At 58.4% G+C, this 112,980-nt stretch carries 106 protein-coding genes, 1 tRNA gene and 1 pseudogene (2 of these 108 cut by a window edge); 50 read left to right on the top strand and 58 right to left on the bottom strand.

Annotated elements, in window-relative coordinates; genetic code table 11:
• From CLV87_RS15075 to CLV87_RS15065, 3 genes are all read right to left on the bottom strand, one after another.
• Positions 1-342 carry the 5' portion of a cell wall hydrolase gene (locus tag CLV87_RS15075; protein ID WP_099246671.1) on the bottom strand. The gene continues 306 nt to the left of window position 1, outside the view, so only the first 342 of its 648 coding nucleotides appear in the window; it begins with the start codon at positions 340-342; the stop codon falls past the left edge of the window.
• Between the two features lie 126 nt (positions 343-468).
• Complete coding sequence (locus CLV87_RS15070) at positions 469-2,961, bottom strand: putative PEP-binding protein (RefSeq protein ID WP_099246669.1); 2,493 nt, start codon at positions 2,959-2,961, stop codon at positions 469-471.
• Positions 2,962-3,573: 612 nt separating this feature from the next.
• The gene (locus tag CLV87_RS15065) at positions 3,574-5,385 is read right to left on the bottom strand and encodes a serine protease (protein ID WP_099246665.1); all 1,812 of its coding nucleotides are present in this window, start codon (positions 5,383-5,385) and stop codon (positions 3,574-3,576) included.
• 176 nt (positions 5,386-5,561) lie between these two features.
• Here CLV87_RS15065 and CLV87_RS15060 point away from each other — a divergent pair, with 176 nt between their 5' ends.
• Genes CLV87_RS15060 through glyS form a run of 3 tightly spaced genes read left to right on the top strand, consistent with a single transcriptional unit; the run spans position 5,562 to position 9,239 of the window.
• The gene (locus CLV87_RS15060; RefSeq protein ID WP_099247824.1) at positions 5,562-6,491 is read left to right on the top strand and encodes a glycine--tRNA ligase subunit alpha; all 930 of its coding nucleotides are present in this window, start codon (positions 5,562-5,564) and stop codon (positions 6,489-6,491) included.
• A gap of 32 nt (positions 6,492-6,523) precedes the next feature.
• Positions 6,524-7,015 carry a DUF6446 family protein gene (locus tag CLV87_RS15055; protein ID WP_099246663.1) on the top strand — a complete coding sequence of 164 codons (492 nt, stop codon included), beginning with the start codon at positions 6,524-6,526 and terminating at the stop codon, positions 7,013-7,015.
• A gap of 4 nt (positions 7,016-7,019) precedes the next feature.
• Positions 7,020-9,239 (top strand): glycine--tRNA ligase subunit beta, encoded by a 2,220-nt coding sequence (gene glyS / locus CLV87_RS15050; RefSeq protein WP_099246661.1) that lies wholly within the window; start codon positions 7,020-7,022, stop codon positions 9,237-9,239.
• 82 nt (positions 9,240-9,321) lie between these two features.
• Here glyS and CLV87_RS15045 read toward each other — a convergent pair whose 3' ends face one another.
• The 3 genes from CLV87_RS15045 to ilvC all read right to left on the bottom strand — a co-directional run bounded on the left by CLV87_RS15045 (position 9,322) and on the right by ilvC (position 11,980).
• Entirely contained in the window at positions 9,322-9,888 is a 567-nt protein-coding gene (locus CLV87_RS15045; protein ID WP_099246659.1) for a hemerythrin domain-containing protein, read from the bottom strand.
• Positions 9,889-9,957: 69 nt separating this feature from the next.
• Positions 9,958-10,860 (bottom strand): DMT family transporter, encoded by a 903-nt coding sequence (locus CLV87_RS15040; protein WP_099246657.1) that lies wholly within the window; start codon positions 10,858-10,860, stop codon positions 9,958-9,960.
• A gap of 97 nt (positions 10,861-10,957) precedes the next feature.
• A complete protein-coding gene (gene ilvC, locus CLV87_RS15035) occupies positions 10,958-11,980 on the bottom strand; it encodes a ketol-acid reductoisomerase (RefSeq protein ID WP_099246655.1) in 1,023 nt (340 codons plus the stop codon).
• A 139-nt stretch (positions 11,981-12,119) separates the two neighbouring features.
• Here ilvC and CLV87_RS15030 point away from each other — a divergent pair, with 139 nt between their 5' ends.
• The 3 genes from CLV87_RS15030 (at position 12,120) to CLV87_RS15020 (ending at position 14,308) form a co-directional block, all read left to right on the top strand.
• Positions 12,120-12,575 carry an Lrp/AsnC family transcriptional regulator gene (locus tag CLV87_RS15030; RefSeq protein WP_099246653.1) on the top strand — a complete coding sequence of 152 codons (456 nt, stop codon included), beginning with the start codon at positions 12,120-12,122 and terminating at the stop codon, positions 12,573-12,575.
• Entirely contained in the window at positions 12,572-13,027 is a 456-nt protein-coding gene (locus CLV87_RS15025; RefSeq protein ID WP_099246651.1) for an Lrp/AsnC family transcriptional regulator, read from the top strand. The genes CLV87_RS15030 and CLV87_RS15025 overlap by 4 nt, the downstream gene beginning before the upstream one ends.
• 156 nt (positions 13,028-13,183) lie before the next feature.
• Positions 13,184-14,308, top strand: a complete 1,125-nt coding sequence (locus CLV87_RS15020; RefSeq protein ID WP_099246649.1) for an aminotransferase class V-fold PLP-dependent enzyme — start codon at positions 13,184-13,186, stop codon at positions 14,306-14,308.
• Between the two features lie 99 nt (positions 14,309-14,407).
• Here CLV87_RS15020 and CLV87_RS15015 read toward each other — a convergent pair whose 3' ends face one another.
• The 3 genes from CLV87_RS15015 to CLV87_RS15005 form a co-directional block, all read right to left on the bottom strand.
• The gene (locus CLV87_RS15015) at positions 14,408-15,598 is read right to left on the bottom strand and encodes a UbiH/UbiF family hydroxylase (RefSeq protein WP_099246647.1); all 1,191 of its coding nucleotides are present in this window, start codon (positions 15,596-15,598) and stop codon (positions 14,408-14,410) included.
• A 127-nt stretch (positions 15,599-15,725) separates the two neighbouring features.
• The gene (locus CLV87_RS15010) at positions 15,726-15,932 is read right to left on the bottom strand and encodes a hypothetical protein (RefSeq protein ID WP_099246645.1); all 207 of its coding nucleotides are present in this window, start codon (positions 15,930-15,932) and stop codon (positions 15,726-15,728) included.
• 99 nt (positions 15,933-16,031) lie between these two features.
• Positions 16,032-16,676 (bottom strand): pyrimidine 5'-nucleotidase, encoded by a 645-nt coding sequence (locus CLV87_RS15005; RefSeq protein ID WP_099246643.1) that lies wholly within the window; start codon positions 16,674-16,676, stop codon positions 16,032-16,034.
• 97 nt (positions 16,677-16,773) lie between these two features.
• On the opposite strand from CLV87_RS15005, the gene CLV87_RS15000 reads away from it, so the two are divergent.
• On the top strand, positions 16,774-17,409 hold the full coding sequence (locus tag CLV87_RS15000; RefSeq protein WP_099246641.1) for a GntR family transcriptional regulator: 636 nt from the start codon (positions 16,774-16,776) through the stop codon (positions 17,407-17,409).
• Between the two features lie 6 nt (positions 17,410-17,415).
• On the opposite strand, the gene CLV87_RS14995 is transcribed toward CLV87_RS15000, so the two are convergent.
• Entirely contained in the window at positions 17,416-19,299 is a 1,884-nt protein-coding gene (locus CLV87_RS14995) for a glycosyltransferase (protein WP_235871944.1), read from the bottom strand.
• A gap of 75 nt (positions 19,300-19,374) precedes the next feature.
• The gene (carA, locus tag CLV87_RS14990) at positions 19,375-20,520 is read right to left on the bottom strand and encodes a glutamine-hydrolyzing carbamoyl-phosphate synthase small subunit (RefSeq protein WP_099246639.1); all 1,146 of its coding nucleotides are present in this window, start codon (positions 20,518-20,520) and stop codon (positions 19,375-19,377) included.
• A gap of 222 nt (positions 20,521-20,742) precedes the next feature.
• Here carA and CLV87_RS14985 point away from each other — a divergent pair, with 222 nt between their 5' ends.
• On the top strand, positions 20,743-21,207 hold the full coding sequence (locus CLV87_RS14985; protein ID WP_099246637.1) for a GatB/YqeY domain-containing protein: 465 nt from the start codon (positions 20,743-20,745) through the stop codon (positions 21,205-21,207).
• A gap of 13 nt (positions 21,208-21,220) precedes the next feature.
• On the opposite strand, the gene CLV87_RS14980 is transcribed toward CLV87_RS14985, so the two are convergent.
• From CLV87_RS14980 to CLV87_RS14950, 7 genes are all read right to left on the bottom strand, one after another.
• Complete coding sequence (locus CLV87_RS14980) at positions 21,221-22,129, bottom strand: hypothetical protein (protein ID WP_099246635.1); 909 nt, start codon at positions 22,127-22,129, stop codon at positions 21,221-21,223.
• Positions 22,130-22,137: 8 nt separating this feature from the next.
• The gene (locus CLV87_RS14975) at positions 22,138-22,641 is read right to left on the bottom strand and encodes a DUF2244 domain-containing protein (RefSeq protein WP_099246633.1); all 504 of its coding nucleotides are present in this window, start codon (positions 22,639-22,641) and stop codon (positions 22,138-22,140) included.
• A 252-nt stretch (positions 22,642-22,893) separates the two neighbouring features.
• On the bottom strand, positions 22,894-23,349 hold the full coding sequence (locus tag CLV87_RS14970; RefSeq protein WP_166652761.1) for an SRPBCC domain-containing protein: 456 nt from the start codon (positions 23,347-23,349) through the stop codon (positions 22,894-22,896).
• Positions 23,350-23,359: 10 nt separating this feature from the next.
• Complete coding sequence (locus CLV87_RS14965) at positions 23,360-23,665, bottom strand: ArsR/SmtB family transcription factor (protein WP_328591543.1); 306 nt, start codon at positions 23,663-23,665, stop codon at positions 23,360-23,362.
• Positions 23,666-23,841: 176 nt separating this feature from the next.
• On the bottom strand, positions 23,842-24,408 hold the full coding sequence (locus CLV87_RS14960; RefSeq protein WP_133840798.1) for a hypothetical protein: 567 nt from the start codon (positions 24,406-24,408) through the stop codon (positions 23,842-23,844).
• Positions 24,409-24,539: 131 nt separating this feature from the next.
• On the bottom strand, positions 24,540-26,213 hold the full coding sequence (ctaD, locus tag CLV87_RS14955; protein WP_099246625.1) for a cytochrome c oxidase subunit I: 1,674 nt from the start codon (positions 26,211-26,213) through the stop codon (positions 24,540-24,542).
• 335 nt (positions 26,214-26,548) lie between these two features.
• Positions 26,549-27,601: a Leu/Phe/Val dehydrogenase gene (locus CLV87_RS14950; RefSeq protein WP_176556037.1), complete on the bottom strand. Its 1,053-nt coding sequence runs from the start codon at positions 27,599-27,601 to the stop codon at positions 26,549-26,551.
• Positions 27,602-27,726: 125 nt separating this feature from the next.
• Between CLV87_RS14950 and CLV87_RS14945 the strand changes: the two genes are divergently transcribed.
• Positions 27,727-28,191, top strand: coding sequence for an Lrp/AsnC family transcriptional regulator (locus CLV87_RS14945; RefSeq protein WP_099246623.1), 465 nt, complete (start codon positions 27,727-27,729; stop codon positions 28,189-28,191).
• Between the two features lie 6 nt (positions 28,192-28,197).
• On the opposite strand, the gene CLV87_RS14940 is transcribed toward CLV87_RS14945, so the two are convergent.
• Positions 28,198-28,962, bottom strand: a complete 765-nt coding sequence (locus tag CLV87_RS14940) for an SDR family oxidoreductase (protein WP_099247818.1) — start codon at positions 28,960-28,962, stop codon at positions 28,198-28,200.
• 328 nt (positions 28,963-29,290) lie between these two features.
• Positions 29,291-29,377, bottom strand: a tRNA-Leu gene (locus CLV87_RS14935).
• Positions 29,378-29,439: 62 nt separating this feature from the next.
• Between CLV87_RS14935 and lipB the strand changes: the two genes are divergently transcribed.
• Positions 29,440-30,225, top strand: a complete 786-nt coding sequence (gene lipB / locus CLV87_RS14930) for a lipoyl(octanoyl) transferase LipB (protein ID WP_255301727.1) — start codon at positions 29,440-29,442, stop codon at positions 30,223-30,225.
• A gap of 30 nt (positions 30,226-30,255) precedes the next feature.
• Here the strand turns inward: lipB and CLV87_RS14925 are convergent, their stop codons facing one another.
• Positions 30,256-30,471 carry a hypothetical protein gene (locus CLV87_RS14925; protein ID WP_099246619.1) on the bottom strand — a complete coding sequence of 72 codons (216 nt, stop codon included), beginning with the start codon at positions 30,469-30,471 and terminating at the stop codon, positions 30,256-30,258.
• A gap of 207 nt (positions 30,472-30,678) precedes the next feature.
• Here CLV87_RS14925 and CLV87_RS14920 point away from each other — a divergent pair, with 207 nt between their 5' ends.
• The 3 genes from CLV87_RS14920 to CLV87_RS14910 all read left to right on the top strand — a co-directional run bounded on the left by CLV87_RS14920 (position 30,679) and on the right by CLV87_RS14910 (position 32,781).
• Positions 30,679-31,479, top strand: a complete 801-nt coding sequence (locus CLV87_RS14920) for an SDR family NAD(P)-dependent oxidoreductase (RefSeq protein ID WP_099247816.1) — start codon at positions 30,679-30,681, stop codon at positions 31,477-31,479.
• A 90-nt stretch (positions 31,480-31,569) separates the two neighbouring features.
• Positions 31,570-32,082, top strand: a complete 513-nt coding sequence (locus CLV87_RS14915) for a DUF4442 domain-containing protein (protein WP_099246617.1) — start codon at positions 31,570-31,572, stop codon at positions 32,080-32,082.
• 138 nt (positions 32,083-32,220) lie between these two features.
• Positions 32,221-32,781, top strand: coding sequence for a helix-turn-helix domain-containing protein (locus CLV87_RS14910; RefSeq protein WP_099246615.1), 561 nt, complete (start codon positions 32,221-32,223; stop codon positions 32,779-32,781).
• Between the two features lie 214 nt (positions 32,782-32,995).
• Here CLV87_RS14910 and CLV87_RS14905 read toward each other — a convergent pair whose 3' ends face one another.
• A complete protein-coding gene (locus tag CLV87_RS14905; RefSeq protein WP_099247814.1) occupies positions 32,996-34,369 on the bottom strand; it encodes an L-serine ammonia-lyase in 1,374 nt (457 codons plus the stop codon).
• 150 nt (positions 34,370-34,519) lie between these two features.
• Positions 34,520-35,221 carry a glutathione S-transferase family protein gene (locus CLV87_RS14900; protein ID WP_099246613.1) on the bottom strand — a complete coding sequence of 234 codons (702 nt, stop codon included), beginning with the start codon at positions 35,219-35,221 and terminating at the stop codon, positions 34,520-34,522.
• 173 nt (positions 35,222-35,394) lie between these two features.
• Between CLV87_RS14900 and msrB the strand changes: the two genes are divergently transcribed.
• Together msrB and CLV87_RS14890 are read left to right on the top strand one after the other, a co-directional pair.
• A complete protein-coding gene (gene msrB / locus CLV87_RS14895) occupies positions 35,395-35,847 on the top strand; it encodes a peptide-methionine (R)-S-oxide reductase MsrB (protein ID WP_099246611.1) in 453 nt (150 codons plus the stop codon).
• A gap of 415 nt (positions 35,848-36,262) precedes the next feature.
• Entirely contained in the window at positions 36,263-37,411 is a 1,149-nt protein-coding gene (locus CLV87_RS14890; protein WP_099246609.1) for a flavin monoamine oxidase family protein, read from the top strand.
• A gap of 141 nt (positions 37,412-37,552) precedes the next feature.
• Here the strand turns inward: CLV87_RS14890 and CLV87_RS14885 are convergent, their stop codons facing one another.
• Positions 37,553-38,176 carry a J domain-containing protein gene (locus tag CLV87_RS14885; protein WP_099247812.1) on the bottom strand — a complete coding sequence of 208 codons (624 nt, stop codon included), beginning with the start codon at positions 38,174-38,176 and terminating at the stop codon, positions 37,553-37,555.
• Between the two features lie 117 nt (positions 38,177-38,293).
• Here CLV87_RS14885 and CLV87_RS14880 point away from each other — a divergent pair, with 117 nt between their 5' ends.
• On the top strand, positions 38,294-38,509 hold the full coding sequence (locus tag CLV87_RS14880) for a BolA family protein (RefSeq protein WP_306438015.1): 216 nt from the start codon (positions 38,294-38,296) through the stop codon (positions 38,507-38,509).
• Positions 38,510-38,817: 308 nt separating this feature from the next.
• Here the strand turns inward: CLV87_RS14880 and CLV87_RS14875 are convergent, their stop codons facing one another.
• The 6 genes from CLV87_RS14875 to CLV87_RS14850 form a co-directional block, all read right to left on the bottom strand.
• Complete coding sequence (locus tag CLV87_RS14875; protein WP_099247810.1) at positions 38,818-40,146, bottom strand: DUF3179 domain-containing (seleno)protein; 1,329 nt, start codon at positions 40,144-40,146, stop codon at positions 38,818-38,820.
• 528 nt (positions 40,147-40,674) lie between these two features.
• Positions 40,675-42,018 carry a dimethylsulfonioproprionate lyase DddP gene (gene dddP, locus CLV87_RS14870; RefSeq protein WP_099246605.1) on the bottom strand — a complete coding sequence of 448 codons (1,344 nt, stop codon included), beginning with the start codon at positions 42,016-42,018 and terminating at the stop codon, positions 40,675-40,677.
• A 224-nt stretch (positions 42,019-42,242) separates the two neighbouring features.
• On the bottom strand, positions 42,243-42,908 hold the full coding sequence (locus tag CLV87_RS14865) for a hypothetical protein (protein ID WP_133840797.1): 666 nt from the start codon (positions 42,906-42,908) through the stop codon (positions 42,243-42,245).
• Between the two features lie 1,177 nt (positions 42,909-44,085).
• On the bottom strand, positions 44,086-44,343 hold the full coding sequence (locus CLV87_RS14860) for a 50S ribosomal protein L20 (protein WP_133840796.1): 258 nt from the start codon (positions 44,341-44,343) through the stop codon (positions 44,086-44,088).
• A gap of 106 nt (positions 44,344-44,449) precedes the next feature.
• Positions 44,450-45,964 carry an Asp-tRNA(Asn)/Glu-tRNA(Gln) amidotransferase subunit GatB gene (gene gatB, locus CLV87_RS14855; protein WP_099246600.1) on the bottom strand — a complete coding sequence of 505 codons (1,515 nt, stop codon included), beginning with the start codon at positions 45,962-45,964 and terminating at the stop codon, positions 44,450-44,452.
• Between the two features lie 74 nt (positions 45,965-46,038).
• The gene (locus CLV87_RS14850) at positions 46,039-47,292 is read right to left on the bottom strand and encodes a hypothetical protein (protein ID WP_133840795.1); all 1,254 of its coding nucleotides are present in this window, start codon (positions 47,290-47,292) and stop codon (positions 46,039-46,041) included.
• A gap of 199 nt (positions 47,293-47,491) precedes the next feature.
• On the opposite strand from CLV87_RS14850, the gene CLV87_RS14845 reads away from it, so the two are divergent.
• On the top strand, positions 47,492-48,313 hold the full coding sequence (locus CLV87_RS14845) for a transglycosylase SLT domain-containing protein (protein ID WP_099246596.1): 822 nt from the start codon (positions 47,492-47,494) through the stop codon (positions 48,311-48,313).
• A gap of 87 nt (positions 48,314-48,400) precedes the next feature.
• Here CLV87_RS14845 and CLV87_RS14840 read toward each other — a convergent pair whose 3' ends face one another.
• The 7 genes from CLV87_RS14840 to CLV87_RS14810 form a co-directional block, all read right to left on the bottom strand.
• The gene (locus tag CLV87_RS14840; RefSeq protein ID WP_099246594.1) at positions 48,401-49,258 is read right to left on the bottom strand and encodes a lysophospholipid acyltransferase family protein; all 858 of its coding nucleotides are present in this window, start codon (positions 49,256-49,258) and stop codon (positions 48,401-48,403) included.
• Between the two features lie 69 nt (positions 49,259-49,327).
• A complete protein-coding gene (locus tag CLV87_RS14835) occupies positions 49,328-49,774 on the bottom strand; it encodes a hypothetical protein (RefSeq protein WP_099246592.1) in 447 nt (148 codons plus the stop codon).
• Positions 49,775-49,785: 11 nt separating this feature from the next.
• Positions 49,786-50,529: an SDR family oxidoreductase gene (locus CLV87_RS14830; RefSeq protein ID WP_099246590.1), complete on the bottom strand. Its 744-nt coding sequence runs from the start codon at positions 50,527-50,529 to the stop codon at positions 49,786-49,788.
• Positions 50,526-51,056: a hypothetical protein gene (locus CLV87_RS14825; RefSeq protein WP_099246588.1), complete on the bottom strand. Its 531-nt coding sequence runs from the start codon at positions 51,054-51,056 to the stop codon at positions 50,526-50,528. Before CLV87_RS14825 ends, CLV87_RS14830 begins: the two co-directional genes overlap by 4 nt.
• Positions 51,057-51,128: 72 nt before the next feature.
• Entirely contained in the window at positions 51,129-53,684 is a 2,556-nt protein-coding gene (gene pepN, locus CLV87_RS14820; protein WP_099247808.1) for an aminopeptidase N, read from the bottom strand.
• 143 nt (positions 53,685-53,827) lie between these two features.
• Positions 53,828-57,529 carry an efflux RND transporter permease subunit gene (locus tag CLV87_RS14815; RefSeq protein ID WP_099246586.1) on the bottom strand — a complete coding sequence of 1,234 codons (3,702 nt, stop codon included), beginning with the start codon at positions 57,527-57,529 and terminating at the stop codon, positions 53,828-53,830.
• Positions 57,526-59,361: an efflux RND transporter periplasmic adaptor subunit gene (locus CLV87_RS14810; protein ID WP_235871943.1), complete on the bottom strand. Its 1,836-nt coding sequence runs from the start codon at positions 59,359-59,361 to the stop codon at positions 57,526-57,528. Before CLV87_RS14810 ends, CLV87_RS14815 begins: the two co-directional genes overlap by 4 nt.
• A gap of 311 nt (positions 59,362-59,672) precedes the next feature.
• Here CLV87_RS14810 and CLV87_RS14805 point away from each other — a divergent pair, with 311 nt between their 5' ends.
• The 3 genes from CLV87_RS14805 to der all read left to right on the top strand — a co-directional run bounded on the left by CLV87_RS14805 (position 59,673) and on the right by der (position 63,325).
• A complete protein-coding gene (locus CLV87_RS14805; protein WP_099246584.1) occupies positions 59,673-60,329 on the top strand; it encodes a tetratricopeptide repeat protein in 657 nt (218 codons plus the stop codon).
• Between the two features lie 47 nt (positions 60,330-60,376).
• A complete protein-coding gene (locus tag CLV87_RS14800) occupies positions 60,377-61,714 on the top strand; it encodes an outer membrane protein assembly factor BamB family protein (protein ID WP_235871942.1) in 1,338 nt (445 codons plus the stop codon).
• Between the two features lie 150 nt (positions 61,715-61,864).
• Complete coding sequence (der, locus tag CLV87_RS14795) at positions 61,865-63,325, top strand: ribosome biogenesis GTPase Der (RefSeq protein WP_099246582.1); 1,461 nt, start codon at positions 61,865-61,867, stop codon at positions 63,323-63,325.
• A 93-nt stretch (positions 63,326-63,418) separates the two neighbouring features.
• Here the strand turns inward: der and CLV87_RS14790 are convergent, their stop codons facing one another.
• Positions 63,419-64,168, bottom strand: coding sequence for an SDR family oxidoreductase (locus tag CLV87_RS14790; protein WP_099246580.1), 750 nt, complete (start codon positions 64,166-64,168; stop codon positions 63,419-63,421).
• A gap of 101 nt (positions 64,169-64,269) precedes the next feature.
• Here CLV87_RS14790 and CLV87_RS14785 point away from each other — a divergent pair, with 101 nt between their 5' ends.
• Complete coding sequence (locus tag CLV87_RS14785) at positions 64,270-64,878, top strand: TetR/AcrR family transcriptional regulator (protein WP_099246578.1); 609 nt, start codon at positions 64,270-64,272, stop codon at positions 64,876-64,878.
• 36 nt (positions 64,879-64,914) lie between these two features.
• Here the strand turns inward: CLV87_RS14785 and serS are convergent, their stop codons facing one another.
• Together serS and CLV87_RS14775 are read right to left on the bottom strand one after the other, a co-directional pair.
• Positions 64,915-66,207 carry a serine--tRNA ligase gene (gene serS, locus CLV87_RS14780; protein ID WP_099246576.1) on the bottom strand — a complete coding sequence of 431 codons (1,293 nt, stop codon included), beginning with the start codon at positions 66,205-66,207 and terminating at the stop codon, positions 64,915-64,917.
• A 76-nt stretch (positions 66,208-66,283) separates the two neighbouring features.
• The gene (locus tag CLV87_RS14775) at positions 66,284-67,765 is read right to left on the bottom strand and encodes a pentapeptide repeat-containing protein (RefSeq protein ID WP_099246574.1); all 1,482 of its coding nucleotides are present in this window, start codon (positions 67,763-67,765) and stop codon (positions 66,284-66,286) included.
• Positions 67,766-67,999: 234 nt separating this feature from the next.
• Between CLV87_RS14775 and CLV87_RS14770 the strand changes: the two genes are divergently transcribed.
• The 11 genes from CLV87_RS14770 (at position 68,000) to CLV87_RS14720 (ending at position 76,547) form a co-directional block, all read left to right on the top strand.
• The gene (locus CLV87_RS14770; RefSeq protein ID WP_099246572.1) at positions 68,000-69,220 is read left to right on the top strand and encodes a flagellin N-terminal helical domain-containing protein; all 1,221 of its coding nucleotides are present in this window, start codon (positions 68,000-68,002) and stop codon (positions 69,218-69,220) included.
• Between the two features lie 214 nt (positions 69,221-69,434).
• Entirely contained in the window at positions 69,435-69,722 is a 288-nt protein-coding gene (yajC, locus tag CLV87_RS14765) for a preprotein translocase subunit YajC (protein WP_099246570.1), read from the top strand.
• Positions 69,723-69,728: 6 nt separating this feature from the next.
• Positions 69,729-71,396: a protein translocase subunit SecD gene (gene secD / locus CLV87_RS14760; RefSeq protein WP_099246568.1), complete on the top strand. Its 1,668-nt coding sequence runs from the start codon at positions 69,729-69,731 to the stop codon at positions 71,394-71,396.
• A gap of 1 nt (position 71,397) precedes the next feature.
• The gene (secF, locus tag CLV87_RS14755) at positions 71,398-72,366 is read left to right on the top strand and encodes a protein translocase subunit SecF (RefSeq protein WP_099246566.1); all 969 of its coding nucleotides are present in this window, start codon (positions 71,398-71,400) and stop codon (positions 72,364-72,366) included.
• Positions 72,359-73,111 (top strand): sulfite exporter TauE/SafE family protein, encoded by a 753-nt coding sequence (locus CLV87_RS14750; protein WP_099246564.1) that lies wholly within the window; start codon positions 72,359-72,361, stop codon positions 73,109-73,111. Before secF ends, CLV87_RS14750 begins: the two co-directional genes overlap by 8 nt.
• A gap of 10 nt (positions 73,112-73,121) precedes the next feature.
• Complete coding sequence (locus CLV87_RS14745; RefSeq protein ID WP_099246562.1) at positions 73,122-73,475, top strand: Mth938-like domain-containing protein; 354 nt, start codon at positions 73,122-73,124, stop codon at positions 73,473-73,475.
• A gap of 168 nt (positions 73,476-73,643) precedes the next feature.
• On the top strand, positions 73,644-74,258 hold the full coding sequence (gene ccmA, locus CLV87_RS14740; RefSeq protein WP_099246560.1) for a heme ABC exporter ATP-binding protein CcmA: 615 nt from the start codon (positions 73,644-73,646) through the stop codon (positions 74,256-74,258).
• Positions 74,255-74,911, top strand: coding sequence for a heme exporter protein CcmB (ccmB, locus tag CLV87_RS14735; protein WP_099246559.1), 657 nt, complete (start codon positions 74,255-74,257; stop codon positions 74,909-74,911). Before ccmA ends, ccmB begins: the two co-directional genes overlap by 4 nt.
• Before the next feature lie 193 nt (positions 74,912-75,104).
• Entirely contained in the window at positions 75,105-75,833 is a 729-nt protein-coding gene (locus tag CLV87_RS14730; RefSeq protein ID WP_099246556.1) for a heme ABC transporter permease, read from the top strand.
• Entirely contained in the window at positions 75,830-75,985 is a 156-nt protein-coding gene (ccmD, locus tag CLV87_RS14725) for a heme exporter protein CcmD (RefSeq protein ID WP_099246554.1), read from the top strand. The genes CLV87_RS14730 and ccmD overlap by 4 nt, the downstream gene beginning before the upstream one ends.
• Positions 75,978-76,547, top strand: a complete 570-nt coding sequence (locus tag CLV87_RS14720) for a DsbE family thiol:disulfide interchange protein (protein ID WP_235871941.1) — start codon at positions 75,978-75,980, stop codon at positions 76,545-76,547. The genes ccmD and CLV87_RS14720 overlap by 8 nt, the downstream gene beginning before the upstream one ends.
• Before the next feature lie 6 nt (positions 76,548-76,553).
• Here the strand turns inward: CLV87_RS14720 and CLV87_RS24275 are convergent, their stop codons facing one another.
• Positions 76,554-76,682 carry a hypothetical protein gene (locus CLV87_RS24275; protein WP_255301726.1) on the bottom strand — a complete coding sequence of 43 codons (129 nt, stop codon included), beginning with the start codon at positions 76,680-76,682 and terminating at the stop codon, positions 76,554-76,556.
• A 314-nt stretch (positions 76,683-76,996) separates the two neighbouring features.
• On the opposite strand from CLV87_RS24275, the gene CLV87_RS14715 reads away from it, so the two are divergent.
• Positions 76,997-77,692, top strand: a complete 696-nt coding sequence (locus tag CLV87_RS14715) for a DUF1223 domain-containing protein (protein ID WP_099246552.1) — start codon at positions 76,997-76,999, stop codon at positions 77,690-77,692.
• Here CLV87_RS14715 and CLV87_RS14710 read toward each other — a convergent pair.
• From CLV87_RS14710 to CLV87_RS23905, 7 genes are all read right to left on the bottom strand, one after another.
• Positions 77,656-78,594, bottom strand: a complete 939-nt coding sequence (locus tag CLV87_RS14710) for a lysophospholipid acyltransferase family protein (protein WP_099246550.1) — start codon at positions 78,592-78,594, stop codon at positions 77,656-77,658. The genes CLV87_RS14715 and CLV87_RS14710 overlap by 37 nt on opposite strands.
• A 78-nt stretch (positions 78,595-78,672) precedes the next feature.
• Positions 78,673-79,722 carry a flagellar motor switch protein FliG gene (locus CLV87_RS14705; protein ID WP_235871940.1) on the bottom strand — a complete coding sequence of 350 codons (1,050 nt, stop codon included), beginning with the start codon at positions 79,720-79,722 and terminating at the stop codon, positions 78,673-78,675.
• An 86-nt stretch (positions 79,723-79,808) separates the two neighbouring features.
• Complete coding sequence (locus CLV87_RS14700; protein ID WP_099246546.1) at positions 79,809-80,327, bottom strand: tetratricopeptide repeat protein; 519 nt, start codon at positions 80,325-80,327, stop codon at positions 79,809-79,811.
• A gap of 82 nt (positions 80,328-80,409) precedes the next feature.
• The gene (locus tag CLV87_RS23910; RefSeq protein WP_166652760.1) at positions 80,410-80,553 is read right to left on the bottom strand and encodes a hypothetical protein; all 144 of its coding nucleotides are present in this window, start codon (positions 80,551-80,553) and stop codon (positions 80,410-80,412) included.
• Between the two features lie 119 nt (positions 80,554-80,672).
• Positions 80,673-81,980 carry an adenylosuccinate lyase gene (gene purB / locus CLV87_RS14695; protein WP_099246544.1) on the bottom strand — a complete coding sequence of 436 codons (1,308 nt, stop codon included), beginning with the start codon at positions 81,978-81,980 and terminating at the stop codon, positions 80,673-80,675.
• Between the two features lie 120 nt (positions 81,981-82,100).
• Positions 82,101-82,430, bottom strand: a complete 330-nt coding sequence (locus CLV87_RS14690) for a hypothetical protein (RefSeq protein ID WP_099246542.1) — start codon at positions 82,428-82,430, stop codon at positions 82,101-82,103.
• 109 nt (positions 82,431-82,539) lie between these two features.
• The gene (locus CLV87_RS23905) at positions 82,540-82,704 is read right to left on the bottom strand and encodes a hypothetical protein (protein WP_176556036.1); all 165 of its coding nucleotides are present in this window, start codon (positions 82,702-82,704) and stop codon (positions 82,540-82,542) included.
• Positions 82,705-82,868: 164 nt separating this feature from the next.
• Between CLV87_RS23905 and CLV87_RS14685 the strand changes: the two genes are divergently transcribed.
• Together CLV87_RS14685 and CLV87_RS14680 are read left to right on the top strand one after the other, a co-directional pair.
• Positions 82,869-83,273 (top strand): DUF6314 family protein, encoded by a 405-nt coding sequence (locus CLV87_RS14685; RefSeq protein ID WP_099246538.1) that lies wholly within the window; start codon positions 82,869-82,871, stop codon positions 83,271-83,273.
• Between the two features lie 162 nt (positions 83,274-83,435).
• Positions 83,436-84,734, top strand: a complete 1,299-nt coding sequence (locus CLV87_RS14680) for a DUF3422 family protein (RefSeq protein WP_099246536.1) — start codon at positions 83,436-83,438, stop codon at positions 84,732-84,734.
• 126 nt (positions 84,735-84,860) lie between these two features.
• Here CLV87_RS14680 and CLV87_RS14675 read toward each other — a convergent pair whose 3' ends face one another.
• The 5 genes and pseudogenes from CLV87_RS14675 to CLV87_RS14655 form a co-directional block, all read right to left on the bottom strand.
• Positions 84,861-85,910: a YeeE/YedE family protein gene (locus CLV87_RS14675; RefSeq protein ID WP_099247800.1), complete on the bottom strand. Its 1,050-nt coding sequence runs from the start codon at positions 85,908-85,910 to the stop codon at positions 84,861-84,863.
• Positions 85,911-86,165: 255 nt separating this feature from the next.
• Positions 86,166-86,666, bottom strand: a complete 501-nt coding sequence (locus CLV87_RS14670; protein WP_099246534.1) for a DUF1697 domain-containing protein — start codon at positions 86,664-86,666, stop codon at positions 86,166-86,168.
• Between the two features lie 67 nt (positions 86,667-86,733).
• Entirely contained in the window at positions 86,734-87,702 is a 969-nt protein-coding gene (locus tag CLV87_RS14665) for an ABC transporter permease (RefSeq protein WP_176556035.1), read from the bottom strand.
• A pseudogene (locus tag CLV87_RS14660) lies at positions 87,695-88,757 on the bottom strand (ABC transporter permease). The gene CLV87_RS14665 and the pseudogene CLV87_RS14660 overlap by 8 nt, the downstream one beginning before the upstream one ends.
• Positions 88,758-88,876: 119 nt before the next feature.
• Positions 88,877-90,574, bottom strand: coding sequence for a peptide ABC transporter substrate-binding protein (locus CLV87_RS14655; RefSeq protein ID WP_099246531.1), 1,698 nt, complete (start codon positions 90,572-90,574; stop codon positions 88,877-88,879).
• 281 nt (positions 90,575-90,855) lie between these two features.
• Here CLV87_RS14655 and CLV87_RS14650 point away from each other — a divergent pair, with 281 nt between their 5' ends.
• The 3 genes from CLV87_RS14650 (at position 90,856) to CLV87_RS14640 (ending at position 95,305) form a co-directional block, all read left to right on the top strand.
• Positions 90,856-92,688 carry an ABC transporter ATP-binding protein gene (locus tag CLV87_RS14650; protein WP_099246529.1) on the top strand — a complete coding sequence of 611 codons (1,833 nt, stop codon included), beginning with the start codon at positions 90,856-90,858 and terminating at the stop codon, positions 92,686-92,688.
• Between the two features lie 119 nt (positions 92,689-92,807).
• Positions 92,808-93,962, top strand: a complete 1,155-nt coding sequence (argE, locus tag CLV87_RS14645) for an acetylornithine deacetylase (protein ID WP_099246527.1) — start codon at positions 92,808-92,810, stop codon at positions 93,960-93,962.
• Between the two features lie 179 nt (positions 93,963-94,141).
• Positions 94,142-95,305 (top strand): M20 aminoacylase family protein, encoded by a 1,164-nt coding sequence (locus tag CLV87_RS14640; protein ID WP_099247798.1) that lies wholly within the window; start codon positions 94,142-94,144, stop codon positions 95,303-95,305.
• A gap of 65 nt (positions 95,306-95,370) precedes the next feature.
• On the opposite strand, the gene rsgA is transcribed toward CLV87_RS14640, so the two are convergent.
• Positions 95,371-96,402, bottom strand: a complete 1,032-nt coding sequence (gene rsgA / locus CLV87_RS14635; protein ID WP_235871939.1) for a ribosome small subunit-dependent GTPase A — start codon at positions 96,400-96,402, stop codon at positions 95,371-95,373.
• A 239-nt stretch (positions 96,403-96,641) separates the two neighbouring features.
• On the opposite strand from rsgA, the gene CLV87_RS14630 reads away from it, so the two are divergent.
• From CLV87_RS14630 to mltG, 3 genes are all read left to right on the top strand, one after another.
• Positions 96,642-97,442 (top strand): glycosyl transferase, encoded by an 801-nt coding sequence (locus CLV87_RS14630; RefSeq protein ID WP_099246523.1) that lies wholly within the window; start codon positions 96,642-96,644, stop codon positions 97,440-97,442.
• Between the two features lie 290 nt (positions 97,443-97,732).
• On the top strand, positions 97,733-98,995 hold the full coding sequence (gene fabF, locus CLV87_RS14625; protein ID WP_099246521.1) for a beta-ketoacyl-ACP synthase II: 1,263 nt from the start codon (positions 97,733-97,735) through the stop codon (positions 98,993-98,995).
• A gap of 6 nt (positions 98,996-99,001) precedes the next feature.
• Positions 99,002-100,156: an endolytic transglycosylase MltG gene (mltG, locus tag CLV87_RS14620; protein WP_099246519.1), complete on the top strand. Its 1,155-nt coding sequence runs from the start codon at positions 99,002-99,004 to the stop codon at positions 100,154-100,156.
• Positions 100,157-100,259: 103 nt separating this feature from the next.
• Here the strand turns inward: mltG and CLV87_RS14615 are convergent, their stop codons facing one another.
• The 3 genes from CLV87_RS14615 to soxR are packed head-to-tail and all read right to left on the bottom strand — an operon-like array spanning position 100,260 to position 101,764.
• Complete coding sequence (locus tag CLV87_RS14615) at positions 100,260-100,946, bottom strand: alpha/beta hydrolase (protein ID WP_099246517.1); 687 nt, start codon at positions 100,944-100,946, stop codon at positions 100,260-100,262.
• Positions 100,943-101,287 (bottom strand): MmcQ/YjbR family DNA-binding protein, encoded by a 345-nt coding sequence (locus tag CLV87_RS14610; RefSeq protein ID WP_099246515.1) that lies wholly within the window; start codon positions 101,285-101,287, stop codon positions 100,943-100,945. The genes CLV87_RS14615 and CLV87_RS14610 overlap by 4 nt, the downstream gene beginning before the upstream one ends.
• Before the next feature lie 18 nt (positions 101,288-101,305).
• Entirely contained in the window at positions 101,306-101,764 is a 459-nt protein-coding gene (gene soxR / locus CLV87_RS14605) for a redox-sensitive transcriptional activator SoxR (RefSeq protein WP_099246513.1), read from the bottom strand.
• 85 nt (positions 101,765-101,849) lie between these two features.
• Here soxR and CLV87_RS14600 point away from each other — a divergent pair, with 85 nt between their 5' ends.
• From CLV87_RS14600 to CLV87_RS14580, 5 genes are all read left to right on the top strand, one after another.
• Positions 101,850-102,230, top strand: coding sequence for a VOC family protein (locus CLV87_RS14600; protein ID WP_099246511.1), 381 nt, complete (start codon positions 101,850-101,852; stop codon positions 102,228-102,230).
• Positions 102,231-102,305: 75 nt separating this feature from the next.
• A complete protein-coding gene (locus CLV87_RS14595) occupies positions 102,306-103,205 on the top strand; it encodes a DMT family transporter (RefSeq protein WP_235871938.1) in 900 nt (299 codons plus the stop codon).
• 169 nt (positions 103,206-103,374) lie between these two features.
• Positions 103,375-104,793 carry a cysteine--tRNA ligase gene (gene cysS / locus CLV87_RS14590; RefSeq protein ID WP_099246507.1) on the top strand — a complete coding sequence of 473 codons (1,419 nt, stop codon included), beginning with the start codon at positions 103,375-103,377 and terminating at the stop codon, positions 104,791-104,793.
• Positions 104,790-106,406 carry a citramalate synthase gene (gene cimA / locus CLV87_RS14585; RefSeq protein ID WP_099246505.1) on the top strand — a complete coding sequence of 539 codons (1,617 nt, stop codon included), beginning with the start codon at positions 104,790-104,792 and terminating at the stop codon, positions 106,404-106,406. Before cysS ends, cimA begins: the two co-directional genes overlap by 4 nt.
• A gap of 12 nt (positions 106,407-106,418) precedes the next feature.
• Positions 106,419-107,207, top strand: a complete 789-nt coding sequence (locus tag CLV87_RS14580) for a squalene/phytoene synthase family protein (protein ID WP_235871937.1) — start codon at positions 106,419-106,421, stop codon at positions 107,205-107,207.
• A 13-nt stretch (positions 107,208-107,220) separates the two neighbouring features.
• On the opposite strand, the gene CLV87_RS14575 is transcribed toward CLV87_RS14580, so the two are convergent.
• Positions 107,221-108,513, bottom strand: a complete 1,293-nt coding sequence (locus CLV87_RS14575) for an MFS transporter (RefSeq protein WP_099246503.1) — start codon at positions 108,511-108,513, stop codon at positions 107,221-107,223.
• Between the two features lie 137 nt (positions 108,514-108,650).
• Here CLV87_RS14575 and CLV87_RS14570 point away from each other — a divergent pair, with 137 nt between their 5' ends.
• The 4 genes from CLV87_RS14570 to CLV87_RS14555 form a co-directional block, all read left to right on the top strand.
• Positions 108,651-109,340, top strand: coding sequence for a precorrin-6A/cobalt-precorrin-6A reductase (locus CLV87_RS14570; RefSeq protein ID WP_099246501.1), 690 nt, complete (start codon positions 108,651-108,653; stop codon positions 109,338-109,340).
• Positions 109,322-109,963 carry a DNA-3-methyladenine glycosylase family protein gene (locus CLV87_RS14565; RefSeq protein ID WP_099246499.1) on the top strand — a complete coding sequence of 214 codons (642 nt, stop codon included), beginning with the start codon at positions 109,322-109,324 and terminating at the stop codon, positions 109,961-109,963. Before CLV87_RS14570 ends, CLV87_RS14565 begins: the two co-directional genes overlap by 19 nt.
• A complete protein-coding gene (locus CLV87_RS14560; protein ID WP_099246497.1) occupies positions 109,960-110,625 on the top strand; it encodes an alpha/beta hydrolase in 666 nt (221 codons plus the stop codon). Before CLV87_RS14565 ends, CLV87_RS14560 begins: the two co-directional genes overlap by 4 nt.
• Positions 110,626-110,699: 74 nt before the next feature.
• Positions 110,700-112,980, top strand: partial view of a trypsin-like peptidase domain-containing protein gene (locus tag CLV87_RS14555; protein WP_099246495.1) — the 5' portion only. Its footprint extends 344 nt past the window's final position; only the first 2,281 of its 2,625 coding nucleotides appear in the window; it begins with the start codon at positions 110,700-110,702; its stop codon lies off the right edge, out of view.

The following is a 112,980-nucleotide window of genomic DNA, read 5'->3' as shown; positions in this document are numbered from 1 at the left end:
GGCCACGGCAAACTGGCCCTTGATCGTTTCGCCGCGCGCCTCGAAATATAGCGCCTCGGCCAGACACCGCCATTCGGACCCGCCGCTGGCTTTGGGCTGCGCATTCAGCCAATTGGCGTCGTATTTCACCTGCACGCCACTGCGCGAAACCGAGGCCGGAATGGCCTGGGGGATCACAGTGACCAATTTCTTGAGATGACCGGCCGAAGCCTGTTCCAGGGCGCGCTGTTCCATGGTCAAAAGGCGTTTGGCCTTAACATGGGTGCTATCCGCCAAGCTTGGCCCGGCAAGAACAAGGCAGGCAGTGGCACTGGCAATAACAAAACGCAAAGCTTTGATCATCGGTCGACTCAATCATTGTCTCAACAGGCGAAAACCGGGACGGATCCCGGTTTCAAACATCTGTTACATACAAAATTATGCAAATTGCGTAAACCCGGCCACATCTTGGGGCTGGGTACGCCAGACTCAGCTGATCTTGTCGGCTATCGCTAATTGTGCCGCTGCCAAACGGGCCACGGGGACCCGGAAAGGCGAACAGCTTACGTAATTCATACCGACGGCGCGACAAAATGCGATAGAGGCCGGATTGCCGCCATGTTCTCCGCAGATCGACAAGGTGACATCACGCTGGATCATTCGGGCGCGCTCTGCCCCGATGGCCAGCAATTCGCCGACGCCTTCGATGTCCAAAACATGGAACGGATCTTCGCCAAAGACGCCCTGACGGACGTAATCGGACATGAAACGTCCGGCATCGTCGCGCGACAGTCCATAGGTCATCTGGGTCAAGTCGTTGGTCCCAAATGACAAAAATTGCGCATGTGGTGCGATATCCCCGGCGCGCAGACAGGCGCGGGGCGTTTCGACCATGACCCCAAGACGATAGGTGAATTCCTCGCCGCGTTCGGCACGCACGGCAGCAGCCACCGCGTCAATCCGCGAACGGATCAGCTCAACTTCGCGCTTGGCTGACACCAGCGGCAGCATGATCTCCGGCTCCACCGGGTCGCCATCCTCGAGGGCATCCAAGGTCGCCTCAAAAATCGCGCGGGCCTGCATGTCATAGATTTCTGGCAGGGTGATTCCCAAACGCACTCCGCGCAGGCCGAGCATCGGGTTATATTCGCCCAAGGCCTCAACCCGGCGCGTCACATCAGAGACCGGCAGGTCCAGCGCCTCGGCCAAGTCGCGCAAACCGGGGCGGTCGCTGGGTAGAAATTCATGCAAGGGCGGATCGAACAGGCGGATCACCACCGGCAACCCTTCCATGATGCGAAACAGCTCGGAAAAATCCGCGCGCTGCATGGGTAAGAGGATTGCCAAAGCCGCCTGGCGATCTTCGGGCGTATCGGCAAAGATCATCTCGCGCATGGGCGTGATGCGATCCGCTTCAAAGAACATATGTTCCGTACGGCACAGCCCGATCCCCTCGGCGGCAAAGTTGCGCGCTGTGGCAGCATCGGCAGGGGTGTCGGCATTGGCGCGGATTTCGATGTCACGCGCTTCATCAGCCCAGGCCATGAGCGTCTGAAACGCATCATCAAGGGCGGCTTCGATTGTATCGGGTTCACCGGCCAGGATCTGCCCTAACGTGCCGTCCAGAGTGATGACATCGCCCGCGCGAAACACCTTGCCTGTGGCCGAGGTGATGGTCTTGCGCTTCAGGTTCAGCTTCATCTTGGCCGCGCCAACCACACAAGGTTTGCCCAAGCCACGACCGATTACCGCGGCGTGGCTGGTCATGCCGCCGCGTTCCGTCAAAACGCCCGCCGCTGCATGCATGCCGCGAATATCCTCGGGCGAGGTTTCACGCCGCACCAGAATGCAGGCTTCGTTTCGGGCAAGCGAGGCCTGCGCCTCGGTCGCTGAAAACACAATTTTGCCGGTCGCCGCACCGGGAGAGGCAGCAATGCCCGCGCCGATCACATCGCGTGGTGCATCCGGAGCGACCTGACGATGCAGCAACTCAGAAATGGCACGCGGTTCGATCCGCATCACCGCCTCTTGTCGCGAGATAATCCCGTCTTCGGCCAGACGCACAGCAATCCGAACCCCGGCGCGGGCCGAGCGCTGCACGCGCACACCGTCCAGAATATGCACTTCGCCGCCCACCAAGGTGAATTCGATCTGCATCTCTTCGCGCAACTTACGCCGCATCAGCTCGGCATGGACTTGCAGGCGGGAAAAAATCTCGGGTTCAGCCTCTTCCAGCGAAGGGCCGCGCGGGTCTTTGACCAGATAGAGGCTTTCGCTCTCCTGTTGCAGGGCCTCGCGCCCTTGGCTTTGGCTCAGGTAACGCCCCGTGACCTGCGGCAGACCGGTGTCCGAGTTGACCAGTTGCAAAACGCCCGAGCCGCATTCGCCCTGACCAAGCCCCAGCGCCATTTCCTGCACCACAAGGCCCAGCCCTGCATCCATTGGGGCTCCTTTGGCCTGACGTAGCAGACGCGCAGTTGTGCCTTCCCAAGCGCGCGCCATTGACCGCAACACCTCGCTCAGCTGCACGGCGGGATCCTGCGGGAATTCCTCTTCGGCCTCGTCCTCATAGGCGCGCAGGGCCTCAGCCAGCCCTTCGGCACCAGTGGCTTCGATCTCTTCGAACAGGTCGGGGTCCAGCCGCGCGACGTGAATGGCAAAGCTTTGAACAAATCGCAGATAGAGCTCCGCCGCCGCCTCTGCGCCCAGCGTTTCTGTCAGATCCCGCAAACGGTCATCATTCATGCCGATATTCAGGATCGCCCCCGGTCCGCCCCAATCCGGATCCTCGCTAGAGGGGCGCACGCAAAGCAGCGCGCCCTGGCCAAAGGCTGCGACCAGCGCCTGCATGTCCGGCATATCGCCCCCGGCGATTTTGTGCACCATGTCAAAGGATAGGGCGACGGTCTGAGGCACGGGCAAGTCCAGACGCACCAAACGCTGCAAGCATTTCGCCCGTCCGCCATGGGTTGGCGTCGCCATGGGCGAAGAGGGCGTGATCAATGTCACATCCGGGTTTTGCTCGTCTGGTTTCTGCACTGCGGCACCTCTTTCCTGACCGGCAGCATAAGCGCCTTCCGTCTTGTGACAACCCGGATTAACGAAACGTTAACGCGTTTCCAGCGCCTCAAGACGGAATGGGCCTGGTTTCCGCTCTTGAGCCACAAGCGAAAGGCCGTGAAATCATGGGCTTCCTTCATTGGAAACGCTGATGAGTCACAGGCCTGTCATTCCGGATGGCTTGGGGCAAATTATCGCAGGTGAGTTAGGGCCTGTTAACTCGATGAAAAGCGCACTGGCGCGTGTCGGATTTTGCCACCGATGAGGTGATTTGACCGTGGCGATCTGGGTAATCGGAAGGGCAAATCAGCGATGTCGGGGGCAAAATCCGCCGCGTCCCTTCGGGATTTCGCCAAAATCCGCTGCTCCTTCGTTGTTTTCGCTTGAAAGGGGGCCACCCTGTCGGCGCGAAAACGCCTTGTATCAGCGGATTTTGGACAGAAACCAGTGCGTTTTTCATCATGTTAACAGGCCCTAAAAAAGGGCGGCCTTTACAGGGCCGCCCAATCCGCTGCTTTAAAGCCTTTGGCCGGGTTATTCCCAGCAGCTGACCAAAACGGTTGTATCCGCAGCCAGCGCCGTCAGATCCTCGGGGGCCATGACGCCAGCGCCGCCGCGGGCGACGGGGCGAATGCCGTTGGATTGCAGAAAGCTCAGCAACTCCCCGGTTTTGGCGGCAAAGCTCACATCTTCGGGCAGGCGGCGCGATCCGCCATCGGCTTTGGTCTGCATCATGCCAACAACCATGCCGCCGCCATCAAAGACAGGCCCACCGGCGTCACCGGGCAGGGCGGACAGGCCAAGACGGGCGATCTGCGTTTCGCCACCCAACCCCTGCAGATCTTCCAATGTGCCGAAAGTCAGGGTTGGCGCGCTCAGACGGCCGCCAAAGCTGTAGCCTGCGACAGCAATTTCGGATTGCAGGCGCGGGCTATCGGTGCGGAAGGCCGCGACGCGACGTGGGGCCAGCGCATTGGTGGGGCGCAGGGCGGCCACGCCCAGCCCGTCATCGCTGGCGATCAGCTTGGCGTCAAACACGCCGTCCAAAGTCACCCGTGAACAACCCGCAACCGTCGCGGCGCTGGTCAACACCGTGCCGGAGTTGTCGACGAAAAAGCCCGAGGCGTTTTCACGTGGCGTGCGCACCTTTAGGCCCGAGACCAGATCAACCGCCTGACCAGCATCGGTCACCGCCGCCGGGTCCAGTACGCCATCGGTGCGCTGCCAGCTTTTCTGCATCAGCCCCAGAACTCGGGTCCGGCGATCTTCGTCACCGGTTGGCCAGATCAGGGTAAAGCCTTTGATCTCGCCATTGCGCAGGCCCACCTCGGTATGGCTGGTGATACGGGCATTGTTGCCGGTCAGCAAAAACCCGTTCTTTTCGCGCTTGCGCTCACCATCCAAGGGAACGATTTCGAGGGTTTGCATGATCTCATAGAGACCATTCATAGTCTTTCGGTCACCGGGTTGGCTGATCAGCAAGAGCTGCGCGCCCTCAACAACACCGGTCCCGTCAAACAAAGCAAACGGGGCCTCGTAGCGGTCAAATTTCACTGCGCCCATAGGCAGTTGCACCGAGATACCGGCGCGTGGATCGGTGTAGACGGCCATGTCCATACCATCCAGTATGGAGTTATACTGACGCAGCAATTCTGCCCGTTGCAGGGTGGTCAGAATGCCAGTTTCCTCAAACCCGTTCTGTTCCTGCCAGGCGGCCATGGCCCGGCGTGTGCCACGGCCAAAGGCACCATCAATGCCCGAGGTGTATACACCGGCCCATTTCAGCGCGATCTGCAGCTCTTCGCGCTGCTCACGGTTCAATGCGCGTTCGCTGGCACGGGCCTGACGTGGGGTTTCCTCGACCACTTCTGGCTCTGCAGGGACAGGCGTTGCCTCGGCCACGGGTTCCACAGTTGGCTCCGGTGTAGGTGCGACTTCGGCAACGGGGGCCTCGGCGGGCTCCGGCGCTGGGTCTGCGACTTCGGGTGCCGGGACCGGTGCCAGCCCGTCCAGCACCTGCGCGCCAACCGGCCAGAATTGGCGACCATAGGCGCGCGGCACTTCGATATAAGCATCTGCGGGGATCAGCCCGCGATTTTGCAGGTTCAGCAAGACTTGCTGTGCTTCGGTCCGGCTATAGGGGCCAAGCGCCACACCATACCAGCCGCCGCCCAGCGAAAACCCGTTCACATCCTGCAAGCTCCCGGTGTATTTGTTCACGCTTTGCTGCGCACCATTCAAAGAGGTCCGTGCCTCGATCTGAATGAACACCGTATCTTCCTGTGCAAAGGCAACATTTGCCGTGAGCATCAGGGCTGCCAGCCCGCCAATCAAACTTTTCTTCATTCGCAATTTCGACCTCTGGGTCACACTTCAATCCTGTCCTTCGGCCTAGTCTTAGCAGATGCAGAACCGGTTGCACGTCAAAAGTGGCTTATACATGGGCGCTGCGGTTGACCCCGCCCATCAGCCCGCCTAATCAGGCGCAACGTATGATGCGACGCGAGACCGGGAAGACAGACATGGCCGAGACATTGCCCAAACCAAGAAGTTTTCAGGAAATCATCCTGCGCCTTCAAACCTACTGGGCGTCAAAAGGTTGTGCGATTCTACAGCCTTACGACATGGAGGTCGGGGCAGGGACGTTCCACCCGGCCACCACCTTGCGCTCGCTTGGCTCCAAGCCCTGGACAGCCGCCTATGTGCAGCCTTCGCGCCGCCCGACCGATGGTCGTTATGGTGAGAATCCCAACCGGCTACAGCATTATTACCAGTATCAGGTGATCATCAAACCATCGCCGCCCGACCTTCAGGCACTTTACCTGGGCTCTCTGGAGGCGATTGGCATTGATATGGCGCTGCATGATGTGCGCTTTGTCGAGGATGATTGGGAATCTCCGACACTGGGGGCCTGGGGCCTGGGTTGGGAGGTCTGGTGCGACGGGATGGAAGTCAGCCAGTTCACCTATTTCCAACAGGTGGGCGGCCATGATTGCCACCCGGTGTCTGGTGAGCTGACTTATGGTCTGGAACGTCTGGCCATGTATGTGCTGGGTGTGGATCACGTGATGGATATGCCGTTCAACGATCCGCAATCGCCCAGCCCGTTGACCTATGGCGATGTGTTCAAGCAAACCGAACAGGAATATTCGCGCTGGAACTTTGACGTGGCCGACACCGACACGCTGCTGCGCCACTTTGAAGAGGCCGAGGCCGAATGTGCCCGTATCATCGACGCTCCGGCTGAGGATCCAAAGACTGGCAAGCGCATCATCATGGCGCACCCGGCCTATGATCAGGCGATCAAGGCCAGCCATATCTTCAACCTGCTGGATGCGCGCGGCGTGATCTCGGTCACCGAACGTCAGGCCTATATCGGCCGTGTGCGGGCGCTGACCAAGCTTTGCGCGGATGCGTTCGTTCAGACAGAAGCCGGGGGATATGTCGCGTGAGCGCAGGCAAACTCATCGGTGGGGGAATTGTTATGAGCGCTTTGGTTTTTGGTGCTGTCGTCTACTACATGCAGATTTATCACTTCTATAACGAGGTCCCGGTCAACGGGACCACGGATGTGGAACTGACCCTGTTCGCCAGTGGTGAACCCGAGCCGATCCTTTACGAGGATTTCACGGCCATCGACGCCGAAAGCTCGCCGATCCGCTATCGCGCCTGTTTCAAGACCTCGATGTCTTTCCCGATGTTGACCGAAACTTACGAACCCTACGAGGGCGCATCGCCGAAAAACGCCCCCGATTGGTTCGACTGCTTTGATGCGGCCGCGATTGGCCAAGAGATCGAGGCAGGCACCGCCCTGGTCTTTACCGGCCAGCGCAATTTTGAATGGGGCATCGACCGCGTGGTGGCCATCACCGATGATGGGCGCGGCTATGTCTGGCACGAGATTAATGACTGTGGTGACAAGGCCTACGACGGCTCACCACTGGGCAGAGATTGCCCGCCCCGAGATGAGGACTGACCCGATGCCTGATTTGCTGATCGAACTGTTTTCCGAAGAAATCCCCGCCCGTATGCAAGGCAAAGCGGCGGCGGATCTGCAAAAGCTGGTCACCGATGGTCTGGTCGAGGCGGGGCTGACTTATGCTGGCGCGCGCGCCTTTTCCACGCCGCGCCGGTTGACCCTGGCGCTGGACGGGCTGCTGGCGCAATCGCCCACCCTGCGCGAAGAACGTCGCGGCCCCAAGGTCGGCGCGCCTGACAAAGCGCTTGAGGGGTTCATGCGCGGCGCAGGTGTCACCCGCGATCAGCTTGAAGAACGCGAAGACAAAAAAGGCAGCTTTTACTACGCCACCGTTGTGACCGAGGGCCGCCCGGCGGCTGAGATTGTCGCTGAGGTACTGGAAAAGACCATCCGGAACTTCCCTTGGCCGAAATCCATGCGCTGGGGCGCTGGGTCTTTGCGCTGGGTGCGCCCGCTGCACCGCATCACCTGTATCCTGAGCGATGAAGCCGGGGCTTCGGTTGTGTCGCTGGATATTGACGGGATTGTTGCGGGACAGCAAACAGAAGGCCATCGCTTTATGGGCGGCGGCGCGTTCACTGTGACCTCGTTCGAGGATTATGAAGCGCAGCTGAAACGCAACTTTGTTGTGCTGTCCTCGGAAGAGCGGCAAGAGGCGATCTGGAACGACGCCACCAATGCCGCCTTTGCGCTGGGCTTGGAAGTTGTTGAAGACAAGGGGCTTTTGCGCGAGGTCGCCGGGTTGGTGGAATGGCCGGTCGTGCTGATGGGCGACATCGAAGAGGATTTCCTTGGCCTGCCGCCAGAGGTGTTGCAGACCTCGATGAAAGAGCACCAGAAGTTCTTTTCCGTGCGCAACCCCAAGACGGGCCGGATTGAGAAATGGATCACCGTTTCCAATATCGAAACAGCAGATCATGGCGCGACGATCCTTGCGGGCAACCAAAAGGTGCTGGCGGCGCGTCTGGCGGATGCGAAATTCTTTTGGGAAAACGACCTGCGCGTGGCGCAACGTCAAGGGCTGTCTGCCTGGACAGACCGATTGTCCAACGTGACCTTCCACCGTGAGTTGGGCTCTCAGGCTGAGCGGATTGATCGCATCGCTGCCTTGGCGCGCGAGATTGCGCCCGCTGTCGGGGCCGATGCCGATTTGGCCGAGCAAGCAGCGCGCGTGGCCAAAGCCGATCTCAGCTCGGAAATGGTCTATGAATTCCCGGAACTTCAGGGGCTTATGGGGCGGTATTATGCGCAGGCCGCGGGGCTGGACGCATCGGTCGCCGCCGCCTGCGAAGAACACTATTCGCCGCTTGGCCCCTCAGATGATGTGCCTACCGCGCCGGTCTCAGTCGCCGTGGCGCTTGCCGATAAGCTCGACACCCTGACCGGGTTCTGGGCCATCGACGAGAAACCCACCGGGTCGAAAGACCCCTACGCCCTGCGCCGCGCGGCGCTCGGTGTGATCCGTCTTGTTCTGGCCAATAGTGCCCGCATGAAGCTGGATCGTTTCATCGACGCCCAATTGGTGCGCCACAAGGTCAAGATCATTGAAGATCTGCGCCAGGATGAAGCCACTGCTTTGATTGCGGAAATCGCCGAGCACGGTGTTTTTGGCGCGGCGTTCCGCACTGTTCTAGAAGCAGGCGAAGAGCGCACCAATGGTTTCTCCTCTTTGGAGCAAGTCGTGCCGGACACGTCGACCGATCTGCTCTCCTTCTTCCATGACCGCCTTAAGGTCCACTTGCGCGACGAGGGCATTCGTCACGACGTGATCGATGCCTGCCTTGCCATGGAAGGCTCTGACGACATTCGTCTGCTTGTCACCCGCGCCGAGGCCTTGGCGGCGTTTATGAAAACCGATGATGGGGAAAACCTTGTCCAGGGGTTCAAACGCGCCAATAATATCCTGTCTCAGGCCGAGGAAAAGGATGGGGTGGAATATTCCTATGGTGCGGATGTGAAATTCGCCGAGGAGGACAGCGAAAAGGCGCTCTTTGCGGCGCTGGACGCGGCCGAGGCCAAGATCACCCCGGCGATGCAGGGCGAGGATTTTGCCGCTGCGATGGAGGCCATGGCCTCTTTGCGCGCGCCGATTGATGCGTTTTTCGAGGCGGTGCAGGTGAATTCAGAGAATTCCATCATCCGCCGCAACCGCTTGAACCTATTGTCACGTATTCGCACGATCTGTTCTCAGGTGGCGGATTTGAGCAAGCTTGAGGGTTAAGGTGGGGTAAAACCCCACCCTACATCGCCCCAAACAGGGGACGGACATAGAAAAGGGCGGGGATCTCCCCGCCCCTCCGTTTTTACCCACGCAGCGCGTGATGCAACAGGATCGGCACGGCCAGATCCTCTTCATCGGTCAGATGCCGTTCCAGAAACCCGTCAATGGTGGTGACGGTGTCCAGCATCTGCCCGGCCTCATCCTTCATCTGCGTCGGGTCCAGCGTGGCGAGCTGCACAAGCCGATTGCCGGTGCGCCGAAACTGATCCAGATGCCCATCCAGCGCCTCATGGTCGCTTTCGAGCATCTCCAAACCCCGGGCAAAGCGTGGATCGGCGGCCTCCAGCTCTGGGAAAAAGCTGCGATCCTCCCAGCTGTGATGGCCATGCAGGTTGTTGAACAGCAGCATGCCAAAATGTGCCAGACGCGCCGCATAGGTTTGATCCTCTTGCTTTTGCTCAAGAAAATCCTCGCTATCCTGCCGGATCTGCCCGGTCAGGCCGCGAAACATCTGGTGCGCGCCCATCCAGTTCTGGATCGAGCGGGCAAAGTTGGGATGATCCCGCCAGCCATCGCGTGGCAAGACCGTCAGCAGGGCCTGCATCTCCTGTGGCAGGCCCTTACGGGTTTGGATGTCATATTGGGTCATGCGCCCGATATGGGGATGCGTTATATTGTAACAACTGCATGTTCGCGCAGGGTGATGGTGCGTGCGTGTTCAGTTTCGGCGTAGCAGCCCCTTGAGCGCGCGCCATTGTCCAAGCGCGAGGCCGCACAGGATGAGCACCAGCGCGAGGTAAAAGCGCCAAGGCAGATCTTCACCCAGCAAAAGCGTGCCATAGATCATCGCCCAGATTGGCACCTGGTAATTCACCAGTGTCATGAAAACTGACCCGGCGCTGCGGATCACCTGGATGCGCAGCAGGTTCATCGCCGCGGTTTGCATCAGGCCCAGCATCAGGATCGCGCCGCCCGGGCGCAGACCTTGCCACGTGGGCACGCCCTCGAACCACAGCATCAGCGGGATCAAAACAATCGACCCGATGGCCAAAGGCACGGCTGCCAAGGTCAAAGGCTCCACCGGCGGGCAACGGCGGGTCAGGATCGACGAGACGGAATAGCAAAACGCCGCCGCAAGGCAGGCAAGCTGCGCCAAGGGGGCGGTGGATTGGCCAAGCTCAAACAGCCCAGGCCCGATCAGGATCAGCGCCCCGGCAAACCCAATCGCCACCCCGGCAGCGCGGCGGGCAAAGATCCTCTCATCGCCCCAGACATGCGCCAGAACCAGTACCATCAGCGGAATGGTCGACATGGCCAGGCCACCAAAGGAGGAGGGCACATATTGCAGCCCCCAGCTGAGCAGCACAAAGGGAATGGCGGTGGTCAGCAAGCCGGTCACGACAATATAGCCCCAAAGCACCGGGTCCTTGCCCGGCAGCTTTTGCCCGACCATGGGCATGATTGAGAGCAAAACCAGCGCTGCCAACGTCGTGCGCGCCGTGGCCACCGTGATCGGCCCATAGCCTTCGAGCGCCACCGACATAAACATAAAGGCACTGCCCCAAACGAGGGCGAGGATGACGATAGAGAGCCAATCGGCGCGGGTGGCGGTGTCGGTCATTTGCTGTCTCCAAACACTCTCCAAAGAGTAAGGGCACCCGAAATTCGGATGCCCCTCGCATGCCAAATGGCATGTTTCTGGTCAGATGACCGAACGCTTAGTTGCGCTCTTTGTCAACCATCTTGCCAGCAGAGATCCAAGGCATCATGCCGCGCAGTTTTGCGCCGGTGGCTTCGATCTGGTGCTCGTCATTGTGACGACGCGCCGCTTTGATGGTCGGCTGACCCACGGCGTTTTCCAGCATGAAGTCACGCACGAATTTGCCGGTCTGGATGTCTTCCAGCACTGCTTTCATGCGGGCTTTGGTTTCGTCGTAGTTCAGGATACGTGGGCCGGTAACATACTGGCCGTATTCCGCAGTGTTGGAGATCGAGTAATCCATGTTGGCGATGCCGCCTTCATAGATCAGGTCAACGATCAGCTTCACTTCGTGCAGGCACTCAAAGTAAGCCATTTCAGGCGCATAGCCAGCTTCGACCAGGGTCTCAAAGCCACAGCGGATCAGCTCAACCAGGCCACCGCAGAGAACGGCCTGTTCACCGAACAGGTCGGTTTCACATTCTTCGCGGAAGTTGGTTTCGATGATGCCGGAACGGCCGCCACCGATGGCAGAGCAGTAGGACAGGCCGGTTTCCAGCGCTTTGCCGGTGGCGTCGGTGTGAACCGCAACCAGGCAAGGCACGCCGCCGCCTTTGGTGTATTCGCCGCGCACGGTGTGGCCTGGGCCTTTGGGGGCCATCATGATCACGTCAACGCCTTCTTTTGGCTCGATCAGGCCGAAGTGAACGTTCAGACCGTGGGCAAAGGCGATGGCTGCGCCGGGCTTGATGTTGTCATGCACGTACTTCTTGTAGGTTTCGGCCTGCAGCTCATCGGGCATGGTGAACATGATCACGTCACACCAGGCGGCGGCTTCGGCGATACCCATGACGGTCAGGCCTTCGCCTTCGGCTTTCTTGGCAGAAGGAGAGCCTTCGCGCAGGGCAACAACCAGGTTCTTGGCACCGGAATCGCGCAGGTTCAGCGCGTGGGCGTGGCCCTGGGAGCCGTAGCCGAGGATGGCGACTTTTTTCTCTTTGATGATGTTCACGTCGCAATCGCGGTCGTAGTAAACGCGCATGGTTTTCTTCCTTATTTGGCGTGTGCGTTATGATTGCGGTCAAAATACCCGGGCTGGCGCGAGTGTGTTTGCGTTTTTTGAGTATTTTTGCCAAGAAGAAGCATAAGTATTCGCAAAAAGTGGGGTTGGCGGAATTTTCATGCTTGATGACACGGATCGGCGCATTCTGCGTTACTATCAATCTGACCCGGATATGTCGGCCTCGATTCTGGCTGAGCAGGCGGGGGTGACGGCAACAACCCTGTCGCGTCGTCTGGAGCGCATGCGGGATATCGGCGTGTTGAAAGGCGTGCGCAGTGTCATCAATTGGCCAGCCTTGGGGTATGAGGTCGAAGTGTCCCTGCGCGTGACCCTGGACAAAACCCAGCCCCGCGCCTTTGACGAATTTATTGCGGCAGCGCGGCAGGTGGCTGAGGTGATCGAGATTCAGACCTTTCTGGGGCAGGTCGATGTGCGTTTGTCCGTGATTGCCCGGGATATGGCGCATTATCAGCAGCTCTATCGCGACCAATTGCTGGTGCTGCCCCATATCAACGATATCGAGGCCCTGATGCAGGTGGCCCGTGTCAAAGGTCAGGAAAGCCTGCCGCTATGATCGAATTGGATGACAAGGACCGCGCGCTGGTCCGAGCGCTGGCCAAAGACGCAACGCAATCCGCCGGGGCATTAGGGAGAGAGCTCGGCCTGTCGCAACCTGCCTGTTGGCGCCGCATCAAACGCCTGCGCGAGGCGGGGATCTTTCGCGAAACCCGGCTTGAGGTTGATGCTGCCGCGCTTGGGTTTGGGGTGACGGTGTTTCTGGGTGTGAAATTGGCGACCAAAGGCCGGGTGTCGCTCGAAGATTTCGAACGCGCGGTTGGGGCCATTCCCGAAGTGCAGACGGTCGAGCACGTGCTGGGCCTATATGACTACCGCCTGCGCGTCGTGGCGCGGGACATTTCTGACTTTGAGCGCGTGCTGCGGCGGCGGATCATGACACTGCCGGGGCTGGGCAATGTTGAGGCCAATGTTTTGCTCAGTGAAGAGCGCCGCCCGGGGCCGATTTAGCGTCAAGTCATGATTAACGAATGGCGCACGTGGCGTGACTTCTGTCGGAATTGGCGTTCACTTTCACCTTTGGCCCCGTTACGCCTAGGTAAGCTTTGCGCCTCCGCTCCGGATGCCCAAGATCAATTGAAACCGCTCAGCGAATAGGGGGCCGCCATGGCTTTGCTCGATAATGTTGACCCGAATGGGTTTGATGAATTTTCTGTCGTTTTCACCGATCGCTCGCTCAATCATATGTCGGCGAAATTCCAGCAGGTGATGCGCGACATCTCTGAGGGGCTGCGCGAGGTTTACAAGGCGGATGCCGTGGCGCTGGTGCCGGGTGGTGGCACCTTTGGCATGGAGGCAGTGGCCCGTCAGTTTGGACGGGATGCCAATGTTCTGGTGGTGCGCAATGGCTGGTTTTCCTTTCGCTGGAGCCAGATCTTTGACGCAGGCGCGTTCAACGACCAGACCGATGTGATGATGGCCCGCCGGGTTGGGAATGGGGCCGATGCGCCATTTGCCCCGGCCCCGATTGAAGAGGTTGAAGCGCGGATTGCCGAGACCAAGCCGGATATCGTCTTTGCTCCGCATGTGGAGACCTCTTCGGGTATGATCCTGCCGGATGGTTATGTGACCCGATTGGCCACAGCGGCGCATCAGGTCGGTGCGTTGATGGTGCTGGATTGCATCGCCTCGGGCTGTGCCTGGGTTGATATGAAAGCCACCGGCGTAGATGTGCTGATCTCAGCCCCGCAAAAGGGCTGGTCCTCGACCCCTTGTGCGGGTCTGGTCATGCTCTCGGAACGCGCGGTTGCCCGGATGGAAGAGACCACGTCAGACAGCTTTGCCGCCGATCTGAAGAAATGGCGCGCGATCATGGCCGCCTATGAGGGTGGCGGGCATGCCTATCACGCCACGATGCCGACCGAGGGCCTGGCGATGTTCCGCGACGCAATGATCGAGACGCGCGATTATGGCTATGAAAAGCTGCGCGAGGCGCAGTTTGAACTGGGCAATAAGGTCCGCGCGCTTTTGGCTGAAAAGGGCATCACTTCGGTGGCTGCCGATGGGTTTGGCGCGCCGGGTGTGGTGGTGAGCTATACGTCTGATCCCGAAATCCAGACCGGTAAGGCCTTTGCTGCGCGCGGTATGCAGATCGCTGCCGGCGTGCCATTGCAATGTGACGAGGGCGAAGGGTTTTCGACCTTCCGACTTGGCCTGTTTGGCCTGGACAAGCTCTATGATGTCGATGGCACGGTTGCGCGGTTGCGCGCGGTGTTGGACGAGGTTCTGTGAGGTGAACCGGGGCGGGGGGCGCTGCCCCCCGTCGCCAAGGCGACTCCCCCCGGGATATTTTTGGCCCAAAGAAACCCAGGATGCCTCTATCGGGGGCGTTTATTTGGTGCCGAGGCCGAGCTGCATCAGGGTTTTTCGGATTGGTGCGGCGCTGTAAAGTGTGTTGAGCGCGGCGGCGCGGGTGTCGCGCAGCAGCGGGTTGGACAGCATCGAGGTTTTGTTAAGCAAAGTGATCCCGGCGACGCGGGCGCGAATATCAGCGATGCGGGCGCGATGATAGGCCTCGAGCATGGCGCTGTCGCCTAAGGTCGCGGGTGAAGCTTTGGCCAGGTCCAACAGGGCGGTGATATCCTTGAGGCTCATGTTCAAGCCTTGCGCACCGATGGGGGGCACCACATGGGCAGCCTCGGCGACAAGGGCTAGGCGTTGACCAGTCAGGCGCTCGGCCTCCTGCGCAATGATCGGCCAGATCGTGCGCTGCGAGGCCAGTTTCAACGGGCCGAATAGGTGGCAACTGCGCTCGGTCATGGCGGCTTCGAGATCGGCGTCGGGCAACGCCATCAACGCGTCGGCTGTGGGGCCTTCTTCCATCCAGACCAGCGCCGATGACGGGCGGCCGTCAAAATCGGGCAGAGGGACCAGGGTGAAGGGGCCGCCTGTGCGATGGATCTCGGTCGAGACATTGTCATGCGGGATTGGATGGGTGGTGGCAAAGGCCAGTGCCTTTTGGCCAAAGCGCGTGGTCTTGACGTCGATCCCGGCGGCCTTGCGCATGGGCGAGTTGCGCCCATCGGAGGCAATCACCAGATGGCAACGCACCCGCGAGCCATCGGACAGGCCAACACGGGCCTCGGCGTCGCGGGTGAACAGGGTTTTGGTCGCGGTGCCAGGGCGGAAATCCACATTAGGCAGCGCCGCGAGCTGGGCGGCCATTTCCCGGCGCAGCAACCAATTGGGCAGGTTCCAGCCAAAGGGGCGATCCGAGATGTCGGAGGCTTCAAAATCCTTGCTAACTCGCGCCACTGGTTCGGGCCCGCCCGCATCGACGATCCGCATGGTCTGCAGCGGCATGGCGTGATCCGCAAGACGGTCCCACAGGCCAATTTCCTCTAGAAACCCTTGTGCCGGTTGCAAAAATGCTGTGGTGCGCAGATCGGCCCCGGCGCTGTCGCGGTCGGTGATCGGCGGGGTTGGATCGACGCAGAGCACGTCAAACCCGGCCTGAGCAAAGGCGGCGCTGGCGGTGAGCCCGGCAATTCCGCCGCCCGAAATGACGATATCATAATCCATAACCGACCTCCCAAGGCGCGACGTGTCTTGTCGGTTATCTAGGGCAAAGAGGCCGCAAGGACCATGCGGCCAATCGTGTTATTCCGCATCCGGGGCCGCCAGTGTGGCCGGCCCGTAGAGGGGCGGCTTAGCGCCCGACGGTGATGGTCAGCAGGGTGATGAACATGACCGGGACCAGCGCCAAAGCGGTCATGGACAGGCCGACCAGACCAAAGAGCGCCGTGTTCGTCGCCAAAACAGCCACAAGAACCAAAGCCAGCAGATAGGCCCATTTTTCGGTCGAGCTGCCAGCGGTTTCGGTGGTCAACGGGGCGGTGAGTGTTACGTCGCTCATATGCGTCTCCTGAAGTTGCCCGGTTGATATAGGGTGAATTGCTGCGCTGCGGCATTGGCAAAAAGTCGCAGATCAGAACGTGCAGCAGAGGTACAGGTTTCAGACCAGGCGGCCCAGGAAATCATTCAGGTCATCGGTGTGATGATGTATATGATCGGCGGCTTCGGGTTCCGGGGCGACATGGACCGTGCGCAGCCCCATCGCATGCGGCGCGGCCAGGTTGCGCGGGTCGTCCTCGAACATGGCGGCCTGGGTCGGATCCAACCCATCCATCGCGAAAACCCGTTCAAAAGCAGCGCTTTGCGGTTTGGGCACATAGCCCGCATGTTCGACACCATAGATCGCATCAAACGCCGCCTCAAGCCCTCGCGCCTTGAGCACCTGCGCCGCGTAAGGGGCGCTGCCATTGGTGTAGACAATCCGGCGGCCCGGCAATTGCGCAAGCAAATCAGCAAGGTAGGGATCAGGTTCAAGCACGTCAAAGCGGATGTCATGCACCTCGTCCAGATAGGCATCTGCATCGATGTCATGGTTGGCCATCAACCCGGCCAGGGTCGTGCCATGTTCGGCCCAATAGGTGCGGCGTAGATGATCGGCCTGTGCGCGGCCTACGTCCAGTGTACGCATGACAAAATCGGTCATCTTTTCCTCGATCTGAGGGAAAAGCTGCTGGCTTGGCGGGTAAAGCGTGTGATCCAGGTCAAAGACCCATGTGCGGACATGATCAAAGTGGCGTTTTGGCATGCTCCTGATGTAGCGCGGCGGGTCGTAACTGGCAATGTCGCTTGAAACTTGGCTTGTGGGGCGTTTAACGTGGCGCGACGCGAAAGGGAGAGGTCGCATGTCCCAGGTGAAAAACAACAAAGACGCCTATGCCTTGATCCTGGAGGCCATTGATGGCGGGCTGTATCGCCCGGGCGACCGTCTGGTGGAAAGCGAGCTGGCCGAACGGTTTGGCGTCTCACGCACCCCGATCCGTGAGGCCCTGCAACGGCTTGAAACGCAATCGCTTTTGACGCGGGATGGGCGGTCTTTGATTGTGGCCTCGCTGGATCACAACCAGATGTCCGAACTCTATGCGGTGCGTACTGAGTTGGAAGGATTGGCGGCCCGGCTGGCGGCGCGCCATGCGACCGAGGAAGAAGTGCAGGTGTTGCGCGACATGGTTGTCGAGGATCGCGCCTTGCTCGCGGATCCTTCGGCTTTGTCGCGGGCAAATCGCCGGTTCCACACCATGATCCACAAGGCCTCGCATAATAGGTTTCTGGTGCAGCAGCTGGACCTTGTGCATCGCTCCATGGCGCTGATGGCCACCACCTCTTTGGCGGCTGAGGGGCGGGGCGAAGATGCGTTGGCGGAACACCAGGCCATTGTCGATGCGATTGCCCGCCGGGACGAGGACGCGGCCTATAAGGCGCTGCGCGATCATATCTCGGTCGCCTTTGTGACGCGCCTTAAACTGGATGCGGGAAATTAAGCGCTGCTAATGGTGCGTCAGATCGGCACCGGGGTCATCCGGGTGGGAATGGCCATGTTCGGTCTTGTCCCAGTAAAACGGTTTGGTCACCGTTTCTGAAATCGCCTTGTAAGCGGCAATGGTTCCCAGCGGGAAATAGGCAAACATCGTCGGCACCCAGGGGATGAGGCTGCGATGGGGGCTGCGCGACAGGGCGGCAAACCCGATCAAAACCGTGATCCCCTCGGCGCTGAGGAAAATCGCTGTCAGCGCCAAAGCCTGCTGGTAAGTCATCATACCCTCTAATGGATGCGGCAAGCCAAAGAGTATCAGCCAGAATGTCCACAGCACCGGGGCAAAGGTGAATTGGATCAGGGTGCAGAGAAACATCAGCTGCACGCCAAAAAACTTCCAGGCCCCCATATCCTGCAACAATTTCCGGGGGTTGCGCGTATGCACCCACCAGGTGATCCCATAGCCCTTTAGCCAGCGCGACCGTTGTCGAATCCAGGGCCAAAACCGGTTATTCGCCTCTTCGCGCGTGACGGTCTGGATCAACTCGGTGCGATAGCCATGGCGAGCCAGGCGCAAGCCCAGATCGGCGTCTTCGGTGACGTTATGGGCGTCCCAGCCGCAGACCTCCTCCAGAACCGGCCTCCGGAAAAACACTGTCGTCCCGCCCAGCGGTACGGCAAAGCCCAAGCGCGCGACGCCCGGCAAAAGAATGCGAAACCAGCTGGCATATTCCACGGCGAAACAGCGCGACAGCCAATTGGCACGCGGGTTGTAGAAATCCAAAATCCCCTGCACGCAGCCCACCTTGGGGCTGGCGCGGGCAAAATGATCGACCACTTTGTCGATCTGATCCGGGGCAGGGGCGTCCTCGGCATCATAGATCCCGATGATATCGCCACTGGTAAAGCGAAAGGCATAGTTCAGCGCGCGCGGTTTTGTCGTTACCTCACCCGGAGGCACCGAGATCACCCTGATCCAGGGCGGCAACCGTGTTTGCGCCAGCGTGGCCTGGGTGGTTTCATCATCCTCTTCAAGCACGAGCACGATGTCGAGCAGCGATTTGGGATAGGTCAGCCGCGACAGGCGCGTCACCAAGCTGCGCGCAATCTCCTGTTCCTTGAACAAGGGCACCAGTATCGACACGGTCGGCGGGTCCTTGGGCAGTTTCGCCTCTGGTGCCGGGCGGTGTTTGGGCAGGGCGAAAAATGCCGCGACCTTAAGCGCCTGGGACAAGCTCAGCGAGATGACCGCGAGGATCAGCGCACCGGCAAAGAAAAGCACCGGTTGCCAGGCCAGCAAGGTCAAGCAAATCGCCGCCGCAATAAAGGAAAACAGCCGCGTTTGCCCGGTGCTGCGGCTGAGGTCACGACAGCTGGCCTCGGCTGGCACCCAGGTTTCCGCCTGTCTTGCCAAGGCTGCGCCATGCTGCGCGGCAATCTCCGCATGAATATCTGCCTCGAGCGTCAAGGCCATCATCACCGGGCCCAGCCCCGGTGGCAGTTCATTCAAGGTTTCAGCAAAGCTGTCTGGTCGCGAGGTCGCCAGGACCAGCGTGTCGCCCAGTCGCATCCAGGGATAGACGCCCTTTTCCAAACAAAAACTGGCGGAAAGAAGCGTCGCCATCTCGGCGCTTGGCGGGTGCACATCGCGTCTGAGCGCCAGGGCCCCAAAATGCTGTGCCTGCGCCTCAAGCACCGATTCCCGCGACACAATCGCCTCGGCGGCAATCACATGGTCCAGCGGTTTTTTCAGACGCTCCGCCTCGGCCAAAGCGCCGAGCATGACACGGGACGAAACCTGCCCGCTTTCCATCAGGATATGGCTGACAGGCAGGCCGCGTTTGCTGCCAGCCTGCTGCGCCAATAAGTCTGTCTTGGTCAGCCGATGCGTGTTCATGTCCCTACCGTCCGAAAACCGTAGGGAAAATGGCATGTGAAGCCTTAACGAGCGGTTAATTTAACCTTTTCAATGTCATGCCATTGAGGCTGCAAATCGCTCAAAAAGGTAAAAACTGTCTTGAGGGCCGGGCGATGCCTCGGGGTGGTGTTGCACCGAGAACACCGGACGGCCTTCGATCTTGATACCGCAATTTGAGCCGTCAAACAGAGAAACATGTGTTTCTACAACACCTTGCGGCAGGCTTTGCGCATCCACAGCAAAGCCGTGGTTCATCGAGGTGATCTCAACCTTGCCGGTGTCATGTTCCTTGACCGGGTGGTTCGCGCCATGGTGACCGTGGTTCATTTTAACAGTTTTTCCCCCCAGAGCGAGGGCCAGCATCTGGTGACCCAGACAAATGCCAAAGACCGGCAACTCGGTCTTGTCGAGTAGGCTTTTGATCATCGGCACGGCATATTCGCCGGTCGCAGCCGGATCACCGGGACCATTGGACAGGAACACACCATCGGGATTATGCGCCATGACGTCGTCATAGGTCGCGGTTGCTGGCAGAACTGTCACGTCGCATCCCGCCGAGGCCAGGCAACGCAGGATGTTGCGCTTGGCACCGAAATCAACGGCGACAACCTTGTGCTTGGGCGCGGTCTGGCGTGGGTAGCCGTCTGGCCAGGCCCACCGCATCTCGTCCCAGCGATAGCTTTGCGCGCAGGTGACATCCTTGGCCAGATCCAGACCTTCGAGCCCGCTAAAGCTGCGCGCCTCGGCCACCAGGGCCTCAATGTCGAAATTCCCGTCAGGATCATGGGCCAGAGCCACATGAGGCGCACCTTGTTGACGGATGGCGCGGGTCAGGCGCCGTGTGTCAACGCCGCCAATGGCGATCCGGCCGCGGGCCGCCAGCCAATCTGACAATTCCTGCGCCGCGCGCCAGTTGCTGCTTTGGGTTGGCTGCCATTTCACCACCATGCCCTCGGCCACAGGATCCCCGGTTTCGTCATCCTCGGGGGTGACGCCGGTATTGCCGATATGAGGGAAGGTAAAGGTCACGATTTGCCCGGCATAAGAGGGGTCAGTCATGATTTCCTGATAGCCGGTCATCGCTGTGTTAAAGCACAGTTCGGCCACGGTTCGCCCGGTCGCGCCAAACCCCTGTCCCATGAAAATGGTTCCATCAGCAAGCGCAAGGCATGCGGTTGGCTTGGTCTGGGCAGCAGACATGTCGACTCTCCGGGCTTTTGGCAAATTGCGCGGAAACTACGGGCTAGGGGCCACAGGGTCAAGAGGGGTTTTGAAAGTAAATATCGTTGCAAATCAATGGCTTGAATTGTCGGTCGCGGCTGTTGCCATGTGAGGTGGCTTGGGGTAGGTTTCATTCTTGGGTTCGACGAAAGAGCGATAACAGGCCAAAATATCGGCCGTTAACTGGGGATAGGAAAACTCATGGAACTGCGTGCACGTCTCACGGCTGCGGTGAAACAGGCGATGAAGGACAAGGCGACGATGCGCCTCTCCACGCTCCGCCTGATCAACGCAGCGATCAAGGATCGCGATATTGCCGCGCGGGCCGAGGGCAATGATGACGGGGTGGGCGAGGCAGAAGTGCTTGCCATCCTTGATAAATTGGCCAAACAACGCCGCGAAAGCGCCAAGACCTATGAAGAGGGCGGGCGTCTGGATCTGGCCGAGCGTGAGCTGGCCGAGATCGAGGTGATCGCGGAATTCCTGCCCAAGGCGCTGTCTGAGGATGAGATCAACGAGGCCGTTGCCGCCGCCGTGGATGAGGTTGGGGCCGACTCGATCCGCGACATGGGCCGCGTCATGGGCGCGCTCAAGGCCAAGTATACAGGTCAGATGGATTTTGGAGCCGTCGGCCCCAAGGTCAAGGAACGCCTTTCGGCCTCTTAACTGGGTCTACGCCCTAGGGCTGCGGAAATCCTTCGGCGATTTCCGCCAGCGCGTCGGGGTCCTCGATCTGGAACCGTTCGACAAAACGGGTCTTGAAACTGACCCGACCACGCCGCGCGCCAAAATTCTCACCATGATTCAGCACGTATAGGACCGCAGGCTTGCCCAGCGGGGCCAGGCGATGCCCGGCCAAATCCGCCAGATAGGGGAACATGCGGTGCTCATGCGCTGTCATCGCGCGCAAAAACGCGTCATTGCCGGGCAAGGCCGGGTCATAGGCCACAGCCGCACAGGACCCGCACAGCTTCCAGAACGGTTTGCGCAGCGGTTCGGACAGGGTCGGGCGGTCTGCCAGCGCAATCACCCCGGTGCCCGCATCCATGACATAGCCCGCCTCAACCAGATAGCCGCCCGGTGCCTGCCGGGTCAGCATCTCGCCCACGACGCCCTGGCGAAGCAGGTCATCTGCGTCAAAGCTCATGACATAGCCGGGCAGTTGCGCCACTTTGGGCAAGGCATCACATAGCGCTGCCAGTTTGCGCCATTTGTCATTGCCCGGCTCTGGATCGTCAAAGGGCAGATAGTGAATGCGCGGATCATCGGGCAGGGCAGGGCGCTCTTGGCAACAGATCACCGCCTGCCAATTGGGATTATCCTGCGCCAACAAGCATTGCAGCGTGGCGTTCAACCGCTCAACAACCCCCTCCCAATCGCCCACATGATGAGGCCCGACCAGCGGGATCAGAAAGGTTACTTGCTTGCGCGCGCTCGGCAAAACATGCGCCGCCTCAGCCCGCAGCTCAAGCGCGGCAATCTCGCTTTCGACCGGTTGCAGACGCAGAATCAGATTGGTCAGCCCCAAATGGGCGGCCAGTCGCATCGCGAAACGATGCGGTTTCGAAGTAGCCGGGGCTTGCGCCATACGTCACCCTATTCTTTGCCATGCGCCATCTGGCGCAATCTGTCGCTTACTTCGGCGTAAAGCGATTTGCGTTCCTCTTCGCTCAGAAACGCGCCAAGCTCAACCTCGCGACCGCTGCCCGACAGGGTTACATAATTTGGCACTGGCCCACCAGAGGGATGCATTGCCACCTTGACCCAATAGGTCTGCGCCTCCCAGCTTTGTTCCTCGGCGCGGGCCGGTCTGTGGATCAGCCGGGTCTTTTCCGGGGTCAGTGTCAGAACTTCCAGAATTTGGCGATCACGCCCATTGCGGCGCAGCGCATAATAAAGCGCGGCGGTGGCGGCCAACATAAAGGGCAACAGCCCCCAGAACAGCTTGGTCCCCAACACCGCAATAAGGGGTAGCGAGGCAAAGGTGAAAAAGCCCAGAACCATCGCCGCGAACCCTTCGGGTTTCAGGGCGTTATAGGGCCACAGGTGCAGCTCGGTGCTGTTATTGTCTGGGGTTGGATCAATCCACGCATAGGGCATGGCGCAAAATTAATGCATTCCACATGGATGTTAAGAGACAAGGTGCCGCGCCTTTGTACTCGTCAAAAAAACTTAGGTTCGCGCCCGGCCCGAGGGGGTGCGGTTTTACTGGTTGACCGCTTTAGTAATCCAAAACCTGCAGGTTGTTTGCCGTGGAGGTTTCATTCGCGCCCGCCCTGGGGGGCGGGTCGGGCGCGAACCGGATTGCAGGCAATCCGGAAAGGTCACGAGAGCGTTCTTAGTTTAATTGGCTTACTCGCCGCAGGCCGCACCAAAATGCTCGACAAACAGCAGATCCCAGCTGCCGCCATAGCCCTGATACATCATTTCGGCCATATCCTCGTAGCCTTCCCAATTGTGATGGGTCAGCTCGACCTGGGTCTCTGTCGCCGAGATCGGGGTAAAGCGCACATCCACTAGGCCGGTCTTGTCCTCGGGCAGGCCCATATGAAAGGTCATCTGCAAGAAGGCATGCGGGTCAAATTGTACAAAGGTTCCCCAATGCCATTCCGCGTCATCCAGGGCAGTTTCAACAATCTTGCCACCTTCGCGCGCATCAACCGTCAGGCTTTTGGCCGGGCCGCCGGCCCGCATCAGCGACATGGAGCGTTTTTCCAGCGGCCACCAGCTTGGCATATCGAGAAAGATCTCAAAGGCTTTGTCCTGCGCGCAGGGAACGGTGATGGTCTTGACGATTGGCTCTAACATGGAAAGTCCTTCAATTGGGTTTGGTGCGACGGCGGACTTCGGCGGCATAAGCCCCCAAAGCATCCGTCCAGAATTGATCGAGATAGTCACGCAAAGCGGCGAGTCCCGCAGTGTCGAGGTGATAGATCCGCCGCGTGCCCTGGGCTTCGGCGCGCACCAGATTGGCCTCGCTCAACACCTTGAGATGTTGGCTGACCGCCGGGCGGCTGATGGGCTGGGTCTTGGCCAGCTCAGTCACGCTACGCGGCTGTGCTGCCACGGCTTCGAACACCGCGCGCCGTGTGGGATCACTCAGCGCGGAGAGGGAGCGTTGCATCGGTGAATCTTCGTAAGTCATAGCTTACGGTAAGTTGTGACTTACATATCTGTCAAGAACTCATGTGTTCGATTGGAGCGTTTCGGTTTAAACTTGAGACACGAATACCCTGCCATGCCTGCGGCACTCTCGGGACATTCGTGCCTCATGAGGATTCAGGTTAAAGCCGAAACGCTTTAACTCGGAGGAACCCGCCAATCATTGCCCGCAGCCAGCCAGGCGCGAAACTGCATACGATATTGTTCGATATCGGCGCGGGGCAGGGGTTGTCTCGGGTCGCCGCTCAGCTCATAGGCCATGCCCTCAACATACCATTTCGGCAATCTATGCGCGACGTGTGCGGTACCAAAAGTTTCGCTCTGCCAATGATGGATCATCTCATGACGCAGGATATATTCCTGCCAGCCATCCGGGTGGATCAGAATACCGTGGGTACCAACTGCATAGGCCTTGGTCCCCGACATGCCGAAATTTTGCGAACAGGTCTCGGTCGAACAAAACAGCACACGCGGGGCTTTCTTGAGCGGTCCGATTTCCGACTGCACAAAGCGCAATGCCTGTGAGCGCAACGCTTTCGCCTCAGCCAAACGCGCCGGATCTTCGAGGCATAGGCCCGCTTCGGGGCAAGTCATGCCAAAATGTTCTGGTGCAAAGACCCGTCCAGGTTTGATTGCCTCACAGGACTGTAACCCAAGTAAAGCGAGCAGCAGTATCGCCAAAGTTCCCAAAAGGTATCGTCGCATCACGCCCCCCTTAACTGCACCTTTGCAAATTGGGGGCGGAAGGCACGTGTCACAAGGGGAAGGCGACACAAGCCGACGAAAAAGAAAAGGCCCCGCAAATTGCGAGGCCTTTCCTAGATTTCAGAGCCGGATCAGTGCGACGGGGCTTTGTCCCAGTCTTCCTGCTTTGGCAGCTGCTCGAACGTGTGCTCGGGCGGCGGGCTTGGCAGGGTCCATTCCAGCGTATCCGCATATTCGTTCCAAGGGTTGTTCTCGGTCGATTTCGCGCCTTTCAGCAGGGCGTGGATCACGATGTAGAAGAACAGCAGGAACGAGGCAAAGGACAGGAACGCACCCAGCGACGACCAGTAGTTCCATGTGGCGAATGCCTCAGGATAGTCGATATAGCGGCGCGGCATGCCCTGACGGCCCAGGAAGTGCTGCGGGAAGAAGGTCAGGTTGGCCCCGATGAAGAACATCCAGAAGTGGATGTGACCCAGGGTTTCCGAATACATCTTGCCGGACATTTTCGGGAAGTAGAAGTATACCCCCGCAAAGATCGCAAACACGGCACCCAGGCTCATCACATAGTGGAAATGCGCAACCACGTAGTAGGTGTCGTGATAGGCACGGTCCACACCAGCCTGCGACAGAACAACACCGGTCACACCACCGATGGTGAACAGCATCAGGAAGCCCAGAGCGAACATCATCGGTGTCTTGAACTCAACCGAGCCGCCCCACATGGTGGCAATCCAGCTGAACACTTTCACACCGGTCGGAACCGCGATGACCATGGTGGCCAGCATGAAGTAAGACTGCTGACGCAGGCTCATGCCGACGGTGTACATGTGGTGCGCCCACACGACAAAGCCCAGAGCGCCAATCGCGATGATCGCCCAGACCATTGGCAGATAGCCAAAGACCGGCTTGCGCGAGAAGGTCGCGATGACGTGGGAGATGATACCAAAGCCCGGCAGGATCACGATGTAAACTTCGGGGTGACCAAAGAACCACAGGATGTGCTGATACAGGATCGGATCACCGCCGCCTGACGGATCAAAGAAGGTGGTGCCAAAGTTACGGTCGGTCAGCAGCATGGTGATCGCGCCCGCCAGAACCGGCAGGGACAGCAGAATCAGCCAGGAGGTGACAAAGATCGACCAGCTGAACAGCGGAACCTTGAACAGGGTCATGCCCGGGGCACGCATGTTCAGAAAGGTGGTGATCATGTTGATCGCGCCCAGGATCGAGCTTGCCCCCGATACGTGAACCGCAAAGATCGCCAGATCCATCGAGAAACCTTGCTCATTGGTCGAGAGCGGCGGGTAAAGAACCCAGCCCACGCCAGACCCAAGCTGACCGTTACCGCCTGGGCTAAAGACCGAGCACACCGCCAGAGTGGTGCCGGCAACATAAAGCCAGAAGGACAGGTTGTTCATGCGAGGGAAGGCCATGTCCGGTGCACCGATCTGCAACGGCATGAAATAGTTGCCAAAACCGCCGAACAGGGCCGGGATGACGACGAAGAACATCATCAGGATACCGTGGCCCGTGATCAACACGTTCCAGAGGTGGCCATTCGGGGTACATTGCTCAACTGTTGTGGCAATCAGGCGCGCGCCTTCCTGACACATATATTGCACACCGGGCTCCATGAGCTCCATGCGCATATAAACGGTGAAGATCACCGATACCAAACCTGCAAGCGCCGAAACGATCAGGTAGAGGATACCGATATCCTTGTGGTTTGTGGACATGAACCAGCGGGTAAAGAACCCCCGGTTGTCCTCGTGCTCGTGGCCATGAATGGCGGCGTCTGCCATCTCGTGCCTCCCTTTTGTCCTACTAATGCGGGCGCGAAAGAGAATCCCATCGCGCCCGTCAATTCCATTCATGTTTTAAAAGGTGATCTTTAGGTCGGCAACGGTGGTATTTGACGCAGATCAAACAAAAGTGTCGCAGGTCAGATGGGCTGGTGAGATCAGACTGGCGAAATCCGCCATAAAACACGGGCCCACACCCGGCGACATCGCTTGTGCCTAGCATCCACCGCAACGCGCGCCACCAAATTCCGTCGACGGAATTTGCAAAACTTTTGTGAAAAGTTTTGGAGCGCCTGCCGCACGTCAAGCGCACCATTTGTTGCTTTCGACAAGGATCACGCGGCCAGCGACACTTTCGCCTCGACCATGTGCTCGGCCACCTCATGCGGCGGCAAACCGCTGCGCAGGGATTCGCTCAGAATGGCATCCATATTGTTGCTCAAAGCTTGCAGCTTGCCTTCCAGCCAGGCCGCATCCTGCGTCTGTCCGATGATTTCAGGCGTGGCATTGATGATCCCGCCGCCATTGGCGACAAAATCCGGCGCATAAAGAATGCCGCGCTCTACGAGGCGCTGACCATCCTCAGGCGTGGCCAGCAGGTTGTTGGCGGCACCACACACCACCTCACAGGTGAGCATCGGGATCGTCTTGGCGTTCAACACCGCCCCAATGGCGCAGGGGGCAAAGATTTCGACATCTTGCCCATAGATCTCATCCAGCCCGACAACCTTGGCGTTGAAAGACACCACCGCCTCGTCCAAAGCGTCTTCGTTCACATCGGTCACGATCAACTCCGCCCCGGCCTCGTGCAGCATATCCGCCAGATGCCAGCCCACATGGCCCAGGCCCTGCATCGCCACGCGCTTGCCATTCAGATCGTCACTGCCGAACTTATGTTTGGCTGCCACCTTCATCGACAGGAACACACCGCGGGCCGTGATCGGCGAGGGATCTCCGGATTTCCCCGGCAGGCCGGCGACAAATTTGGTCTGGCGCGAGATGATCGCCATATCCTCGGGCGTCATGCCCATATCCTCGGCGGTGCGATAATCGCCGCCCAACTGATCCACAGCCATGCCAAAGGCCTCCATCAGCTCGGGTGTTTTCTGCGTCGCGACATCGCCCATGATCACCGCCTTGCCCCCGCCCAGCGGCAGATCGGCGGCGGCGTTTTTCAGGGTCATGCCATGGGACAGGCGCAGCACATCCTCAACCGCGGCGTCAAAGCTGTCATAGCTGCGCATCCGCAAACCGCCCGCTGCAGGCCCGCGTGCCGTGGAGTGAATGGCGATCAAAGCGCTCAGCCCTCCGGGCAGCCCTTCGACATGAACCACGCGTTCATGGGTGGCAACGGCGAGATCGGTCAGGGTGGGGGCGGTCAGTGTCATATGGGTTTCCTCCTCAGTTCCATAACAGGATAGTCGCGTGTGCCTGAGGATTTTCCCTATTCTTGGACGTGGATTTGGGTATTCTTAGTGAAAACCTTCACGCTTTAGCGCAAAGGCGCGATAAAATGGATGATCTCGACCACAAGATACTCAAAATCCTGCAACAGGATGGGCGCATTCGCATGGGCGATCTGGCCGAACAGGTCGGGCTGTCAGCCACACCTTGCGCGCGTCGCGTCGCCCGGATGGAAGAGGCGGGGATCATCACCGGCTATGGTGCGCGTGTGGATCAGCGCAAGATTGGGCAGGCGGTCACCGTCTTTGTGACGCTTGAGCTTGATCGGCAAAGCGTCGAGGCGGTGTCAGACTTTACCAAGCGCATTGCGACTTTTGAGGAAATCGTCGAATGCCAGCTCATGACCGGCAGCCCGGACATTCTGATGAAGGTCGTGGTGCCGGATCTCGAGGCGTTTGATCATTTCCTCGAAACCCGGCTGATGACGGTGCCCAATGTGCGCAATATGCGGTCAAGCTTTACCCTGCGCACTCTCAGCCGCCGCGCCGCATTGCCCATGCGGCGCGTGGTGTGATCTGATCTATTCCACAGGCCCTTGACCCAGCTGCACCGACACGCCGCCATCGGCAAGCATCGCGGTTCCGGTGACAAAGCTGGCGCGGTCTGACAGCAGGAACAGCGCGGCCTGCGCGATCTCCTCTGGCTCGGCCATGCGCCGCATCGGATGCAAGGACCGCACAAAAGCATGACCCGCAGGATCATCCCCCGCCATGGCCGTCATCGTACCCCCGGGCAGCAGGGCGTTCACCCGTATGCCGTGTTGCGCATGATCATTGGCCAGGGATTGCACCAAACCGTTCAACCCGGCCTTGGCCGCTGCATAAGCCGCCATGCCCGGCAGCCCGGCATTGGAGGACCCGACAAAGGAGGAGGTGAACACCAAAGCCCCGCCCTTGGTCATCGCTGGGATCTGCGCCTTGGCGCAAAGGAACGCACTGGTCAGGTTGGTCTCCAGAACGTTTTGCCAATTGGACAGGGCCATGTCAGCGACCGGCATCATGTCTCCGACCATGCCCGCATTGTTGAACGCCCCATCTAATTGGCCGTACATGTCCGAGGCGCAGTCCACCAGCGCCTTTGCGTAATCCGGATCGGTGACATCTCCGGCCAAAGCGACGGCCTTGCCATTGCTCTGGGTGATTTGCCCGGCCACCTGACGCAACTCCGCCTCGCGCCGCGCCCCCAGGACCAGCTGCGCACCTTCTCTGGCAAACAACAATGCAGCAGCAGCCCCAATCCCGCTGCTCGCCCCGGTGATGACAATCGTTTTGCCTTTTAACTCCATGATCTCATGTCCTTTCGCGTTACAGATCATGGCCGTAATGACGCTTTCCCAAGCCACAACGCGACCCGGATCCTGCGCTCTTGCGGCAGGCATAAGGCAATGCGCAAGATCCGGGTCAAAAAGCAAAACGCGCGACGCAAATCGCGATCCACGCAGAACGCGCATCGTCCGTGCTTACGATTTACAGGAAAGGACAGGTTCACATCTCTTTGTGAAATGGTGCCGCTGAAGGGACGAACCTGGAATTCCATGCTCTCATTGCTCCATTGGAGCAACTGCCGCATTCCAATGTATCGAATGTTTCGGTATCTTCCTTCGGAAGAGCCATTGGTGCGGTCGAGAGGACTCGAACCTCCACGGGTGTTACCCCACAGCGACCTCAACGCTGCGCGTCTACCAATTCCGCCACGACCGCACTGTACCTGGCTTGGTAGAGCGCTACCTAACGAAGGGCGGGGCGGATGTGAAGAGGAAAAAATGCCAATTCGGCATTTTTCGGTCAAGAGACCCAAGGCGCGGCCTCTGGCCATTTTCCCCACGGCAATGTTAAGGAAATCGCGCAAGGAAACAGAGGCTGCGATCATGGTGGAATGGAAGATCAGTGACGGGTTGACCCCCTATGAGGACGCGCTGGATTTCATGGAGGCCCGCGCCACGGCAATTGCCGACGGAGAGGCCGAGGAATGTATCTGGCTGCTGGAACACCCGCCGCTTTACACCGCCGGCACCAGCGCGCAGGCCCAAGACCTCAAGGATCCGGATCGCTTTCCGGTCTATCCCAGCAAACGCGGTGGGCAATATACCTATCACGGTCCCGGACAGCGGGTGGCTTATGTGATGCTGGATGTGTCCAAACGCGGCAAGGATGTGCGCTGTTTCGTGCGTGATCTCGAGGCCTGGGTGATCGACGCCCTGGCCGAGTTTGGACTCAGCGGTCATATCCGCGATGGCCGTGTCGGGGTCTGGATCGAACGCCCCGACAAACCGCGCACCGTCACCGGGGCCATGGCCGAAGACAAGGTCGCCGCCATCGGCATTCGCATGCGCAAATGGGTGAGCTTTCACGGCATCTCGGTCAATGTCGAACCGGATCTGAGCCATTTTGACGGTATCGTCCCCTGCGGCATCACCGAATATGGCGTGACCTCGCTGGTCGATTTGGGGTTGCCGGTTGGCATGGACGATCTCGATGTGGCACTGAAAACCAGCTTTGAGAAAATCTTTGGCGAAGAACGGCAGCGCATCACCTGCGAGGCGCGCTGACAAATTCCGTCGACGGAATTTGGTTGCGCTTTACGCGCCGCCTCCGAACACATGAAACAGGATGTCCTGTCGCTGCAAACCACGCGCAGCCAGTTCGGCATCGGACAGGGCGCGCAGATCGGCCACCCGCGCGGCCAACCGGCGCTGGCGGGCATCAAACGGGGTTTCAAACAGGCGGGTCGCCATGCGCCCCAAAGTGTTACGCAACCCGGTCGAGCGTTCAAAGCTTGGATCAAAATAGGCCATGTCGGCTCTCCTATGTCTTGCCCCCAGGTTTGTGCAGAGCGGAGGCTGTTGCGGTGTTGGGTTCAATCTAGGTGAATTGCGCCTTTGGCATCAGTCCGGAAAACCTCCGTCAGGAATTCCTGACCCTTGGCCTTGCAGGATGCGCCGCGCGAGGCGATTGCAGATCCGCCGCGCGCCAAGGTAATAAAAGTCATGACAAAGCAGAGCATGACAAAACGGGTTTTCATCACCGGCGGGGCAGGGGGGCTGGGCCAGGCCCTTGCCACCCAACTGGCCAAGCAGGGCGCGCAGGTTCTGATTGGTGATCGTGACGCCGAGGCCGCGCAACACACCGCTGCCGAGATCGGGGTGGATTGGATCACCTGTGATGTGACCTCCGAGGCGGACCTTCGCAAAACCGCCGACTGGCTGCACGCCCATTGGGGTGGTCTCGATCTCTTGATCAACAATGCCGGCGTCGCCCAGATGGGCCCCTTTGATCAGACCGAGATCGAGGATTGGCGCTGGATCTTCGACATCAACACCCTCGGTCCCGTGCGCACGGCCCAGGCGCTGGGCCCGCTCTTGCCCCATGGCGGGCAGATGCTGAACATCGCCTCGATGGCGGCTGTGCTCTATCTGTCCAATTCCGCCGCCTATAACGCCTCCAAAGCCGCGCTTTTGGCGATTTCCGAAACCCTGATGCTGGAATGGCAGGATCGTGGCATTTCCGTCCATGTCGCTTGTCCCAGCTTCTTTCGCACCGATCTGGCCCGCAATATGCGCGCCACCGATGATCAGACCCGCGCCGCTACCACGCGCATGGTGGAACGCGCCCGCATCAGCGCTGATGAGGTCGCGGCGATCATTCTTGACGGCCTCGCCAAGGGGCAGGCCCATATCCTCACCCATCCCGCCGCGCGCAAAAGCTGGCGGCTCAAACGTTACCTGCCGTTTCCCTGTTACATGGCCCGCATGCGCCGTGACATGGCCCGCCTAAAGGCCCGGCTGGCGCGCCAGAACAACTGACCCCACGGCAACCACCAAACTGGCGCAGCGTCGCATTTGGCACATGGCTCCCCATGCCCTAAAGCCTGACTTAGACGTGCAGGAGGCCCCATGCAAAACACCGCTCTTGAACTGCCCCGGAACCATTTGAACGGCGTTTTGGATCGCATTGCCTTTCTGCCGGAAAAATGGCGGCTGCGCGCCTTTGATCTGTTCCTGGGCCGTTTGATCCGCGCCTATGCCACGGTGGGCATCCGCACCGAAGTCCTGCAGCCAACCCGCGTGGAAATGAGCCTCAGGAACCGGCGCAAGTTCCGCAACCATGTAGGCGGCATTCATGGTGTCGTCTGCCAGATGCCCGGCGAATTCGCCGCCGGTATTCTGCTGGCCCATTGGGTGCCCAAAGGCGCGGTTGTGGTGGTACGTCGCATGCAGGCCGAGCTGCACAAACCCATTCGCGGCGACATCCGCGCCGTTGCCACGCTAACCGAAGACCAGTTGCGCCCGGCCATGGAACAGGACAAGGGCGAAGTGACCGTCTCCATCCAACTCACCGATAGCAGCGGCAACCAACCAATTGCCGCCGATATCACCATGGCGTGGTTCCCAAAGATCGCAACCTGACGCCTTCGTCACCTCAACCCCGTTTCCAAACCTCACCAAGTCCCTACCAAGTTCCGGCCAAATCCCCGGCTTTGCTTGCCTTTCTCCAACATTTGCGCTCTAGTCTCTTAGACGGGATAGATTCCCGGGGGGATAGTAATGAAGAGCGACCTCACGGTCAGGCTCGCAGACCGGCTGTCACGGTTGCGCGCCGATAAGGGATGGACCCTCGATCAATTGGCCGGGGCCAGCGGTGTCAGCCGCGCGGCCCTGTCACGGCTTGAAAATGCCGAAGTCAGCCCGTCAGCCGATGTGCTGGACAAGCTCGCCAGTGCCCATAGCATGAGCCTGTCGCGCCTGCTGGCCATGACCGAGGCCGCCTTTCCGGCCCATATTCAGCGCGATGATCAGGCAATCTGGCGCGACAGTGAAACCGGCTTTGCCCGGCGCATCATGTCACCCGGCGCAGCGGCTCTGGCTGGAGAAGTCGAAGAATGCCGCCTGCCTCCAGGCAGCGAAGTCGTCCAGGACGGCGCCGATATCGAAGGGCAAGAGGTCCATATCCTCATCCTCTCCGGCTATATGCACGCGGATCAAGGCGGCCAGGCCTACAGCCTCGCCCCCGGCGACGCCCTGCGCTTTCGCCAATCCGGCGCTTTGCGTCTGGTCACCGCCAAAGGCCAGGGCTGCAAGTTCATGATCTGTCGCCTCTCCGGGTAACCGCTTTCTAACCTCTGAGAGATTGAGAACGGGCCGCGTGCGCGCCTGAGATCTGACCGGCAGGGCCATACCTAAGCTTTACCTAATGACCCAATCCCCCTTGTCTTCTCTGGGCCATAAATATCCCGGGGGTGAATGGAGCCCTTGGGCTCCAGAGGGGGCTGGCCCCCTCAACCCGCCCGCGGCACGCGCTGATCGTCAGATCATCCCCGGATCAGCAATTGGGCACATTCACCGCCAACCCGCCCAGCGAGGTCTCTTTATATTTTTCATGCATGTCATGCCCGGTTTGGCGCATGGTCTCGATCACCGCATCCAGCGGCACCAGATGCTCACCATCCCCGCGCATCGCCAGGGACGCCGCCGAGACCGCCTTGATCGCGCCCAGCCCGTTGCGCTCGATGCAGGGCACCTGCACCAGACCCTTTACCGGGTCACATGTCATGCCCAGATGATGCTCCAACGCAATTTCAGCGGCGTTTTCCACCTGTTTCGGGCTACCACCCATCACCGCACATAGCCCCGCCGCGGCCATGGCGCTGGCGCTGCCAACCTCGGCCTGACAGCCCGCCTCGGCCCCCGAGATCGAGGCATTATACTTCACCAAGCCACCAATCGCCGCTGCGGTCAGCAGGAATTCCGGCACCTTGGAGGCGCTCGCCCCCGGCACAAAATCCAGCCAATAGCGAATGACCGCCGGCACAACCCCCGCCGCGCCATTGGTTGGGGCGGTGACCACCTGACCTCCGGCTGCATTCTCTTCGTTGACCGCCATAGCATAGGTGCTCATCCAGTCATTGATCACATGCGGCGCGGTCAGGTTCGTGCCGCGCTCGGCCTCCAACTGTTCATGAATGCCACGGGCGCGGCGTTTCACATTCAACCCACCGGGCAGAATGCCATCGCGTTCCAACCCGCGATTGATACAGGCATCCATGACCTCCCAGATCCGCGCCACACCTTTCTCCAGACTGTCCGAACAGCCGCGCGAAATCTCATTGGCGCGTTTCATCTCGGCAATGCTCTTGCCGGAACGCTCCGCCATCTCCAGCATGTCCGCGCCGCTGTGAAAGGGGAACGGCACCGGGTCGCCGTGATCCACATCTTCGCCCGCATTCAGCTCGTCTTCGGTCAGGACAAAGCCGCCACCAATGGAATAATAAGTCTCTTGCAGGATCACATCGCCCTGCGCATCAGTGGCCATCAGGATCATGCCATTGGCATGGCCGGGCAGGGCGGGGCCAAAGTCAAAGGCCAGGTCACCCTTGGGATCAAAGCTGAGCGGCCCCAGGCCTTCGGGCACCACCTGTTTGGTCTTGATGATTTCGGCCAATGCCGCCTCGGCCTTGTCAAAATCGTAATCCGCGGGGTTGAATCCGGCCAATCCCAGGATCGTTGCGCGATCTGTTGCATGACCGACGCCGGTATAAGCCAGCGAGCCATGCAGGCTGGCGCGCAGCCCATGCACCTGGAACGGCGCAGCCCGCAGCGTGTCGAGGAATTTGGCCCCCGCCACCATCGGCCCCATTGTGTGGCTCGAAGAGGGGCCAACCCCGATTTTGAACATGTCAAAGACAGAAAGAAACATGCGCGCGCCCTCAGGTGGTTTCGCCGCCAGCATAGGGCAGGGCCCCGGGCGGCAATGGTCAAAAAACGACAGTTTATCCGGTAAAGTTTCCTATAGTGAACTTTTCTCTGATAGGAAACACCCGTGGTGATGCCCGCATTCGTACCGGCGCTAAAGCGCGCTGCCCTCGGGCGGATTGGCCAGACTAGGCGCGGTAAACGGCGTTTCGCCCAACCCTTCGGCCCGTTGCGCAGCCCTGACCGCCGGGCGGTCCTGCAACCGGCTCAGCAAGGCCTGCAAACCGGGATAGGCAGACAGATCAAACCACCCGGCATTCAACTCAGGATACAGCGCGCACCAGCGCAGGCAACAGGCGAGATAGTAGTCAAAGACCGATACCTCATCGCCGCCAAACCAGTCATGCCCGGCCTGCGCCTCATGCTCCAATAGCTGCAAATGCCCGGCCAAGACCCCTTGCATATGGCTGCGCAACTGCGCCTGAGCCTCGGCTGCTCCGCCAATATATTTGTCCGGGTAAAAGGTCAGGCGCAGGCCCGCCTGCAAGGTATTGGACAGGAAAAACAGCCATTTAAGAAAAGTCCCGCGCGCCGGATCGCCCACTTGCGGCCCCATCCGCCCCTCACGATCCACCAGCCACAGCAAGATCGCCGCCGTTTCCGACAGCGGCCCGTCTGGCGTTTCCAGGGCTGGGATATGCCCGGCCGGGTTCAACCGGCGATAGGCCGCGCTGTCCTGCGCCTTGGCGCTTCGGTCAACAAGGCGAGTCTCATAGGGCAGGCCCAACTCTTCCAGCGCCAATCGCACGATCAAAGAGGCATTGTCGGGCGCGTAATGCAAAACCAGATGTTCCATGGCGCAAGACTAGGGCTTTGTGCGTAAAACATCTGCCCATCCGCGGCAAAATACACGACATTTCAGACATCCCCATGTTGCGCCCAGGCCGTCCATGCCTCGCGCGAACGTGATAACCTTGGGCTTGAGCCATCCCCATGCCGAGTTGCATCGTCATCCCAGGAGGATCCGCCATGAAACGCCGCCATTTTCTCTTTGCGTCCATCGCCGCCCTTGCGGCCAAACCCGCCAGCGCCGGGTTTGAGGTCACCCGCAGCGATGCCGAATGGCGCGCCATGCTGAGCGCGCTGGAATACAAGGTCATGCGCCGCGAAGGCACAGAACGCGCCTTTTCCTCACCATTGGATCGCGAAAAGCGCGCGGGCACCTTCCTGTGCAAAGGCTGCGACCTGCCGCTCTACGCCTCCAAGGACAAATTCGACAGCGGCACCGGCTGGCCCTCCTTTACCCGGTCGCTGCCAGGGGCCATCGGCACCAAGAAAGACCGCAAGCTCCTCGTCACCCGCACCGAATGTCACTGCCGCCGCTGCGGCTCACATCTTGGTCACATCTTCAACGACGGCCCGGCCCCCACAGGCAAACGCCATTGCATCAATGGGGTAAGCTTGCGCTTCACGCCTGCCTGACCCAACATCGCTAGGACAAAGCTGTGATACAACGGATAACGGGTCCCTACCACTGGCAGAGACCCGTTTCCGTGAGTGTCGAGTTGTGTCTCGAGGGGGGGACCCTACGGTTAGCTTTGCACAACCAAAGCGTGTATGTCTAGTAAAAAATACAAATTGAAATATTTAAAAGTGTATCAACTTACCTCCCTAAGATCTTAGGGTCAGGATGCATTGCGAATTGATGCTACGACCTTTGGTATTGGTGTCGCAATTCATTGGCGCATTGAGGGGGAGAGCCTTGGCACACGCGCAGTGCCCGGTATGGTCAAAGGAATTTGGGTGCTTGATACTCTCGCTTTGCAAAGTGGCGAAACCGCCTTTGCTTCCTGTTTTGAGAATGCCAGGATTCACCAGAACATAGACGAGGTGACCTATGGATCGACGAACATTTACTTTTGCAGCCGCATCTCTGATGTGCGCGCCGCATGTCGTGTCAGCAAAACCGTCTCAGCACGTCACGATCATTGGTGCCGGTAGCGCCGGTCTGACCGCTGCCTACCACCTCACAAAATCTGGCGTTCGGGTTCAAATACTCGAAGCATCACAGTCTTGGGGCGGGCGTTTGAAACGTCTTTCGGGCTTTGCCGATGTGCCCCTCGATCTTGGGGCAGAGTGGATTCACGATGAACCCGAAGTTCTTGGGCGTATTCTTGGCCATGGCGAGACTGATCTTGGTGTCGCGACCATCAACTACCAACCACAAACCTATCAGTTCTGGCACAATGGCCAACTCAACGACTTTAATTTGCTTCGACACGGCTACGGAGAGGTCAAGTTTTTCGACATCACGTGGTACGGCTTCTTTGAGAGATTTGTACTGCCATCGATCCGTGAGAAAGTTATCTTTGGCGCGGTGGTTTCTCAGGTCTCCAAACAAGGGGCGCAAACTGCCATTAGGCTTAGCGACGGTCGCACCCTGACAACGGACAAAGTCTTGGTCACAGTGCCGCTTTCCGTGCTGCAAAGCGCCCAGATCGCGTTTCAGGATGGGCTTGCCCCGCCTGACATGCCTGCGCTTCAAGACATAGATTTTGGGTCCGGGTTCAAACTGTTCCTCAAATTCAGGGAACGTTTCTATCCTGACATGCTTTTTGAGGGATCGCGTGCCAGTGTGCTGGCCGATACATGGGCCGAAAAGATCTATTACGACGCTGCCTTCGGAAAGCCGACTCAACAGAATATTCTTGGGCTGTTCACCGTATCGGACCAACGGCTAAGACGCGCAAAATTGAACAACGCGGCGCTTTTGGCGGATGTTTTGGAGGAACTGACCAAGATCTTCGGCCCCGTTGTTCGCGAGGCCTTCATTGACGGCGTGGTCCAAAACTGGAGCCTGGAACGCTTTATTATGGGAAGCTATTCGATGGACAATCACGGCCAGAAAGACATCTCGGACATTTTGAAACCAGTTGAGGGGCGGGTCTTTTTTGCCGGAGAAGCGCTGGGGGAGGATGACCAATCAACAGTTCAGGGCGCAGCGTTTTCAGCGACACGGGCTGTTGAGCAGATTGTCGCGTCTTAAACGCGCAGCGTGCCGCCTTTGCAACTCTTTAAAACGGCAGGGTTCAAGCATAGGGTCGCGTCGGCCAATTGGGCCCGAATTTGATAGCCTCCCAATTGAAAAGCCCCGCAATTTGCGGGGCTTTTTATGTTTTCGCAGCGCTTACTTAAAGCTTCGGCTGTCCTTGATCTGATCCCAGGCCCAGACCACCTCTTGCAGCTGATCCTCCTGGCTGCGATCGCCGCCATTCATATCCGGGTGCAACACCTTGATCAGTTTCTTATAGGCCTTGCGAATCTCGGCCTTGGTCATGGTGTCCTTGGCCTCAAGGATCTCAATCGCCTTACGCTCGGTCGGAGGCAGCTTGCGCCCGCCGCCACCAGCCTTGCCCGGATTGCGCGTGGCATTGTCACCCAGCACCTGATGCGGGTCCTCAATGCCCAAACGTTCCCAGGCTTTGGCCTCTGGGTCGCGCCATTCCTTGGTCTTGCGCTCCCACACCTTGTCCGAACTTTGCTGCGCGTTCATTTCCGCTTCGGTCTTGCCTTCGAAAAAGCTCCACTTGGCGTTGTATTCGCGCACATGGTCCTTACAGAACCAGTAAAATTCATCCAGCACATCCGGGGCCTTGGGCGCGCGATATTTGCCCGGCTCATTACAGCCCTCATGATCACATATACGTGTCGATGTGCTTTGTTCTCCCGTCATGCCCTTTCTGCCGCGCGGATTTTTCTTCTTTGCGGACTTAATGGACATGTCAAACCCAAAAGGATCGTCTCTGCTCATCATGCACCTCTTCTCGACTCGGACGCCAGAGTTTAGACTAATCTGCGTAAACTTACAGGGGGCGATTTGCCAAAAATGACCAGGTCGGCGGAAATTTACAAACGGTTGAGTGAATCTTTGGCGCCTACATCTCTGGATGTAAGAAATGACAGCGCCCGCCATAGTGGCCATGCCGGGGATGATGGCTCGGGCGAGAGCCATTTTCACGTCACCCTGCGCAATCCGGCCTTTGAAGGCAAGGCCCGCATCGCCCGCCACCGTATGGTGCATCAGGCCTTGGGAAAGGATCTGGTGGCAGAGATTCATGCCCTGTCTCTGGATCTGGATGTGTAGAGCTTTGCCGTACTATGAAGGAAAATACTTGACGCGGAATCAAGGCCAAAGGCCGCCGCGTCATCGTCATGCCAAAGGTATGCCTTCCGCATGACCCGCCCGTCGCACCAGAGGTGCGCCGATAGAGTTGGCCCGCCTTTGGCGGGACGGGATGGCGATTTTTCTGTCGTCTAGGTGAACATGGAAGTTGGAGTGAGCTTGGCTAAGATCAAGTGGCAGAAACCCAAGTTGCATCGCCAACCCGCGGGACGGCGATGACGCGTCTCTTTTCTCCAACGAGAGGGGGCGCGCCAACGGTCAGCGCGTTCTCACCCCGTCCACAACTCCGTGGTCGGATGAAACTGCGACCAGGCAAACCAGAAGGCCTGGTGACTGCCCAGATCGCGCCCCTCCGCATCCACGGCCCGCACCCCACCAGCATCCAGCACCAGATGCACATTCTCGACCTTGATCTCCTGACCGCGTTTCAACGCCAGAAAGGCCTTGCTGCGTTGAAACGCCACCGGCTGGCCCGAGGCGGTGATCACCCCGATCACGTCCTCATGCACCGGCAGCCTTGGATCAACATCGCCGACCGGAAAGATCGGCCCATTGGCATCGCGCGTGTTGCGAAAATCCGGGTCCCGTCCCAAGGCCAGCGCCTCCACCAGAACCGTGGTCTCCGGATGTGCCTCTTTCCAGGTGCCCCAATCAGTCGTCACCACACTGGCCTGCTGCAACTCTACCCCGCGCTTGGCCAAAGGCCCGGTCACCGCCTCGCCGGTAAAGGTGTCGAACACCGACTTGCTGCGCAGATCATACATCACCTTGTTGGACCGGATCAGCAGACCCGAGGTGCGCAAAATCGGTCGACGAACGCCAAGCCCATCGGTGAAATAGGCCTGCGCCGCCCCACACAGCGTGCAATAAGGAATGCCCAGCTTGCGCCCGCCAAGCGTGTCATTGACCATCTCGCGCACTTCCATGATGCGGCGCGGATAGGCGCGGAATGCGCCATTCACTTCGACGCCAAAGACGATATCGCTGTCCTTCAGCCAGGTGGCCTCGTCGGCGCTGCTGACCTCGGGATTATCCGCTGCGGGAATGCAGTTACAGGCGGTGTTCTTGCTGTTGAAACGGCGATCATCAATCAACACGCCGCCCCAGGAGACATGCCGCCAGTCAATCTCCCCCTCGACAAAAAGTGGCTGCCATTCCGGGGCCATAGCGGTGAAAATGCCGCTCTTGAACTCCAGATAGCCGGGCGGGGCAGGGATATCCCAGGCAATGAGATGATCGGTGATCACCCCCCAGCTGTTGCTGCGCGGCGCCTTGATCTGCAACAGCTCCGCTGCCGCCTCAGTCAAGACCGCGTTCAACTCGGCCCAGGCGACAAAGCGCATCATGTCACTGATCACCCAGGCCAGACGCGGGTCCTTGCTGGCGGTTATGGTCTGCAAGGCCTCGGCCTGCGCCGGCCCCCATTCGGTGTTGCGCAGACTGTCAACCAGCCCGACCTGAATGGCAGTCCTGACATCTGCACTCAGCGCGCTTGTCGGGCTGACGGGCGGCTGCCCAAACTGAGCAATGGTATAGGCAGGTAGGGGGTCTTGCTGCGCTTGGGCGGGCAAGGTCAGCTCAAGAGTCAAAGCCAGCATAACCACCACGCGAGCACATCGGAAACCGAGCAAACCTTTTCGCGCGCCAGTTTGGGCATCAGGGGCATCAAACATCATCAAAGTCTCACAATAGCGATTTGCCCCAGCCTAAGCTGCCTCGGCGCTCGCGTACCAATCACGATGGCTTTAGGTACCCGCGACCGCTCCAATCGACTTCCCATGGTTTCTTTGGGCCAAAAATATCCCGGGGTGAATTGGCGCTTGCGCCAAGAGGGGCAGCGCCCCGCCATCGCCCTCATGCCGCTAATCCCAAATAATAAGGGCGCAGCTTCACAGCCACGCCCCCGATTTGATGATAAAAACTGATCAAATCCCCTTGCGGGGTTGCATCGCAACAATCACTCGTCTCACACCGTCCCGCTCTATACCGGGACACCGGTGAGATAGTCTCGTCCGGTAACACTTTCTTAACACTTTTGCCTGACCCTGCGTCAGTCAGGGATTCCTGACTTCCTGGGTTTCGCCTGGTCCCGCCAAGGGATTCGCTCACGAAACCGAGTCCCCTTTCTAGTCTTCCCCCATCAGCACCGCATCAAAGGGATAAGTCGTCAGGTTCTCATAGCCATCCTCGGTGATCAAAACCTGATCCTCCAACTTGATGGTGAAATCCGCGCCCACCGCGCCCACGGCCGCCTCGACGCAGAGCACCATCCCCGGCTCCAGCGCATAATCAAACGCACCCTTCACCTCCTGATCCGGATAGACAACGCTCGGCCATTCATCACACAGCCCTACCCCATGCATCAGGCAGCCATATTTCTGCGCCTGAAACTGCTCATCCAGCACATGGGCATTGGCGGTCAGCTCGGGGATGGTCACGCCAGGTTTCAGCATCTCCATATTGGTCATGATATGCTCATGAGCATGGCGCATGGCATAGATCATATCCGCCCTCGGCTTGGCATCGCCAATCCACCAACTGCGCGAAATATCGATACAAATCCCATAACTGCCAATCAGATCCGTATCAAAGCTGATGATTTCATCGCGCTGACAGATCCGCGGACCGCATTCCTGGAACCAAGGGTTCGTCCGCGGCCCCGAGGCCAGCAGCCGCGTTTCAATCCACTCCCCGCCGCGCTTGATATTCTCGGCGTGCAGCACCGCCCAGATATCATCTTCGGTGGTGCGCCCATCGCCAACATTGGCGCGCGCAAAACCCTCCATCGCCCGCACCGAAGCCTCGCAAGCATGCGACGCACAGCGCATCGCTTTGATCTCATCCGGGCCTTTGATCGCGCGCGACTTCTCCGTCACCTCCTCGCCATCAAACAGCTCGATCCCGACCGCCTCCAGCGCCTTGGCCCCGTGCAGCATGATCTTGTCCACCGCCAGCCGGGTATTACCGCCGCCATGTTCGCGCAGCAGATCCAGCACCTCGCCGCTGAACTTGTCCGCCGTCTGCCCAATCCGATCCCCACCCGAGAAATAGAACATCGAGGCACCCGACCGCTGCTCGCGCACCAGCGGGTTGAACGTGCTCAAAAACGGCGAATTCTTGTAATCCCAGATCACCAAATAACCATCCGCACACAGCAGCACCGCGCGAAACGGGTTATGGGTGTTCCACAACTGCATATTGGTGCTGTCGGTGGCATAGCGAATGTTGAGCGGATCAAACATCAACAACCCGCCATAGCCCCGCGCCACCACATGCTGGGTCAAACGCTCCCAACGAAAGCGCCGCATCGCCTCAAGATCCGGCAGCTCCAACCCCGCCGCGCGCCATTCGGCAAAGGCCAGCTCTGTCGGCCCGATCTCCATCCGATCGCCCCGATTGGCGCTGCCATCCCCAAGTCTCTCTCCAAGCGTCGGGTCAATCTTGCGACTGTCTCTGTAATGCTGATCCATTGGCTCTCCTCCCTAAGGCGTTTCGAGCAAAGGAAAAAACAGATGCCCCGTCATGTCCCGCAGGCCGCTAAGCGTAGCAAGACCCGTGCGAGTCACCGTTTTCCCGAAACGCGATAGGCAAAGCGTCTCAGGCCAGACCGGGCCGGAAATGCCAAATAGCGACGGATTCGCTTCGCTTTTTTACAATCGCTCAGAGGGGGCAGAAATTTCCGGGCCCAAAGCCGTCAGATCACCACAGGCATCACAGGCGACCCGATCCAATCCAGCAGCACATGCAACCACCCCACATAGCCCGAGACGATCACCGCCCCAAGCTGCCAAAGCGCCCAAAGCACCGCGCCGCCCAACAGCAAGAACCCACCATAAACGCCGACAAGAGCCCCGGATAGCCGCGCCGCCGCCCACCAGCCGCCCATCGTATCCTCTTGATCAAGCAAGCGATCCACGCCCCCTTGCCAAAACGGCACTGGCACCCAGGTGATCAGGCTGAACAGCGCCAGCCCCAGATGCACCAGCGTCGGCACAAGGGTCGAGGCAATCATGGCAATCACCCAAAGATGCTCCCCCGGCTGATCCAGAATAGCCCTGACATCCACCAGAATATCGCCGCGCCACAGGTTGATCTGCGCCAAAATGGCCACAAGGCTCGCCGCCAAAGCCGCAAAAATCACCCCCGCCGCAACCACATCCGCCACACCACAGAGAAACGGCCAGACCCCACGCTTGGCTTGGCCTTTCTGCAGCAGAAAGATGGTCATGCCGTAGCTCAGCCAGTCAAAGAAAGCGTTGAGGCAGGGCAACAGGCCAAGCGTCAACAAGACGGTTAAACCGTCCTGGCTTTTCTCTGTCGCCAATCGAATGATGATCAAAGCCCCAAAGCCAAAGAGCATGCTCAGATGAGATGCGACACCGATCCCTTTTCGCGCGCCAGTTGACACCAATGCTGCGACTGAGACTGTGATCGCGAGCGTAATTGGGAATGCGAATGGGGCTGGGAGGGCACCTGCGACTGCGAATGCGAATGCGATTGCGACTGCGAATGCGAGTCCGATTGCGACTGCGCCACGGGTTGCAACTACACCTAAGACTACGAGTGCTAATGCGACTACGCCTGCGACAACAACTGCGCCTGCGAATGCGAATACGAATGCGAGTAACAGCCCTAGCTGAAGCTTTTCGAAGACACCTTCAGCTAGGGCTAAAGCCATTATTCGAAAGATTACACTGATAGCCAAAACAAGGAGAATCGGCCATCGAATACCCCAATGCACATCATCGGGGAATAGCGGGTGTCCTCCGAAACCTAAAGCGTCACCAGACACCCCCCATTGTACCGTCGCGAACATGACCGGATAGGCCACGGATAAGAGAATGGCAGCAGATAGAATTGGCCAGGACCAAAGCTTGCGGCGCAATCTCTCAACATCCTGTGGATCCTTGGCCAAAGGGGCTAGCCACCAATAGATGCGATTGACCAGACGTTTTGGCCGCGGAAACTCTTCCACAGTTCTCGGCATCAACACTCGTTCCAGCCCAACCATCACCCGGTTCATCAGTGCTTTGTACGGACGGTGCATGCGGCTGGCCCAGTTGCGGAACCGGGCTTGGTCTTTGCTGGTTTTTGCGGTCTGTAAGAGCGCCCAGGCGACGACCACCCAGACCACAAAAATCAACGCGGCGTATGACCCGAACCATTCTTTGATCAGCGTAAAAAATTCAGCAAATCCCATGGCGCAACTTTAGGGTGAGGGGTGGGCGGGCTTCAATCACCCGGCACCGGGTCGAGAGGCAAATTAACCTTTTGTTGCGCGAAAACAGCGTTCTTTCCGACCGCGCCGAGGGGGGCGACCTCTGGCAGGGGCCAATCCCCCCTAATTTCAGGCAGAATCAGACAGATTGCCCAAAATGCCCGATCCGGGGCCCCATTTGCACCGGGGGGCAATCCCCCCAAAACGCGCCGGGTTTTGTACCAATTGCCCCGTTGCATATAAAACGCCCGGTCCGTTACCGGCACCGGGCGTTCCATTAAGATGTAGGGTGGGGTTTCACCCCACCGCTGCGCTGGGATCAAAGACCAAGACAAGCTTTGAAGGCATCCACTTGTTCCTGAGACATCGATCCGGAGGGGCGCAAACCGACGGCTTCCTCTGGTGTCAAGAATTTGTAGATATCGCCTTTGAAGCCAACCTGCTTCCAGCAGATCTCCACCTGTTCCTTGGTCACTTTAACCTTCTGGCCGTCCGTTCGGCTAACGACCATGTTTCCATCGTTTTTACAGGCACTTAGCGCAATAAATGCCACGCTTGAGAGAATGAGATTTTTCATGAATGGTACCTTTTACAGCAGTCTTGAAGTGAGCTCCCCACGGCAATTCTTGCGGGGGGCTTGGTTTTTTCATTGGATTATTTTGGAGAGCGGGTGGAAATCCTGCTTACAGACCCAGCTTTTGCGCGACGATCTGGTTGACCGCCTTTGGATTGGCCTTGCCACCGGTGGCTTTCATGACCTGACCCACAAACCAGCCTGCAAGCTTTGGATTTTGCTTGGCTTTTTCCACCTGCGCCGGGTTGGCCGCGATGATCTCGTCCACGGCCGTTTCAATCGCGCCGGTATCGGTCACCTGTTTCATGCCGCGCTCTTCAACGATGGCTTCAGGGTCACCACCTTCGGAATAAACGATCTCAAACAGGTCTTTCGCAATCTTTCCAGAGATCGCATCCGACTTGATTAGTTTAATGATTCCAGCCAGTTGGTCCGGGTTGACCGGGCTGTCCGAGATGTCGTGATCTTCTTTTTTCAACCGACCGAACAGCTCGTTAATAACCCAGTTGGCCGACAATTTGCCGTCACCCGAGCCCGCAACAACCTTTTCAAAGAAATCCGCGCTCTCGGTTTCGGCGGTCAACACCGACGCATCATATTCCGAAAGCCCGAACGCATTGACAAAGCGCGCTTTTTTCTCATCCGGAAGCTCGGGCAAGGACTTGGCGATATCGTCCACCCAATCCTGTTCGATCTCCAAAGGCAGCAAATCGGGGCAGGGGAAATAGCGATAATCATGCGCCTCTTCCTTCGAGCGCATCGACCGCGTCTCCCCCTTGTCAGGATCATACAAACGCGTCTCTTGATCGACTTCGCCACCGGCCTCAACGATCTTGATCTGACGTTCGGCCTCGACCATGATCGCCTGCTGGATAAAGCGCATGGAGTTCATGTTCTTGATCTCGCAACGGGTGCCAAGATGCGAGAAATCCTGCGTTTCCATATACTTCTCGTACTGGCCCGGCTGGCAGATCGAGACGTTCACATCCGCGCGCAGGTTGCCGTTTTGCATATTGCCGTCACAGGTCCCAAGGTAGCGCAGGATCTGGCGCAGCTTGGCGATATAGGCCGCCGCTTCCTCAGGTCCACGAATGTCCGGACGCGAGACGATCTCCATCAGCGCCACACCGGTGCGGTTCAGGTCCACGAAAGACATATGCGGGTCCATGTCATGGATCGACTTGCCCGCATCCTGCTCAATGTGAATCCGCTCAATCCGCACCTTGCGCGCAATGCCCGGCTCCATATCAACGATCACTTCGCCTTCGCCCACAATCGGGTGATAGAGCTGCGAAATCTGGTAGCCCTGCGGCAGATCTGGATAGAAATAGTTCTTGCGGTCAAAGGCCGATTTCAGGTTGATCTCAGCCTTAAGACCCAGCCCCGTGCGCACCGCCTGTTCCACGCAGAACTCATTGATAACCGGCAACATTCCCGGCATGGCCGAGTCAACAAAAGCCACGTTTGAATTCGGCTCTGCCCCGAATTTTGTCGAAGCGCCCGAGAACAGTTTGGCCTGACTGGAGACCTGCGCGTGCACCTCCATCCCGATGACCAGTTCCCAGTCATGCTTGGCCCCGGCAATCACCTTGGGCTTGGGCGTGTCAAATGTCAGATCCAGCATTGCAATCCTCGGCTTTCATGGAACAAAGCAGGGAATACGCCAAGGCAGGATTGGGGGCAAGGGCAAGCCGCGGCTCAAATGGATTTGCGCAACTGCAACCCGTCCGGGGTAAAGACCAGGCGACGCCCGGATTCCAAAGCCGGAGCAAAATGCTGGGCGATAGAGCCGATGGCGCGGGTGCGGCCGAGGTTGATCAGATCAACATCATCGCCCAAATGCATATCCGGCTTTCCGGGCACCGGGGCCAAGGCCCAGACCTGAGGGTGCAACTCGCGCAGGTGGTCCTGCAAAATCCAGCGAAAACAATCCATAACCCGCGCGCGGGCGCTGTTATTCTCGCTTGGCGCAGCAATGGTCAGGCCGGTAAAGGCAGCCATGACATTGGCCATATGTTGTGACGGGTGGCGGTCCAGGATCTCATGCATGCCCTCGACAAACAATTCCGGATCCAGGCGGCGAAAGGCGGCCGGATCTTGTTGCAAGGCCCCCATGAACACCCAAGTATAGGCACCAGCCCCCCAGACATCAGACAATTGCGCCACTTTACGCCGCGCCTGCCGGTCCAGCATTTCAAGCGTGCCCAGACGTCGTGGCAACAGGTGTTGGCCAAGTGCAACCAAGTGAAACGGGTTTTGCGGGTCAAGATCAATCAGATCTTCGAAGTCATCTGCTACACGTTGGGCTGCGCAAGGATCGCTGTCGATCACCGCGCAGCGCACCTGCGCCCAAAGCGGTGAATCCTGTTCAAAGGGGTCAAACCGGTCCGCCAAAGCAGCCGCTGCGTGCATGTGATAATCATGAGCCTGACGGCGTTGCGGTGCCAAATCCTGAACCCGGCTGGCCCCGCGCCAAATCAGCGCCACATCCACATGCGACATAGCCAATACATAAGACAAAGCTGGGTCGTCCGGCTCTTCCTCAAGATTGATTGCAAAGGCTGTCAGGATCGCGCCGGCCCCTTGAATGTTTGATTTTTCAATGGCTTGCCCAACAGCATAAATCGCGTCAGATCGACAACCTTTGGCGATAACCTGGGCTATAGAGGCCAGCCCCGGTGTCAGACTGCGCTGCTCTTCGGCATCGCGGATCTCGCGCGAGACATCCTCCCAGGCATCCTGGCGCGCCAGGAACTGACCACGGCCAAAGCTTTTGGCCAACGCATGGGCCTCAGTACCGGGATCGCAAATCGGGATTTCAACACGGGGCCGCAGCGGCGGAATCTCATCCTGCAGATAGGCAGACTCGGAGTCGCCCGGGTCCGTGGATGATATCGGCAGCAGGCTCTGGCTGTCGCGCAGGGCGGCAAATTTTTGAGTTAGAATACGCATGGTGGCAGCATGTCGCTCCTTGTTATGACGGTCATACTGCTGGGCCTTTGCGGCCAAATCGGGGCGGCAAAGAGGTCATGCGCAGGCTTTGTTTCGCGGTTTCGCGGGCGTTGATCACGGCTTTAGAACGCAGTGTTGCCAAGGGCGAAACGACCACAAGCCTTGCGCGAATCTCCTGGCTGGTGCACCTATTGGGCCCATGTTGCGTGCTGCCATTCTTTTCACGCTTCTCGCGGCGCAAGCCAATGCCAATCCCGGTCCTGTCCCTCTGGAAGCTGCCCAGGTGGACAAGGCCGCTATTGCGCTTGAACCGACCGAGCAAGCCGTTTCCGTTTCGCTACGACCTGTGGCGCGGCGGGCGATCCGTCCTCTGCCCAATGCCCGTTGGGGGGCAAAAGGGGGCAAAGCCAATTGGACACGGGCCATCCTGACTGGCCTGCAATCCCATGCCTCTGTGCTGCCGGAAATCGTTCCGCGTGACATTGCTGCCTATTGCCCGGCCTATCCCAGCGCCAGCCGCGAACAGCGTGAGGCGTTCTGGGTTGGCCTGATCTCCTCGCTGGCCTGGCATGAAAGCACCCATCGCCCCCATGCGGTGGGCGGCGGCGGTTTGTGGTATGGGCTGGTGCAGATCCTGCCCGACACAGCGCGGCGTTACAAATGTAAAGCCCGCAGCGGTCAGGCACTTAAAGATCCCGAGGATAACCTGTCCTGCGCGCTGCGTATCATGGCGGTTACGGTGAAACGTGATCGGGTGATCAGTGAAAACTGGCGCGGTGTCGCGGCTGATTGGGGCCCGTTTCATTCTCAGCGCAAGCGCAATGACATGAAGGCCTGGACCCGCAAACAGGACTATTGCATCGGCATGGCCAGCTCCCTGCGCCCGGTGGCCCGCCCTGATGGGATCGGCCCGGACCCGATCCGCCCTATGGCGCGCCCCTTTGTGATGGAGCCCGCGCCAAGCGCAGAACCCGCGCTTGAGGCCATCAATCTCGTCGATGAACCGGTGAGCGAAGGCTAAGGCTACGGCCATCGCCCTGGTTTCTCTGGGCCAAAAATATCCCGGGGAGTCCTGAGCTTGCTCAGGACGGGGCAGAGCCCCGAAACCCTACAGCCAGCTCGGGCGCTTAGTGGCATCGACAAGGGACACCGCCGGAGCCTTGTTTCCCCCCAAAGCAAGCGTCGCCTTGCGCAACATGGCGATGCCGTCTTCGGACTTGGCGGGCAAGGCCGCGGCTGAAATCGGTTCTCCGACCGTGACGCGGAAGGGCTGGCGCGATTTGTTCAGGGTCTCGTGAAACAGGGTGATATCCCGCAGGGTCGGGTGGATCAGGTCAAAGAGATAGAACAAGGCCGAATTGCGCGCGCGAATGTTCACCGGGATCACCGGCAGATCAAACTTGCGCGCGATCATCGCCGCCGAGGCCATCCAGGGCCGCTCATGCAGGCTTAGCTTGCGCCGTTTCGCCAGACGTCCTGAAGGAAAGATCACGCCCAGCCGCCCATCCTCGACCGCCTTACGAGTAAATCCCATGGTTTCGCGGGTCTTGCCATGGCTGCGCTTTTCCTTGCGCCATTCCACCGGGGCAATCATGTCTGACATCTGCGGAAGCACGCGCAGGATGTCGTGATTGGCAAAGTAATAGGCATCCGGGCGGATACGGCGCAGGATGTGATGCAGGATGATCCCGTCCGCAATCCCCGTCGGGTGATTGGCCACAACCAGCGCAGGCCCATAGACCGGCAGGTGGTGCAGGCCGCTGGTTTCCACGTCACGTGCCAGCAGATCCCCCATAGCCAGCATCAGCTGGTCCGAGCTCATATCCTGCAGGGTTTCGGCAATGGCTATCGTGCGCTCATAGCCCAGCATGGCGTTAAGCAGATGGCGGGCGGGCGCAGTCTCTGGCCGGTTGTTGAACAGCCAGGGCGCGCGTTCCTGAATCAATGGGTCGATACGGTCCTTCATCCGCATAGATGTCGTAGGATTCGGTGACAGGCATATGACAGAACAACCGCCAAGCGGGAGACGGCAGTCTCAAATCCCGAAATGGTGGCGAGAAACCGCAACCCCGCGCTGTTCAAGCGCGGATTCCAGCGCTCGGTGCGGGGGCACACAGTCCTGGGGCAGGGTGATCCGCTGCCCATCTGCCAGAATACGCACCCGCACAGACAGATCCCAGCGTGTTTCCAGCCGTATCTGAGTGATCTTTGCCAAAGCCACGGTGCCGCTCACCCGGCCCGAGTGCCATTCCATTATCTTATCATCCAATCTAAAACGCGCCACCTTGCCCCGCGCAAATTCCAAAGCGGCGGGCAAGGTGGCAGCCAGCAAGAGCGCGATGATCCATTCTGCCAGATCAATCGCCCACCAGAGCAACAGCAGGCCAAGCCAGATGGCCGCGATGGTTCCGCCAGCCTTTCGGGATCGCCCGTCATAGACATGGGTCAGCGGTGCAAAATTGAGGCGTGCTTCGTCTTCCATGAACCCTGACCCTAGCGTCCGCCCGTGACATCCAGAATGGTGCGGGTGACATAGCTGGCGCGCTCGGAAAGCAGCCACAGGATTGCCTCGGCGCATTCCTCGGCTGTACCGGGGCGGCCCATCGGGGGCGTGGTGCCGATCTTGTCCAGCCGATCCGGCGCGCCACCTTTGGCATGGATGGCGGTTTCAATCAGGCCGGGGCGGATGGCGTTGACGCGAATGCCTTCGGCGGCCAGTTCTTCGGCCAGACCAAGGGTCATGGTTTCAATCGCGCCTTTGGTGGCGGCGTAATCGACATACATATTGGCCGATCCCAAGCGCGCCGCGGCGGAGGATATATTGACCATCGCGCCGCCTTTTTCCCAATCACGCATAAGCAGCAAGCATTGCCGCGCGACCTCAAACGCACCGAAAACGTTGATCTCGAACACTTTCTTGACCAGCTCAGGTGTGCGGTCGGCAAAGGTGCCGGTTGGGGAAACAACACCGGCATTGTTCACCAACCCAATCCGGCCCGGCTTCAGCTCGGCAATCTTGGCGAACATCTTTTCGATGGCTTTGGGTTTGGAGACATCAGCCTGAAACAGATAGGCCTGCGCGCCCATGCTTTCGACCATGGCGGCGGTCTCTTCGGCCCCGGTTTTGTCGCTGCCGTAATGGACGACAACGCGGCTCCAGCCGTTAAAGCCCGCCATGCGAGCCGTGGCCGCGCCGATCCCGGCGCTGGCCCCTGTTACGATCAAGAGATCACTCATGAGATGCGAAAGGCACGCGAGATATCCTCAAGCGCTTCTTTTTGCTTCACGCTCAGCTGGCCCGAGCCTGCCTCTGATACCATCTTGATCACCTCCATGGCCGGGCCGAACCCGTCGGCCCCCCGCATTTTATAGAGTTTGCGCGCCAACCGCGTTACCGCTTGGTCTGGCGTGCCGCATTCCGTCACCATCCACCGGCCCAGAACAGCCAATTCCTCGGCATCATTCAAGCCCTTTTCAGTGACACGCGCCATGGCCCGGTTCAACGCCTCGCGCTGTTCCTGCGTTGGCAGTTTGTCCAGCTCCACAAAGGCGACGCCCAGGCTGGCCAAAGCGATGTCAGGGTCTTCGATGGCTTCGACCGGGTGGATATTGGTGCGGCGGGTAAAGCCAAAGCGCCGCGCGGCCAGGCGCACATCATTGGCGGCGTCCAGTACTTCGCTGGCCATATCCGCAGCCCCGCGCGCCCGAATGACAAAGAAATAAATGGCGGCCAATGCGCCCAAAGCAGCGATAATAAAAGGCATAAACTCTCACTCCATAAAACCTTCGCCGCCACTGTGTCGCAGCGGCGAAGCAGGAGCAAGTAGGTCCTGACCTTAGCTGGCCAAGATACGGCTGACCATTTCGCTGGTGTCGCGGCTGAGGTTATCCTTGGCCATGATCCGTTCCAGCTGCACCTGGATCAGTGCCTGACGACCCGCGTCATAGCGTTTCCAGGTCTGGAAAGCGCTGCACATCCGGGCGGTGGTTTGCGGGTTCTTGTCATCCAATTTGATCAGCCAATCGGTCAACAAGGCATAGCCGCGCCCCGATTTGTGATGAAAGGCTGCGTGATGCATGGCCAGCGCGCCAAAGACCGCGCGGAAACGATTGGGATTGGTCCAGTCGAAATCGGGATGCTGGGTCAGGGCCTCTGCACGATCCAGCGCTGCTTCGGGTTCCGAGGCCCCAATTTGCAGACCAAACCATTTATCCATTACCAGCCGATCATCTTTCCACTGTTCATAGAACTTGGCCAGCGCGGCGTCGCCCTGTCCAACCCGGATCAGGTTGCCAAGGGCCGAGAGCTGCAAAGTCATGTTATCCGCGCTGTCAAAACGCGCCTGTGCGGCCTTGCCCCCATCCAAGCGGCTGATCAGCGTGGCGGCGCTGGCCCCAAGCGCACGTTTGCCCGATTGCTCGGCATCGGGTTTGTAGGGGGCGGTAACTTCGGCCTCTTTGGCCAGCTCTGGCAGCAAATCCTTCCAACGTTCCGCGCGGGCTTTGACCAGTCGATCCCCTGCGGCCCAAATTGCTTCGGGATCCGGGGTCACGCCCTGATCGGCCAACACTTGTGCCAGTTCCGAGGCGCTGGGCAGGTCCAGCATCAAGGATCTGTAAGCAGGGTCAAGCGTTTGATCACGCAGCACATGTTCCAGCCCATCAAGCCAAATCGCATCCGGCTCAGCCCCAGTCGTGATCATCGCCAGCAGACATTCCTTGGCCAGGCCCTGGCTGGCATCCCAGCGGTTGAACGGGTCGGTGTCATGGGCCAAAAGGAATGCGCGGTCCACATCATGGCTTAGAACGACAGGCGCTGAAAAGCCGCGATTGACCGAGGCCACAGGCCGCGCCGCCAACCCCTCGAATGAGAAGCTTTGTTCAGCCTCGGTCAGCTCAAGGATTTGTGTCTCCAGCACCTCATCCCCATTTGGCCCCAGCAAGCCGACCGCAATGGGGATCACATAGGGCGCTTTGCTCTCCTGACCGGGCGAGGGTGGTGTGTGCTGTTTCAGCGTCAGGGTAAATGTGCCATCCTCCCAAGCCTCCGACACCTCTACAAAGGGCGTGCCAGCCTGCGAATACCAACGTTTGAACTGGGTCAGATCACGACCTGTGGAGTCCTCAAAAACCTTGATCCAATCCTCAATCGTGGCCGCATCGCCATCATGACGCTCAAAATAGAGATCGAGCGCTTTTGAATAGGCCTCATCCCCGACCAGCGTCTTGAGCATGCCGATAACCTCGGCGCCTTTTTCATAGACCGTGGCAGTGTAGAAGTTGTTGATTTCCTGAAAGCTTTCCGGGCGAACGGGATGGGCCAAAGGCCCCTGATCCTCGGGGAATTGCCGGGCGCGCAGGGTGATGACATCGTCAATCCGCTTGACCGGCGCGCTGCGCAGATCGCTGGTGAATTGCCCGTCACGGAACACCGTCAACCCTTCTTTCAGACAGAGCTGAAACCAATCACGGCAGGTGATGCGATTACCCGTCCAATTGTGGAAATACTCATGGGCGATGATCGCTTCGATACGTTCGAAATTCCCATCGGTCGAGGTTTCGGGGCTGGCCAACACACAAGAGGAGTTGAAGATATTCAGCCCCTTATTCTCCATCGCCCCCATGTTGAAATCATCCACCGCAACAATGTTGAAGGTATCCAGGTCATATTCGCGCCCATAGACCTCCTCATCCCATTTCATCGAGGCAATCAGCGCCTCCATGCCAAAGGCACATTTGCCCTCATCGCCGGGGCGCACCCAGATGTTCAGCTCAATATCCTTGCCAGACATGGTCTTGAACGCGCCCGGGTGATTGACCAACTCGCCGCCGACCAGCGCAAAGAGATAGGCCGGCTTCGGCCAGGGGTCATGCCATTCGGCCCAACCATCACCCTTGCCCTTGAGATTGCCATTCGAAAGCAACACCGGCATCTCGCCCTCAACCCGCACCGTAAACACCGCCATCACATCGGGGCGGTCTGGGTAATAGGTGATCTTGCGAAACCCTTCGGCCTCGCATTGCGTGCAATACATGCCGCCCGACATATAAAGCCCCTCGAGCGCCGTGTTGCTCTCGGGCGCGATCTCAACCTCGCATTCCCACAGGAACGGCCCGCTCGGCACCTTGCAGCGCAAGCCGCGCGCATCGGTCTCCGGCGTGACCGCCTCGCCATCAATGCGCGCCCTGATCAGGTTAAGCTCTTCGCCATGCAAAAAGAACTCTTGCTCAGGCGCATCAGGGTTGGGGGCAAAGTGGATTTTCGACACGACCCGCGTGGCATCGGGGCTGAGCTTAAAGGTCAGATGCACATCTTCGATTTGCCAGCCAAAGGCTTTGTAATCTTTTAGATAAATCGTTTCGGGGGTGGTTTGTGCGCTTGCGTCTTTCACGGCATCCTCGCGTGTCAAAACTCTTTGACAGGAAACCTACGCCGCGCCCAAGACACCCGCAACCGAAACAGGCCTTCTTTGGGCCTAAAATATCCCGGGGAGCGCGAGGGGCTGGCCCCTCGCACCCGTCGCTCAAGATCAGGTTACTCCGCCGCGCGCAGATCCAAGGGCTGAACCTCACTCGGCTCTTCATCCCAATAGATCTCGGGCAGTTTGGCGCGCTTGGCCTGACGGGCCAGGGCCCAGTCCCGCGCCGCCCGGCTGCCACGCCCCGAACCCAGCCGCGCGAGCAGGCGGGCAAACCAGGTGACATAGGTCCAGAACCAGACACGAATGGCCAGCATGGAAGGGGTAAAGACCAGCGTCAGAACGGTCGAAACGCCCAAACCAAAGACCACGGCGGTGGCGAGGTTGATCCACCACAGCGCCGTCGGCGAATTCACCGAATAACCACCGGCAAAGAAGTCCAGCGACAGGCCGAACATCATCGGGGCGAGGCCCGCCATTGTGGTGATCGTGGTCAGAAGAACCGGGCGAATGCGGTCTTCGGCGGTGCGAATGATCGCCTCGATCCGCGGCATGATCCGGGCATATTCCTGATAGGTGTCAATCAGAACAATATTGTTGTTCACCACAATCCCGGCCAAGGCCACGATCCCGGTGCCGGTCATGATGACGCTGAAATACTGATCCATCACCAACATGCCGATCAACACACCTGTGGTCGACAGAACCACCGCCAGCAGAACCAGCGTCGCATTGTAGAAAGAGTTGAACTGCGCCAGTAGAATAATGAACATCAGCCCCAAAGCCGCCCCAAAGGCTGAGCTTAGAAAGGCCTGGCTTTCTGCCTGATCCTCCTGGTCACCAGTCCATTCAAACTCGATGCCGGTAGGGAAAGGCTTGGTCTCCAACCATTTCGAGATGAATTCGATGCGCTCGTTTGCGTTGATTGGAACAAATGTTCCTTCGCCATTTTCGATCCGATCAGCGACATTAGAGGCGTTAGATGAAACGATCTGATATTTGGTCCCATCTGCTGCGGTCGCGTCGACGGTTTCCCCATCTGGTGCCGTGCGCAGAACTGCAAAATTCTCATCATCGATCAACATCTGAACGAGGCCAGCTTCCACATCCGCCTTCACATCGAAATACCGTTTCTGGTCGATCCGGTTGATCTCGGCCAGTTTTTCAACCGGTTTGCGGGTGATGAAATTGGAGAGCGGGATCAGGCCATTGGGCGTGCGCACCTTAAGCGAATCCAGCGTGCTCAGCACCCGGTCTTCTTCGGGCAGGCGCACGCGGATTTCGATCTCTTCATCCGAGCCTTCGGGCGTGTAGGTGTCCAGCATGATGCCGCGAGTCACCAGCTGAACCATGCCGCCAACCGTGGCCACATCCGCGCCGTAGCGACCGGCTTTCTCCACATCCACCTCGATCTGCCAGTCAATGCCGGGCAGGGGGCGGGTGTCTTCGATCAGGGTCAGGCCGGGGGTCGCGTCATATTGTTTGCGCGCCAAGGTGGTTGCTGTCAGCAGGTCCTGCCAGTCATCCCCTTTCAGGCGTAAATGCACCGGCTTGCCCGAGGCCGGGCCACGGGCTTGTGCCAGGATCTCGATCTTGATGCCTGGGATTTTCTCCAGCTTGGCCGTCAGATCGTCGATGATGACATCGCCATCCAGCTTGGCCAGATCATGTCCGGTTTCGCGCGCATAGGCGGCGCGATCTTCCCAAGGAATGGTTTCCAATTGCACCTGACCAATGGTGTCCTTGGGCGGCTGTGCCCCACCGGTGTTGTTGTTGAGCCCGCCATCACCGGCAAAGGCAAAGGCATTCAAAATACCGGGATGGCCCAGCACGATCTTTTCGGCGCGTTCGACCAGCGCGTCCTTTTCCGCCAGGGACAGGTTGCCACGGGCACGAACATAGACAATCGCCTGTTCCGGTTCGCTTTCAACAAAGAACTCCACGCCATTGTTGTTTTCGCCGAAATAGGCAAAGACGCTCATCACCACAAAGATCACCGCGCCAACCGAGGCCAAAGGCATGATCGGGTTACCCGCGATGAACTTGATGAAATGACCAAAGGGTGAGCGGCGATAGGCACTGTCGATATGGGTTCGTTTGCGGCGATATTCTGCGCTGTCCATAAAGATCGACGCGGCCACCGAGGAAATCAGGAACAGCACAACACCGGGCAGACGGGCCCCGAAACCGGTGGCTTCGGTCTCAAACAGGTAGGATGGGTTCAGAACCATCATCGCCCCAACAAAGACGCCGAACAGCCCAACCAGAACCAAGGCCGCCCGTGCAACCCAAGGCAGGCGGGCGCGCAAAGCGTCGCCCATCACGTGGACCTGACGCGAGAATCGGCCAGACACACCGCCCATAACCGGCAGATAAACAAGCGCAACGATCAGCGAGGCCGACAGAACAAAGATCAGCGTGACCGGCAACATGCCCATGAACTGACCGGGCACACCGGGCCAGAACAGCATCGGCAGGAAGGCGCATAGTGTGGTCGCGGTCGAGCTGACAACCGGCCAGAACATGCGTTTGGCGGCCTCGACATAGGCATGCATGGGGCCGGTGCCTTCGGCAATGCGCTTATCTGCATATTCGACCACAACAATAGCGCCATCGACCAGCATACCCACCGCAAGGATCAGGCCAAACATGACGATGTTCGAGATGGTCACGCCCATCAGCGCAAGTGTCAGGAAACACAGCAGGAAGGATGTCGGAATTGCAAAGCCAACCAAAAGGGCAGGGCGCAGGCCAAGCGAGGCCAGAACCACCATCATCACCAGCGCAATTGCCGTCAGAACCGAGCCTTCGAGCTGGCTGACCATCGAATCCACCTGACGCGATTGGTCGTTAGAGGCACCGACCTCAAGCACCGCGTTCAACTCATCGGGCCAGGCCTGGCGGGCCTCCTCGATGACGGTGCGCACCTCGTTCGAAGTGTCGATGATGTTGAACCCTTTGCGCTTGACCACTTGTAGGGCGACGGTGGTTTCACCGTTAAAGCGTGCCGTGCCTTCTCGATCCTCAAAGGTGGGGTTGATCTGCGCAAGATCCCAAAGCGTGACCGAGCGGTTGCCGTTGGTTTTCACCGGCAGGTCAAAGACATCCTGCGCCTCATCAAAGCTGGACGGGATCTTTACGGCAAAGCTGCCCTGATCGGTGCGCACTTCACCGGCTGCAATCAGTTGGTTGTTGTTTTGCACAACGCTGATCAATTCACCCGCGGTGACATTGTAGCTTTCCAGTTTGAGCGGGTCGATGATGACCTCGAGCATCTCGTCACGATTGCCCGCAATCCCGGCCTCGAGCACGCTGTCCAACGCCTCGACCCGATCCTGCAAATCCTTGGCGATTTCGTTCAACGTACGCTCAGGTATGGGCCCGGTGAGGTTGACGATCAGGATCGGAAATTCGGAAAAGTTGATTTCGTTGATCGAATATTGTTCCGCGCCATCGGGGAAATCCGCTTCGGCATTGGACATGCCGTCGCGCACATCGGCCATGATCTTGGTTTTGTCCCAGCCGAATTCGAATTCCAGCGCCAGACCGGCATAACCTTCGGCGGCGGTGGCGGTCATGCTTTTCAGACCGTCCAGATCCGCCAATTCGGTTTCCATTGGCTTGACCAACAGGCTTTCCGCGTCAGCCGCGGAAATGCCGGGGAAGGGGACCGATACAAAGAGAGCCGGAATTTCAATATCCGGCTCGCCTTCTTTGGGCAGGGAAACATAGGCGTATCCGCCAACCACAAGAGACAGAACGATAAATGCGATGACCATACGGGCGCGTTCGGAGGCCCAATCGATGATCCCGGTCATTGGATCACCTCCTCAAAGCTGGGGGCGACGGGAACGCCGTCGGTGACATATTCCTGCCCCACGGTGATGATGTCGACCGTATCAGGCAGCCCGGCGACCCAGACGCCCTGAACCGTATCGCGCAACATGCGCACCGGCAGGAACTCCGCTGTGCCTGCCTCGGTCACTTGGCGAATGCCAAGCGAGCCGTCATTGTCCAGGGTCAGCGCCGATTGCGGGATCAGGTGCGCCTTTGCCCCCTCGGCCTCGATGGCGAGATCGGCGGTTTGGCCGTCACGGATGCTGAGATCGGGGTTGGGCAGGGTCAGTTCCACGCGGAAAGTGCGGGTCAGCGGGTCAGCGCTGCGGGCAACAAAGGTGACCTGACCAAAGACCTCGCGATCATCGACCAAACGCGCGGCGGCGTTTGCGCCCAGTTTAACGCGCGCAACCTGTGCCTCGGGGACAAAGCCGACGATCTTGACCGGATCAAGTTGAATAATGGTGGCGCAGGCGGCACCGGGCTGCAGCAATGCGCCCAATTCCGCCGTGTCGGTTTCCAAAAGCCCTGCGAACGGCGCGTGAATGCCCAAGCGATCGATATTCATTTCAGCACCGGCAATGGCAGCTTCGGCAGACTGAATGGCGCTGCGTGCGCTTTCTTCGCCGGTCATGGCGGCCTTGACGCCAGCCTCAGAGCTTTCGAGTTGCGACTTTGCCAGGATCACGGCGGCCTTGGCCCCCTCAACCGCGCTCAGTGCGGTTTCCACGGCAGCTTTGGCACCTTCGACCTGGCTTTGGGCGTTTTGGACGCCGGCTTTGGCGTTCTGGATCTGGGTTTGCGCCGATTGCACACCGACACGGGCTGCTTCGACCTGGCTTTTGGCAGATTGCACACCCGCCAGCGCCCCCTGAAGGCGGCTCTTGGCCCCTTCGATACCGCTGGAGGCAGCTTTTAGTCCGGCCAGAGCGCTTTGCACGCCTGCTTTGGCAGCCTCATAGGCCGCTTCGGCACCGGCAAGGCGGGTTTTGGCGGCAAAGCCACCCTTTTGCAGTTTTTGTGCGGCATTCAGATTGATTTCAGCCTCGGCCACACGGGCCTTGGCTTCGACAAGGCGCGCTTCGGCTTCCGGCAAACGGGTCTCAGCCTCGGCAAGCGCGGCTTTGGCGGCTGGAACAGCGGCCTCGGCTTCGGCAAGGCGTGCCTCCGCTTCGGGGATGCGAGAGGTGGCTTCCTCCAATCCTGCTTCGGCTTCTGGAACGCGGGCCTGGGCCTCGGCCAAGCGTGCGGCGGCTGCGGGGATGCCTGCGCGTGCTTCTAAAAGGCGTGCTTCGGCAGCAGGGACTGCCGCCTCAGCCTCAAGAATGCGGGCCTTGGAGGCGGGGATCTGGGCTTTGGCTTCGCTCAGCCGCGCGGCGGCTTCGGGCAGGCGAGCTTTGGCTTCCAGCAAACGGGCCATGGTTTCGCGCAGCGAGATGTCGCTGGTGCCCGGGTCCACGGCGCAAAGCAACTGGTCCGCGGCCACCTGCGCACCTTTGCGCAAAGGTTCCGAGATAATCTTGCCACTTGTTTCGGCTCGCACCTCAACCTGACGCAAGGCGGCGGTTTCACCGCGCAAAAAGACAGCGCTGTCAATTTCCTGAACAGTGGAGCGTAAAGCGATAACCCGAACCGTGCCTTCGGGAATCTCTGGTTTTGCGGTTTCAGCCTGGGCCACATCCTCAAGAACCGGAGTTTCCGGTTCCGCGTCGCCTGTCACGCCCGCAAAGCCGAGCAACCGGTCACGTTCCAGCACCAACCCATAGAGCACTGCAGCAACCACTAATGCGGTTATAAGAGAAAAAATACGCATCCGATTTCCACTGTCTTTATGTTAATTGGCGTAACATACGCGTTGACTATATAGGTCGTGTTCTTCAACAAACAAAGACCTGAGACTCATTTAACGCGAAATTCTAAACCAACCAGTTCATTTTTAAGGTGCCCCAGAGTCATCTTCAAGGACATGTGAGCCATTTTTTGCTGCTTTACAGGCAGATCTGGCGTTTTTGCGGCCTGATGGTGCCAAAAATGGGCAGTTGAGATACCTTGGCACCGGCACAGAGCCGGGGTATGAGAGGCAAAAGCAGAAAGTGACGCCATGTGTCGCGCAGGGAGACGGTAGTGAGCAATCCGGACAGTTTCATCGAAGAAGTCAGCGAAGAGGTGCGCCGCGACCGTTTGTACGGCTATTTGCGCCGCTATGGCTGGATCGCGATTGTGGTGGTTTTCGGTATCGTGGGCGGCACCGCCTGGCGGGAATACCAGATCGCCACACAGAGCGCGTCGGCGCAGGCCTTTGGCGACGGGATCCTGACGGCGCTTGAGAATGAAGATGTTGGTGAACGTGTTAAGGCCCTGGATGCCTTGACGGTCGAATCGCCTGATAGCAAAGCGATTCTGGACATGCTGATTGCAGCAGAGCAGGGCGAAGAGGGCGACGATGCAGCGGCGATTGCCCGCCTTCAGGCCGTGTCCAATAATGCCGATCTGCCCAGCATCTACCGCCAGATTGCCAGCTACAAAGCGCTGGCAAGCGGCGCTGAAACCTTGTCAGTGGATGAGCGCCGTTCCGGGTTTGAGGCTCTGGCCATTGCCGGGCAGCCTTTGCGCCTGTTGGCCGAGGAACAACTGGCTTTGATCGAGATTGAAACCGGCGAAAAATTGGCGGCTTTGGAACGTCTTCAGGCGATCCTTGTGGATTCCGAAGTGACCTCGGGCTTGCGTCGGCGCGCAAGTCAGTTGATTGTGGCGCTGGGCGGTACAGTAGACCAGAGCTGATACTAAGATTGCAGAGCAGTCATTATTGCGGTGGGAAGGGGCATCACATGCACAAAGCAAACATGTTCGGATTTGTCGGACTGGTTGTCGGGGCGTTGACCCTTGCTGGCTGTGCGGAACGCGAGGAAATTCTGACCGGTGAAAGGTTGGGGGTCCGCGAGGTTCTGAAAGGCGATTACCAGTCGGATGCGCCACTAAGCACCGATGGATCGCGCGCCTTGTCACTGCTGGCCTCGCAATCCAACAGTTCCTGGACCCAAAGCATGGTATCGCCGCATGCGCGGATTTCTCATCCCGCGCTTGGTAAATCCCTGGGTCAAATCTGGGCCGCAAAAATTGGCGAAGGCGACAGCCGCAAGGTGCGCCTGAACGTTGATCCGGTTGTGGCCGATGGGCGTGTCTTTGTGATGGATGCGGCCTTTGTTGTGCGCGCGGTGTCCACCTCGGGCGAAACCCTGTGGAACCGTGATCTGACGCCATTGCAAGACAATGCCAAAGAGGCACGTGGCGGTGGCTTGGCCGTGGTCGGTGGCGTGCTCTATGTGGCCTCGGGCTTTGGCACGGTCTCCGCGCTGGATGCCAGCAATGGCAAGGAGCTGTGGGTGCAGCGCCTGGGCGGCACAGCCACAGGCGCACCAACGGTTCGAGATGGCGTTTTGTATATCGTATCCGGTGACAAGGTCGCCTGGGCGCTTGAGGCTGATAGCGGCCGGATCCGTTGGCAGATCGAAGGGGCAGGAGACGCGCATAATGTCGCTGGAACGCCAGCCCCGGCTGTCAGCGACAAACATGTGGTTTTCTCTTTTGGCGAATCCAACGTGCAGGCCGCCTTCCGTCAGGGCGGGTTGCAATTGTGGAGCGCCGATATCCTTGGCCGTCGCAACGGTATTTCCGTTGCCAATGTCGATGATGTGACCGGCGATCCAGTGATCTCGGGTGACACGGTTTACGTTGGCACGCATTCTGGGCGGGTTGTGGCGCTGTCGCTGTTCAATGGCGATCGTCTTTGGACAACCAAGCAAGGGGCCTTGGGGCCGGTTTGGCCAGCAGGCGATTCCGTGTTCTTTGTGTCGGATCGTAATGAACTGGTTCGGTTGGATGCAGCCACAGGTGAACAGATCTGGGCCAAGGATCTGCCTGGATGGGTCTCGCGCAAAAAGCCGAACAAGCGACGCGACAGCAGCTATGCGCATTACGGGCCAATTCTGGCGGGCGGTCGCCTGATCGTTGCAGGAAGCGACGGAAAGGTGCGCAGCTTTGCGCCGGAAGACGGGGCGTTGCTCTCGGCCTTTGACATCAAGGGCGGTGCGACCGCACGGCCCGTGGTTGCAGGTAATACGCTTTATGTTGTGTCCGGTGATGGGGTTCTGCACGCCTATCGGTAAGCGCGTCGTGACTGGCTGGCGCTCAAAACTTTTGTGAAAAGTTTTGCAAATTCCGTACACGGAATTTGGGCGTTGCGTTTGCCTGAAACACAGGGCTTCCCTGTCTGGAAAAAATAGTCTAAGCGGGCTGCTTGACCCGGAGTATCACCCATGTCTTTCACCCTCGCCATTGTTGGCCGCCCCAATGTGGGCAAGTCGACCCTGTTCAACCGCCTTGTGGGCAAACGTCTGGCCTTGGTCGATGACCAGCCTGGGGTGACGCGTGATTTGCGCGAGGGAGAGGCCAAGCTCGGCGACATCCGCTTTACGGTGATCGACACGGCGGGACTGGAAAACGAAACCGACGATTCCCTGCCAGCGCGGATGCGCCGCCTGACGGAACGCGCTGTGGATATGGCCGATGTTTGTCTGTTCCTAATTGATGCGCGGGCCGGGATTTTGCCGGATGACGAAGTGTTTACCGAAATCCTGCGCAAACGCGCCGATAAGGTGATTTTGGCGGCCAACAAGGCCGAAGGCGTGGCGGCAGATGCCGGTGTGATGGAAGCCTATGCGCTTGGGCTCGGCGAACCCTTGCGCATTTCTGCCGAACATGGCGAGGGCATGAACGAGCTCTATTCGGCCCTGCTGCCCATTGACGAAGAGTTCAAGGAACGCGCCGAGGCTGATGCGCCCGAGATCGAGGTTGAGGTCGACGACGATGACCCAGACGCGCCACGCCCGATCACCGCGGATAAGCCGTTGCAGATCGCTGTGGTGGGCCGCCCGAATGCGGGTAAATCGACCCTGATCAACCAGATCATCGGCGAAGATCGCCTATTGACGGGCCCCGAGGCCGGGATCACCCGCGATGCGATTTCTGTTCAAAAAGAATGGAATGGCACCCATATGCGGATCTTTGACACGGCCGGGATGCGCAAACGCGCCAAAGTGCAGGAAAAGGTAGAGAAACTCTCGGTCTCCGACGGCATTCGTGCGGTGAAATTTGCCGAGGTGGTCGTGGTGCTGTTGGATGCGGCCATTCCCTTTGAGACACAGGACCTCAAGATCGCCGACCTTGCAGAACGCGAAGGTCGCGCGGTCGTCGTGGCGGTCAACAAATGGGATGTCGAGGACGAAAAGCAGGAAAAGCTGAAAGAGCTGAAAGAAGCTTTTGAGCGGTTGTTGCCCCAGCTGCGCGGCGCGCCCTTGGTGACCGTCTCCGCCCGCACCGGGCGGGGTATGGAGCGGTTGCACGCCGCCATCATGAAGGCCCATGACGTTTGGAATCGTCGCGTCCCGACCGCGCAATTGAACCGCTGGCTGCAGACCATGATCGAACGCCATCCGCCGCCCGCCCCACAGGGGCGGCGGATCAAACTGCGCTACATGACACAGGCCAAGACCCGACCACCTGGGTTCGTCGTCATGTGCTCCCATCCCGACAAACTACCCGAGAGCTATTCGCGCTATCTGGTCAATGGCATGCGCGAGGATTTCGACATGCCGGGAACGCCCATCCGTCTGACCATGCGCGGGCAGGGGGACAAGAACCCCTATAAGGGCCGTAAGAAAAAGAATGCCGGGGCGTTGAAGAAACACCTGGGCAAGTTGCCCAAGCAAAAAGACTGACGCCGTTTGCGAGAACCGGGGAGGGGGCGCTGCCCCCGTCACAAGCAAGCTTGTGACTCCCCCGGGATATTTCGGCCAAGAAGAAACCAGGCCCTAGGCTTGCGCCGCTGGTAGGAAGCTGCCTGTCATTGCTTCGAGTTCGTGACGGTCCTTGTCATGAACGGCGATCATGCCCTGCGAGGCCGCGTCAGGGAAAATCTCGGCTTGCTTTGCTGCGATCCCGTCAAGGATGGCCTGCGCGACATCAGCCGCCGGGGTTTTTTCGGACTCCAGACCAGCGGCCATATCCGTGTCGACCGGGCCGGGATAGACGGTGCCAACATAAGTGCCCTGCGCAGCCAGCTCGGCCCGAAACGCTTGCATCAGCGAATGTACCGCCGCCTTGGACGCCGAATAGGTGCCCAAAACCGGAAAGTTGGACAGGGCTGCGATGGAGCTGACAGAAACGACGCCGCCGCCGCCATTTGCCTTGAGGACCGGTGCAAAGGCCTGAGTGAGAGCCAGCGGCGCGATGTAATTCACATCAATTTCAAACCGCGCCTTTTCCACAGCATTTTCGGACATGGAACTGGTAAAGCCCGCCACCCCGGCATTGTTGATCAAAAGCGTGGTGTCCTTGGCCGCAGCGACGGCCTGCGCGATGTCGGCTGCTTTGGTCACGTCCAAGGTGACGGGAATAACCCGGTCCGGATGGGCGGCGGTAAGGTCGGCGATGGCAGCGGTATCGCGCGCCGCCGCATAGAGTTTGAGAACGCCTGCGCGCAGAAGCGCCTCGGCCAGAGCGCGCCCGATTCCACGATTGGAGCCGGTGAGGAAAACGGTGCTGTCGGTGAGATTGGTCATTGGGTCATCCTTTAAAATACCAAGTGGTATTTAAATTGAGCCTTTGCAGAATGAAGTCAAGATGATTAAATACCAATTGGTACAAAAAAGTGAGAGCATTGATGCCACGTGGACGCCCCAGAAAAATGGATCCCGAAGACGCCTTGTCCAAGGCCTTGGTTTTGTTTTGGAAACAGGGTTACGCTGGGACGTCGATGAACGATATTTCCGCAGCGACCGGGATGGCAAAACCCGGGCTCTATGCCAATTTTGGCGACAAGGATGCTTTGTTTATCAAAAGCTTGGAACGCTATGTGGCCAAATATGGGGAACCCGTTCACACGGCCTTTCAGCTGGGGACAGGGACGTTCGAAGAAGATCTGACAACCTATTTAAACACATTGGCCAATGGCATGACTCTCAACGATCATCCGCATGGTTGTATGTGTGTCATGGCCAGCTTTGATTTCGGCGAAACCTCGGACCCTGTCGGGGTGAGATTGGCGGAATTGACCGCCAAGGGCAGGGAGGCACTGGCGGATCGGCTGCAAAAAGCGGTGGCAGATGGGGAGCTGCGGGGGGAAGCGGATCTTGATCGGTTGCAGCTGTTTTTGAATGGTCAGATCGTCGCCATTGCCTCGCTTGCGCGCACCGGGGCGGAGCGTGGGCAATTACAGGTCATCATTGATATGGCCATTGATAGCCTGCCTTGGTCGCAGCAACAGCATTAAAGGAAAGGCCCGGAAGAACCGGGCCTTTTCTATGGGTTAGCTCAGTGTGCCATCCACATTCAGGGTCAGCTTGCCGCCAAGATAAGGGCCGAGCGCCTCGGGCAGTTTTACCGAACCATCCGCTTGTTGTCCGTTTTCCAGAACCGCAATCAGGCAACGCCCCACGGCAAGGCCGGAGCCGTTCAGCGTGTGCAGGAATTCCGGCTTGCCGCCATCTGCCGGGCGGAAACGCGCATTCATGCGGCGCGCCTGGAAATCGCCGGTGGTGGAAACCGAAGAAATCTCGCGATAGGCATTCTGACCAGGCAGCCAAGCCTCGATGTCATAGGTACGACGCGCGCCAAAACCCATATCACCGGTGCACAAAGTGACGGTGCGATAGGGAATGCCCAGGGTCTCAAGGATCCCTTGCGCACAATCCAACATGCGTTGCTGTTCCGCATCCGATTGCGTCGGATGGGTGATCGAGACCATTTCGACCTTTTCGAACTGGTGCTGACGCAGCATTCCGGATGTATCCTTGCCTGCGCTGCCTGCCTCCGAGCGGAAACACAGTGTATGCGCGGTCATGCGGATCGGCAGGGCGCTTTCCTCTACAATGTCTCCGGCCACGGTATAGGTCAGCGGCACTTCGGAGGTGGGCACCAGCCACCAGCCATTGGTGGTCTGATAGCTGTCCTCACCAAATTTCGGCAGCTTATCAGTGCCATACATGGCGTCATCGCGCACCAAAACCGGCGAATTCACCTCTTGCAGCCCGTTCTGATCCACATGGGTGTCGATCATGAACTGCGCCAGCGCGCGGTGGATGCGGGCCACGGCCCCCTTGAGCATCACGAAACGCGACCCAGACGTCTTGGCCGCGGTTTCAAAATCCATACTTGCGGCAACCGAGGTCAGTTCAAAATGCTCTTTGGCATCGAAATCCAACGTGGGCGGCGTGCCCCATTTGCGGATCTCGACATTGTCATCCTCATCGGCCCCCAAAGGCACATCGTCGTAAGGCAGGTTCGGGATGACGGCGAGCTCATATTGCAGCTTTTCGTCCAGATCCTTGGCCTTGGTCTGCATATCGGCCACTTCGGCCTTTTTCTCGCCGACCAGGGCGCGCAGACGTTCAAATTCGGCCTCGTCCCCTTTGGCCTTGGCGGCGCCCACCTCTTTGGCGGCTTTCTTTTGCTCGCTCTGCGCGGTTTCCGCGGCAAGGATCGCGGCGCGGCGCTCTTCATCCAGTTTCAAGAGAGAGGATGAGGCATTTTCGATCCCACGACGCGAGAGAGCCGCATCAAATGCAGCGGGGTTTTCACGAATGGCGCGGATGTCATGCATCGCCTTGGCTCCTGATTAGGTTGAGTCGTGCTGGGCTTATGCCTCAGATTATGCGGGGAGGGTAGGGCAGAGATGGTTAATGAGGAATGTCGACGCCCTTGGTCTTGGCCCAGACGCGCCATTGGGTGTTGAAGTCGCTATCACTGAGATCTGACTTTACCCAGTGCGTTGGGCGTTCTATTTCTTCTGGGAGCGTTACCGAACCATCTCCGAACAATTCGTTCGCGGTCTTCGCCAAATGTGAAAGGCACTCATATCTCACCCGTTGTTTCTCACCTTCGGTGAAGGGTGTAGACAATAAGAAAGGGCTTGCTCCAAAGCTCAATTGCCGGTTTTCTTGCACATCGAAGTTTGAATATTTGACGGAGGCACCTGTGGTAAGCATTTGGCTTAGTTGATGCCATTGTATCTCGATGTTCTCGAAATACGCACCGGTTGCGTCACAGCTGTGAATCTGAACAAAGTGTAGGGAAGTGTCGTCGAACCTTGCTCCCGAACAATTTGTTTTAAAGAAGAAACAATTTCCGAAATTAACTTCACAAAGGTCAGCTTCAACGAAACTGGTTTCAATAAGTCTACAGCCGTGAAACGTGGCGCTTCTTAAATGGGCTCGAGAAAAAGAGGTCATGAAAAGCCGTACACCATCAAAGTTTACATTTTTTAATGAAGCATACGCGAAATTTAGTTTTGAAAGGTCCATCCCTTGCAAGTTTGCGCCGAACAGGTTGATGGATAATTCGTTCTGAGAGACATCAACTATAGCAGAAAGCTGACCAAGTGTTTGGACCGCATGTTCTAAATCAGATCTGGCTGGCTTCAAGTTTTTTGCCCAACTCTGCACCTTTCCTGAAGTCGGTGGTTTCTGCGCTGGAAAGTTTTTTGACAACTCGCGCACATAGACACTAAGTAAACGAGAGACACGGCCAGCTTCCCCTGGCTCTTCACGCACCAGTCCTTCTAAGCGATCTATGGCTGCGTTTCGCCTCACGACATCGTCTTCCCAAACCGTCTCCCACTTCCCGTCCACCTCTTTCGACACCTGCCGCATGGCGTGCAGGTCGGCGGCGGCTTCGGTGATTTTGGTGTTGAACAGGGCGGCTTGGGCGGTTTGGGATTGTTTTTGGCTCAGACGCAAGCGGATCACGGTAAAGGGCAGGGCCACAACAGCCCCAAGAACGGCCGTGAGCCCGGCGATTTGGGCGAGCAGAAAGCGGAAATCGCCGGGCTTCACCTCGCTTGGCCTGAGATCGGGGACCGTGACCAAGAGGCTGAACAACCCGGTGACCAACACCAGAAGCAAGGCCAACCACAAGCCCGCGCCGATCAAACAGAGCGCTGCAACCGCAAGAAACAGGCCGGAGTTCATCTCTTCGGCCCGCAACCAGACCTGTAGACGGTTTAGCCAGACAGGCCGGTCTTCGCGGTCCCGAAACAGCACGCCGCAAACCAACAGCACCACAAAGAGAGTAAACGCCAGCGCCGCAAGACCGACCCAGACATCATCGACAGTAACCAAGAGGCGGAACAGCACATCATCGGGATTGGAAAAATCGCTCATCAAATCACTCTAAAACTCATGCGATGTCACCTTAGTCTTATGGCGAAAACCCGTCCAGCTTTGGTGATCCTTTGCAATGCATTGAAAATTTTACGCGCTTTTCGGCGGTTTTTTCTGACGCGGGCAGGGCGGTGTTAACCCTAATAGGATCACAAAGAAGCCAGCCGGTCAGAACGGGCCGCTTTGACGTGTAAAATACAGGAGCCAAGGTGCCAAAAGGCATCACAGATACATATGTCCAGCATTCTTACAAATAATGGTGCCATGGTGGCGCTGCAGACGCTCAAATCGGTCAATGCAAATATGGCCGAGGTGCAAAACCAGATCTCGACCGGTAAGGCGGTTGCCAATGCCAAGGATAATTCGGCCATCTGGGCGATCTCCGCGGTGATGAGCTCGGATGTGGTCAGCTTTAAGGGCATTTCCGACAGTCTGAACCTCGCGCAATCCACAGTTGCCGTGGCACGTCAGGCCTCGGAAACAGTGACTGACCTGCTGACCGAGATCAAAGGCAAGATCGTTGCCAGCCAGGAAGAGAACGTTGATCGTGAAAAGATCCAGACAGATATCACGGCGCTGCGTGAACAGATCAGTGCTGTGGTTGGGGCTGCCCAGTTCAACGGGTTGAACCTATTGCAAAATAGCGGTTTGACCGATCAGGATGTCAGCGTACTTGCCTCGCTTGACCGTTCTGGTTCCGGTGTAACCGCGTCCAACATTGATGTTGCGCGCCAAGACCTTGGTAATGGCACCGCGGTGGCGGGGACCATGGGCACCGATATCGGCAGCAACTCGGCCATTGCGGATGGCAACACAGCGGCTGCCTTTACGCTGACGGGGACACCCGAGGCTGGCATGTCCTATCAGATCGACTCGGGCGGTACTTTGGGATTGTCTGCCAATGTGGTCTATGTGGCGCGCAACGGTGATACCCTTTCGGATGTGCGTAACGCGCTGATTGCCAAGGCGAACTTCCAGGCGATCACCGATGGCGTCGATGTCAGCTTTTCCGCGAATGCGACAGCGGGCCAAGTTGATTTGACCAACAATTCCGGGGCTTCGATCACCATCGCGACAGCTGGCGCGTCTCAGGCGGCGAGCAATGCGGAAAATGACGGCACGATTGGCGGCAGTCTGGAGATGTTGGAGCAATTCGACGTCACCACTGGTGCGGGGGCAGATGCGGCCTTGGAAGCGGTTGAATCCATGTTGCAAGTCTCTATCGAGGCCGCTGCGAATTTTGGTTCTGCTCAGGGGCGCATTGAAACTCAGAACGACTTTATCGCGAGCCTGACAGATGCGTTGAAATCCGGCATCGGGTCACTGGTTGACGCCGATATGGAAGAGGCGTCGGCGCGCTTGCAGGCGGTTCAGGTGCAACAACAGTTGGGTGTTCAGGCGCTGTCGATCGCGAACCAGGCTCCGCAGCAGCTTCTGTCGCTGTTCCAAGGCTAAGGCAGCTCAAAAATTTCATACAGGTAGTTCGGGCAGGGCCAGTGGCCTTGCCCTTTCTTTTGTCTCCTCCATTTCTGCGAATACGCAAAGCTAGGTGAAATGCCTGAAAACCAGCGTGCAAAGGGTCCCGGTCCCTTGCATCTACCCCCTTTAATCCATAGGTTCCGCCCGACTGTCGCGGGGGATGCCCCGCCCATAACACTAGGAGCATTCCATGGATTCTCAGACCATGTCGTCATTCGTCATGATGGGCTTGATTTTCGCCATCATGTATTTCCTTCTCATCCGCCCTCAGCAAAAGAAGATGAAGGAACACAAGGCCATGGTCGAAGCCCTGCGCCGCGGTGATCAGGTTGTCACCCAGGGTGGGCTGATCGGTAAGGTCGTAAAGGTCAAGGAAAACAACGAGATCGACGTTGAGATTGCCGAAGGCGTGAAGGTGCGCGTCGTGCAATCCACCATCGTTCAGGTCATGTCCAAAACCGAACCTGCCGAAGGTTAAACAAACATGCTGCAGATTGATCTCTGGAAGCGGGTTCTGATTTGGGCTGTGATTGTGCTGGGCTTGCTTTTGGCAATGCCCAACGCGTTCTACACCCGGGTTGAGACCGCAAATGATGCCTCCGCGGCGATTGAGCTTGGGGCGGATACCACGGAAAACCGTGATGCGGCGGCGGAATGGCCGTCCTTTTTGCCTTCTGGATTGGTCAATCTGGGGCTTGATCTGCGCGGCGGTGCGCATCTTTTGGCCGAGGTTCTGGTCAAAGACGTATACGAGGCCCGCATGGAAGCCTTCTGGCCCGATGTGCGGGATGCCCTGCGCGGGGAGCGCGACAAGATCGGCACCATTCGCTGGAACTCCGAAGCGGTGAAAAACGGCGAGCTGCGGGTGCGTATTTCCAAGCCTGAGGGCATGGAACACGCGCTTGAGATCGTGCGCGGTCTGGCCCGCCCTGTTGTGTCTTTGACCGGGGCCGGTGCGACCGACCTTGAGGTGCGGGGCGAAGGTACGGAAATCGTGGTGACCCTGTCCGAAGCGGAACAGCAGGCCACGGATGAGCGCACGTTGCGCCAGTCGCTGGAAATCATCCGCCGCCGGATCGACGAGGTCGGCACCCGCGAACCGACCATCCAACGCCAAGGCTTTGACCGTATCCTGATTCAGGTACCGGGTTTGGGCTCGGCTCAGGAGCTCAAGGATATCATCGGCACCACCGCCCAGCTGACCTTTCAGCCGGTTGTGTCCCGCGCCAGTTCGGCCGATCAGGCCCCAGGTGTCGGCAATGAAATCCTACCGTCCTTGGACGAAGAGGGCGTGTTTTACATTCTCGAACAAACCCCGGTTGTCACGGGCGAAGAGCTGACCAACGCGCAGCCTAGCTTTGACCAGAATGGGCGACCCGCGGTGAGCTTTACCTTCAACGCTGCCGGGGCGCGCAAGTTTGGTGATTACACCGCTGAAAATATCGGCTCGCCATTCGCGATTGTGCTGGATGGCGAGGTGATCAGCGCGCCGGTCATCCAATCCCATATTCCGGGCGGTTCCGGTATCATCACCGGCAATTTCACCGTCGAAGAAAGCACCAATCTGGCGGTTCTGCTGCGTGCTGGTGCCCTGCCAGCGGGTCTCGAATTCCTCGAAGAACGCACCATCGGCCCGGAACTGGGGCAGGACAGCATTGATGCGGGCAAGATCGCGACCATCGTCGCCTTTGTCGCTGTGCTGGTCTTTATGGCGGCCAGCTATGGGTTGTTCGGGATCTTTGCTAATATCGCCCTGATTATCAATATCGGGCTGATTTTTGGCATGTTGTCCATGTTCGGCGCGACGCTGACCTTGCCCGGTATTGCCGGGATCGTTTTGACCGTCGGGATGGCGGTGGACGCCAATGTGCTGGTGTTTGAACGGATCCGCGAAGAGCTGAAAACCGCTAAGGGCCCGGCCCGGGCGATTGAGCTGGGCTATGAAAAGGCCCTTTCGGCGATTGTCGATGCCAATATCACCACTTTCATCACGGCGGTGATCCTCTTTGTCATGGGCTCTGGCCCGGTGCGCGGCTTTGCGATCACGCTGGGTCTGGGCATTCTGACTTCCGTCTTTACAGCGATCTTTGTCACGCGGCTCTTGATCGTCATGTGGTTTGAACGTCGCCGCCCCAAAAAGATCGAGGTGTAAGATGCGTCTGAGACTTGTTCCCGAAAACACCTCCTGGGATTTCTTTAGCCGCGCGCGTATGTGGCTGGGGATTTCTGCGGTTCTTGTGGTTGTTGCGCTTGGCTCCTTCTTTCTTCAGGGCTTGAATTACGGGATCGATTTCCGTGGTGGCACGACGATCCGAACCGAAAGCACGCAGGCCATTGATGTGGGTGCTTATCGCGATGCACTGGCCGCGCTCGATTTGGGTGACATCACAATTGTCGAGGTCAACGACCCCACTTTCCGTGCCGATCAGAACGTAGCGATGATCCGCATTCAGGCGCAAGACGGGCAAGAATCCGTGACGTCTGAGGTGATCGATAGCGCCCGCGTGGCCCTGCAAGCTGTGTCCGATGACATTAAGTTTGTTTCGGTGGAATCGGTTGGCCCGAAAGTCTCGGGCGAGTTGATCCAGACAGCGGCCATTGCGGTGGTTTTGGCCATCGGCGCGGTGCTGTTCTATATCTGGCTGCGCTTTGAATGGCAGTTTGCCCTGGGGGCCGTGGCGGCCCTGGTGCATGACGTGGTTCTGACAATCGGCGTCTTTTCCGAGCTTCAGATCCGCTTTGACCTTGCCATTATCGCGGCGCTTCTGACCATTGTTGGTTATTCGCTAAACGATACCGTGGTTGTGTTTGACCGGGTGCGCGAAAACCTGATCAAGTATAAATCCAAGGATCTCAAAGAGGTGTTGAACCTCTCGATCAACGAGACCCTCAGCCGGACCTTCATGACCTCGGTCACCACTTTGCTGGCGCTGATTGCTCTGTTTGTGCTGGGCGGCGATGTGATCCGCGGCTTTGTGTTTGCGATGATCTGGGGCGTTGTGGTTGGGACCTATAGCTCGATCTTTGTTGCCTCGGCCATTCTGCTGCGCCTTGGGGTCAAGCGTGACTGGTCCAAGCCGGTTGACACGACCGGCAATCAGTTCGGCGACGTTGATGCCTGAGTTATTATCCAGCCTGATCTCGCTTCCGGGATTGGGCTGGATCATTTTTGCGGCCTTTATCGCTGGGCTTGTGCGCGGTTTCACCGGGTTCGGGACTGCGCTGATCTTTTTGCCGATTGCCGCACAATTCCTCCCGCCATTTGCGACCATTCTGGTCCTGACCTTTATGGACCTGCTCAGCCCCTTGCCTGTGCTGCGCAGTGCTTGGCAGGATGCGCATCGGCCTGATTTGCGGCGTTTGCTGATCGGGACAGCGGTGATGTTGCCGGTTGGGTTGTGGTGTCTGACCTTGCTGCCCCAGGTCGTGTTTCGCTTTGGGGTCAGCGGGATTGCCCTGGGCATGCTTGCGGCATTGGTGCTGGGCCTGCGCTATCGCGGCGAGATTCGTCGGTCCATGGTTTACGCCATCGGCGGCGTGGCCGGGTTCCTTGGCGGGGTTGCGGGCCTGCCTGGACCGCCGGTTATCCTGTTTTACATGGCGCGCCCTTTGGCGGCGGCGGTGATCCGCGCCAATACGCTGATCTTTCTCTTTGGATACGAGTTCTTCGTCGTTGCCGGGATTGCCGCCTATGGGCGGTTGGAAGTGATCTGGGTGGTGCTGGGCTTGGCCTTGGGCCTGCCGGGCATGGCAGGAAATTGGCTGGGCGGTCGGCTCTTTCGTCCGGGGCTTGAGACGGTGTATAGGAGCGCAGCCTATATCGTGATTGCCCTATCGGCCCTGTCTGGCCTGCCGATTTGGGGCTGAGGAGAGCGCAATGCAGCTAAACGAGATGACTTTCCGCGATGCGGTTCCGGTTGATGGTTATGGGCCGGGGTTTTTCCGGGTGGCTGACCAGGTGATCAAGGGACCGCTGTTGATGACATCCTCGGCGGTTCTGGCCTGGCAAGGCTTTGACGATGTCGCGCCGCTGTTGAGCCTGAAGGATGAGATTGACGTTTTGTTTGTCGGGACGGGGGCAGAGATCGCCCATATCCCGGCTGATTTGCGCGCCAAATTGGAGGAGGCCGGGATGGGTGTGGAAAGCATGAGCTCGCCGTCGGCCTGTCGTACCTTCAATGTCTTGCTTAGCGAAGGGCGGCGTGTGGCGCTGGCGGCACTGCCGGTCTGAGGGCGGTTCTGGCTGCGCGGGCGGGCAGGGGGCTGTCTGCCCCCTACGTCGCCAAGGCGACGACCCCCGAGAATATTTGGGCCAAGAAGAAACAGGCGCGCAGGCTTGATTAGGGTCAAGGTGCTTTGGAGCTTTCTTCTTTAGGTCGCCATGCGGTAAGGGGGACCTATGGATTTGCAAGTCTTTGATCTGGCTGTGGCGCGGGGCGGGGTTCCGGTGCTTGAGGGCCTCAACTTTTCCCTCGCTGAAGGGCGGGCGCTGGTGTTGCGTGGGCCGAACGGGTCGGGCAAGACGACACTGCTGCGCACGATCGCCGGGCTGCAGCCTGCGCTTGAGGGGCGCGTCGAAGGGGCGGGCGAGCGCATTGCCTATGCGGCCCATGCGGATGGGTTGAAAACGGCCCTGAGCGTGACAGAAAACCTGAGCTTTTGGGCACAAGTCTTTGGCAAGGAAGATATTTCGGCGGCATTGCAAGGGTTTGACCTGGTGGATCTGGCCCATCGTCCGGCCGGATCCCTGTCAGCTGGGCAAAAGCGACGGTTGGGATTGGCACGCCTGATGGTGACTGGCCGGCCGGTTTGGGTTCTGGACGAGCCAACCGTGTCACTGGATGCCGCTTCGGTGGCGCTGTTTGCCGAGGCCGTGCGTGGCCATCTGGCGGCAGGAGGGGCGGCCCTGATGGCGACCCATATTGACCTTGGTTTGGATGAGGCCGAGCTGTTTGACGTTGGCCCATACAAGGCAAAACCGCGCGTATCGGCGCAGGATGAGGCGTTTCTATGATTTCTCTCTTGATGCGAGATCTGCGTCTGGCTGTGCGCGCAGGGGGCGGCTTTGGCCTGGGGCTGGCGTTTTTCCTGATTGTGACCGTACTGGTGCCTTTGGGCGTGGGACCCGAAACCGGGTTATTGGCGAAAATCGCACCGGGGATCTTGTGGATCGGGGCGTTGTTGGCCTGTCTTTTGTCATTGGATCGGATCTTTGCCCTGGATTGGGAGGATGGCAGTCTGGATCTGTTGGCGACGGCACCGCTGCCAATGGAAGGGATCGTGTCGATCAAAGCCTTGGCGCATTGGCTGACCACTGGCTTGCCACTGGTGATCGTCGCGCCGGGCTTGGGCGTGCTGCTCAGCCTGCCACAGGGCGGGTATTTTTGGATCGTCGTTTCCTTGCTGCTGGGCTCGCCTGCCTTGTCGGTGATCGGCACCTTCGGGGCGGCATTGACCGTGGGCCTCAAACGCGGGGGGCTGTTACTGTCTTTGCTGGTGCTGCCGCTTTACGTGCCAACGCTGGTCTTTGGGGCCGAAGTGGCGCGACGCGGGGCCGAAGGGTTTGCGGTTCAGACGCCGCTCTTGATGCTGGCGGGGATCAGCTTTGGCGCTGTGGCGCTCTTGCCTTTTGCCAGCGCTGCGGTTTTGCGGATCAATTTGCGGTAAGGACCCGGGAAGCGCGACAAAACGGGCCAAAAGGATTGCTTTAAATCAAGGACCGGAAGGTTACATTTGCTCAAAACACGGGCAAGGACAGCCGCCAACCCATGCGGCAAGACGACAGAGACCCGCGCCAGAACTTGCGCCTCGTCCCGTTTTGGGGTGTAAAACTGGCGCGCAACAAGGACAAAGCACACCCATGTCGATCTGGGAATACGCCAATCCGGTGAAATTCATCAAAACCACGGACCGTCTGATGCCCTATATGGCAGTCGGTGCCGTGGTCTGCCTCGTCTCTGGTTTGATCTGGGGGTTCTTTTTCACCCCGGATGATTACCGGCAGGGCTCAACCGTCAAAATCATCTATTTGCATGTACCGGCAGCCTTGATGGCCATCAATGCATGGCTGATGATGCTTGTGGCCTCATTGGTCTGGATCGTGCGGCGACACCATGTTTCGGCTCTGGCCGCGCGTGCAGCCGCCCCGATTGGCGCAGTGATGACAATTATCGCGCTGGCAACTGGTGCGATCTGGGGACAGCCCATGTGGGGCACGTGGTGGGTTTGGGATCCGCGTCTGACCTCGTTCCTGATCCTGTTCCTGTTCTATCTGGGGTATATGGCGCTTTGGGAGGCGATTGAAAACGACGACACGGCGGCGGATCTCACCTCGATCCTGTGTCTGGTCGGATCGGTCTTTGCCGTGCTCAGCCGCTATGCGGTGTTGTTTTGGAATCAAGGCCTGCATCAGGGCGCGTCGCTGTCTCTGGACAAAGAAGAGCATGTGCATGACGTCTATTCCAATCCGCTCTACGTGTGCATTGCCGGGTTCATCCTTTTGTTTATCGCGCTGGTGTTTCTGCGCACGCAGACCGAAATCCGGGCGCGCCGTGCGCGTGCCCTTATCGCGAGGGAGCGTTTGGCATGATGCCTGATCTGGGAAAATACGCCGACGCGGTGCTGTCATCTTATGCGGTGTCGATTGTGTTGATCGTGGCGCTTGTCGCCCTGTCGATCCGCCGCGCCCGCAAGGTCAAAGCCTATCTGGCCGAAATCGAGGAGCGGCAGAAGAATGTCTGAGCAAGAGGGGAAAAAGGGCGGGGTCCCTTTGTTGATGATCCTGCCTCCGCTGGTCTTTATGGGATTCGCGGCGCTTGTGTATTTTGGCATGCAGCGCGGGAATACGCGTGAACTGCCCTCGGCCTTTATCAACCAGCCTGCGCCTGCTGTGACCGAGGTGGCCCTGGATGGCTATGACCCCGTGACCAAAGAGATGCTAAGCTCGGGCGAAGTGACCCTGGTGAATTTCTGGGCCAGTTGGTGCCCGCCATGCCGGGTGGAACATCCCAACCTGATGAAAATGCAGGCGGATGGGCTGCGCATTGCCGGGGTGAATTTCAAAGATAAAACAGCCCAGGCCCAACGGTTTCTGGGCGAGGGCGGAAATCCGTTTATGGCGGTGGCTTTTGATCCGCCGGGCCGCACTGCGATTGATTGGGGGGTAACCGCGCCTCCCGAGACCTTTATCGTGGACGGGCAGGGCAAGGTTTTGTTCCGCTTTACAGGACCGCTGGTCGGGTCCGATTATGAACAGCGGTTTCTACCGGCTTTGGAAAAAGCGCTGGCAAGCCAGAGCAAGTAAGTCGCCTTACAGTTCACAATAGGCGGTTGGCTCGGGGCCCGGGCAGCCGCCTTTGGCCTCTTCGGACCCGGCATAGGCACCCATGACAGCAAGAACCAGCAATGCGGCTGCTTGGATCAATGTGATGATTTTCATGGGCTCGGGCCTTTCCTTGTCTTGATGACAACATGGGGGATGCGGCGCGAATTGGTAGGGGGGAATTCCTGACCCTTTGCTTCAAACCTTATGAATTGGTTCACAAATGCGCGGTTTCCCGCGAGATGGATCAAATCCTGTGCGGTTTGTTGCCCAAGGTTTCCGAGCGCTCCACCCGTTCGAAACGGCAGAAAACCCTGTGATGAAACTCTGGGCACCTGGCAAAAATTTCACAGGCCCATCGCAAATGAGTGATTGGAATCTTTTACCACTCTCTTTTAAACCAAAGAGACAGAGATAGAAAAAGGTCCGACATGCGCAAGCTCCTCTCTCTTTCAGTGGCGGTTTTCACCGCGTTTTCCGGCGCCTCATGGGCGCAGGACAATCCTGTTTTGGTTGAGCTGTTCACGTCGCAAGGGTGTTCGTCCTGCCCGCCTGCCGATGCTTTGCTGCATGAATTGGCGGGGCGCGACGATGTGATTCCGCTGGCGCTACATGTGGATTATTGGGACTATATCGGTTGGAAAGACAGCTTTGCCCAAGCGAAATTCACCAAGCGGCAAAAGGGCTATGCCCGTGCCGGTGGCTGGCGCACGATCTACACGCCGCAAATGGTGATCAATGGGGCCGAGGATGTCGTTGGATCCAAACCAATGAAAGTCACGGACCTGATCCGCAAACATGCAGCGCGGGCCCCAAAGGTGGATCTGGATGTGACGCGCCAGGGCAATACTTTGGTGCTGTCAGCGAAATCTTTGGGCCAGGGCGACCCCTGTGACATTCACATCATTCGTTACAAACCCAGCGAAGAAGTCGCAATCGGGCGTGGCGAAAACGCCGGTCGCTCGCTGGTCTACAGCCATATCGTCAAGGATTGGCAAAAGGTTGATCAATGGGATGGGCAGGGCACGTATCAGCATGAGGTTGCGCTGAAAGGCAGTGAGCCAGTCGTCGTGATCCTGCAGGAACCCAATTACGGTGCGGTTGTCGCTGCTGCGCGTTTGCGCTGACGCCGGGCCTGGCGCTCGGGCTTCCAGCGCCGGTGAATCCACATCCATTGTCCGGGATTTTCTTCGATCCGCGCCTCAAGGCGGCGGGTCGCCTCGCGCATCATGTCCAGCGGATCGCCATGCTCGATTGGGGTTTCCAGTATGGTATCGAAGCCAAAAAAATCATCATGGCGCACACCGAAAAACGGGACAAGCAGCGCATTGGTACGCAAGGCGATATCAGCAGCCGATGTGAGCGTGGGCGCAGGTTGTCCCAGAAAATCAATGGTTTCGCCCGCGCTGCTAAACAGATCGAACAGCAAAACCGCCATACCGCCGCTTTTGACATGTTTGATCAAGCCCATAGTTCCCCGGCGCCCTTGTTCAAAAACAGGGTCGCAAATCTGGTGCATGTTCTTGGCGTAATGCGCGTTTGAGAACGGGTTGCTGAGAGGCCGATAAAGCCCGCCAACCTGAAAATCGCGCGCCACCATTGCGCAACGAGCGCCTTCGACAGCCCCCAAATGCCCGGTGATAAACAGAACGGGGCGCCCTTCGGCCCGGGCCTTTTCGACATGCGCCAAACCGGGGCCGCCAAATCCAGCCGTAGCCCCGCGCTTCAGCAATTCGGGCACATCATAGTTTTCAATGAAAACGCGGGCGACATTGTCGATGGCCTGATCCGCAATCACGCGCCGCTTGTCTGCGGGGCAGTCCGGCCAAACATGGTCGAGATTCGCGTAAACCCGTTTGTGCCACCCCAAAAGTGGAGAGAGCAGCCGACGCACAACCCACCCAACAAGCTTGAGACGGGTTTTGACCGGGAGCCGCAGGGCCGTCCAGATTATCCCACGAAGGACATAATCCGCCAGCCGATCCTGCCAGCCGCCATGGCTGCGTTTCTGCTTGTTCGATTTTGCCAAAACGGGCCCCTCGTGAGATTGAAGCCCTATGTAAGCCTTGGCCGAACTATCAGCAAGAATAAGCGTCGCAGCGTAACGCTATTCGTCCTCATCCGGATTGAGCAGCTCAATCTCACCGACCGAGACAAGGTCGCGGATGGCCCCGACCACCTCATTCATGGCTTTCTCACCCACTTTGGGTTTCACGCTGCCTTTGGCATCAGCCTCTTCGCGGATATTGTCGGCCATGCGTTTGGACATGTTTTCCAGCAGGAAGTCAGCAGCGCGCTGTTCCTCTTCCGACCCACCAGAGGCTGCGGCAATCGCGGTGGCAAGGGATTCGGGTTTGACGTCGCGCGTGATCTTGGGCACGTCGATGGCGTTCAAACGCTCTGGCACATTGGCAAAGGTAAAGATGGCCTTGCGCACCGCGTTGGCAAATTCCTCATCCTCTTTTTCCAGATCGCCCAGCAGTTCCTCGCGGACAGCGGAGTTTGAATAGTTGAGGATCGAGCCAAGCCGTTCCTCTGGTTTGGCCTGAAAGGCTTTGGGCGGTTCGGCGTCCAATTGCGCAGCCAATGCCAGGCCGATTCGATCCACGGCATCCGGCGTCACACCGGTGGTCATCGAAACCGCGTACGAAATGCGCCGCGCCTTGTCACCGGGCAGTTTTGCCAAAACTTGCGCCGCTTTGCCAACATCGATCTTGGACATCATGACAGCGGCGACTTCGGTGGCCTCGGACATGACCAGCTGTTCGATTCGTTCGATTTCCAGGGCATTGATGCGTTGCCAGGGATCACCCGTTTGGCGCACCCCAGCCTCTTTCCTGAGGCGCATAGCAGTGCGTGGGCTAATCTTGCCATCCAGCGCCGTCAAAGCCCCGGCCATATCGCCGGGAAAGGACAGCCCGACCTGTTCCAGCTCATTTGAAAACTCTTCAATAACCATGTTGAGCGTTTCGCGATCCACATAGCGCATATTGCCCATAAGCAGGGTGAGTTCCGCCTGCTGTTCCTCGGGCAGGTCAGAGAGAGGAATATCCGCCTCTTCGTTCAGCAGCAGCTGAACGACAATCGCAGCCTTGGTTTTGCGTGACAATCCAGCAGGGACAAGGTCAACGGGGCCGGGAAGGGCAAGTGCTGTCATTGCGGTCCTCATAAACACGGGTGTTGCGTTCAAGAGTTACCGCGCATTGGTTTCCGGCCCGTTAAGCTTGTTTGCCAAAGCGGCGCTCAGTAGGAAAAAGTTTCCCCTGTCGCCAAAGATTTGCTCAGCGAGGTTTCCGCCCAGGTTCCGGTGCCACCGCGGGCGATAATTTCGTTGAGCTGTTCCTCGGCCTCAAGCGGTTTTCCCAATAGAACAAGGGTTTGCCCCATATAAGATCGCGCCAAAAGATTGTCGGGATTGGTTTCAAGCGCCTGTTCGTACCATGTCATGGCCGCGGGCAGATCACCGGTTTTGCGCGCGATATAGCCGCGATAGGTCAGAACGCCATCAGCCTTTTGGTCTTGCATGGCGTCCAACACGGTCAGCGCGTCGTCAAAGGCCTCGTCATAGGCATATTCACGCACGGCCTCATAGCGTTCCTGATCCCCCAACCGGCTGTCCTGAGCATCGACGCAACTATTGCTGTCGGTCTCAAGAACCTGACCACCGGTGCAATCCGGGGGCGGAGGCGGGGCTGTCGCATCGCTGCCTGCAGCAAAAACAGAAACCGAAGAGCAAAGTAAAAACGTAGCCGCCAAGCGCATGAACTATCTCCTATCCGCGTGGATTGGATATCACGCTAACATGACAGTTGGGCAGGTCCAGAGATCACATTTCTGCCAGAACCTAGCTTGAGACGGCTTTGCAGCTATTGGTGGTTTCATCATAAACCATGCCTTCGGCGCAGCTCATGGCATGTTGGCTGGAACATTGGGCATAGCCCAGTGCCGGAACCAATGTCAGGGCGGCGCTGATCAGAATTGCTTTCATGTCTTTCCCTCCTGTTTGGTCAGGAGGGTACCACAGCCGGGCGATTTCCCAAAATTCGCGTGTTCAAAACGCAAAAGGCCGGGTTTGCCCCGGCCTTTCCAACTTCATTTTTCGCAAGATCACTCTTCGTTGAACACGCGGGCAAAGATCGTGTCCACATGTTTGGTGTGGTAATCCATGTTGAATTTCTCGTTGATGCCGTCTTCGCCCAGGGCTTTGACAACATCGGCATCCTGCAGCAGCAATTCGCGGAAATCGACACGCTCTTCCCAGACCTTCAAGGCGTTGCGCTGCACCATGACATAGGCGTCTTCGCGGCTGACGCCGGCTTGGGTCAGGGCCAGAAGCACGCGTTGAGACATGACCAACCCCGGGAATTTGTTCATGTTATCCAACATGTTCTCAGGGAAGATCAGCATCTTCTCGATCACACCGGTCAGACGGGCGAGGGCAAAGTCCAGCGTCACACAAGCATCGGGGCCAATGGCGCGCTCAACGGAAGAATGCGAAATGTCGCGCTCGTGCCATAGCGCCACGTTTTCCATCGCCGGGATCACCGACATGCGCACCAGACGCGCCAGACCAGTCAGGTTCTCCGTCAGAACCGGGTTCTTTTTATGCGGCATCGCCGAGGAGCCTTTTTGACCCATCGAGAAGAATTCCGCTCCCTCAAGCACTTCGGTACGCTGCATGTGGCGGATTTCAACGGCGACGTTTTCGATGCTGGAAGCAATAACACCCAGAGTGGCAAAGAACATCGCGTGGCGGTCGCGTGGAATAACTTGCGTGCTGATCGGCTCTGGCACCAGCCCCATTTGCTCGCAAACATGCTCTTCGACGGCGGGGTCGATGTTGGCGAATGTGCCAACCGCGCCGGAAATAGCGCCGGTGGCGATTTCGGCACGCGCATCGCGCAGGCGCGATAGGTTGCGGTCCATCTCGGCATAGAAACGCGCGAAGGTCAGGCCCATGGTGGTGGGTTCAGCGTGAATGCCGTGGCTGCGGCCAACGCGCACGGTGTTCTTATGCTCCATCGCGCGGGTTTTCAGTGCGGCGAGCAGCTTGTGCATGTCCTCGATCAGGATATCGGCGGCGCGTACCAGCTGTACGTTCAGGCAGGTGTCCAGCACGTCCGAGCTGGTCATGCCCTGATGGACAAAACGCGCCTCTTCGGAACCGACATGTTCTGCCAGATGGGTCAGAAAGGCGATAACGTCATGTTTGGTGACGGCCTCGATCTCGTCAATGCGGGACACGTCGAATTCGACATCTTTGGCTTTCCACACCGCATCGGCGTTTTCCTGCGGGATCACCCCCAACTTGGCCTGAGCGTCACAGGCATGCGCCTCGATCTCGTACCAGATGCGGAATTTGGTTTCAGGCGACCAAATGGCAACCATATCGGGGCGGGAATAGCGGGGGATCATCAGCGAACCTTTTTCATGAGTTGTGAGCAGCCAGCGCAGGCGTCATAAACGGACATCCCAAATGTCTCAAGGGGCGTGGCATGAGACCGATTGCCCTTGTGGCTGGTTTTAGGGCTGACCCTAGTTGGAACGGTTAAGCGCCGCACGGACCAACATGACGATACTGGCCAGGATCCAAAGCGCGGCAGAGATCGCCATGCTGAACAGGCCCAGGGCGGCCAACACATTCCCCAACCCTTTGGGCATGGCCACGCAATTGTTGAGCCCATAAAGAAGGTTGCCATCGCACAAAAGGTTCATCGCGATCACTTCGATGGTACCAAGAAACCAAAAGGCGAACAGCGCATTGGAAACCTTGCGATAAAAGGCCCATTCGGACTGCCGTGTCAGACGCCAAAGACCCAGAGGCAACAAAACCAAAAGAGCAAGGGTATTAAACGCAGCAAGCATAAACGGCCTCGGGTCCTGATTGGGTTTCGACGGCGTTTAACAGGTGTGGGGGAAAACCAAAAGGGCCACCCAGCAGCTGGCGGCCCGTTTCGTGGAGAGGCGAGATTGGTCAGAGACGTCGGAGAGAGACGGAGAACAGCGCGTCATTCAAGGTCCAACTCGCGAAACTACGGGTTTCGCCAAAGGGAGGTTCGACAATTGGGGATGGCTGAACCGAGGCGGTCAGCATCCAGACAGACAGCAGGAACAAGCTGCGGGCAAATATGGAAAACATCGGGGTATCCCCTTTCATGACTGCTCGTTTTGTGGCCAATTCTGTGTGGCTCCTCCCTTTGATGCAGTCTCAGATGGGCGCAAATAAGGAGGATTTGAGGTAATTGTGTCGCAAATGTAAACAAAGCCCTAACCGGCAGAGGCGGATAAGCAGAGGCAGATGACATGCGCGATTTGACAGATTTCCTTGGCACCTGGGGTTTGCAGCGTGACATCCAGCATCAGGGCGGTGGAAGCGCAGCTTTTGTTGGGCAGGCGGAATGGATCGCGCAGGACGATGGGGCGCTTTATATAGAACGGGGTGAGTTGCAGATTCCGGGACAAGGGGCGTTTCAATCGGAACGCCAATACCGTTGGGGCGCTGATCTGCGGGTCTATTTTTCAGATGGGCGGTATTTTCACAGGGTCCCATCTGAGGGCGGCGAAAGCGCACATTGGTGCGATCCAGACCAGTATGACGCCTCGTATGACTTTGAAAACTGGCCACAATGGAGCTGTCGCTGGCAGGTCAAAGGGCCACGCAAAGACTATGTGATGATCAGCCGCTACCAACCGCAAACTACCGCCTAAATAATGGAAATGTCGCAGCATTTTGCGCCAGTATACCTATGTATTCATCTAACTTATTGAAAATCAACAAATTTAGTCTTTACAAAACCTATCTATCCCTCGCATGTTCCAGCTATCTGACAAGACTGGCGCGATAAGTCGCGCCACTGCAAGGACTGACCTATGCCTCCGATCCAGGATCACCCGCTGCGATACAAATTGGCGAATGAGCTGCATGCGCGGCCATTTCCGTCGCTGAGCGCGCCTTGCCGTGCGGTGTTTCTGGCGGTCAAGCGTCCAAAGGATGCCGCTTCGCGCGATCGTGCGTTGGATCTGGATCATCTGAAGGCCTTGCTGGACCGCTATGGGGCTGCGCATCCTCAGCCGGGGGCAACGCATTATTCCGGCCAAATTGGCCAGCATACCCTGAAATGGGAACAGCATACCGAATTCGTGACATACACGGTCTTTATGCCTGGGCTGGGGGACAAACCCTTTGATCCCTCGGATTTCAACGTGTTTCCAACCGATTGGCTGATGGACGCTCCAGGTGTCCGGGTGACTTCGGCCATGTTGCGGATCGAACTTCGGCCAGAAGAAAGCGAGATCGACGCGCATCTGTCCGATTGGTTTGTGCCCGAAAGCCTGGCTGTCAGTCAGGTGCTAGGAGATGATGCGGTCATCGCTGGCGACTTTCGGATCGACCAGTCGGGGCATCAGCGCTTTGCCATTTTTGCACGTGAACGTGTTGGGGAACGCCGGGCCGGACGTATTGCGCAACGGGTGTGCGAGATCGAAACGTATAAGGCGATGTCGATGCTGGGCTTTACCCGCGTGCGCGAGATTTCTCCGCGTTTGGGGGAGATGGATGCCGAGCTGATGCGCTTGATGGAATTGATGGCCAATGATGATGGCCATGAGGAATCGACCTTGCGCGCCTTGTTGCAAGTGTCGACAGAGCTGGAAAGCCTGTCGGCCCGGACGTCTTTTCGCATGGGGGCAACCGGGGCTTATGAGGCCATTGTCAATCAGCGCATCGCCGTGCTGCGCGAAGAGCACTATAAGGGCCGCCAGACCTTTGCTGAATTTATGATGCGCCGTTATGACCCGGCCATGCGCACGGTCAAAAGCGCCGGTGTGCGGCTGGACAATATGGTGGCGCGGGCGACCCGTGCTGCGGACCTGTTGCGCACCCAGGTTGAGGTGGGGCGGTCAGCGCAGAACCAACAGCTTTTGCACAGTATGAACCAACGCGCCGAGCTGCAATTACGGTTGCAGGAGACGGTTGAGGGCCTGTCCGTGGTGGCGATCAGCTATTATGCCGTGTCGCTGGTTGGCTATCTTTTGTATCCGCTGGCGGGGGCGATTGGCTTGTCCAAAGGCATGTTGACGGCCTTGACGGTTTTACCGGTGGTGGCCGTCGTCTGGTGGATGATCCGGAGGATCAAGCACAAGGTCGAAAAGGGCGGGCCGGATTTGTAAATCCGGCTGCGCGTGCCGCGGGCGGGGGGCGATTTTTCCTGTGGAAAAATCGCGGGAAGGGGCCTGCCCCTTCTTGGTCGCAGGCGACCAATTCATCCCCGGGATATTTAGGGCCCGAAGAAACGCTTATTCCGCTGGGACCGGAGCCGCAGCGGCGCGGCTAGACAGTTGTGCATTGGTCAGTAGCGCACCGAGGGTGATGGAGACCAATGTCAGCAGAGCGGCGACGGACAGGGTTGGAATGCCCGAGAGGCCCGCACCGATGGTACATCCCCCGGCCAGAACGCCACCTGCGCCCATGAGCACGGCACCGGCGATGTAGCGCAGAGTTTCCTGCGGGGTGCTGAAGCTTTGCCATTCCAGACGACGGGCGACCAGAGCCGAGAGAAACGCGCCCGCCAGGGTGCCGCCGATCAGCCCGAGGCCAAAATTGGCAGGGATCGAAGAGGCGGCAACCGTCCAGAAGATTGTGTCGGTCCAGGGCGAGGTGAAGGCGAGGCTTTCCATCGCGACCGGATCAAAATCGTCATAAAGGATGAAGCCGGTGCCAATCCAGCCAAGTGGGACAAGCGCGCCAATCAGCCCCCCTTGCAGCAAAAGCGATGGCCGGTTGCCTGAGCGCAAGGCGATGGCAAGCGCGAGGAGGGCCAACAGACCAGCATAGAGCCAGGTTCCGCCCGGCAGGTTGGCCAGGCTGATGGCGTCGCCCATGTCTACGGTGACGCCGTTCAAGCCGCTGCGCAGCGGGGCCAAAGCACCTTTGAGCACCGAATGGGCGGTGACGGCAAAGACCAGCAACACGGTCAGGGCACGCAGGTTGCCGGTTGCTGACAAGATGGTCAGGCGCGAGGCGCAGCCCCGTGTCAGGACCATGCCTGCGCCAAACATGACGCCCCCCAAAATAATGGCAGCGATGGGCAGGTCCGAGGTCATGAAGCGATGATCGTCAAAGCTGATCAATTCGGCGGCCACGCCGGCTTGGGTGCCGATGATGGCAACGGCCAAGGCTGCCATCCAGACGCCCAAAGCCTGTTTGCGATCATCTCCGACCAGGCCACGGCGGAAACAGAATTTCGTGCGTTCTGCCAGAATCCCGAATAATGCGCCCAGGATGAGCGCGAAATAGACCGCAGCTTGTGGCGCGGTGAGCTCTTCAAAACCAAAGGATTCGTACATGGGATTCTCCGGCGTTTTGGAACAGGGTTCCGTTTGGCGCATCAATTCGTCCGGAGCAAGCATTAGTTATGCACTTATTCTAATGTGTGGTGGGAAAATGTTCTGGTTTCTCGCTTGAGGGGAGAAAGGGGTCTTGGGAGGTCCGAAAAAAGGTGTTCGAACGTTCCGTGGCGCGGAATTTGCCCCCGAACCCAGTCCTTTTCTGCACAATACGGCATATGCCCACCCCAAGCGGTGATAAAGAACCTATGGCAGTCAGATTTTGGTCAGAAGGGTTTGCATCTTGACCAGCGTATTGAGGTTGCGTGCTGTGCCGAGCGCGTGTTCAGGCAACGCTAAGCGCGAGCGGGACATGCCGTTTGGGTAGTGGATGAACACGCAATCTGGACCGATCTGCAGGGCTTCGTCGGTTTGGTTTTTGGGGGTCAATGTGGTCGGCGTGTGATCCAGCAAAAGGCACAGGATCTGATTGCCTGCACCTTCAAAAGGCTGGGCGGTGATCAGTGTGTCCAGCTCAGGCTGGGTCAAAACAAAGCATCCCACAGGCTTGCCTGCATAGGATTTAAGCGCGGTCTCGAGCTTGCTGCGCAGAGCCTCGCCACTGCCGTCAAAGTGACAGACCGCATTGCCGCTGGCGATATAGGTGGTGATATGCGTGCAGCCGATGTCTGAGAGCATCTGGCGCAGGTCCGCCATGGGCAGCTTGCCGGTGCCGCCGACATTCACGGCGCGTAGAAAGAGTGCATAGGCTGGCATGGTTGCTCCTGAACAAGGCCCCTCGTGAAAAAGAAACGGGCCCGAAGGCCCGTTTCATGTGTCTTGGTTAGCGCCCGCGAATGCGCGGGTCCAGCGCGTCGCGCAAACCATCTCCGAGATAGTTCACCGACAATACTGTCAGTGAGATTGCAAAGCCAGGGAGCAGCACGCGTTCTGGATATTCTTCCATCCGGACCACCGCATCCGCCAGCATCTTGCCCCAGGTGGGGAAGTCAGAGGGGAAGCCGACGCCGAGGAAGCTCAGCGCACTTTCGGTGATGATGGCCGTGGCAAGACCCAGAGCCGCAGACACCAAAATAGGCGAGAGCACGTTAGGCAGCAGATGCCGTCGGATGATCTTGCCCGGCATGGTGCCGATAGAGCGTGCTGCGAGCACAAATTCCCGCTCTTTGATCGCCAGAACGTCACCACGCACAATCCGTGCCGTTGGCATCCAGGAGGTTAGGGCGATGACCGAGACAATGAGGATGAACATGCCCCCCTCAGGCCCGAAATTCTCGCGCAAGGGTTGGCGGAACAGGGTGACCGCCAGCAAGAGTAGGGGCAGAACCGGCAGGGCCAAGAAGAGGTCGGTGGTGCGCATCAGCAGACCGTCGATCTTTTTATAAAAGCCCGCAGCAACACCAATCCCGGTACCGATCAACAGCGACAGGATCATGGCCGCCCAACCAACGGCCATCGAGGCGCGCCCACCAGCCAGCAATTGTGCCAGTTGGTCGCGGCCCAGTTGGTCAGACCCCAGTGGCTTGTTCCACCCCACCTTGGCATCACCATCCCAGATCGCGGTGTAGATCGGGCGCATGTTCTTGTTACGAATGTCGATCTTTTGCGGATCTGCGTCCCACAGAAGCGGGCCAATCAGCACCGCCAAAGTGATCAACACCAGGAAGAACAGCCCGAACATCGCGCCCTTGTGTTTGGTGAACTGGTCCCAAACATCCTTCCAGCGTGAACGCGGTGGTTTCTCTGGCCCTTTGTCCTTGAGGGCCTCAATCGGAGCAACGGTCTCAGTCATAGCGGATCCTCGGGTCAAGCAGGCCATAGAGGATGTCTGCCACCAGGTTGAACAGCACGATCAGCACCGCAAAGATAAAGGTCAGGGTCATCACGCCCGGCAAGTCATTGGCAAAGAGCCAGGTCAGCAGGAGCTGCCCGATGCCGTTCACCTTGAACACGTTTTCGGTGATGATCGCGCCGCCAAAGATGCTTGGGATACCAAGGGCAATCACGGTCACAACCGGGATCATCGAGTTGCGCAACACGTGCTGCAGGACCACGACGCTTTCGCTCATGCCTTTGGCGCGGGCGGTGCGGACGTAATCCTGTCCCAGATTGTCCAGCATCGAGGCGCGCATATAGCGGCTGAGCTGGGCTGTGATCTGTAGCGCAAGCACCATGACCGGCATGATCATCTGTTGCAGCTGCACTTTGAAACTGGCCCAACTGTACGGAGAAGATCACGATCAACAGCGGCCCGGTAAAGAAGGGCGGGATCGAAAAGCCGATCATCGTCACAAATGTCCCGGCCTGATCAAAGACCGAATATTGACGATAGGCGGAATAGATACCGATGGGCAGCGCAATCAGGATCGCGACAACATAGGCCACACCGACAACCCAAAGGGTTTGCGGGATCCGTTGCACCACGATATCCATCACCGGAGAGCGGGTCTGCCAAGAGATAACGCGTTGGTCCTGCACTAGGATTTCGACCTGACCGGCGACTTCGCGGAACCGGCCGGCTTCTTTCAGCGCGGCAATCTGGTCGCCGTTCAATTCGGTCAGCGCGGGTTCCCAATGCCAGGCAAATTGGGTGCCAAACATGTAGTCGACCAGAACCTTGGGTTCGATCCAAAAGACCTGAACCAGCCATTTCCAGTATTGCACAAGCGCGGGTTCACCAACCCCCAGCGCTTCGCGCATTTTTTGTTTGACTTCAGGGGGTACTGTCAGCGGTACCTGGGCCATCGGATCGCCCGGTGCCAGCTGCAACAGCATGAAAATGACGAAGCTGATGAACAGCAAAGTCGGAACAGAAAGGATCAAACGCCTGATTGCATAGGTCAGCATGCGGCGCCTCGGATCATGAGTGTCATAGGGATGTGGTCCTTTGAGGAAGGGCGGGGCACTCCCCGCCCATCACAGAATGGGAAAGGGGCAAAGCAAGGGTTTGCTCCGCCCAAATCGCCTTACTTGATGCGATACCAATCAGCGACGTTCCACAGCTCGCTGTCCCAAACGTTCAGTTTGACTCCACCAAGGCTGTTGGCATGGGCAGACAGGCGACCACGGTGAACCAGCGGGATCATCGCGCCTTCTTCGAAGGCCATTGCGCTCAACTGCTTGGCCAGCTCGGCGCGTTTGCCCATATCCGCTGTTTCAGACAGTTCCGCGTGGATGGCGTCGAATTCTTCCGAGCAGAAGCGCGAAATGTTTTCACCCTGCCACTGGGTGTCTGGACGTGGAGCCTTGTCGCACAGACCGTTGCCCAGGTAGGCTTGGGGGTCGGTGCCGTTGAAGGTGTTGGCGTACATTTCAACATCGGCATAGAACTTCTGGAAGGTGTCCGGGGAACCGGCGTCACCACCAAAGAAGACCGAAGCGTCGATGTTGCGCAGCTCGGTTTCGATGCCGATCTCGCTCCACCATTCTTTGATCAGAGCCTGGAAGTCCTGACGCACGGCGTTGGTCGAGGTCTGGTACAGGATCTTGAGCGGTACACCGTCTTTTTCACGAACGCCGTCACCGTCGCTGTCTACGATGCCAGCATCGTCGAGCATTTTCTTGGCGCCTTCGATGTCCTGCACATCGCAGCCATCAACGGTGATTGCATAGGCTTCGGGGGCAGGGACCCAGGAGCAGGACACACGGCCGGCTTGGCCATAGCCCACTTCAACCAGCAATGGTCGGTCGATGGCCATGGACATGGCTTTGTAGACCGCTGGGTCGCTCAGGAATGGGTGGGGGCGGACAACAGAACGCTCATCCGGGCCAAGCGCCGGATCAGGGTTGGTGTTGTTCAACATGATGCGTTCCAGCAGCGGACCAAAGCCAGCGACCGGCTTGCCTTTGCCGCCTGCTTCCATCTTGGCGATGACGTCAGGTGCCAGCTGCAAGTTCCATGCATAGTCAAATTCGCCGGTTTCCATAACCGCCGTACCGGATGCCGCTGCAGATCCGCCCCCTTTGAAGGTCACCGATGCAAAGGCGGGCTTGTCAGCCACACGGTAGTTTTCGTTGGCTTCCATGGTGATCACGTCATTGGGCTTGAACTCAACAACTTTGAACGGGCCGGTGCCAATTGGGTTAAAGTTCTGCTCGGTGCAGGTTGAGGCCGCAGCACCCATGCAGTTTTCGAACTGTGCCTTTTGCAGGATCGGGCTCTCGCCGCCTACAAACGGGCCATAAGGATTCGGCGTAGGCGCGTCGAATTTCACGATCACGGTCAGATCATCTGGGGTTTCAACCGCGGTGACACCTTCGAATTTGGTCAACTGCGCGCAGCCGCCTTCGGGGTCGGTGCAATAGTCATAGGTGAATTTGACGTCAGCCGAGGTAAAGGCAGAACCGTCGGACCATGTGATGCCCGGGGTGATTTTCCAGGTGATGCTGGTCAGATCTTCGGACACACCGCCATTTGCAGTGGTTGGGACTTCTTCAACCAACCAAGGAACCAGTTCGCCTTTTTCATTATAGCGCGCCAGCGGTTCGATGATCATCGAAGCACTTTCGATGTCCTTGGTGCCGCCGGACAGGAACGGGTTCAGGATCGATGGGGCCTGCCAATAGATGATTTTGACGTCGCCATCGCTGCCGCGTTCCGCAAAAGCAGCAGGGGCCAGCGCCATGGACGCTGCGGCCCCAAGCATCAAAGACTTGAGTTTCATTTTTCTCTCCATGTTGGTTGGTCAGGGCTCAAAACGTCCCTTTCCATTATGATTGAATGGGCTGACCATTGGCACATTTCCAAGGCAACTAAAGTTAATCGCTGACAAATTATGCAAATACCGCGCCCACACTAATTGTATCGAAAACCGGAAAGCGGACAAATTGCAAGGGGGGCGTGTGGGAAACCTTTGCCTCTTTCCGGAAAAGCGAGACAGGGGGTTTACACTTTGTCGACAGAAGAACTAGCCTCCAAAGCCAAATAATATTTGGAGCGCTAACAATGCTTGACGTTGCGTCGCAAGGCCCGATCGCCCGCGTAGAAAAACTGCGGGTGGAGTTTCAAACAAAGGACGGTCCGGTCGTCGGGGTCGAGGATGTGTCCTTTGATGTCGGGGCCGGGGAAACGGTTTGCGTCGTGGGCGAATCGGGGTCGGGAAAATCGGTTTCCTCGCTCTCGCTGATGCGCTTGGTCGAATATGGCGGTGGTGAAATAGCAGGCGGCCGCCTACTTTTTGATCGCCGCGAAGGCGGTGTGACCGACCTGACCGAGGTTGACCAAAACAAAATGCGCGGGATTCGCGGTGATGAGATCGGGATGATCTTTCAGGAACCGATGACAGCGCTGAACCCGGTTTTCACTGTCGGGCGGCAATTGACCGAAGGGTTGCGCGTGCATCGCGGGCTGAACAAAGCCGAGGCGCAAGAGCGTGCGCTGGAACTGTTGCGCCAGGTGCGCATCCCTGAGCCCGAGCGCCGTTTGACCCAATACCCGCATGAATTGTCGGGTGGTATGCGCCAGCGCGTGGTGATCGCCATGGCCTTGGCTTGCAAACCCCGTCTGTTGATTGCGGATGAGCCAACGACCGCTTTGGATGTGACCATTCAGGCCGAGATTCTGGCGCTGATGGACCGGTTGAAGCGCGAGACCGGCACGGCGGTGATGTTCATCACCCATGACATGGCGGTCGTAGCGCAGATGGCGGACCGAGTCGTTGTCATGTTCCGTGGTAACAAGGTCGAAGAGGGTACGGTCGAGGAAATCTTTGAGAACCCGCAGCACCCCTATACTCAAGCTCTTTTGGCGGCGGTGCCCAAACTGGGTGAAATGCGCGGCAAGGATCTGCCCGAACCCATGCGCCTGGTTGGTCAGGAAGATCATGATCCGCAGCCCATTACCGGATCAGAAGAACGGCTGTTGACGGTTGAGAACCTGACAACGCGCTTTCCGGTCAAAGGTGGTTTCTTTCGCCGTACGGTGGCGAATGTTCACGCGGTTGAGGATGTTTCCTTTACTATCAACAAGGGGCAAACCCTGTCACTTGTGGGCGAATCCGGATGCGGTAAATCCACGGCGGGGCGCTCGATCTTGCGTCTGGTTGACCCGCTCTCCGGCAAGATTGATCTCGACGGGAAGGATGTGATGGCCCTGTCTCCGGCTGAGCTGCGGGATGAGCGTCGCGAAATGCAGATGATCTTTCAGGATCCCTTTGCCTCACTGAACCCGCAATTGCAGTTGGCGGATCAGGTGGCGGAGCCCCTGAAGAATTACAATGTCGATAGTGGCAGCGCGATCAATGACCGGGTGGCCAATCTGTTTGACCGGGTGGAATTGCCGCGCAGCTTTATGCGCCGCTATCCGCATGAGCTGTCGGGTGGGCAACGTCAGCGTATCGCCATCGCGCGGGCTTTGGCTTTGAACCCCAAACTGATTGTCGCGGATGAAGCGGTTTCGGCGCTGGATGTGTCGGTGCAGGCGCAGGTGATCAACCTGATGATGGAGCTGCAAGAAGAATTGGGGCTGGGCTATCTGTTCATCAGCCACGATATGGCGGTGGTTGAGCGCGTCAGCCATCAGGTCGGCGTGATGTATCTGGGGCGGATTGTTGAATTGGGCCCGCGCCGCGAGGTGTTTGAGAACCCGCAACATGCCTATACCAAGGCCCTGATGAGCGCGGTGCCCATTGCCGACCCGCGCCAGCGCAAGTCAGAGAAGGATCTGAACTTTAAACCGATCCCATCGCCGATCCATCCGGTTGGCCATGAGCCGGGACCGTCGGAATACAAAGAGGTCAGCCCGGGCCACAAAGTGCTGATTTCCGATAGCGGGTATTAAGCTTTGTAAAAGCTTAGGCGCGTGCCGCGGGCGGGGCGGGGGGCTGTCTGCCCCCCACGTCGCGCAAGCGCGACGCTCCCCCCGAGAATATTTGGACCAAGAAGAAACAGGAGGTCTGCATGCAGGTCTTGTCACCGCGTGAGATTCTGGAGCGGCTGGTCGCCTTTGATACGGTGTCGGCCAAAAGCAATCTGGCGCTTATTGACTGGGTTGAGACCTATCTGACCGGACATGGTATCACCTGCCATCGCCATTGGAACGATGCGCGGGACAAGGCCGCGCTGTTTGCCCATGTCGGGCCAGAGATTGCCGGTGGGGTGATCTTGTCCGGGCACACGGATGTGGTTCCAGTCGACGGGCAGGACTGGGTCACCGATCCGTTTGTGTTGACCGAAAAAGACGGGCGTCTTTATGGGCGCGGCTCCACCGATATGAAAGGCTTTGATGCTTTGGCGATTTGGGCGCTGGTCGAGGCGGCGCGGCACGGGATCACCCGGCCTTTGCAAATCGCGCTGAGCTTTGACGAGGAAATCGGCTGTACCGGCGCGCCGGGGTTGATTGCCGATATGGCGATTTTGCCCAAGGCCAGCGATGTGATCATTGGCGAACCGACCATGATGCGCGCTGTTTTGGGCCATAAGGGATTTGTTGGCTATAACGTTCATGTTCAAGGGTTTGAGGTGCATAGCTCGATCTTGAATGAGGGCGTCAGTGCGATCATGTTTGCAGCCAAGCTGATCGAATGGTGCAATCAGGTGAATGCATCACAAGAGGCCGCTGAGCCGCAAGGGATGGCAGAACTGTTTTACCCGCCCTACACCAATGTCCATGTCGGGGTGATCGAAGGGGGCACCGCCCATAACATCACCGCCAAGGATTGCCATTTTGGCCTGGGCTTTCGGGTTGTGCCGGGGGAAAGCTTGGATCACTGGCGCGCGGCGTTTGAGGCAGAGCGTGCCAAGGTTGAGGCTGAGATGCGCGCCATTCGACCCGAAACGGCCATCGTTGCGACCGAGATCTTTTCGCTGCCACCCTTTGCGCCAGAGCAGGATAACACAGCCGAGGCGATGGTGCGCCAGTTGACCGGGGACAATTCGGATGGGTTTGTGAGCTATGGCACCGAGGCCAGCCATTTCCAGTCAGCCGGGTATAAAACCGTCGTCTGTGGTCCGGGCAATATCGATGTGGCGCATCAGCCCAACGAATTTATCACCGTGGCGCAATTCAACGAAGGGCAGGCGTTTATGGAGCGGCTGTTGCAGCGATTGGCCTGATCCCGGTTGATGACTGTGCAATCTGTGCAAAATCGGGTGTGAATTGTACAAATTGCGCGGGGGCGTTCGTACTCCTGACCACTTGTCTTGGCCGAATTGCGCTGCCAAGGTTGGCGCATCATCCTACATCGTTTCAGGGGCGCGTTTGACCCCTGTTTCCTTTCAACATGGAGCCTTTCATGCCCGTCAAAAACCGCTTTGCCGAGTTGCAGGACGAAATCACCCTGTGGCGACGCGATCTGCACGAACATCCTGAAATCCTGTTTGAGACCCATCGCACCGCACAGGTGGTGGCGGATAAGCTCAAGGAATTTGGCTGTGATGAGATCGTGACCGGCATCGGGCGCACCGGCGTTGTTGGCGTGATCAAGGGGCGCGAGACCGGCTCGGGCAAGGTGATTGGTCTGCGCGCCGATATGGATGCGCTGCCGATTCTCGAGGCGACGGGTCTGGACTATGCTTCGAAAACGCCGGGTGCGATGCATGCCTGTGGTCATGATGGGCATACGGCGATGTTGCTGGGGGCGGCGAAATACCTGTCTGAAACGCGTAACTTTGACGGCACGGTTGTGGTGATTTTCCAACCTGCCGAAGAGGGCGGCGGCGGTGGCCGCGAGATGTGTGAAGACGGCATGATGGAACGTTGGAACATCCAGGAAGTCTATGGCATGCACAACTGGCCTGGCCATGCGGTTGGCGAGTTTGCCATTCGCCCCGGGGCGTTCTTTGCGGCGACGGATCAGTTTGACATCGTCTTTGAAGGACGCGGTGGTCATGCCGCCAAACCACATGAGACAGTGGATAGCACGGTGATGGCGTCGCAAGCGGTGCTGGCGCTGCAAACCATTGCCTCGCGCAATGCGGACCCGGTCGATCAGATCGTGGTCTCGGTGACTTCGTTTGAAACCTCCTCAAATGCGTACAATGTGATTCCGCAAAGCGTGCATCTGAAGGGAACTGTGCGCACCATGTCTGCAGAGATGCGCAGCTTGGCCGAAGAACGCATTCAGGCAATTTGTGATGGGATCGCGGCAACCTTTGGTGGGACCGCTGATGTGACCTATCACAAGGGCTATCCGGTGATGGTGAATAGCGAAGAGCAGACCGAATTTGCCGCAGACGTGGCGAAATCCGTTTCTGGTCATTGCGAAGAGGCCCCGCTGGTCATGGGCGGTGAAGATTTTGCCTTTATGCTCGAAGAGCGGCCAGGGGCCTATATTCTGGTGGGCAATGGCGACACGGCCATGGTGCATCACCCGGAATATAACTTTAACGACGAGGCCATCCCGGCCGGGTGCAGCTGGTGGGCGGAAATCGCCGAGCAGCGAATGCCGATTGGGTAAAACCGAAATCACAAAACGGGCCAGCGCCGGCCTGCCCGGTTGGGGCAGGCAGGCTCTGGCTTGCCTTAGCGCCGGCCTTTGCGTTTGGCTGACCCTCGGACAGTTTTGTTTACCATCTTGGAAAAGGCCTTGTTTCGAGCGCGTTGGCGCGCGATGCTCTCGGAATTGATCTCATCCTCGCGCTTGAGTTTGCGCCAGCGTTCCAGACGATCCGCGTCCAGCTCTCCTGCCTCGATTGCCGCCTGAACGGCGCAGCCAGGCTCGCCCTGATGGGCGCAATCGTTGAACTTGCACTGCGTGGCGAGCTGCTCGATATCCTCGAAAACCGCGCTGATGCCGTCCTCTTGCCCGGCCAGTTGCAATTCGCGCATGCCCGGCGTGTCGATCAACCAGCCGCCATACGGCGTGGGCACCAGCGAGCGGTGAGTCGTGGTGTGACGACCGCGGGCATCATCCTCGCGAATGGCCTGCGTTTCAGCTTCCCCGCCGGTCAGCGAGTTGCGCAAGGTGGTTTTGCCCACGCCAGAGGAACCGATCAGCGCAAGTGTTTGCCCTGATTTGCACCAGGGAATGAGCTGCGCCACATCCTCTGGGTTCTTGGCGTTCAAGGCGATGGCTGTCACCAAGGGCGAGATCCGTTCTGCCTGACGTTGATAATCGCGCGGATCTTCGCAGCGGTCGGCTTTGGTCAACAAAACCAAAGGCATGGCTCCGGCGCTGCTGACCATGGCCAAGTAGCGTTCAAGCCTCGGGATGTTGAAATCCGCATTGCAGCTGGTGACGATGGCGATTGTGTCGATATTGGCGGCGATGCGCTGTTGATAAGATACATGGCCCGCCGCCTTGCGGGTGAGATTCGAAATCGGGTCGAGCCGATGCACGGCTTTGACACCGTCGCTGAGCACCCAATCGCCCACGGCATATTCACCGGCGCTTTCCACCGGAATAACCGTGCTGGGGCCGGTCTCGGTCAGCACCAGCAAAAGATCGCGCTGCACCTCATGGATGCGCGCAGGGGTGAGATCCACCATGGTTTCATCGATTTGGCGGGCAAAATGATCCGACCATCCGAGGTCGGCAAGTGTATGATTAGTCAATGGTTTAACCCTGATAAGGCATGCGTGAACCCCCGGCCGGATGGGCAGGTGGCAAGGCTTGCTCGGGTTGCACGATCAGTGATGTGCAGCCCGGAGGGTGGATACAATCTCCATAATTCCTCCGATCATCGGGTTTCGTTGGGTTGTGGGTAGCGCGCTGCGCTGGCGGCGGCAAGGGGTTCTGGCCTTTCGCGGCGCGCATTGTTATGGCGGGGCAACACTTCAGTGCGAGGGCAGGGATGACACAACCCGTCAATATCATGTGCATCAAATGGGGCACGCTGTTTGGTCCGGAATATGTCAATCGGCTCTATTCCGGGGTGCGGCGCAACATGTCGCGCCCGGTTCGGTTCATTTGCATGACCGAGGTGAGCGAAGGCTTGCACCCGGATATCGAGGTGATCGATCTGCCGGTTGAACCGTTTCTTGAGCCGATGAACGCAGCTTTGGCGGTGGCCAATCGCCAGGGGGCGATGCGCAAAGTGTCCCTGTTCAAACCCGGTTTGGTACCGGATCTGAAAGGGCCGGTACTGGGCTTTGATCTGGATGTGGTGATCACCGGATCGCTGGACGACATCCACGATCTCGCCCCGGGGACAATCGCGATGCGCCATGACTGGACCGAGGCCCGAAAAGGGCGGCCAACCGGGCATGGATCGGTGTTTCGTTTTGATCCCGAGGCGCATGCGTTTTTGTATAACGATCTGGCAGCCAACCCTTATGCCGAGGTGGAAAAGGCGCGTGGCAGTGAGCAGCGCTATACCTCGCATAAGGCGATGGATAATGGTGTTTTCACATATATCCCAGGGGATTGGGTGGTATCGTTCAAGTATGACTGTAACCCGTTTCCAATGAACTATCTGCGCGGGCCGGAGCTGCCAGAGGCGGCGAAAGTGGTGTGCTTCCACGGTCGTCCCAAGATGCCGCAGGCGGTTGAAGGTTATACGGACTCGTTCATTCGCCGATCCAAACCTTGTGCTTGGCTCAAGGATCACTGGATTGATCGGGCTCGCGCGGATTTGGGCGAAGACTGGGCCTGAGGCGCGCCCAAATTCCGTTGACGGAATTTGCAAATTCCATTGATGGAATTTGGGGGTGGTTGCTGTGAGCAGAGCGCTGGAAACACCTGTTGAGGGGCGCTGCCCCGTCCCGAGCGAGCTCGGGACTCCCCGGGATATTTGGGGCCAAGAAGAAACACAAAGGGTCACTTTTCCCAAGAGGGCGCGCTTTGAAAAGGCAAAGCTTTGCCGTGATATTCTGCGAACCCTTGCCCCTTGGCGGGCAGACAGGGTAAGAGCGGGTCAAGAGAGATTGAGGAAAGGGCAAACCCATGGCGCGTCGTGTCGTTGTTACCGGTCTAGGACTGGTTACCCCATTGGCTTGCGGAGTCGAGGAGACCTGGTCTCGTTTGTTGGACGGGCAATCGGGCGCTGGTACGATCAGCAAATTTGATGCCAACCATCTGGCAACAAATTACGCCTGCGAAGTGCCTTATGGCGATGGCAGCGATGGGACGTTTAACCCCAACGATTGGCTCGACAAGAAAGAGCAGCGTAAGATCGACGAATTCATCCTGTTCGGTATGGCGGCTGCGATTCAGGCGGTGAAGGATTCCGGTTGGGAACCGGAAGACAAAGAGGCGCGCGAGCGCACTGGCGTGATGATCGGCTCAGGCATTGGCGGGTTGAATTCGATTGCCGAGACTGCCGTGATGATCAAAGAGCGTGGACCACGTCGCGTGTCCCCCTTCTTTATTCCCGGCGCGCTGATCAACCTGATTTCGGGCAATGTCTCGATCAAGTTCGGTTTCAAAGGGCCGAACCATGCAGTTGTGACCGCCTGTTCAACCGGCGCGCATGCGATTGGCGATGCGGCTCGTTTGATCAAATATGGTGATGCGGATGTCATGGTTGCCGGTGGGGCCGAGGCCGCGATTTGCGAGATCGGCATTGCGGGCTTTAACGCCTGTAAAGCGCTGAGCACCAAGCGCGCGGATGATCCCAAATCCGCAAGCCGCCCCTATGATGCAGACCGTGATGGGTTTGTTATGGGTGAGGGCGCGGGCGTTGTCGTTCTGGAAGAATATGAGCATGCCAAGGCGCGCGGGGCCAAGATTTACGCTGAGGTTTGCGGCTATGGCTTGTCCGGTGATGCCTATCACATCACAGCGCCATCTGAGGATGGCGAGGGTGGTGAACGCTCCATGCGCGCGGCGCTGAAGGATGCGGGGATCGAGGCGGGCGCGATTGATTACATCAACGCGCATGGCACCTCGACCATGGCGGACACTATTGAGCTGGGCGCGGTTGAGCGTTTGCTGGGGGATGCTGCGGCGACAGCCACCATGTCCTCGACCAAATCGGCCACGGGGCACCTCTTGGGCGCTGCGGGCGCGATTGAGGCGATCTTCTCGATCCTGGCGATCCGGGATCAGGTTGCGCCTCCGACGCTGAACCTGGACAATCCGGCGGTGGACACCCCGCTGAACCTGGCCGCGAAAGCCAAGCATGAGCGCGAGATCACCTATGCGCTGTCCAACAGCTTTGGCTTTGGCGGCACCAATGCCAGCGTGATTTTCGGTAAGGTGGAGTAAGCTCAGATGTGGCGGAGCCTCGCGTCCAACGCGTTGACCTTTCTGGTCGTCGCGGTCTTTGTTTTGGCCGGGGTGATGCTCTGGGCGCAGAATGAATATGTGGACAAGGGGCCTTTGACGCAGGCCATCTGCGTTGAGGTTCCGCGCGGCACCACCATGTTCAAGGTCTCCAAGACATTGGAAGCCCAAGGCGCGGTTTCAAATGGCTCGATCTTTCGGCTCGGCGCTGATTACACCAATAAATCCCAAGCGTTGAAGGCAGGCAGCTATCTCGTTGCGCCTGGGGCGTCCATGTCTGAAATCACCGATGTGATCACGCGGGGTGGCGCATCGACCTGTGGGACCGAAGTGGTATTTCGGATCGGTGTAACGCGCGCCAGCGTGCAAGTGCGCGAGATCAATCCGGCGAGCGGCCGCTATGAGGAAAAGGCCAGTTTTAACCCGGCCGAAGGCGAGGCACCGGAGGTTTATAAAGCGGTTCTGAACCGCTCGGACACCCGCTATCGCATTGCTTTGGCCGAGGGGGTCACAAGCTGGCAGATTACTAACGCGCTGAAATCCATTGATATCCTTGAAGGCGAGGCCGAACAGCCCGCCGAGGGGGCCTTGGCCCCGGACAGCTATGAATTTGTCCCCGGTGACAGCCGCGAAAGTGTTCTGACACGCATGAAAGAGGCGCAGGAACTGATCCTGGCCCGTGCCTGGGAAAACCGAGCCGACGGCTTGCCCTATGCCACGCCAGAAGAGGCGCTGATCATGGCCTCGATCGTGGAAAAGGAAACCGGAGGCGATGGTGAACGCGGTTTGGTTGCCAGTGTGTTTGTCAATCGTCTGGACAAGGGCATGCGTCTGCAAACCGACCCGACTGTGATCTATGGTATCACCAAAGGCGAGGGGACCCTTGGGCGCGGCTTGCGCCAATCGGAACTGCGCAAAGCGACGCCTTTTAACACCTATGTCATTCCAGCCTTGCCACCGACCCCGATTGCCAATCCGGGCCGGGCCAGCATTGAGGCGGCTTTGAACCCGGAAAGCACGGATTTCATCTTCTTCGTGGCCAAGACTTTGGACCCGCGTGACGGTCACAATTTTGCGGTGACGTTGGATGAACACAATCGCAACGTGGCGGCCTACCGCGCGTTGGAACGGGCAAACCAGTAAGGCAAGCGCTGACAAATTCCGTCAACGGAATTTGCAAATTCCATGGATGGAATTTGGGGGCGGTTCCCTTTTCGGGCTGTGTGTCGCGAGATGGTGATCCAGGCTATTGGATGTTGCGAAGAGTTGCTTGCAACGCGCCGTAATGCCCAAGGTCGGGAAGGGCGTGAAGGGTTGCGTTTTGCAACCTCGCGGCCAGAGCCTCGGACATTTCTATTGGGGCCCAAGTATCAGCCTTGCCGTGATTCAATGCCACTGGACAGGTGACATGACCCAAGTGCTGCGCCCAAGGCTGCACATAGGCTGAGATTTCTCTGAGGTAAGTGGCCTTATGCGTGGTCAGACCCTCTTGCACCGCGGTTTGAACTGGTTTTGAGGTGATCAGTTGCGCTTCGTCCTCGGAGACACCTTTGGCCAGCATTCGAGTCATGCGGGCGGGTGAAAACCGAACCAGGGTGGATTGCACGGCGGTCAGCACCGACAGTTGTGCATGAGATCGCGCCGCGCGAAAAACCGGAGCCCCGGCCATTTTCGGAAGGAATTCGCCCAGTTCCAAAGGGGCAGCGGGTGAGATTAAGGTCAGCTTACCGATCTTGTTCGGAGCCAAAGCGGCCAACCGTAAAGCGCAGGCTGCCCCAAGGGAAAAGCCGATCAGATGCAAAGGGCCAGCTGGTAAAGCATTTGCCAGTTGCGCAAAGCTGGGGGCTGCGCGGTCCAAAACGGGCAAATTGGGGAGGCCAAGAGCCAGTTCTGCCGCCGAGCCAGGAAGCCCATGCAGGTAAAGCGGTGTCATGCGCCGGAAATCTCTTTCTGCAGCTTCTTGGTCAGGCCCGAAAAGACCAGTTGGTACGAGGTTTCAATCCGGTCGCGCAGCTCGGCCTCGTCCAAAGCGCCCCAATCGATGCGCACCCAGCTGCGATGGAAATAGGGGGCTTTGGTCGCGCGGCCCATTTCGATCAAAAGCTGGGCATCCTCAATCGACGGGGTCTTGACCGATACGCCATCATTGCTGACCCCGATACAGGCGAACATCTTGCCGCCAACCTTCCAGGCATCGTGGCCGCCACCCCAAGGGTCGGACCATTCCGCGCCCGGCAGCGCCTTGCAAATGTCGTTTACCAAATCACGTGTCATGTCGGCAGAGTGTCATGTCTATTCGGTATCGTCCACTGCTTCGTCTATCACATAACGGGGCCCAGTGCCGCGTTTGGCCAGACGGTCCTCATTATTGTAGAGTTCGCAGTTTTCCAGAGACAAGCAGCCGCAGCCGATGCAGCCATCCAACCGGTCACGCAGCCGGTTCATCATTGCGATGCGTTCGTCCAAAACCTTGCCGAACCTGCGCGACATACGGCTCCAATCGGATTTGGTCGGGCCTTTATTTGCGGGCAGGGGGGCCAGTTGCTCGCGGATCTCGGTCAGGGTGAAACCCAACTGCTGGGCAATCAGGATAAAGGACAGGCGGCGAATGTCCGACCGCAAAAACCGCCTTTGCCCCGAGGCATTTCGATAAGGGTGTACCAACCCTTCGGATTCGTAGTGGCGAATGGCTGATGCAGCAAGGCCAGTCCGGTCGGCCACTTGCCCAATTGTCAAATCTCTTGCGCGCATCTTATTGACCTAAAACATTTCTTACTTCTTGACCTCAAGTTTACTTGAAGAATTACCTTGAGGCCAGTTTGAAAAGGAGGCAGCAATGCAAGCCAAACTGGAACATGTGAATTTCACCGTGCCTGACCCAAAGGCCACCGCGCAATTTCTTGAAACCTTGCTGGGATGGAAGACGCGCTGGGAAGGCGCGGCCAAGGATGACGGTTACACAGTGCATGTCGGCGGCGATGAGACATATCTGGCGCTATATGCCCCCAAGGGCGATCTCGCTGGACGGGCACAACGCTATGCGCTGGAAGGGGCGATGAACCATATCGGGATTGTGGTCAAAGACCTTGATGCGGTTGAAGAGAAAGTCGCCGCCTTGGGCTATGTCCCGCATAACCACGGCGATTATGAACCCGGTCGGCGGTTCTATTTCGATGGTCCCGACGGGATCGAATATGAAATGGTCAGTTACGCCTAATCCCGGCTTGCGTTTGACGCCTTGCCATGTCACTCAATGAAAATAGTTAGCGCTAACAATTTGGGTGGCATCGCATTGAAATTTGACCTGGATAAGCGTTTTCTGCAGGCTGTGGGCCTGCGTCTGTTGGCGGCTTTGTTGATGGTGGTGATGTCCGCTGCTGTCCATGGGGCTGCCAAAACCGTTCCGGTCGGACAGATCATGTTCTGGCGCTCGGCCCTGGCTTTGCTGCCGATTTGTTTCTATCTGATCTGGCTCGGCCAGTTTCCAAGGGGCTTATGCACCAAGCGGCCAATGCTGCATGTGACCCGCAGCGGTTTTGGCGTGTTTTCGATGGTCATGAGCTTTCTGTCTTTGGCCTATCTACCGGTGGCCAATGCGCAGGGGCTTGCCTATCTCGCCCCGGTTTTGACCCTGCCTTTGGCGGCCTTTCTCTTGGGCGAGCGCCTGACCGGGCCGGTCATTGCCGCCGTGGGGCTGGGCTTTGCTGGGGTGATTGCCCTGCTTTGGGAGGCGCTGGATCTTGGCGGGCAGGGCAGCTTGATCGGGATCATGGCCGGGCTGACCTATGCGGGGACAATGGCCTTTGTCCGGGTGCATACGAAACGCATGACCGAAAGCGAAAACAGCTCTTCCATTGCCTTTTACTTTGCCCTGCTATCGGCGGCTGCCGGGTTGCTGACATGGCCGTTTGGCTGGGTATCTCTCAGCGCTGAGGCATTGGGGTGGCTGTGCCTTGCTGGGCTGGCGGGCGGAGCAGGGCATATCACCGCCAATGAGGCCATTGCCCGCGCCCCGGTCAGCGCATTGGCTCCGTTTGACTTTACCGGGCTGGTCTGGGCCTTGGGCTTTGACATTCTGATTTTTTCCCAATGGCCCGGCCCACTTGGCCTGCTTGGGGTTTGTGCCATCACCGGTGCCGCGCTTTTGGTGACGTTTCAAAAGACCAGCCTTGACCCGCGCCCCAAGCCCTGACAAAAAGCCGTTATGAACAAGACCCGCACCATCATCTGTTGCATTATCACCTGACATAGTCGGGTTGCCGGTTATGGGCCCGATATTGGCGGGCCTGTTCTTGTTTCAAAGCTTCTCTTTCTGAACCAGACTTGCTAAGCCCGCCGCGACCCTGCGAAGGACATGAGCCATGGACATTTTCCTCACCAATAGCAAAACGCGCAAAAAAGAGCGGTTTGAGCCGATCGATCCCAAGAATGTACGGCTCTATGTCTGTGGGCCGACGGTTTATGACCGCGCTCATCTGGGCAATGCGCGCCCGGTTTTGGTGTTTGATGTGCTGCAACGCCTGCTGCGCCATGTCTATGGCAAGGATCACGTCACCTATGCGCGCAACTTCACCGATGTGGATGACAAGATCAACGCAACTGCTTTGGCGCGCAAAGAGGCCGGGGCCAAAGGCACGCTCGAAGAACTGGTGACAGAGCGTTCGAACGAGACCATCGCGTGGTATCATCAGGATATGGACGCGCTGGGGGCCGAGCGTCCCGATCATGAACCGCGTGCGACCGAATATATCGGGCAGATGCAGGCAATGATCTCGGACCTGATCGCCAAGGATCACGCCTATGCCGCCGAAGGGCACGTGCTGTTCCGGGTGCGCAGCTATGCCGATTACGGCAAGCTGTCGGGCCGTTCCGTTGATGACATGATCGCGGGCGCACGGGTCGAAGTGGCTCCGTTCAAAGAAGACCCGATGGATTTCGTGCTGTGGAAACCCTCAAGCGATGAACTGCCCGGTTGGGACAGCCCTTGGGGACGTGGCCGTCCGGGCTGGCATATCGAATGCTCAGCCATGAGCCATGAGCTGCTGGGCGCGAGTTTCGACATTCATGGCGGCGGCAACGACCTGAGCTTCCCCCATCATGAAAACGAGATTGCACAAAGCTGCTGCGCCCATCCAGAGGCGGAGTTTGCCCGCTATTGGCTGCATAATGAGATGCTGCAGGTTGAGGGCAAGAAGATGTCCAAATCCCTGGGCAACTTCTTTACCGTGCGCGATCTTCTGGATCAGGGCATTCCGGGCGAGGTGATCCGCTTTGTGATGCTGTCGACCCATTATCGCAAGCCGATGGATTGGACCGAGAAGAAACGCCAAGACGCCGAGGCGACCCTGCGCAAATGGCGCGATCTGCTGCAAGGGGCCGAGCCGACGGGGGTCGATCAACGCGTCGTCGATGCGGTCAGCGATGACATCAACGTCGCCGGCGGTATTGCGGTGTTGCACACCATGGCACGAGAGATCGCGGATAACCCGCAGAAGGACTGCTTTTACGAAAAGGGGGCCATGCTGGCCTCGGCGCAGTTCCTTGGCTTGCTGACGGAAGAGTTGGGCGGTTGGGATAAGGTGTCGGTTGACCTGTCCGATCTGGCAGAAAAACTGGCGGCTGTCCGCGCGACGGCAATGGAGACCAAGGATTTTTCCGCTGTCGACCAAATGAAATCGGCCTTGATCGAGGCCGGGGTTGAGGTGCGCATGTCCAAAGCCGGAGTCGAACTTGTGCCGGGGGCGGGCTTTGATGCCGCCAAGCTGGAGAATATCACATGACGCGTGAAAAGCTCTACCTTTACGACACCACTCTGCGCGACGGGCAGCAAACCCAAGGGGTGCAGTTTTCCACCGATGAGAAACTGCGCATCACCGCGGCGCTGGATGAATTGGGTGTGGATTATATCGAGGGCGGCTGGCCCGGGGCCAACCCGACTGACAGCGCGTTTTTCGACACCGCCCCCAAGACCCGGGCGCAGATGACCGCCTTTGGCATGACCAAACGCGCCGGACGCTCAGCCGAAAATGACGATGTGCTGGCGGCTGTTTTGAACGCCGGAACCGGTGCGGTCTGTCTGGTTGGCAAAAGCCATGATTTCCACGTCACCAAGGCGCTTGGCATCACGCTCGAGGAAAATCTCGAGAATATTCGGGCCTCAATCGCCCATATTCGTGCACAGAAGCGCGAAGCGCTGTTTGACGCCGAGCATTTTTTTGACGGCTATAAGGCCAATCCGGATTACGCCTTGGCGGCGCTAAAGGCCGCCTACGAGGCCGATGCCCGCTGGATCGTGCTCTGTGACACCAATGGCGGGACATTGCCGCAAGAAGTCGGGCAGATTGTGCATGATGTCATCGCCTCTGGCATCCCCGGCGACCGGTTGGGCATTCACACCCATAATGACACCGAAAACGCCGTGGCCTGTAGCCTGGCGGCGGTCGATGCGGGCGCGCGCCAGATTCAGGGCACACTGAACGGGCTAGGGGAACGGTGCGGCAATGCCAATTTAACAACGCTTATCCCGACGCTCCTGCTTAAGGAACCCTATGCCTCGACCTTTGAGGTTGGCGTCAATCAGGACGGCCTGGAAAGCTTGACCCGCATCAGCCGTATGCTGGACGAGATCCTGAACCGGGTGCCGATGAAACAAGCCCCCTATGTCGGGGCGTCGGCCTTTGCCCATAAGGCCGGGCTGCATGCCAGTGCGATCCTCAAAGATCCCTCGACCTATGAGCATATCGACCCCTCACTGGTCGGCAATCGCCGCATTGTGCCTATGTCTAATCAGGCCGGGCAGTCCAATCTGCGCAAACGCCTGGCCGAGGCCGGTTTGGAGGTTCCCAAAGATCACCCGGCGCTGGGCTTGATCCTGGATCAAGTCAAGGAACGCGAGGCGCTGGGCTATTCCTATGACACCGCACAGGCCTCGTTCGAGCTGTTGGCGCGCGAGGCTTTGGGACAGCTGCCTGAGTTCTTTGAGGTCAAACGCTACCGCGTGACCATTGAGCGGCGCAAGAACAAGTATAACCAGATGGTCTCGCTCTCTGAGGCGGTGGTTGTGGTCAAGGTTGATGGTGTCAAAAAGCTCTCGGTTTCCGAAAGCATGGATGAGAATGGCAGCGACCGGGGGCCGGTGAATGCCTTGGCCCGTGCCTTGGCCAAAGATCTGGGGCGCTATCAATCGGTGATCGACGATATGCGTCTGGTCGATTTCAAGGTGCGCATAACCCAAGGCGGCACTGAGGCCGTCACCCGCGTGATCATCGACAGCGAAGACGGGCAGGGGCGGCGCTGGGCCACCGTCGGCGTCAGTGCCAACATAGTTGATGCCTCGTTCGAGGCACTGTTGGACGCCGTGCGTTGGAAACTGGTGCGCGACGGCGCGGCCTAAGGGGGCAGGGCGTTGAACGATCCTTTTATCGACAATCCCGATCTCGTCGCCTGCGCGCAGATCGTTGAAAAGGGCGACCCAGAGCGGTTTCAGGCCGTGATGGCGGTACCGGTGGCGGCGCGTGCCGTGCTGTTCCCGATCTATGCCATGAATGTCGAGGTCAGCCGTGCCCCTTGGGTTACACAAGAGCACATGATCGCCGAAATGCGCCTGCAATGGTGGCGTGATGCCTTGGCCGAGATTGCCGAAGGGGGCCTGGTGCGTCGTCACGAGGTGGTGACCCCTTTGGCGATGGTTTTGCCGCGCGACATGGCCAAGCGTCTGGATGATCTGGTGCTGGCGCGACGCTGGGACATTTACCGCGATACGTTTGAGGATCAGGCCGCGTTCGAGGATTTTATCGGCAACACCTCTGGCTTGCTGATGCAGGCCGCAGCGGCGGCGCTGGGCGACACGGATGACCGCACCGCCTATGCGCTGGGCTGGGCTTCGGGCTTGGCCAGTTTCCTGACGGCGGTGCCCGAGCTTGAGGCGGCAGGGCGCGTGCCTTTGGTGGATGGTCGGCCAGAGGCCGTGCGCGCATTGGCGCAAAAGGGGCTGGAAAAGCTGGTAGAGGCGCGCAAATTCCGCGGAGCAGTCCCCCAAGCCGCACGCGCCGCTTTGCTGTCTGGATGGATGGCGCGCCCAATCCTGAAACGCGCAGCGACGCAACCGCATCTGGTGGCTGCGGGCACTTTGATGCCGTCAGAGGCAGCGCAACGCTGGCGCAAATTATGGGTGTCTCAGACCGGGCGCTGGTAACGCGGCCTTCGGGTTATGCCAGTTGGTCTTTGGGGCGCAGAACCAGCCAGATCAAAGCAGCACCGGCCAGCATCAGGAATGGCACCATGGCGATATTCACCGCCGCCCAACCTGCTTGGGCAGAGCCGCCTGAGCAATTCATCAACCCACCCGACGCCAAAGACGCCACGGTCACGCCGCCAAATACGATCAGGTCATTCATACCCTGCAAACGGCCGCGCTCTTCAGCGCTATGCGAACTGGCGAGCATGGCAGTGGCCCCGATAAAGCCAAAGTTCCAGCCCAACCCCAGCAGGATCAGCGCAATGAAGAAGTTTTCCAGCGCGACGCCCTGCAACGCGACAAACCCCGCCCCGGCAAGGATCACAAGACCGGTTGCAATGATCTTTTCCGCGCCAAAGCGCGCGATCAGATGTCCGGTAAAGAAACTCGGAGCGAACATGGCCAGCACATGCGCCGTCACCACATATCCTGCGATAAAGGTGAACTGTTCGCGCAGCGTGCCCTCGGGCACCATGTTGACCAGATAGTCGGGCAGCTCGGTTTCTCCGGTCAGGCCGCAGCCGACGACAGCCAGTGGCGTTGAGGTCATGACAAGGTTCATGAGCGCATAGGAAACCATGGCGGCGATGATCGCCACGGCAATGCGCGGCGTGCGCAACATCTCAAGCCGGGTTCGACCTTGCGGTGCGTCCAATGCGGGCTTTTCCGGCTTTGGGATATCCAGAAACAGGAACAGGATCGCGCCAAAGGCGTTCAAAAGCGCGACGGCAATATACGTCCCGAAGAATGGGATTGGTCCAAAGGCCAGCGACGAGAAATTGCCAAGTTGCGGGCCAATCACTGCTGCGAGCAAGCCACCGGCCATGACATAGGAAATCGCCTTGGGGCGGAAATCATCCGAAGCTGTGTCAGCAGCGGCAAAGCGGTAAAAGCCCTGCGCCGACATGTAGACCCCGGTCACCAGGCTGCCGAGCAGGAAGATGACGAAATTGGCCTGATACAACCCCAGCGCAGCCACTGCCGCGCCAAGCGCGCCCATAAACGCCCCCAACAGGAAACCCGCGCGCCGCCCATGGCTTTGCATGAAAGATGAGACCGGTGTCGCCGCCAGCATCGAGCCCAAAACGATGAAGGAAATCGGCAGGGTGGCAAAGCACGGGTTCGGGGCCAATTGCTGCCCGGCCAGACCGCCAACGGTAAAGATCATCGGCATCTGAGAACCCAGAACAGCCGAGGCCATGACCAGGACGGTCACATTGCGCTTGGCTTGACGATCATCGGGGATTTGGGTCGCATCTGTCATGGCGAAAGGGGTAAGGGGAGTTGACCTATATAACAAGTACTGAATGTGTGTATCAATACAAAGTAACTGAGCATACCGCCCTGAATGAGACCAAGAGCTGACTTGGGTTTTCTGTCTCAACCCCTTATCAAACTTGCATGAAACGCGTTTTGATCATTGGTGGCTCGGTTGAGGCCTGGCATCTGGCTTGCAGCCTGGATCACGCGACTGTGTGGTTGCCTGAACCGGAACGCGTTGCGCGTGACTGGCCTTGTCCTGTTGCGCAAGGGGCGTTGCCCGCCTTGCATCAGTTCGATGTCATGGTCATTGCCTGCCACCCCTGTGATGGAAACACGGCCGGGATGTGTTGGCGGGCTGCTAAGGCTATCGACCTGCCTGTGGCTTTCCTGCGCCGTCCGGCTTGGCGAGCAGGGGCGCGGGACCGCTGGGTTCTGCTGCGGTCTGAACGTTCTGCTGCAGCGGTCATTCCCACTGGCGCGAGGGTTTTGACAACGCTCGGCCGTCAGGGGCTGGGCGAGCTCAAAAGCCTCAAGGCGCATGTTTTGGCGCGGCGATTGGGTGCCCCGGGCGGGGCGTTTCCGCTTAGGCATGGTCGTTTCCTGCCTGCCAAAGGCCCTTTCGCAATTGCGCAAGAGGAGCGTTTCTTGCGCAAGGAACGGGTTGACTGGCTGCTGCTGCGCAACGCAGGGGGGCCGGGGGGCTGGCCCAAACTTGCCGCAGCTCGGCAACTGGGTCTCAGCGTCGCCATGGTGGCGAGACCCGCCTGGCCGGGCGGGGTGAGCTGCGCAAGTGTTGCAGAGGCAAAGACATGGATAGATCGGAAATAGGGCGCATCATCACGTCGGATGCTTGTGTGGCAGAAGGGGCCGCTTGGCTTTCGCAGCATGATGCGCGGTTTGCGACGGCGCTGGAGGCCACTGGCCCCTTGCCTTTGCGCCTGCGTGATGACGGGTTTGCGCAACTGCTTAGCGCCATTGTCAGCCAGCAAGTTAGTGTCGCCTCGGCCCGCGCTATTTGGGCGCGCCTTGAAACAGCGGGCATGATCACGCCTGAGGCTGTCGCCAGTCAAAACGAAGAGCAACTGCGCGGGCTAGGCCTGTCGCGGCAAAAGGCCAGCTATGCTTTGGCTCTGGCAGAAGCCGGGATCGACTTTGAAGCGCTGCGTGACATGCCTGATGCGGACATCGTCAAAACCCTTGTCGCCGTCAAAGGCATCGGTGTCTGGACCGCCGAAATCTACTGCATGTTCTCCCTAGGGCGCGCCGATGTTTTCGCCCCCGGTGATCTTGCTTTGCAAGAGGCTGCGCGCATCCTCTTTGATCTGTCCGAGCGTCCCAAGGAACGCGCCCTGCGTCAGATGGCCGAGGCCTGGAGCCCGTGGAGAGCGGTTGCGGCGCGGCTGCTCTTTGCCTACTACCATGTGGCAAAGGACAGAGAGGGCATTTCATGACACGCGTTTTGCAAGCAGGCCGCAAGGCTCCGTTTTCTGGTGACACTCGCTCTTGTGTGGTGTTCCTGCATGGCTACGGGGCCAATGGCGCTGATTTGCTGGGTCTGGCCGATCCTTTGGGAGAACATCTGCCCGATACGCTGTTTGTGGCTCCTGATGCACCCGAAGCCTGCGCCGGTGCGCCCTTTGGCTTTCAGTGGTTCCCGATCCCCTGGATCGACGGCTCTTCCGAAGAGGAAAGCATGGAGGGCATGGGGCGTGCTGTCGAAGACTTGAACGCCTTTCTTGATGCCCTCATGGTCGACGAAGACCTGCTACCCGAACAGGTTGCAATCTTTGGCTTTAGCCAAGGCACCATGATGGCTCTGCATGTAATGCCCCGTCGCGAAGACCCGGTTGCTGGCGTCGTTGCCTTTTCGGGTCGTCTGCTGCAACCGGAATTGCTGGTCGATGAGGTGCAAAACACACTGCCCGTTCTGCTGGTGCATGGCGATCAGGACGATGTCGTGCCGGTGCAATCCTTGCCCGAAGCCGCCGAAGGGTTGCAAGCCGCTGGCTTCAAAGAGGTGTTCGCGCATATCCAGAAAGGCACCGCTCACGGAATCGCCCCGGATGGGCTGTCAGTCGCACTGGCCTTTCTGCGGGATAAATGCGGGTTCTGATCGCGTATCAAAAATTTGATCTTCTCAAAGGTTTGATTTCTGCATAGCTTTTCAGAGAATTTCTGAGAGGCCTTATGCGACGTATTTTTTTGACAACCGCCATCACGCTTTTTCCAGCAATCTCGGCAGGGCAAGAGCTAATGCTGTTTGACGCATCCACTTTTGGGGATGTCGTCCTTAGACAAAACCAGTCGGCGATGGTCGGGGTCGAGCTTGAGGCGCAGATCGGCTCTTACAATAATGAATTTATCGCCAATTACGGAACGCAATCCGTTTTTGCCCGGGCGGGGCGTTCCGTTGGTCGTCTGGATATTCTAACCGATAAAGGGCACGCGCCGTGCACCGCTTTCTTGTTGAATGACAATAGGTTGATGACCAATCATCATTGTGTGCCAGGAATTCTGGAGAATGATCGTCTTGGGGCAAGCGCCATTATCTCGGTACAATTCAAAGCGGGTTATGTGCGGGACGGAATTGAAGAAGGGGTGAAAACCTTTCACGTCAACCCGCAGCCCTTGGAGAGCTCCAAAGATCTTGACTATTCAGTTTTGAAGTTGATTGGCGACGCAAATTCAGAATTCGGAGCGTTGGAATTGTCGGCCGCGGAACCCATAAGCCTGGCTCCTTTGTGGATCATCGGCCACCCAATGGGAGAGGCGCAGCGCATCAGCCGGGAAAAATGCCAGGCTGACGATCCGGCTTTGGCCTCGGGCCGAGTGCGTCATACATGCGATACCTTGCCGGGCAATTCCGGCTCTCCGGTTTTGGATGCCGATAGCAAACAGGTTGTTGCTCTGCACCATGCAGGATCTCGCGCAGGGGCTGTAAATTTTGCCATACCCATGCGCGACATCCTGAGCCAAAGCCAAATCCTAAGAGCCGTGGCGAAACCCTCTCAACGAGATGATGTCGACGTGGCGAAACTCCAGGCACAGTTGCAAGCCCTGCAGGCCGAACGCGAGGATGCCGAGGCTGCTATCGAAGCGCAGCGTGTTGCGGCATTGGCTGAGCAGCAGGCCTTATTGAATGAGTTGCGGGATCTTAAAGCAAAACGCGATGACGGAGACAATTCGGCCAAGTTGGAGCAAGAGCTGGCGGCATTGCGCGCAGAACGTGAGCGCCTCAAGCAAGAAGCAGAGCAACGAGTGCAAGAAGCGTTGAAACTCGCCGGCGGTGTAAGTGTTGAGGAAGAAAGCCAAGAAATTCTCGACGCAATGTTGGCTTGTTACAACGAAGCAGCCCCATCGGACTATATTGATGATATTCGCCCTGGACTGCGCTTCAGTGGCAAGACCTTCTCCGAAGTTAACAGTGCCAAGGCGAAAGCAGCCTGCGAAAAGGCATTGAGCCTTGTTCCCGATGATCCCACAGCGATCACCCTTCTGGGGCGCGCTTATGATGCGGAGGAAAACTATACCAAGGCGATAGAACTCTACCAACGAGGCGCTGATCTTGGGAACACGACGGCCATGAATAACTTGGGGGCCAAGTTTGAACAAGGTTCTGGCGTCTCAAGGTCCTACGAAAAAGCGTTCGAACTATATCAGCAGGCAGCGAGCCAGGGACATGTCTTTGCGACCATCAATTTGGGGGTGCTGTATCAACACGGCAAAGGTGTGCCACAATCGGATGAAAAAGCAGTCGAATACTACCAAATTGCAGCTGATCAAAACTCGGCCCGCGCGCAAGCTAATTTGGGATGGATGTACGAAAAAGGGCGCGGTGTTCGCCGCTCAGACGAATTGGCCGCAGAGCTATATCTAAAAGCCGCTGCGCAGGGTTATCCAAGGGGGCAGAATAACCTTGGTTGGATGTATGAAACGGGCCGCGGTGTTCCGCAATCTGTAACTGAGGCGGTGAAGTGGTATCACAAGGCCGCCGAGCAAGGTAACGTTCAAGCTCAGCTCAACCTGGGCCACCGCTACCGCGACGGGTTTAATGGGACGCAGTCCCATGAGACCTCTGTGATGTGGTTTCGAAAAGCTGCGGATCAAGGAAGCGCACGCGCGAAAGGCAGCCTGGGATACGCCTATGAAAAAGGACTGGGCGTCGACCAATCCTATGAAAGGGCCGTTAGCCTGTATCGCGCTTCTGCAAAGGCTGGCACGGCTTTTGCACAACATAACCTTGCGGTCATGTACAGAAATGGAACTGGTGTCACCCAATCAAATAAGGAGGCGTTGAATTGGTACCGTGCGGCGGCCCATCAAGGATATGCCAAATCTCAATATTCTATTGGAATTATGTATGCAAATGGGCGCGGCACCCGCCAGTCCAAAAAGGTAGCAGCGGATTGGTATGAAAAGGCCGCAGAACAAGGATATGCGCCTGCGCAAAACTCACTTGGTGTACTCT

The sequence above is a fragment of the Pelagimonas phthalicica genome (assembly GCF_004364805.1).
Classification (GTDB): domain Bacteria; phylum Pseudomonadota; class Alphaproteobacteria; order Rhodobacterales; family Rhodobacteraceae; genus Pelagimonas; species Pelagimonas phthalicica.
Note: the sequence above shows the minus strand (reverse complement) of the source record. Positions and strands in the feature narration are given on the sequence as shown.

Excerpts from the sequence above, each read along its gene's own strand:
- CLV87_RS15070 (WP_099246669.1), bottom strand. The coding sequence starts at position 2,961 with ATGGCGACGCCAACCCATGGCGGACGGGCGAAATGCTTGCAGCGTTTG.
- CLV87_RS15065 (WP_099246665.1), bottom strand. The coding sequence starts at position 5,385 with ATGAAGAAAAGTTTGATTGGCGGGCTGGCAGCCCTGATGCTCACGGCA.
- CLV87_RS15060 (WP_099247824.1), top strand. The coding sequence starts at position 5,562 with ATGGCCGAGACATTGCCCAAACCAAGAAGTTTTCAGGAAATCATCCTG.
- CLV87_RS15055 (WP_099246663.1), top strand. The coding sequence starts at position 6,524 with ATGAGCGCTTTGGTTTTTGGTGCTGTCGTCTACTACATGCAGATTTAT.
- glyS (WP_099246661.1), top strand. The coding sequence starts at position 7,020 with ATGCCTGATTTGCTGATCGAACTGTTTTCCGAAGAAATCCCCGCCCGT.
- CLV87_RS15045 (WP_099246659.1), bottom strand. The coding sequence starts at position 9,888 with ATGACCCAATATGACATCCAAACCCGTAAGGGCCTGCCACAGGAGATG.
- CLV87_RS15040 (WP_099246657.1), bottom strand. The coding sequence starts at position 10,860 with ATGACCGACACCGCCACCCGCGCCGATTGGCTCTCTATCGTCATCCTC.
- ilvC (WP_099246655.1), bottom strand. The coding sequence starts at position 11,980 with ATGCGCGTTTACTACGACCGCGATTGCGACGTGAACATCATCAAAGAG.
- CLV87_RS15030 (WP_099246653.1), top strand. The coding sequence starts at position 12,120 with ATGCTTGATGACACGGATCGGCGCATTCTGCGTTACTATCAATCTGAC.
- CLV87_RS15025 (WP_099246651.1), top strand. The coding sequence starts at position 12,572 with ATGATCGAATTGGATGACAAGGACCGCGCGCTGGTCCGAGCGCTGGCC.
- CLV87_RS15020 (WP_099246649.1), top strand. The coding sequence starts at position 13,184 with ATGGCTTTGCTCGATAATGTTGACCCGAATGGGTTTGATGAATTTTCT.
- CLV87_RS15015 (WP_099246647.1), bottom strand. The coding sequence starts at position 15,598 with ATGGATTATGATATCGTCATTTCGGGCGGCGGAATTGCCGGGCTCACC.
- CLV87_RS15010 (WP_099246645.1), bottom strand. The coding sequence starts at position 15,932 with ATGAGCGACGTAACACTCACCGCCCCGTTGACCACCGAAACCGCTGGC.
- CLV87_RS15005 (WP_099246643.1), bottom strand. The coding sequence starts at position 16,676 with ATGCCAAAACGCCACTTTGATCATGTCCGCACATGGGTCTTTGACCTG.
- CLV87_RS15000 (WP_099246641.1), top strand. The coding sequence starts at position 16,774 with ATGTCCCAGGTGAAAAACAACAAAGACGCCTATGCCTTGATCCTGGAG.
- CLV87_RS14995 (WP_235871944.1), bottom strand. The coding sequence starts at position 19,299 with ATGAACACGCATCGGCTGACCAAGACAGACTTATTGGCGCAGCAGGCT.
- carA (WP_099246639.1), bottom strand. The coding sequence starts at position 20,520 with ATGTCTGCTGCCCAGACCAAGCCAACCGCATGCCTTGCGCTTGCTGAT.
- CLV87_RS14985 (WP_099246637.1), top strand. The coding sequence starts at position 20,743 with ATGGAACTGCGTGCACGTCTCACGGCTGCGGTGAAACAGGCGATGAAG.
- CLV87_RS14980 (WP_099246635.1), bottom strand. The coding sequence starts at position 22,129 with ATGGCGCAAGCCCCGGCTACTTCGAAACCGCATCGTTTCGCGATGCGA.
- CLV87_RS14975 (WP_099246633.1), bottom strand. The coding sequence starts at position 22,641 with ATGCCCTATGCGTGGATTGATCCAACCCCAGACAATAACAGCACCGAG.
- CLV87_RS14970 (WP_166652761.1), bottom strand. The coding sequence starts at position 23,349 with ATGTTAGAGCCAATCGTCAAGACCATCACCGTTCCCTGCGCGCAGGAC.
- CLV87_RS14965 (WP_328591543.1), bottom strand. The coding sequence starts at position 23,665 with ATGCAACGCTCCCTCTCCGCGCTGAGTGATCCCACACGGCGCGCGGTG.
- CLV87_RS14960 (WP_133840798.1), bottom strand. The coding sequence starts at position 24,408 with ATGCGACGATACCTTTTGGGAACTTTGGCGATACTGCTGCTCGCTTTA.
- ctaD (WP_099246625.1), bottom strand. The coding sequence starts at position 26,213 with ATGGCAGACGCCGCCATTCATGGCCACGAGCACGAGGACAACCGGGGG.
- CLV87_RS14950 (WP_176556037.1), bottom strand. The coding sequence starts at position 27,601 with ATGACACTGACCGCCCCCACCCTGACCGATCTCGCCGTTGCCACCCAT.
- CLV87_RS14945 (WP_099246623.1), top strand. The coding sequence starts at position 27,727 with ATGGATGATCTCGACCACAAGATACTCAAAATCCTGCAACAGGATGGG.
- CLV87_RS14940 (WP_099247818.1), bottom strand. The coding sequence starts at position 28,962 with ATGGAGTTAAAAGGCAAAACGATTGTCATCACCGGGGCGAGCAGCGGG.
- lipB (WP_255301727.1), top strand. The coding sequence starts at position 29,440 with ATGCCAATTCGGCATTTTTCGGTCAAGAGACCCAAGGCGCGGCCTCTG.
- CLV87_RS14925 (WP_099246619.1), bottom strand. The coding sequence starts at position 30,471 with ATGGCCTATTTTGATCCAAGCTTTGAACGCTCGACCGGGTTGCGTAAC.
- CLV87_RS14920 (WP_099247816.1), top strand. The coding sequence starts at position 30,679 with ATGACAAAACGGGTTTTCATCACCGGCGGGGCAGGGGGGCTGGGCCAG.
- CLV87_RS14915 (WP_099246617.1), top strand. The coding sequence starts at position 31,570 with ATGCAAAACACCGCTCTTGAACTGCCCCGGAACCATTTGAACGGCGTT.
- CLV87_RS14910 (WP_099246615.1), top strand. The coding sequence starts at position 32,221 with ATGAAGAGCGACCTCACGGTCAGGCTCGCAGACCGGCTGTCACGGTTG.
- CLV87_RS14905 (WP_099247814.1), bottom strand. The coding sequence starts at position 34,369 with ATGTTTCTTTCTGTCTTTGACATGTTCAAAATCGGGGTTGGCCCCTCT.
- CLV87_RS14900 (WP_099246613.1), bottom strand. The coding sequence starts at position 35,221 with ATGGAACATCTGGTTTTGCATTACGCGCCCGACAATGCCTCTTTGATC.
- msrB (WP_099246611.1), top strand. The coding sequence starts at position 35,395 with ATGAAACGCCGCCATTTTCTCTTTGCGTCCATCGCCGCCCTTGCGGCC.
- CLV87_RS14890 (WP_099246609.1), top strand. The coding sequence starts at position 36,263 with ATGGATCGACGAACATTTACTTTTGCAGCCGCATCTCTGATGTGCGCG.
- CLV87_RS14885 (WP_099247812.1), bottom strand. The coding sequence starts at position 38,176 with ATGAGCAGAGACGATCCTTTTGGGTTTGACATGTCCATTAAGTCCGCA.
- CLV87_RS14875 (WP_099247810.1), bottom strand. The coding sequence starts at position 40,146 with ATGCTGGCTTTGACTCTTGAGCTGACCTTGCCCGCCCAAGCGCAGCAA.
- dddP (WP_099246605.1), bottom strand. The coding sequence starts at position 42,018 with ATGGATCAGCATTACAGAGACAGTCGCAAGATTGACCCGACGCTTGGA.
- CLV87_RS14865 (WP_133840797.1), bottom strand. The coding sequence starts at position 42,908 with ATGCTCTTTGGCTTTGGGGCTTTGATCATCATTCGATTGGCGACAGAG.
- CLV87_RS14860 (WP_133840796.1), bottom strand. The coding sequence starts at position 44,343 with ATGAAAAATCTCATTCTCTCAAGCGTGGCATTTATTGCGCTAAGTGCC.
- gatB (WP_099246600.1), bottom strand. The coding sequence starts at position 45,964 with ATGCTGGATCTGACATTTGACACGCCCAAGCCCAAGGTGATTGCCGGG.
- CLV87_RS14850 (WP_133840795.1), bottom strand. The coding sequence starts at position 47,292 with ATGCGTATTCTAACTCAAAAATTTGCCGCCCTGCGCGACAGCCAGAGC.
- CLV87_RS14845 (WP_099246596.1), top strand. The coding sequence starts at position 47,492 with ATGTTGCGTGCTGCCATTCTTTTCACGCTTCTCGCGGCGCAAGCCAAT.
- CLV87_RS14840 (WP_099246594.1), bottom strand. The coding sequence starts at position 49,258 with ATGAAGGACCGTATCGACCCATTGATTCAGGAACGCGCGCCCTGGCTG.
- CLV87_RS14835 (WP_099246592.1), bottom strand. The coding sequence starts at position 49,774 with ATGGAAGACGAAGCACGCCTCAATTTTGCACCGCTGACCCATGTCTAT.
- CLV87_RS14830 (WP_099246590.1), bottom strand. The coding sequence starts at position 50,529 with ATGAGTGATCTCTTGATCGTAACAGGGGCCAGCGCCGGGATCGGCGCG.
- CLV87_RS14825 (WP_099246588.1), bottom strand. The coding sequence starts at position 51,056 with ATGCCTTTTATTATCGCTGCTTTGGGCGCATTGGCCGCCATTTATTTC.
- CLV87_RS14815 (WP_099246586.1), bottom strand. The coding sequence starts at position 57,529 with ATGACCGGGATCATCGATTGGGCCTCCGAACGCGCCCGTATGGTCATC.
- CLV87_RS14810 (WP_235871943.1), bottom strand. The coding sequence starts at position 59,361 with ATGCGTATTTTTTCTCTTATAACCGCATTAGTGGTTGCTGCAGTGCTC.
- CLV87_RS14800 (WP_235871942.1), top strand. The coding sequence starts at position 60,377 with ATGCACAAAGCAAACATGTTCGGATTTGTCGGACTGGTTGTCGGGGCG.
- der (WP_099246582.1), top strand. The coding sequence starts at position 61,865 with ATGTCTTTCACCCTCGCCATTGTTGGCCGCCCCAATGTGGGCAAGTCG.
- CLV87_RS14790 (WP_099246580.1), bottom strand. The coding sequence starts at position 64,168 with ATGACCAATCTCACCGACAGCACCGTTTTCCTCACCGGCTCCAATCGT.
- CLV87_RS14785 (WP_099246578.1), top strand. The coding sequence starts at position 64,270 with ATGCCACGTGGACGCCCCAGAAAAATGGATCCCGAAGACGCCTTGTCC.
- serS (WP_099246576.1), bottom strand. The coding sequence starts at position 66,207 with ATGCATGACATCCGCGCCATTCGTGAAAACCCCGCTGCATTTGATGCG.
- CLV87_RS14775 (WP_099246574.1), bottom strand. The coding sequence starts at position 67,765 with ATGAGCGATTTTTCCAATCCCGATGATGTGCTGTTCCGCCTCTTGGTT.
- CLV87_RS14770 (WP_099246572.1), top strand. The coding sequence starts at position 68,000 with ATGTCCAGCATTCTTACAAATAATGGTGCCATGGTGGCGCTGCAGACG.
- yajC (WP_099246570.1), top strand. The coding sequence starts at position 69,435 with ATGGATTCTCAGACCATGTCGTCATTCGTCATGATGGGCTTGATTTTC.
- secD (WP_099246568.1), top strand. The coding sequence starts at position 69,729 with ATGCTGCAGATTGATCTCTGGAAGCGGGTTCTGATTTGGGCTGTGATT.
- secF (WP_099246566.1), top strand. The coding sequence starts at position 71,398 with ATGCGTCTGAGACTTGTTCCCGAAAACACCTCCTGGGATTTCTTTAGC.
- CLV87_RS14750 (WP_099246564.1), top strand. The coding sequence starts at position 72,359 with ATGCCTGAGTTATTATCCAGCCTGATCTCGCTTCCGGGATTGGGCTGG.
- CLV87_RS14745 (WP_099246562.1), top strand. The coding sequence starts at position 73,122 with ATGCAGCTAAACGAGATGACTTTCCGCGATGCGGTTCCGGTTGATGGT.
- ccmA (WP_099246560.1), top strand. The coding sequence starts at position 73,644 with ATGGATTTGCAAGTCTTTGATCTGGCTGTGGCGCGGGGCGGGGTTCCG.
- ccmB (WP_099246559.1), top strand. The coding sequence starts at position 74,255 with ATGATTTCTCTCTTGATGCGAGATCTGCGTCTGGCTGTGCGCGCAGGG.
- CLV87_RS14730 (WP_099246556.1), top strand. The coding sequence starts at position 75,105 with ATGTCGATCTGGGAATACGCCAATCCGGTGAAATTCATCAAAACCACG.
- ccmD (WP_099246554.1), top strand. The coding sequence starts at position 75,830 with ATGATGCCTGATCTGGGAAAATACGCCGACGCGGTGCTGTCATCTTAT.
- CLV87_RS14720 (WP_235871941.1), top strand. The coding sequence starts at position 75,978 with ATGTCTGAGCAAGAGGGGAAAAAGGGCGGGGTCCCTTTGTTGATGATC.
- CLV87_RS24275 (WP_255301726.1), bottom strand. The coding sequence starts at position 76,682 with ATGAAAATCATCACATTGATCCAAGCAGCCGCATTGCTGGTTCTTGCT.
- CLV87_RS14715 (WP_099246552.1), top strand. The coding sequence starts at position 76,997 with ATGCGCAAGCTCCTCTCTCTTTCAGTGGCGGTTTTCACCGCGTTTTCC.
- CLV87_RS14705 (WP_235871940.1), bottom strand. The coding sequence starts at position 79,722 with ATGACAGCACTTGCCCTTCCCGGCCCCGTTGACCTTGTCCCTGCTGGA.
- CLV87_RS14700 (WP_099246546.1), bottom strand. The coding sequence starts at position 80,327 with ATGCGCTTGGCGGCTACGTTTTTACTTTGCTCTTCGGTTTCTGTTTTT.
- CLV87_RS23910 (WP_166652760.1), bottom strand. The coding sequence starts at position 80,553 with ATGAAAGCAATTCTGATCAGCGCCGCCCTGACATTGGTTCCGGCACTG.
- purB (WP_099246544.1), bottom strand. The coding sequence starts at position 81,980 with ATGATCCCCCGCTATTCCCGCCCCGATATGGTTGCCATTTGGTCGCCT.
- CLV87_RS14690 (WP_099246542.1), bottom strand. The coding sequence starts at position 82,430 with ATGCTTGCTGCGTTTAATACCCTTGCTCTTTTGGTTTTGTTGCCTCTG.
- CLV87_RS23905 (WP_176556036.1), bottom strand. The coding sequence starts at position 82,704 with ATGTTTTCCATATTTGCCCGCAGCTTGTTCCTGCTGTCTGTCTGGATG.
- CLV87_RS14685 (WP_099246538.1), top strand. The coding sequence starts at position 82,869 with ATGCGCGATTTGACAGATTTCCTTGGCACCTGGGGTTTGCAGCGTGAC.
- CLV87_RS14680 (WP_099246536.1), top strand. The coding sequence starts at position 83,436 with ATGCCTCCGATCCAGGATCACCCGCTGCGATACAAATTGGCGAATGAG.
- CLV87_RS14675 (WP_099247800.1), bottom strand. The coding sequence starts at position 85,910 with ATGTACGAATCCTTTGGTTTTGAAGAGCTCACCGCGCCACAAGCTGCG.
- CLV87_RS14670 (WP_099246534.1), bottom strand. The coding sequence starts at position 86,666 with ATGCCAGCCTATGCACTCTTTCTACGCGCCGTGAATGTCGGCGGCACC.
- CLV87_RS14665 (WP_176556035.1), bottom strand. The coding sequence starts at position 87,702 with ATGACTGAGACCGTTGCTCCGATTGAGGCCCTCAAGGACAAAGGGCCA.
- CLV87_RS14655 (WP_099246531.1), bottom strand. The coding sequence starts at position 90,574 with ATGAAACTCAAGTCTTTGATGCTTGGGGCCGCAGCGTCCATGGCGCTG.
- CLV87_RS14650 (WP_099246529.1), top strand. The coding sequence starts at position 90,856 with ATGCTTGACGTTGCGTCGCAAGGCCCGATCGCCCGCGTAGAAAAACTG.
- argE (WP_099246527.1), top strand. The coding sequence starts at position 92,808 with ATGCAGGTCTTGTCACCGCGTGAGATTCTGGAGCGGCTGGTCGCCTTT.
- CLV87_RS14640 (WP_099247798.1), top strand. The coding sequence starts at position 94,142 with ATGCCCGTCAAAAACCGCTTTGCCGAGTTGCAGGACGAAATCACCCTG.
- CLV87_RS14630 (WP_099246523.1), top strand. The coding sequence starts at position 96,642 with ATGACACAACCCGTCAATATCATGTGCATCAAATGGGGCACGCTGTTT.
- fabF (WP_099246521.1), top strand. The coding sequence starts at position 97,733 with ATGGCGCGTCGTGTCGTTGTTACCGGTCTAGGACTGGTTACCCCATTG.
- mltG (WP_099246519.1), top strand. The coding sequence starts at position 99,002 with ATGTGGCGGAGCCTCGCGTCCAACGCGTTGACCTTTCTGGTCGTCGCG.
- CLV87_RS14615 (WP_099246517.1), bottom strand. The coding sequence starts at position 100,946 with ATGACACCGCTTTACCTGCATGGGCTTCCTGGCTCGGCGGCAGAACTG.
- CLV87_RS14610 (WP_099246515.1), bottom strand. The coding sequence starts at position 101,287 with ATGACACGTGATTTGGTAAACGACATTTGCAAGGCGCTGCCGGGCGCG.
- soxR (WP_099246513.1), bottom strand. The coding sequence starts at position 101,764 with ATGCGCGCAAGAGATTTGACAATTGGGCAAGTGGCCGACCGGACTGGC.
- CLV87_RS14600 (WP_099246511.1), top strand. The coding sequence starts at position 101,850 with ATGCAAGCCAAACTGGAACATGTGAATTTCACCGTGCCTGACCCAAAG.
- cysS (WP_099246507.1), top strand. The coding sequence starts at position 103,375 with ATGGACATTTTCCTCACCAATAGCAAAACGCGCAAAAAAGAGCGGTTT.
- cimA (WP_099246505.1), top strand. The coding sequence starts at position 104,790 with ATGACGCGTGAAAAGCTCTACCTTTACGACACCACTCTGCGCGACGGG.
- CLV87_RS14575 (WP_099246503.1), bottom strand. The coding sequence starts at position 108,513 with ATGACAGATGCGACCCAAATCCCCGATGATCGTCAAGCCAAGCGCAAT.
- CLV87_RS14570 (WP_099246501.1), top strand. The coding sequence starts at position 108,651 with ATGAAACGCGTTTTGATCATTGGTGGCTCGGTTGAGGCCTGGCATCTG.
- CLV87_RS14565 (WP_099246499.1), top strand. The coding sequence starts at position 109,322 with ATGGATAGATCGGAAATAGGGCGCATCATCACGTCGGATGCTTGTGTG.
- CLV87_RS14560 (WP_099246497.1), top strand. The coding sequence starts at position 109,960 with ATGACACGCGTTTTGCAAGCAGGCCGCAAGGCTCCGTTTTCTGGTGAC.